We start from the raw sequence: 115,343 nt of genomic DNA on the forward strand, positions 1-115,343 counted from the left end.
TGGTCGTATGTGTGATTGCTGTTAATGCCGTATTGATACAAAGTGTTGGTGTAGCAGAAGGGGCTGTTACTGTGTTAGCTGTAGTTACTGTAATAGTACCTGTTGCGTTTACGGTACCACATCCTCCTATTAAGGGAATAGTGTAATTAAAAGTTCCTATCACAGAAGGACTTCCACTTATTGTAATCGTATTGGCTGCCCAAGAAGCGGTAACTCCTGCCGGTAGTCCTGTTGCGGTTCCAATACCTGTTGCTCCAGTGGTCGTATGTGTGATTGCTGTTAATGCCGTATTGATACAAAGTGATGGTGTAGCAGAAGGTGCTGATACTGTATTAGCTGTAGTTACTGTAATACTTCCTGTTGCGTTTAGGGTACCACATCCTCCTGTTAATGGGATTGTATAAGCAAATGTTCCCGATGCCGTTGGTGTACCACTAATGGTAATCGTATTGGCTGCCCATGAAGCCGTAACTCCTGCCGGTAATCCTGTTGCGGTTCCAATACCTATTGCCCCTGTTGTTGTATGCGTGATTACTGTTAATGCTGTATTGATACAAAGTGATGGTGTAGTAGTTGGCGCTGTTACTGTGTTGTTTGGTGTAACTGTGATGGTTCCTATAGCGTTTAGGGTACCACATCCTCCTGTTAAGGGAATCGTATAAGCAAATGTTCCTGATGCAGTTGGTGTACCACTAATGGTAATCGTATTGGCTGACCAAGAAGCAGTAACTCCTGCCGGTAGTCCGGTTGCGGTTCCAATACCTGTTGCTCCAGTGGTCGTATGTGTGATTGCTGGTAATGCCGTATTGATACAAAGTGTTGGTGTAGCAGTTGGTGCTGTTACTGTGTTAGCTGTAGTTACAGTAATCGTTGCAGTATTTCCAATTAATGGCGTAATTACAGAACCAACAGCAACAGTTGTCAAAGTATATACTGTAGTTGCAGTTAATGGTAATGGTGTATTCCAAATAAAAGTACCAGAAGCAGGAATTGTTACATTATAAGTGTTTGCACCTTGAGTAAAAGTAACTACAGCACTTGGAGGTCCTGTAAAAGTTAATTGCCCGGTATTGTTGGTACAAATAGTGTTACCAACTGCAGTAGCATTGTTTGTGCATCTAACATCTAATAAAAATGAAATTCCATCTGAATCTACACATTCTGTAGATGTATTGTTTCTTGCTCTTACCCAAATTGTAGTATCTACATTGGTTTGAAAAGTAGAAGGATTAAGTATATGACCTGTTACTGGATCAGTGTAAATTAAAGATGACACTTCATCTGTAAAAAACGAAACCGTAAAATCTGCGGGATTTAACGGCGCTAGTAAAGCGGGAATTAAACTCGTTAAATCAAATGTTGGATTACAATCTCCTATAGGTCCTAATTGATTAGGTACAGTATTTACTACTGGTGTAGCACCAAAATAAATAATAACGGAATCTTCAGTAGGTGTACCACAGTCAGGATGTGTCACCTTAACTTTCCATGTACCTGATTGTGTAACTGTTATTGATTTTGTAGTTAAAGTAGGTTGTAAAACGCCATTCAAAAACCACTGGTATGCCAATGTATTTTGGTTAGCAGGTGGATTTTGAAAGTTACAATGTAAGGTTTGAGAATTTATAAGCGAGTTACAAAATGAAATTGTATTAGTAGCAGGAGGACTTGGATAGACTGATGTAGCAGTAGGACCTAAATCAACTCCACAAACTACATCACAGTTTGTTGAACCAGAACCTGGAGAGTTAGAATTTGTTTGTTCCATTACAAACTGCCCAACTGAATTTGAATAATTGGTAATTAACAATATATAATTTGACCCTGGATTGGCATTTGGTATGGTAATTGTTTCAACTGCAGCTGCTGAGAAACTACATGCTACAATATTATTTGGATTAACAGGAGCCGTTAAATCTGCTAAACTATTACAAGCAGTTGTAGCCATCTGGGCATCAGTAAATGGTCCCCAACATATAAAATCAATATCCGTATTATTGAATAAAGGAGGATTATTCCCTTGATGCAAATTAAAAATTAAAGTACCAGCAAAACCAGTCTGAAAAGTATACCAATTGGGATTTGGGGCAGAACCCAAACATCCTGGAGAACCCAAACTAGGAATACCAACTAAACTTGGTTGTGGAGAAATATTTCCAGAACAAATTGGGGACATCGTACCACAAGTTGATTGTGAATATATAAAATTAATGCTTAAAAAGGTAAAAAATAGTAAAAGAAATTTTTTCATTTTTTATGTGTAATTGTTAATGAAATTATGAATCATGAACAGCAAAAATAAAAAAAAAATTAAGTTTTCGTTAATAAAAAAAGAAATTAATAACTTAAGTTGTTTTTCAGCGGATAAATTTTACTTTCATCGGTTATTAAAAATAAAAAACACACTAGAATTTCCATAACATTACAAATTACTTTGAAAAATAAAAAACTAATTTATTTATAAATGCATATATTTGCAGATAGATGAAAAAACAGGTACGATGATTAACAACGAAGAACATAACGATGAAATTGGCAACAACCATATTGCTACTAATACGCAAAACCCTATCAGAATTGATGCTTTTGAAATTTCTGACGAAGAGAAAATTATTAGAATCAAAAAAGATGTAGAAAACATACTACTTACACTAGGAATGGACTTAACCGACGACAGCTTAAAAGGAACACCAAACAGAGTGGCTAAAATGTTTGTAAAAGAAATTTTTGGCGGCTTACATCCAAATAAAAAACCTAGTGCATCCACATTTGAAAACAAATATAAATATGGCGAGATGTTAGTAGAAAAAAATATTGTGGTATATTCTACTTGTGAACATCATTTATTGCCAATATATGGTCGAGCTCATATTGCCTATATTTCTAACGGAACGGTTGTTGGATTATCAAAAATGAATCGCATTGTAGAATATTATGCAAAAAGACCTCAAGTTCAAGAACGTTTAACCATTCAAATCGTAAAAGAACTACAAACTGTTTTAAACACAGAAGATGTAGCATGTGTTATTGATGCCAAACACATGTGCGTCAACTCTCGAGGAATAAAGGACATCGAAAGCAGCACAGTTACTTCTGAATTTGGCGGAAAATTTAAAGAAGAAAAAGTTAAAAGAGAATTTTTAGATTATATTAAATTAGATACGAAATTTTAGAATCATTAATCCAACCAACTGCGGAATAAGTAATAATAAAATACATCAAACATAAATTAAACAAAATGCCACTTTACGAAACCAATCCACTTCAAGTGTATAATTCATTATCGGGGAAAAAAGAAAATTTTAAATCGATTCACGAAGGTCAAATTGGTATGTATGTTTGTGGCCCAACGGTGTACAGCAATGTGCATTTAGGTAATGTTAGAACTTTTATGAGTTTTGACATGATGTATCGTTATTTATTACATTTAGGTTATAAAGTAAGATATGTACGAAATATTACAGATGCCGGACATTTAACAGATGATGGCGATGTTGAAAATGACAGATTTGTAAAACAATCGCGTTTAGAAAAATTAGAACCAATGGAAATTGTACAGAAATATACTGTAGATTTTCACAGGGTTTTAGAAACTTTTAATTTCCTACCTCCTACTATTGAACCAACAGCTACAGGTCATATTTTAGAACAAATAGAATTAACTCAAAAATTAATTGAAACAGGTTTTGCTTATGAAAGCAATGGCTCTGTTTATTTTAATGTGTTAGAATACAACAAACGTGGTTTAAATTACGGCGAATTAAGCAATAGAAATATTGAAGAATTATTTGCCAATACAAGAGATTTAGACGGACAATCGGAAAAGAAAAATCCACAAGATTTTGCCCTATGGAAAAAGGCATCGCCAGCACATATTATGCGTTGGAACTCACCTTGGGGAGCTGGTTTTCCTGGTTGGCACTTAGAGTGTACGGCTATGAGTACCAAATATTTAGGTGAGACATTTGATATTCATGGCGGTGGTTTAGATTTAAAATTTCCACATCACGAATGTGAAGTAGCACAAGGAACGGCATGCAATGGCGTACATCCAGTAAATTATTGGATACACACTAATATGCTAACCATGAACGGATTACGCATGAGCAAAAGTACTGGGAATTATATTTTACCAATGGAATTAATTGAAGGAAAAAACGATTTCTTCGAAAAAGAATTCAATCCAAGTGTGGTACGCTTTTGTTTTATGCAAGCCCATTATCGAGGTGTTTTAGATATTTCAAACGATGCGATGCTAGCCAGTGAAAAAGGCTATAATCGTTTAATGGAAGCAATAGAAATTGCATCAAAAATTGAAACAAGTAACACCTCTTCAGTCGATATTGCAACGTGGAAAAATGCTTGTTATGATGCAATGAATGACGATTTTAATACGACAATTTTAATCGCACAATTATTTGAAGCGGTTAGAATTATTAATGTATTAAACGACAAGAAAGAAACAATTACTGCAACAGATTTAGCTGAATTAAAAGAAACTTTAGACGTTTTTGTTTTTGATGTGTTGGGATTAACGAATAAAAAAGCAGCAGGTAATAATAATAAATTAGGAAGCGTAATTGAAATGCTAATTGAAATGAGAATGGAAGCTAGAGCAAATAAAAACTGGGCTTTATCTGATGAAATTAGAGACAAATTAGCCATTTTAGACATTCAGTTGAAAGACGGAAAAGACGGAACGAGTTTTACTTTGTAATTTTGGATTTACGAATTGAGATTTACGATTAACAAAATATAAAATATGAAGAAACTATTAATTTTTCCATTTATAGTAATTATTCGATTTTATCAAATTGTAATTTCGCCATTAACTCCAGCAACTTGTAGGTTTGCGCCTACTTGCTCAAGTTATAGTAAGGAAGCATTAGAAAAACACGGCATAATAAAAGGGTGTTGGCTCGCTTTTAAAAGAATTACAAGTTGTCATCCATGGGGAAAGAGTGGTTATGATCCGGTTCCATGATGCAATGGCAATAGCAATGACAATGACAATGACAATAGCAATGACAATAGCAAAAAACAATAAACTATAAACAACAAAAAAATTATGATTTGGAATCCAACAGAAGGTATAGATTTAGGTTTTTTCATGATTCGTTTTTACAGCTTAACGTGGGTAACTGCATTTGCTTTGGGCTGGTTTATTACTAAATATATCTTCCAAAGAGAAAATGAATCTGTAGAAAAATTAGATAATTTATTTGTATACACAATTGTAGCTACCATGCTTGGAGCACGTTTAGGGCATGTAATTTTTTATCAACCTGAATTATTTTCTCAAGATCCCTTAAGTATATTATTACCAATAAGTACAATTGGCGGATTACATTTTACTGGTTTTAGTGGATTGGCCAGTCATGGTGCTGCCATTTCTGTTATTCTTACGATGTATTATATCAAATCAAAAGTGCTGCAGCGTCCTTTTTTATGGATTTTAGATAGAATTGTAATTCCCGTGGCTTCCGGAGCTGTTTTTATTCGTTTAGGAAACTTTATGAATTCTGAAATTTTTGGTAAAGTAACTTCAAAAGACACTTTTATGGCTATGAAATTTGTGAAAGGCGAAGACAATTTACCTCCGAAAGTAGCCTCACAATTAACTAATATCACTGATGGAAACCAAGCTTACAATGCAATTGCAAATGATGTTCAGTTTAAAGGTATTTTAGAAAAAATTCCATATAGATATCCAGCACAACTATTTGAAGCATTATTATACATTCCAGTATTTTTCATTTTGTTTTATATGTATTGGAAAACGGATGCCAGAAACAAACCAGGTTTATTATTTGGAACATTTTTAGTATTACTTTGGTCAGTACGTTTCTTTGTGGAATTTGTAAAAGACAGTCAAGGTGGTTTTGAAGAATACCCAATGTTCAATGCTCTATCCACTGGGCAATGGCTTAGTATACCATTTATTATTATAGGATTTTACTTTGTATATGCTTCGCAAAAGAAAGCAAATATTTAATAGTAATGTATAGAAATAAAAAAGGCAAACTCTAAATTAGAGTTTGCCTTTTTTATTTTTATCCTCTAAATTTCCATTCAAATTCGTCGTTATCATTGATAATGGCTCCAATTTCAACCTCAACTACTTCGTCATAATCGACGTGAAAAAACAACCAATTGTCTTCGTTAAAATAAATATCAATTCCTTCTTCTGAATCTTTTTCAAACTTGGTGATTTTGTTGAGTGCTAAATCGCCATTTACTAAATCCCATGCTTTATTAATAATGGTAGTTCCAAATAGTTTAATTTCTGGATGTGTAGTTGTAATATATCCTAATTTCATGTCTTCCTCTACATAAAACGTTAACTTCATACGTTCTTTGTTATACACATAAATCGTATTATTTTCGTCGTCTGTAAACGTCTTACTTGGTTTCCCGTATAACGCTTCCACGTACTTTGGAGTCATACCAAACTCTAATCTATCAATTCCGTTTTTTAATTTAATTTCCATTGGTTTTCGTTTTATGCTAACAAAGTTAGAACTTTTAACATATGATTGAGCAAAATCTTACAAATTATTACTATTATAAATAAAAAAAACCACGAAAATCAAATGAAATTCGTGGTTTAGTATTTATATAAAATCTAATTATATTTTAGTACGTTTTCTTTCTGTTTCCGTCAAATAAATTTTTCTTAAACGAATCGATTTTGGTGTACACTCCACATATTCATCTTTTTGAATATATTCTAAAGCTTCTTCTAATGAGAAAATAACTGGAGGAATGATTCTAGCTTTTTCGTCATTTCCTGATGAACGAACGTTAGATTGTTTTTTCTCTTTCGTTACGTTTACACACATATCATCACCACGAGAGTTTTCACCAATAACTTGACCTTCGTAAATTTCAGCATTTGGTTCTACGAAAAACTTACCTCTATCTTGTAATTTATCAATAGAATATGGAATTGCTTTTCCTTTTTCCATAGAAATTAACGAACCTTTGTTACGTCCAGAAATTTCTCCTTTATATGGTTCATATCCTATGAAACGGTGAGCCATAATAGCTTCACCAGCAGTAGCAGTAAGTAATTGGTTACGTAATCCAATAATTCCACGAGATGGAATATTAAATTTAATAATCATACGTTCCCCTTTAGTTTCCATGCTTAACATTTCACCTTTACGTAAAGTTACAAACTCTACCGCTCTACCGGATAAACTTTCTGGTAAATCGATAGTTAACTCTTCAATTGGCTCACATTTAACACCATCAACTTCTTTAATGATAACTTGTGGTTGTCCAATTTGTAATTCGTAACCTTCTCTTCTCATGGTTTCAATAAGGACAGATAAGTGCAATACACCACGTCCAAAAACCATAAATTTATCTGCTGAGTCCGTTTCACCCATTCTCATGGCTAAATTTTTCTCTAATTCTTTTTCTAGTCTTTCTCTAATGTGACGAGACGTTACAAATTTACCTTCTTTACCAAAGAATGGTGAGTCATTAATTGTAAATAACATACTCATTGTTGGTTCGTCAATCGCAATAGAAGTTAAGGCTTCTGGATTTTCAAAATCGGCAATAGTATCTCCAATTTCAAAACCTTCAACACCAATAATGGCACAAATATCTCCAGCAATAACGCTTTCTACTTTCTTACGACCTAACCCTTCGAAAGTGTGTAATTCTTTAATTTTTGATTTTGTAATAGTACCATCACGTTTTACCAACGAAATGTTCATTCCTTCTTTTAATTCACCTCTTTCTAATCTACCAATCGCGATACGACCTGTAAAAGCTGAGAAATCTAAAGATGTAATTAACATTTGAGGGGTACCTTGTCCAACATTTGGAGCAGGTACGTGCTCGATAACCATATCTAATAATGCTTCAACATTATCTGTTACATTTTCCCAATGATCCGACATCCAGTTATTTTTAGCTGAACCATAAACTGTTGGGAAATCTAATTGTGCTTCTGTAGCGCCTAATTCAAACATTAAGTCGAATACTTTTTCGTGAACTTCTTCTGGCGTACAGTTTTCTTTATCTACTTTATTAATAACTACGCAAGGTTTTAAACCTAAATCGATAGCTTTTTGTAATACGAAACGCGTTTGTGGCATTGGTCCTTCAAAAGCATCTACTAACAAACAAACTCCATCGGCCATGTTTAATACACGCTCTACTTCTCCACCAAAATCGGCGTGACCTGGGGTATCAATAATATTAATTTTAGTTCCTTTATAAGAAACCGAAACGTTTTTAGAAGTAATGGTAATACCTCTTTCACGCTCTAAGTCGTTATTATCTAAGATTAAATCTCCAGTATTTTCGTTATCACGGAACAATTGACAGTGATACATAATTTTATCAACCAATGTAGTTTTACCGTGGTCAACGTGGGCAATAATTGCAATGTTTCTAATAGATGACATATATTCTTTTTTTGAAAGTGCAAAGGTACGTTTATTATCTTGATATTCAAACAACTATTCATTTAGTTTACATTTTAATAAATTTATATGCAAAATGTTTCATTTTCAATACGCTAACCTTTTCATTTTTTGGTTTAATTTTACAATTGTGTTGCCTTCAATAACTTCAAGCAAGAGATTGAAAAAGGATATCAAACAAAAAAAGTCCTGATTTTCATCAGGACTTTAAAATTATTTTAATTTGCTAATTATAATTTAGCAACCAATCTTGTTAACTTAGATTTTAAGTTTGACGCTTTGTTAGCATGAATAATATTTTTCTTAGCTAACTTGTCAATCATTGAAATAACAATAGGTAATTTCGCTGCAGCTTCTGCTTTTACAGTAGCTAAACGAATTGCTTTAATTGCATTACGTGTAGTTTTGTGTTGGTATTTGTTCAATACTCTTCTTTTCTCGTTGCTTCTAATTCTTTTTAAAGCTGACTTATGATTTGCCATTTTTTTTATATTTTAATGTAAATAACTATTTTATGTATTAGTAGAAAAATAAGAAAAGCCTCCCACAATTGAATTGAATTTCAATCACTTCAGTTTTAACTAACAAAACAAGTAAAGGAGACACCAAAACCCATTTCATAAAACCATTTCAAAACTAATTTGTAGTCCGTAGGGGAATCGAACCCCTCTTACCAGGATGAAAACCTGGCGTCCTAACCGATAGACGAACGGACCAGTAACTGATTTAATGTTTCAGTAAAAACAGTGTAGTCCGTAGGGGAATCGAACCCCTCTTACCAGGATGAAAACCTGGCGTCCTAACCGATAGACGAACGGACCATTACATTTTGGTAATGCGAGTGCAAAAATACAACTATTTTTTATTTGTGCAATACCTAATGTGAAAATTTTCAGTTTTTTTGAAAACCTTCGTTTAATGCTTAATTTATAGGACATTTATTGCTTTTTAAAAAGCAATTATCCTCTCAAAATCCTAATCGTAAAGCGTAAATCGCTTAGTACGCTTTAGCGAATAAAACTCTTCCTTTAGATGGTGCTCCAGAGAAAATACAAACTCCAGCTTCTTCTACTCTATCTAAAGGAATACATCTAATCGTTGCCTTGGTTTCCTCTTTTATTTTATCTTCAGTTGCAGCGGTTCCATCCCAATGTGCAGAAACAAAACCTGTTTTATTCTCTAAGACATCTTTAAATTCAGCATACGAATTCACCTCTGTTGTATGTTCAGCGCGATAATCTACAGCTTTATTAAATAAATCTTTCTGAATTTGCTCTAATAAATCTTGAATATAAGTTACAATTCCTTCTGCTGGTTTCACTTCTTTAGTTAAAGTATCTCTTCTTGCTACTTCAAAAGTTCCATTTTCTAAATCTTTCGGACCAATTGCTAAACGAACTGGTACGCCTTTTAATTCCCATTCTGCAAATTTAAAACCAGGTTTTTGCGTAGTTCTGTTATCAAATTTTACTGAAATATTTAATTTTTTAAGTTGCGCTACTAAATCATTTGCTACATCAGAAATTTTATTAAACTCTTCATCTGTTTTAAAAATCGGTACGATAACAACCTGAATTGGTGCTACATTTGGAGGCAATACCAATCCATTATCATCTGAATGTGTCATTACTAAAGCTCCCATCAAACGAGTAGAAACACCCCAAGAAGTTCCCCAAACATATTCTTGTTTTCCTTCTTGATTGGTAAATTTTACATCAAATGCTTTGGCAAAATTTTGTCCTAAAAAGTGTGAAGTTCCAGCTTGTAATGCCTTTCCATCTTGCATTAAAGCTTCAATACAATACGTTTCATCTGCTCCAGCAAAACGTTCTGTTTCTGTTTTTAATCCTTTTACAACTGGAATAGCCATAAAATTTTCAGCAAAATCAGCATAAACGTGCATCATTTTTTCTGATTCTACTAATGCTTCTTCTTTTGTAGCGTGTGCGGTATGCCCTTCTTGCCATAAAAATTCGGCAGTTCTTAAAAACAAACGCGTTCTCATTTCCCAACGCACTACATTTGCCCACTGATTAATTAGCAAAGGTAAATCTCTGTACGATTGCACCCAACCTTTATAAGTACTCCAGATAATAGCTTCAGATGTTGGGCGAACAATTAGTTCTTCTTCTAACTTCGCATTTGGATCTACCATTAATTTACCTGGTTTATCTGGATCGTTTTTTAATCTATAATGAGTAACGATGGCACATTCTTTTGCAAAACCTTCAGCATTTTTTTCTTCGGCTTCAAACATACTTTTTGGCACAAATAATGGAAAATAAGCATTACTATGACCGGTTTCTTTAAACATTTTATCTAATTCAGCCTGCATTTTTTCCCAAATTGCATAGCCGTATGGTTTAATTACCATACAACCCCTTACTCCTGAATTCTCAGCTAAATCAGCCTTTACGACCAATTCGTTATACCAAGCAGAATAATCTTCGCTTCTAGTTGTTAAATTTTTACTCATTTTTATAATATTGGCACAAAATTTGTTTAATTTGTATTACTTTAGTGGTACAAAACTACTTAATTTTGTAAAGACCAACAATAAAAATTTATTTATATGAAAACAAATCGCATTTTTCAGCTAAAAACACTTAGATTTTTAAGTCTAATTGTAGGTGCTATCACAGTAGTAAGTTGTGGTTCGTACCAAAATTCATCTTATTATGATGATGATGGCGTGTATGGTCCTGATAATTCAGAAAAAGCAAAACGAGTGGTACAAAGCGAAACGACTTCTGGCTCTTACAGCAACGCTTATGCCCAACAATTTAAAAGTATGAGTGAAGAGTTTGGACCTACAGAAGTATTAACTGACGTAGATAACTATAAATCAACACCCGACACGGTTTATGTTCAAGAAAATGGAACTAGATATGGTGGATGGGGTGAAAACCAAACCAACAATAATATTGTGATTATTAATGATAATTGGGGAATGAACAACTGGGGTTGGAATGGTTGGTATGGAAATGGATGGGGTTGGAACAACTGGGGAATGAATGGATGGGGATGGAATGGATGGTATGGCAACAACTGGGGAATGAATGGATGGGGATGGAACGGATGGTATGGAAACAACTGGGGTTGGAACGGATGGTATGGAAATGGATGGTGGGGTAACAATTGGAGCTGGAATGGTTGGTATGGTGGCGGCAGAAATGTCGTGCACAATAACGGACCTCGTGGTGGTTATATAAATAACAATGGTAATTCTGGAAGAATGGCTTCAGGAAGAATAGGAAATAGTATTGGAAATCCAAGAACTCAAATTGGACAACCTAGAGAAAATGTTACCGGACCAAGAACATTAAGTCCAATTGGAAATTCAAATACTGGAACGCCAAGAGCTATTATTTCTGACCCAAAAACCTACAACCCAAGAGGGGATACAAATACTGGAACACCTAGAAATCAAACTTCAGAACCAAGATCATATACACCTAGAAATGATACACCTAGAACCATATCAACGCCAAGAAGTTCCGACTTTGGTGGCGGAAGAAGTTCCGGAGGATTTGGCGGAGGCGGCTCTTTTGGAGGCGGAAGATCTGGAGGCGGTGGTCGAGGAGGAAGATAAAAAAACTCATAAAACCTGTTAAAAAAACACGAACAGGTTTCTTTAAAAAATATAATTTTACATTTATGAAAAAAATACTGTTTTCTATATTTATTGGAAGTGCTTTTACAGTTAGCGCACAAGAAACTAATATGACAGATGCGTTACGTTACGGCATACAAAATTTAAATGGAACTGCTAGATACAGAGCAATGGGTGGCGCATTTGGAGCTGTTGGAGGCGATTTGTCAGCTATAAATAGTAATCCTGCTGGATCTTCAATTTTCAATTATAATCAAGCTACAATATCGCTGTCTAGTTTTAATAAAAGCAATACTGCTGGTTATTTTGGAACAAATAGTAAAACAAGTGAAAATTCTTTAGACATCAATCAATTGGGTGCCGTATTTGTTTTTAATGACAATCAATCAAAAAGTGGTTGGAAAAAATTCGCTTTAGGTTTAAATTATGAAAACGCCAATAATTTTGATGATTTTATTGTTAGCGAAGGGACAAATCCGTATAATTCAATGGACAGCTATTTCTTGCGTTTTGCAAATGCTAGATTGGGTAATATTGCTGGAAATTATTATGAAGATTTAGATTTTATTGACCAGCAAGCCCTTTTAGGTTATGATTCATACCTAATTGATTATGATTCAGCAGGTGATAATTACTATACTAATGTACCAACAGGGGGAAATTATTTTCATAAAAACACCATTCAAGCTAAAGGTTACAATGGAAAATTTACTATGAACTTTTCTGGTGCCTATGAAGATAGATTATATGTAGGTATGAATATGAATTTTCATTTTACAGATTATTTAAAAACTTCTTCTTTATATGAAAGCAATTTAAACCCTTTTTATTCTTCAGGATTTAGCATTGATACAGCAAGATTCAATAATGAATTATATACTTATGGTTCTGGTTTTTCGATGAATTTTGGAGCTATTTATAAAGCAAATAAAAATATTCGATTAGGATTGGCATATGAAACACCAACTTGGTATCGCTTAAATGATGAGTTGACACAAACGATTGCTACCAACTATTATAATGCTACAAATACAACAATGAACCAAGCAATAGTAAATCCAAATACGGTAAACATATATCCAACATATAAAATTCAAACACCGAGTATATTAACTAGTAGTGCTACTGTTTTGTTTGGTAAAAAAGGATTGTTAAGTGTGGATTATATTTCAAAAAACTTTGCAAAAACACAATTTAAACCTAATAGCGAAATCGTTTTTAGTACTTTAAACACTCAAATCAAAAACGAACTTCAAGATAGTTACGAACTAAGAATTGGAGGAGAATACAAAATAAAACAATGGAGTGTTCGAGGTGGTTACCGATTTGAACAAAGCCCATATAAAGTAGATTTAGCCTTTGGTGATTTAATGAGTTATTCTAGTGGTTTAGGATATAACTTCGGAGATTCTAAATTAGATATTTCGTATACGAAAGAACATCGTGCCAGAACAGAAGTACTTTTAACTTCTGGACTAAATGACCCTGCAAGAATTAAAAATTACAACAATAATGTAACTTTAACCTATGTGGTGAATTTTTAATTATCACACAAAAATTTCACAAATGTCGCTTTACTTCAAGTTTAGCGACATTTTTTTATTAATTTTGCACCCTGAAACAAAACAATTCAAATGAGAACTAAGTCTTTAAAGAAAAATAAAATCAACGTCATTACATTAGGTTGTTCTAAAAACGTATATGATAGTGAAATTTTAATGGGGCAACTTCGTGCCAACGGAAAAGAAGTAACACACGAAGCCAAAAAAGACGAAGGAAATATCATAGTAATTAATACTTGTGGTTTTATTGATAATGCGAAAGAAGAATCAGTAAACACGATTTTAGAATATGCCGAGAAAAAAGAACAAGGTTTAGTAGACAAAGTTTTCGTTACAGGTTGTTTATCTGAGCGTTACAGACCCGATTTAGAAAAAGAAATCCCAAATATAGACCAGTATTTTGGAACTACTGAATTACCGTTATTATTAAAAGCATTAGGTGCCGATTATAAACACGAATTAATTGGAGAACGCTTAACCACAACACCTAAAAATTATGCCTATTTAAAAATTGCTGAAGGTTGCGACAGGCCTTGTAGTTTTTGTGCCATTCCATTAATGAGAGGAAAACACAAATCTACTCCTATTGAACATTTGGTGATTGAAGCGGAAAAATTAGCAAAAAATGGTGTAAAAGAATTAATTTTAATTGCACAAGATTTAACCTATTACGGATTAGATTTATACAAAAAAAGAAACCTAGCAGAACTTTTAGAAGCATTAGTAAAAGTAGAAGGAATTGAATGGATTCGTTTACATTACGCCTTCCCTACTGGTTTTCCAATGGACGTTTTAGAATTAATGAAACGCGAACCAAAAATTTGCAACTATTTGGACATTCCTTTACAACATATTTCAGATAGCATTTTAAAATCGATGCGACGTGGAACCACTCAAGCAAAAACAACAAAATTAATTCAAGACTTTAGAGCGTTAGTTCCTGAAATGACTATCAGAACAACTTTAATTGTAGGGTATCCAGGTGAAACTGAAGAAGATTTCAATATTCTTAAAAATTGGGTTGAGGAAATGCGTTTCGAACGTTTGGGTTGCTTTACCTATTCTCACGAGGAAAACACACACGCCTATTTATTAGAAGACAATGTTCCGGAAGAAGTAAAAAAAGACCGAGCAGCACAAATTATGGATATTCAAGCACAAATTTCTTGGGAATTAAATCAAGAAAAAATTGGACAAACATTTAAATGTGTAATTGATAGAAAAGAAGGCGAACATTTTGTTGGAAGAACGGAATTTGACAGTCCAGATGTGGATAATGAAGTATTAATTGACGCATCCAAATTTTATTTAAAAACAGGCGATTTCGTAAATTTAAAAATCATTGATGCTACCGAATTTGATTTGTATGCAGAACCTGTATAAAAGTAAACTCTAAACCTTTTGACTTTTACCTTTTGGCTTTAACCCTAAAGCAAAACCTAATTCAGTTGCTCACTAAAAATAGCTATCAACGTATTTGCATCAACAATATGATTTGGCGATTCTTCAATTAACTTTAATACGCGTTTCATCGCAAAGGGATTTAGTCCCATATGAATGCCGATTTCATTAATTTTTATAATTTCACGTTCGTGCAAAACATTGTCACAACGCATTAACAAAGCCAAACGATAAAACTGACAAATTCGGTTCATTTCGTCTTTTATTACTTTAACTTCACCTTTATTTTCGTATAATTTCAATAAAGTCGCTTTATCAATTTGCAATTCATAGGCTACAATTTCAATAAAATCATATTCTTTATCGTGTAATTCCCCGTCAATTAATGCAAACGAAATCATTTCTTGCAACAAACTAATTTTTTCTTGAGCAGTTTCCATCAAAATTATTACTTTTATACTATCCTTCAAATATAAAAAAATGCAACAATTTTTAAAACTATTCCTATTCTTTTTTTTGATTTCTATCCCGAAAATAGAAGCGCAAAAGCGATTTTCAACCTTTGAAATAGACGCACCTCAGCTACAAACAAAAAAGAAAATTTGGGTGTATGTACCTCTTAATTACGAAAAATCCAATAAAAAATATCCAGTAATTTATATGCACGATGCACAAAATTTATTTGATGTAGCAACTTCTTATGCTGGAGAATGGAATATTGACGAAACTTTAGATAGCTTAAAAGCAAAAGTAATTATCATTGGCATTGAACATGGAAATGAAAAAAGAATCGACGAACTTACTCCTTATAAAAACGAAAAACATGGGGGCGGAAATGCCAATGCGTACTTAGAATTTATTGTAAAAACATTAAAACCACATATCGATGCAAACTACAGAACCAAAACAAATGCAAAAAACACAGGTATTTGGGGTAGTTCACTTGGCGGATTGGTTTCGTTTTATGCGGCTTTACAATATCCAGCGGTTTTTGGAAAAGTAGGTTGCTTCTCGCCAGCTTTTTGGATTAACAAAAAAGAAATTTTTCAGAAAATGGAAGACACACCAAAGTTTACTACCAAAATTTATTTGCTATGTGGTGATAAAGAAGATAGCGGCGCAATGGTTTCGGATATGAAAGAAATGGAAACACTCATTAATTCAAAACGCTGTGAATGCAAAAAGCTAAATAAATCAGTAATCGTAAAAGAAGGCGAACATAACGAAAAATTATGGCGAAATGCGTTTGCAAAAGCGTATCTTTGGCTTTTCTGAAAAAATTGATTTACGATTTACGATTTACGATTTACGAATAACAAACAACAAACAATACAATGAATAACAACGATATCTTCAAAAAACTACGTGTGGCTTTACAATTACGTGACGACCAAATAGTAGAAATCTTAAATTTAGTCGATTTTAAAATGTCGAAAGGCGAATTAGGTGATATTTTCCGAGCGGAAGACCACGCTAATTTTATGGAATGTGGCGATCAAGTACTACGTAATTTCTTAAACGGATTAATTATTCATTTACGTGGTACGAAGGAAAATCCGAAAAACCCACGAGAAGTAATTAAGTCACACAAAGATTACGAAACTCAAACTGAACAAACAGATAAAACCATCTACGAACCAAAAAAACCTTACAATAAAACAGATAGCAAAACACAATTTAAACCAAGAACTGGCGATAAAAAAGACTTTAAACCAAAAACCGGTGAAAATTCAGATAAAAAACCAGCGTTCGGGAAAAATAAATTTGGCAACGATAAAAAACCAGCCAAGCAAAATCCGGTTGAAAAATTTAAATTTAAAGACGGAAAAAAATAAAAGCAAATCCTCAATAGTATTGAGGATTTTTTTATTATATTATACTTAAAATACTGAATTACAACTTCTTAAAGTAATCTAATAAAACAATATCATTTATTTTTTCAGGAGTAAAAATCTCTAAAATTGAAGGCGTGCTTTGATTTGATATAAAAGAATCCCAAACAGCATGCAATTCGGGTTCGTTTTGAACTGAAATATATTCAAACGCATACATTTTGGCCAAGTATTCTGCTGTTAAGTGATGTGAGGTTTCGAAAAAAGTATTAAACGTTTCTGTTTCTTGATGTCCTGGTAAAATCCTAAAAATCCCTCCTCCTCTATTATTAATTAAAATAATTTTGAAATGCTTTGGAATATAATTGTTCCATAACGCATTACTGTCGTACAGAAAACTTATATCGCCAGTAATTAAGATTGTAGGTTTATTATTTGCTACTGCTGCACCAATTGCTGTAGAGGTACTACCATCAATTCCACTTGTGCCACGATTACAAAATATCTCAATTGATTTATGGCAAGCTACCAACTGTAAATAACGTATTGGTGAGCTATTACTAACTTGTAACTGAATATTTTCAGGTAAATTTCGACTTAAGAAATCGAAAACTTTAAAATCTGAAAATGGAATTTCAGACATATACTGCTGGTGCTTTACTAATCTATCTTGCCAAATGGATTGAAAATCGTGTTCGTACTTTGATTCTACCACATTATTTTCAACTACTAATTGACTTAAAAACCGAGTACTATTTGTTTTAAAATGTTGCGACAAACAACCAAATGTATCATACGCTCTGATTTCATCTACATGCCAATGTTGGGTTGGTTGATGCTTTCTCAACAAAGATTTTATTCGTTTAGAAACTACCATTCCACCAAAAGTTAACAAAATATCGGGTTGAAAATTAAGCTTTTCTTCTTCTGAAAAAGTGGAAACTAAGGTATCAATTCTGTCAATAAAAGTAGCGTGATGTAAATTAGATGTTTTTTCTAATAGTACTAATACACTTTTGTCTTCCGCTAAGGATTCAATGTACTTTTGTTCGATTGCATTTGGTAACAACTCGCCTACTAAAATTAATTTCTTTTTAGCCAACTGCCATTCTGAAATGAATTTGGTAGCTAAAGTAAACTCTATTTCTTCAATAGTTGAAAAAGCAGTTTTCGGAATGTATGTTGGTTCCAAAAGTGTTTCATATAACGGTTCCTCAAATGGAACATTTATGTGAGCGGGACCTTTTTGAGAAATGGCTGTTTCGATAGCAGAAACAATAAGAGTATCATTTTGCTCAGAAGCATTTTCCGTTAAATTCGCAGAAAAAACAATATGATTCGCAAACACATTTTCTTGACGGATGGTTTGTCCGTCACCAATATCAATTTTATTTTTTGGTCTATCAGCTGAAACAATAAGTAACGGAATTTGGCTATAAAATGCTTCCGCAACAGCCGGATAATAATTTAAAACTGCCGAACCCGAAGTACAAACTACTGCTACTGGTTTTTGTAATTGTTGCGCCAAACCTAAAGCAAAAAAAGCCGCACAACGCTCATCAGCAATGCTATAACATGTAAAACCTTCCAGATTGGTAAATCCCATAGTTAAGGGTGCGTTTCTCGAACCAGGAGAAATTACAATATGCTGAATTTCTTTTTGGCGAAAAATTTCAATAACCGCTTGCGCTAATGGTATTTTTGGATATAAGTTGACTTTCAATTTAGTATTTTATTGAAACACTTTGAAACTTAGAATACTTTTAAAATAAAAAATTAGGTTTTAATGTGTTTGAAAATGATAGATACAAATTTACTAATAAATACACATTTTTTTATACTTTTATATCATAAATAAATACTAAAATGATTCCATCAATTCAAAGGTACCAAAAGGAAGATTGCCCTGCTATACTTGAAATTATTAATGAGCAAATTTTAACTGGCACTGCTTTATACGATTATCAACCAAGAACATTAGAACAACAACTGGCCATTTTTGAGGATAAATTACAAAAAGGGTTTCCAATTATTGTCGCAAAAATAGCTGATGAAATTGTTGGATTTGGTTATTACAGCGAATTCCGATTTAGAGAGGCATATAAATTTACGGTGGAACATTCTGTATATGCCAAGAAAAATTTTACAGGAAATGGAATTGGCAATTTGTTACTTACCGAATTAATCGAATTAGCAAAAAAGCAAAATTTACATACAATGATTGGCGTTATTGATTCGGAAAATGAAAATAGTATTGCTTTTCACGAAAAATTTGGATTTGAAAAAGTAGGTTTCATAAAAGAATCAGGCTATAAATTTGACCGCTGGTTGCATTCTGTTTTTATGCAAAAGATACTTTAGTAAAATTCCAATAAAAAAATTCCAAACTCCAATAAAGTTATAAATTGGAATTTGGAATTTAAAAATTGAAAGTTAATTATTTATTTTCCCTCAATCCAATTGATAATTGAAGTATCGTTTGGTACAACTCTTGGAGACATCACTTCTGCTAAATGCCCTTTTTCGTCAATTAAATATTTTTGAAAATTCCATTCTACATCGCTGTCTTTTAAGCCATTTTTACTTTTTTGAGTTAAAAACTGATACAAAACATGCATATCGCTACCTTTAACCGAAATTTTTTCCATCATTGGAAAAGTTACGCCATAATTTTTCTTACAAAATGCTCCAATTTCAGCATTTGTACCTGGTTCTTGTGCTCCAAAATTATTTGCTGGAAAGCCTACTATTACAAAATTACTGTTTTTATACTTTTCGTAAACGGCTTGCAATTGCTCATATTGAGGTGTTAATCCACATTCTGAAGCGGTATTTACAATTAAAATTTTCTTACCTTTTAAAGTAGAAAAATCAAATTCGTTTCCTGATAAATCTTTTACTTTAAAAGTATAAATTGAACCTTGTTCCATGGTGTGTGTTTTTGGAGTTTCTACTGAAGTATTTTCGCTTGTATTTTCTACGAAATGTTCCCAGTTTTCTGATTTTTTTTCTTCCGATTTAGTATTACAAGCCAATAAAATTAATACAGCGCCAGTAAATGTGTGAAATAGTTTCATAACAATTTATTTAAAATCAAATATATGAAAAGATACAGAAAACAAAAGTTAATGTTGGGTTAAATAAAAAAACCGAAATTATTACCTATTTTTTCTTATACCATTTCTTATATTGAATAAAAGCTATAACAGAAATTACTAAAACAATTGCTAAGGCATACAAATAATACACCACACTTTGAGATTCTCCAGACGCATACGAATGCTTGCCACTTAAATGAAAATTCACTCCAAAATACGTCATTAAAATACTTGCAAAGGCTAAAACCGACATAAAATTATAAGCAAATAAACCTCGTAACGCTGGAACAAAGCGGGCATGAATTACAAATGCATACACCATAATACTAATTAAAGCCCAGGTTTCTTTTGGATCCCAACCCCAATAACGTCCCCAACTTTCGTTTGCCCATTGTCCGCCCAAAAAGTTTCCAATAGTTAGCATGACTAAACCAACCGTTAAAGCCAATTCATTAATATAGGTGATTTCTTTTATACTAAGTTCCATTTTAGCTTTATTATTCTTGTTGGTGAAAATCATTAAAAACAAGGCAACCAATCCCAAAATCATAGCTAAAGTAAAGGGTCCATAACTCGCTACAATAACCGCAACGTGTATCATTAACCAATACGAATTTAAAACTGGTTTTAAATTTGCAATTGCTGGATCCATCCAATTCCAATGCGCCACCATTAATATCATAGCGGTTACAAACGCAGTTGATGCGATAGTGAGTTCTGATTTTCTACCGAAAGCTACGCCAAAAAACATAGTTGCCCAAGCTACATAAATCATACTTTCATAGGCATCAGACCAAGGCGCGTGCCCAGAAATATACCAACGAACAATTAATCCTGCTAAGTGTAAAATAAAAAGTAAAACAATAGTTCCGTGGAAAAATTTTACCACATAATTTACCCATTTCTTTTTATTAAAAATTTGAATGATTACAAACACAAACATTAAAACGCCCGCATACATATACCATGAGAACAATTTTTTAAATATATCGTATTTGTTGTACTGAACCTCTGCTTCTAATTTATCATCTGAAAGCATAACTTTTCCACCAAATTTCTTTTGATAATCCGACAAACCTTTTAATAAACTTTCTGCATTTTTATAATCTTTAGTTTGTGAGGCTTTTGCCGCTTCGCTAAAGTAAAAAGGAATAATATTTTTTACGATATCTAAATTGGTTTTCGTTGGGTGTTGCAATTCTAGATACGAAGCCCATTTATTATTGGCATCTTTTGGAAGTGGGAAAAAACGTAAAATTTGTCCACTAATTGCCGAATACAATAAATTTACTTTTTTGTCTGCCTCTAAAAAATCTTTTTGAAATTGGTTGGGAACCGCTTCTTTGTAGGCTTCATCCGTTTGTTTTTGTAATTTATAATTTCCGAAATCATCGAAAAAACTTATTAATGGAGCATATTTTGCTTCTGCATCAATACCAATAATTTTACGAATGCTGTCGTTTCCTTTTTTCAAGTAAACTATCGGAATTTGGTACCAAAACTCAGGAAATTGGTTCATAGAAATCAAAACCTGATCTGAAGTAAAACCTTCAAACGTGTCGTTTTTAGAAACTTTTCGTAATAATTCAGACGAAAAAGTATTCACAGGTTTCATTCTTCCGCTGATATCTTGGATAACCAGTCGTCCAAATTTTTCTGCATGCTCCGCAGAAACCATATACTTTTTTATCTCTTTTAAAGATTCAGCAGCTGTTGGCATTTTTGGTTTTTGTGCTGAAGTTTCATTTTGGTGTGGATCAGTGCCATGGTTATGTCCGTCGTGATTGGTATGATTATCTTGGGCAAAACCGAACAATCCAAAAAAGAATAAAATAGCTACTAAAGTGGCTTTTTTTACTCGTATTTTATCCAACTTCAATTTCAGATCATTAAATCGTGTGTTTTTATCAAACAAAATCGCCATCAAAGCAAAGTATAATAAAAAATATCCGATGTAAGTAATCCAAGTTCCCCAGAAATCGTGGTTTACAGAAAGTACCGTTCCTTTTTCGTCTTCATCAAAACTGGCTTGAAAAAAACGAAATTCTCTATAATCTAAAATATGATTCATAAAGACGCTATCCGTAAATGTTTTTGATTTTTCTTTGTCTTGAATTTCGATTTTACTTTTAAAAGCAGAATAACTTTTTTCTGTTCCAGGATATTTTTCGGCTACGAAATCATTCAATTTAATTGAAAAAGGTAAGGTATGCAATTTACTGCCATACATTAATGTGAAATCTAATTTTCCAATTTTAAAACTTTTTGGTTCGCCTTGTTTTCCTTTTGAACCCATTAATGTAATAATTTCTTCTTTATTTTGAGAGGTGACTTTAACTAAAATGGCGTCATCGGTTTTTTTATCTTTGTAATCGTTATTAGAAGCTAAAACCACTTCACCTTTTTGAGCCAATTCAGGAAAAACAAACTGACTTCCACCAGCATTATAAAGTGAACGAAACATTAACTCGCTTGTTTTATCTTTTGTAATTGTACCTTGCATTTTGTCGGCCATTCGCATAAAGTTCCCGTCAAAAGGCGTTTGAATGGTATAATTTTCAGCAGTTTTTGTAATATTAATAGCACCTTGTGTAAACTTATTGAAAGCAAAAAGCACATTACTAATATTTTTCACTTCGCCTTCTTTAAGAAAATGCTCTTTTCTACTGCCGGCAATGGCTTCAACTAATTTAATGTATAAATCGCCTTTTGCATTTGGCTGAAATGTTTCAGAAGCATTCATAATAAACTGTTGCAATTCAATTTTGTATGGAATATCTGAAAATGAATCAGAAAGTTGGAACGAATTATTTGTTGCTTGTGAAAGTAACAACTGCTTTTCGATTGTTTTACGTTTCATTTCTCCTTGATACTCACCATCTACAAAAGTGGTTAAATATGGCATATCTGAATAAACCGTATTAGAAACAGCTCCTTCACGAATTGGCATTAATCCTTCATAACTAATATATCGGGTAACAAAAGCACCTACAATTATAAAAATCCAAGACAAGTGTAACAATAAAGTGGCCCATTTTTCTTTTTTGTACAATTGGTACCGTTTAATATTTCCGAAAAAATTAATTACAAAAAAGACCATAATGGCCTCAAACCACCATGCGTTATAAACCCAGATTCGAGCGGTTTCAGTATTATAGGCGTCTTCAATGAAAGTTCCTGCTGCCATTGCCGCTGCAAAACCAATAAATAAAAGTGCCATTAGGCGTGTAGAATATAATGCGGAAAGTAATTTTTGTAACATAAAATATAGTCTTTTTATAAGTCGTGCAAATGTACTGAATAAGAAATAAAGTGTTACTATTTTAACAAAATTTAATAGATGTTTGGAATAATCTAATATAACATTTTCAGTTCTTTTATATCAAACAACCGCAATGTATCCTCATCTAACTCTATTTGCAACAAACCATTAGGCATAACTTGTTTTATAATTCCCATAAATTTTACTTTATCTGCGTTTTCAAAAGCCATAGGTGTGTTTTTTTTAAATAAATTTTCGTGATACAAATTCCAAAAATAGGAAGCCCCTTCCTTTTTATACAAATTAAGGTTGTTTTGAAATTGGTTTAAAAAAAGTAATAAAATCTCATCTTTATTATATTCTTGATTCGTACAATTTTTTAAAGAGGTAGCTTGTGGTAAATTGATAAAATTTTCTTGATTTACATTTATGCCAATCCCAACGATAGAAAGTATTTCAGAAGTACTTTTAAATTGATTTTCAATTAAAACACCACAAATTTTCTTTTTATCTGCCAAAATGTCGTTTGGCCATTTAATGGCTACATTTGGAATTTTTAGCTGAACAAACGTCTGAAAAAGACTAACAGCTACTATAACATTTAAATTAAATACTTCATTCATATCTAACAACGCATTTTTAACCAAAACACTGAATGTTAGATTCTTACCGCCTTCCACTTCCCAATACGCGCCACGTTGTCCTCGCCCATTTGTTTGGTTTTCAGCTACTACAACAGTGAAAATAGAAACCGTTTGTTTGGCAGACAATTCTTTTAAATAACTATTTGTAGAATCAATGGCATTGAGTTTGATGATATGCATAGAAGAAATTTAATGATTACTTAATTTAAGTTACAAAAATAAAGACAAAAAATGATACCTTTGCATAAAACGAACAAATAATAGATGACGAAAAATAGTAGCACAGATGATTTATTAGCAAGTATCATCAAAGGAATTGAAGATGTAAAAGGATTAGATATTGATATTCTGGATTTAAGAGGTATTGAAAATAGCGTTTGCGATTATTTTGTAATTTGCAATGGAAATTCAAATACACAAGTAAATGCAATAATAGGTTCTATTCAAAAAGGCGTATCAAAAGAACTTAAAGACAAACCCTGGCATGTTGAAGGAGCAGATGTTGGCGAATGGGTATTGATGGATTACGTAAACATAGTTGTACACGTGTTTCAAAAACACATTAGAGAATATTATAACATTGAAAGTCTTTGGGGTGATGCTAAAATTACGTCAATTGAAAATAAATTTTAACCACTATGTCAGAAAACGAAAACAAAAACAAACCCATAATTAAGGTAGTGAAACTTGGCCCTTGGTTTTTTCCAATTTTAGCCATTTCTGTAATACTTTTAATCAATTTTTTTAATGGTGGTTTCGATATGAATTATCCGAAATCAACCTCTATTTCTTCTTTTTATGATTTACTAAGTAAAAATCAAATTGAGAAAGTAGATATTTTAACAAGTACTTCTGGTAATACTGCAGAAGTGACTTTAAAAAAAGCAGCATTTGTTGCTTCTAAAGATGAAGAATTAAAAAAACTAACTAAAGAAAAAGGCCCACATTATTTAGTAAAAGACGTAGGAAGTTTAGAACTTTTTCAAAAAAGATTAGAAGAAGCAAAAACAAATAAATTAATTTCTGATTTCGATCTAAAACCAACAGGTAATTGGGGCGACTGGATAGGGTTATTATTACCCACCTTAATTTTTATTGGATTTTTCTATTTTATTTCTAAAAGAATGGCCGGTGGTCCAGGTGGTAGTGGACAAATATTTAGCATTGGAAAATCGAAAGCAAAACTATTTGATGAAAAAAATGATGTAAAAGTTACATTTGAAAATGTAGCCGGTTTAGAAGGAGCAAAAGAAGAAATTCAAGAAATCGTAGAATTCCTGAAAACGCCTGAAAAATTCACAAGTATTGGTGGTAAAATTCCAAAAGGTGCCTTATTAGTAGGGCCTCCAGGAACAGGAAAAACCTTACTAGCAAAAGCAGTTGCTGGCGAAGCTAACGTGCCTTTTTTCTCTTTATCAGGATCTGATTTTGTAGAAATGTTTGTTGGAGTTGGTGCTTCTCGAGTTAGAGATTTATTTAAACAAGCCAAAGAAAAAGCACCTGCTATTATTTTTATTGACGAAATTGATGCAGTTGGAAGGGCTCGTGGAAAAAGTAATATGTCTGGAGGGAACGACGAAAGAGAAAATACACTAAATCAATTACTAACAGAAATGGACGGATTCGGAACCAATTCAAATGTAATTGTATTAGCTGCAACAAATAGAGCGGATGTTTTAGATAAAGCTTTAATGCGTGCGGGACGTTTTGACAGACAAATTTATGTAGACTTACCAGATATTAGAGAACGTAAGGAAATATTTGAAGTACATTTAAAACCAATTACAAAATCAGAAACATTAGATACTGAATTTTTAGCCAAACAAACCCCAGGTTTTTCGGGAGCAGACATTGCAAATGTTTGTAATGAGGCTGCTTTAGTTGCTGCAAGAAAAAATAAAAAAGCAGTTGATAAACAAGACTTTTTAGACGCAGTAGACAGAATAGTTGGCGGATTAGAAAAGAAAAACAAAATTATTACCAAAGAAGAAAAATATGCCATTGCCATACATGAGGCTGGTCATGCTACCGTAAGTTGGATGCTACAACATGCCGCACCGTTAGTTAAAGTTACAATAGTACCTCGTGGACAAAGTTTAGGAGCAGCTTGGTATTTACCTGAAGAAAGACAAATCGTTAGAACCGAGCAAATGTTAGACGAAATGTGTGCCACAATGGGCGGAAGAGCTGCTGAAAAAGTAGTTTTTAATAAAATTTCTACGGGTGCGCTTTCCGATTTAGAAAAAGTAACCAAACAAGCTCGAGCCATGGTAACAGTCTATGGATTGAATGATAAAATTGGAAACATTACATATTACGATTCATCAGGACAATCAGATTATAATTTTTCGAAGCCCTATTCAGATGATACGGCTAAAGTAATTGATACTGAAATTTCAGGGTTAATTGAAGAACAATATCAAAGAGCTATCACTATTTTAACAGAGAATAGAATAAAATTGGAAGCATTGGCAGCCATTTTAATCGATAAAGAAGTTATTTTTAAAGACGATTTAGAAACTATTTTTGGTAAAAGACCTTTTGATATTGAAGAAGAAAAACCAGAAACAATGTCAGAAACAATTACAACAACAAATTCAGAAAATGTAACCGAATAAGTTATTAACAATATATTGTATAAAAAATCTTAATTTTGAAGTGATTTTGAGTTAAGATTTTTTTATATTTGATGTTTAAGAATTGTTACAGGTATAAAATGAATTTTTTCAAAAAGATATTTGGCAATCAAGACGAAACTGATAATCAGGAAAAAAACGTCGAAAAAAGCCAATATACACCAGACATTAATACTCCCGTAGATGAATTATTTACCATTAATTTTAAAAATAATGGTGGAAAATTCATTTATTGTTCTACTATGGAAGAAGCTCATGAAAATTTTGAAAATATTTTAGAGGAGAATGATTGGTTTGAAAACGAAGTTAAATGTTTTGATTCTAGGCTTTTTAATTTTCTTGATGAAAACAGATTAGAATATAAAAATGCAACAAATCCTACTTTCTTTTTTACATCTTGTGAAAACTTAATTGCAGATGAAGGCTCCATTTTATTTTCGTCTAAACAATTAAAGCAATTAAAAATTGAAGAATTACCTACAAATATTATTGTTTATGCTTCTACAAGCCAACTTTTAATGACAAAAGGCGATGGTTTAAGAAACATCAAAACAAAATACGACAAACAATATCCTACAAATATTACTGCTATTAAGTATTTTGAAAAAACAAAAGAAGAAAATTTTCTTCATTATGGAAGTTGCCATAAAAATTTATACTTAATTCTACTAGAAGATCTATAAAATGACTGAAAATGTAACAAGAGCTGTTAGTGGTGCTGTTTATATTGCATTACTTATTTTCTGTACGTTATTTTCTCCAATAACATTTCATATATTATTCACTGTTTTTATGTGCTTAAGTATTTATGAATTTTCCAAAATGACAAACTATAAATTTTATTATTTATTTGCCATTGGTGGTATTTTAATTTCTATACTTTTCTTTTTAAGTCAACTGCCACCTATTAATTTAATTTATTTAACATTGGGCTGTGTTTTATTTAATATTCTTCTCCTGTTTAATTTATTTAAAAACATTTCATTTCATAAATACCATAAAAAACATAGTCATTTTTTCCTCTATATTACATTGCCTTTTATTTTATTACTTTCCTTACCCAACTTTATAATTCCAGCAAAATATGAAATTGTTTTAGCAATATTTATAATGATTTGGTGTAATGATACGTTTGCCTATTTAGTTGGAAAATCAATCGGAAAACATAAATTACTTGAACGAGTTTCTCCACAAAAAACAATTGAAGGATTTATTGGTGGAATCGTTTTTACTATACTAGCTTCTATAATTATTAGTCAATTTTACACTTTTTTTAATGTAACTTTGTGGATTATCAGTGCATTGTTTATTTCAATTTTTGGCACGCTTGGCGATCTAGTGGAATCTAAATTTAAAAGAGAAGCAGGTGTTAAAGATAGCGGAAATATTATGCCAGGCCATGGTGGTATTTTAGATCGCTTAGATAGTGTTATTTTTGTTATTCCATTTTTATATATATTATATTTAATTTATTTCTATTATGCTTAAGTTTCATCCAGAAGGCGCTAAAATTATATTAATTTCAACTTTAATTACCGTTTTAGGTATTTTTGGTGTAGACCATTTATTTCACGAGACCAACATTATAATTTGCAAAATTTTACAAGTAGTCCTTTTGGGATTTTTAGTACTAATTCTTCAATTTTTTAGAAATCCAACGCGAGTTGCAATAATTAGTGACCATCATGTATTGGCACCCGTTGACGGAAAAGTTGTAGTAATTGAAGAAGTTTACGAATCTGAATATTTTAAAGACAAAAGATTAATGGTTTCTATTTTCATGTCACCCATTAATGTTCATGTAACTCGATATGCATTAAATGGAATTGTAAAATACAGCAAATACCATCCTGGAAAATTTTTAGTAGCTTGGCATCCAAAAGCTAGTGAAGAAAACGAACGTACCACAATTGTTATTGAAAACAATATATACGGCGATATTATGTACCGTCAAATTGCTGGTGCATTAGCAAAAAGAATTGTAAATTATGCCGAAGTTGGCATGACTGTGATTCAAGGTGAAGATGCAGGTTTTATTAAATTCGGATCAAGGGTAGATTTATATTTTCCAATTGGAACGCCAATTAATGTAAAACTAGGAGATAAAGCTATTGGAAACAAAACTATAATATCAAAAAAATAAATGAGTGATTTATCTTTAGATGAAAGATTCAAGGAAGCCATTCAAAATGCCAATGAAAAAATTCCTAAAACTTCTGTACCGCAAGACGTACAGTTAGTACTCTATGCCTATTACAAACAAGCACTTTCCGAAAACATAAGCTACAGCCATCACGGTTATGAATCGGATGAAGTTATTACAGCATTTAAACAAAACGCCTGGATGCAAGTGAGACATTTAACGGCTAACGAAGCCAAAGAAAAATATATTGAAATAATAAATCAAATGCTAAAAGATAGACAGTAATGTGTGTCTTTTTTTATTTTTGTAAAAACTTATAATTCTTAAATATGAAAAAGAAAATCCTCGTATTACTACTAATTTCCCTTTTAAGTACAAGTTGTAAAAAAGAAAAAGAACTAATAGAAGTAACCATTCCTGAACCAGAAAAAGTTGAAAAAACTGCTTTAGGAAATCCGTCTGACGTACAAGCTGAAGAGGAAGAAGGTGCTTTTCAAATGAATGGCTTATCTTATTCATATAATAGTTTAGAGCCTTTTATAGATGCCGCAACCATGGAATTACATTACTCCAAACATCATCTGGCGTATTGCAATAAACTTAATGCCGCCTTAAAGGAAACCGATTTGACTTCAAAATCAATAGAAGAAATTCTAAAAAAATTAGATACTAGTAATTCAGATCTTAGAAACAATGCAGGTGGCTATTACAATCACAATTTATTTTTTGAAATTTTGAATGCAAATGGCGGAGACGCAACAGATGAAGTTTTAGAAGCCATAAATAAAGATTTTGGTTCTTTTGAGGCATTCAAAGATGAATTTTCAGAAAGTGCTACTAAATTGTTTGGTTCAGGTTGGGTTTGGCTTATAAAAGACAATTCAGGAAAATTAGTAATAACCACTAGCGCAAACCAAGACAATCCGTTAATGCCAAATGCAGAAAAAAAAGGTACGCCTATTTTAGCTTTAGATGTTTGGGAACATGCTTATTATATAAAGTACCAAAATAAACGAAAAGATTACATTAAAGCTTTCTTTAATGTAATTAATTGGGAAAAAGTCAATGAAAAATTCAAAGAATCTACAAGTATTACAGAATAAAAAAATAAAAAACGCTTCAATAGTTGAAGCGTTTCTCTTTTTAAATTGTAAACAAAACTATTTCAATTGAAAACTACTTTTTGATACTAATTCCCCTTTTTTGTCAAACACGTTAACAAAATAGGTACCTGGTGTAATATTTTTTACTGATAAATCTTCTTGAACTTGAACTGTTTTGTTTTCAAATTTAATAGTTTTCTGAAAACTGTACGGCAAATAAGTAGCCCCAAAAGACTCCGTTTTCTTTTCTCCCAAAACATTATTTTTACTATCAATTACTTGAACATAATACGTTCTGTCTCCTGTTTTTGCAACTTGATTTTCAGCTATTGTAAACCCAATTTTTAAAATGTCAGCTTTACTAGCTTTGTCTGTATTAATTTGTTTTCCAGAACCTTTTTGCTTTACTGCTAAAGTAGTTAAATTTAGAACCGATAATCGCTGTGCTTTTTCAACGGTTTTTGATAAATTTTCATTTTTAGCCACTAACGTATCATTTGCCGTTTTTGCATTTGATAACACTACATTTGTGCTATCTAAGTTTTTAGTTAATTTAGAATTATTTTCTTTCAATATATTATTTTCTGCAATTAAATTGTCCATTTCACGTTTCAGTTTTACGTATTGCGTTTTATATTTAGACAATTCAGCTACACTTCCGTTAGATTTTTTAATTTTTTCTAACAATTCCATAATTTTAGCTTGCTCCTCTTCTAATTCTCCTTTCAAAGCGGTATTATCAGAAATTGCAACATCATATTCTGCAATTTTGGATTCCAATTCTGCTTGAAATTTTTCTTTTTCAGTTAGAGTTTTTGTTAAATTAGAATCTAACACATCTTTTTCATTTTGCAACTTATAAACATAAGCCAAACTTCCCATTAATAGTAATGCTAAGATAACCACAATTATCTTTAAACCTGAATTTCTAGAATTTGATTGATTTAACTCCATCTTGATTTTTTTTTAAATTTTACACAAAAATAAAATTTTATTTATTTCTATTACTATATAACGGAATGTATCTTTAAAATATTATATTTGAAAACACTTTTACAAAATAAAATGGATAAATTAAACGTATTCAATTCTAGAGACATAGCAAAAATTACGCAACATAGAAGTGGCGAAATAAAGTTTGGCGAAAAAATAATTACCGTTCCAAACAATGAAAATTGGATAGAGTTTTTAACGCTATCCGAAGCAAAATTTGTTTTGATTGGTTTACCCGAAGACATTGGAATTAAAGCTAATCTAGGTAGAACTGGTGCAGCTTCTGCTTTTGAAAGTGCCTTAAAAAGCCTAGTAAATTTTCAACACAATAAATTTTGTAAAGGCAATGAGTTACTTGTTTTAGGTGAAATAAATTTTTCTGAAGAAATGGAATTTTCCAAAACTTTAGATTCTCAAAATAAAGAAGATCGAAAAAAACTATTTCAACTAGTAGAAAATATCGACAAAGATGTTTCTTACGTAATAAATACAATTATTAAAGCAAATAAAATTCCTATTATTGTTGGCGGCGGTCACAACAATGCCTATGGAAATATAAAAGGTTTAGCATTAGGAAAAGGGATGCCTGTAAATGCAATAAATTTTGATGCACATACCGATTTTAGGATTATGGAGGGTCGGCATAGTGGAAACGGGTTTACTTATGCGTTTGAGGAAGGTTTCCTAAAAAAATATTTTATATTCGGTTTGCACGAAAATTTTGTATCAAAAAGTGTTTTTGATACACTAAAATCAATTGAAGATCGCGTAAAATATGTAACTTATGAAGAGATAGCCGTAAGAAAAACCAAAAGTTTTACATCAGAAATACTCAATGCTTTAAAATTTATAGCCAGTAGTCCTTTCGGATTGGAACTTGATTTGGATGCGCTTCCAAACATTCATAGTAGTGCCATGACATTAAGTGGATTTAGTATTGAAAAAGCGAGACATTTTATACATATGTTTGGAAAAGAAGAGCAGGCTAGCTATTTTCACATATGTGAAGGCGCACCAGATTTAGATTTATCAAACAACAATCATTTAACAGGAAAATTAATCGCAACCTTAATTTTAGATTTTATTAAGAGTAAAAAAACGGAAGAAAGCTAAAATACAAGTACAGAATAAAAAAAACTTTATTTTTTTGAAAAAAAGTATTGGAATTCGAGTTTGAAGTTTTAAATTTGTAAAATCATGAGAAGAATTATGTTATAATGAGTGAATTGTCAAAAATTATTGATTCCTTAGAAGTAAAATTCTTTAAATTATCTAAAAAAATAGAAAATTTAGAGCAATTAAACGAAAGTTTATCTAATGAATTGAACGATTTAAAACAAACTACTTTACAAGAAAATAAGCACATCACCTCGTTAAAACACGAATTAGAAAGCTTAAAAATAACAAATTCTCTTCTGGGCAGTGAAGAATACAAGAAAGAAACAAAACTGAAAATAAATTCGTTGATTAGAGAAATCGACTATTGCATAGCACAACTTTCTGAATAATTATGACAGAAAAGTTAAAAATAAAAATTTCAATTGCAGACCGAGTTTATCCATTAACAGTGGAAACTACTCAGGAGGAAGGTCTACGAACTGCATCAAAAAAAATTGATGCTACAATTAAAAAATTTGAAGCCAACTATGCAGTAAGAGACAAACAAGATGTATTGGCAATGTGTGCCTTACAATTTGCTTCTCAAATAGAACAAACCCAAATTGATACGTCAACAGATACCGTAGAAGCATTTGAGAGATTAAAAAAACTCGACGAAAAAATAGAAGGTTTACTTTCAAAATAAGAAAAAACGTTCATACAAAAACACTAAAGTACTGCCCACATTAGTAAATATTTGATAAACTCAACACTAACTATTAAATGAGTGAATTTGCGATACTAAAGCACGTTCCGATTTGTCGGAAATCCTTGAACATCGTTTTAGCTCAAATCCTGTCTGAATCGAGTTTATTCAAACACCTAATGTGGGCTTTTTTATTAAACAAAACCTAACTATGGAATTAACAAGTATACTAATTGGAATCGTTGTCGGACTGGCTATAGGATTTGCAATTGCTAAATTTTTAGAAAAAAGCAATGTCTCAAATCTTATTAAAAATGCTAAAAAAGAGGCAAGTTCAATTTTAAGAGATGCGAAAGCAGAAGCCGAAACAGAAAAAAGAAACAAACTTTTACAAGCAAAAGAACGATTTTTAGAATTAAAATCAGAACACGAAAACGAAATTTTGTCAAAAGACAAAAAAATGGCAGAAGCCGAAAAAAGAACCAGAGATAAAGAATCACAAGTTTCTAGTGAATTAGCAAAAGCTAAGAAAATCAATGACGACGCTGAAGCTAAAATTACAGAATACAACAACAAAATTGAAAACTTAGAGAAAAAATCTCAAGAAGTTGACAAATTACACAAAAGTCAAATCGAACAACTTGAGGTTATTTCCGGTTTATCTGCAGACGATGCAAGAAACCAATTAGTGGAAAGTTTGAAAGCAGAGGCCAAAACAAATGCTATGGCGCATATTCAAGAAACTATTGAAGAAGCCAAAATGCAAGCGCAGCAAGAAGCTAAAAAAATCATTATCAACACGATTCAGCGAGTAGGAACAGAAGAGGCTGTTGAAAATTGTGTATCTGTTTTCAATATTGAATCGGATGATGTTAAAGGTAGAATTATTGGAAGAGAAGGAAGAAATATTAGAGCAATTGAAGCTGCGACAGGCGTTGAAATTATTGTTGACGATACACCAGAAGCTATTATTTTATCTTGTTTTGATCCTGTAAGAAGAGAAATTGCTCGTTTAGCACTTCATAAATTAGTAACTGATGGGCGTATACACCCAGCTCGAATTGAAGAAGTTGTTGAAAAAACTAAAAAACAAATTGAAGAAGAAATTATTGAAGTAGGAAAACGTACTGTTATCGATTTAGGAATTCACGGATTACACCCAGAATTGATTAAAATCGTTGGTAGAATGAAATACCGTTCCTCATACGGACAAAACTTATTACAACACTCCAGAGAAGTTTCTAAATTATGTGGTTTGATGGCTGCAGAATTAGGACTAAATGTGAAATTAGCAAAAAGAGCTGGTTTACTTCACGATATTGGAAAAGTACCAGATACGGAAAGCGAATTGCCTCATGCTATTTTAGGAATGCAATGGGCAGAGAAATATGGTGAGAAAGAAGAAGTGTGCAATGCTATTGGAGCACACCACGATGAAATTGAAATGAAATATTTAATTTCTCCAATTATTCAAGTATGTGATGCGATTTCTGGAGCAAGACCAGGCGCGCGTCGTCAAGTATTGGATTCTTATATTCAGCGTTTAAAAGACTTAGAAGAAGTAGCTTATAGCTTCCCAGGTGTTAAAAATGCTTATGCTATTCAAGCAGGAAGAGAATTACGTGTTTTGGTAGAAAGCGAGAAAGTTTCAGACGATTTAGCCGCTACGTTATCCTTTGAAATTTCACATAAAATTCAAACAGAAATGACCTATCCAGGTCAAGTAAAGGTTACTGTAATTAGAGAAACAAGAGCAGTAAATATTGCGAAGTAAAACCTATATTATATAAATTTAAAAGCCCAATTTCAATGAAATTGGGCTTTTTATTTGCAATATTTTTTATGATTTATATCTTATAAAAGAGATCAAAAATGACATCCTAATTAAAATCTAAATTAAAATTATTTCTTTCCAGCTGGTTTTTTTGTTTTACCATTAATCACTTTAATTGCCACATACATAAACAAAATAAAAGAAAGTAGTCGTAATGACATAAAAATACTTTCACTTTGCATAAATCCTAAAAACTTTAAATCAAAAGGAAAAGCTAAAACAGCAGAAATTAAAGCTATAAACAACAATTTTGAATTGGTCATATTTTTAAAAAAATTCATCATACATTAAAAAATTAATTAAAGAAAGAATCCACAAACTCTGCTTTATTAAACACTTGTAAATCTTCAATTCCTTCACCTACTCCAATATATTTAACTGGAATTTGAAATTGATCTGAAATACCTATTACAACGCCACCTTTTGCAGTACCATCTAATTTGGTTACCGCTAAACAAGAAACTTCCGTAGCAGCAGTAAATTGCTTGGCTTGTTCAAAAGCATTTTGCCCTGTAGAGCCATCAAGTACTAACATTACGTCATTTGGTGTATTTGGAACTACTTTTTGCATTACATTTTTTACCTTGGTCAATTCGTTCATTAAACCTAATTTATTGTGCAAACGACCGGCAGTATCTATAATCACAACATCTGCATTTTGTGCTACAGCTGACTGCAAAGTATCAAAAGCCACAGAAGCTGGATCAGAACCCATTTGCTGTCTTATCATTGGAACAGCTACCCGGTCTGCCCATATTTGCAATTGATCAATTGCTGCAGCTCTAAAGGTATCGGCTGCACCTAACACAACCTTGAAACCCGCTTTTTTAAATTGATAAGCTAATTTTCCAATGGTCGTGGTTTTTCCAACACCATTTACGCCAACAACCATAATTACATATGGTTTTGTGTCTTTTGGAATAGTGAATTCAGATTCGTTACCCGAATTGGTTTCAGATAACAACGAACCAATTTCTTCTCTTAAAATGATATTTAACTCCTCTGTCCCTAAATATTTATCTCTAGAAACTCTTTTTTCAATACGTTGAATAATCTTTAATGTGGTATTTACACCCACATCGGAAGAAATAAGTACTTCTTCTAAATTATCTAATACCTCATCATCTACTTTAGACTTTCCTGCAACGGCTTTAGTTAGTTTAGAAAAGAAAGTTGTTTTTGTTTTCTCTAATCCTTTGTCTAATTGTTGCTTTTCCTGTTCCGTAATTACAGGCTCACTTTTGTTAGATGAAAATATTTTTTTAAAAAAACTCATTGAAATTGGTATATAATGATATGATTTTCATTAGTATTGGAACAAAAATAAAATAAAAAAAGCTACTTTCAAATGAAAATAGCTTTTTTAATATCTTTAATTACAGATTATTTCTTTTTTAAGAACTCATCTACTTCTTCTGGAGTCATTACTGATTCCACAAATGTATAAGCACCCGTTTTAGGAGACTTAACCATTTTGATTGCTTTAGTTAATCTTTTAGAAGATGTTTGTAAAGTTGCTACGGTTTTCTTTGCCATGACTTAGTATATTTTATTTGAAACTTAAATAAGTTTCTAATTATTTAATTTCTTTGTGAACAGTTACTCTTTTCAAGATAGGATTGAATTTTTTGATCTCCATTCTATCTGGTGTATTTTTTTTATTTTTAGTAGTGATATAACGAGAAGTTCCTGGTTGACCAGATTCTTTGTGTTCAGTACACTCTAAAATTACTTGAATTCTATTACCTTTCTTTGCCATTTTAATATATTTTTAAATGATTAAATAGATTTTACAAATCCATCTGCTTTAGCTTTTTTCAAAACTGCGGCAATACCATTTTTGTTAATTGTTTTTAATACTGCTGTAGATATTTTTAGGCTCACCCATCTATCTTCTTCTGCAATGTAAAAACGTTTTTTTACTAAGTTAACCGAGAATTTTCTCTTAGTTTTATTCATCGCGTGAGAAACGTTGTTTCCAACCATTGCTCTTTTTCCTGTTAGTTCACAAACTCTTGACATTATTCTAAACTTTTATATCGTTATTCTAAATAAGGGTGCAAAGAAAAGAATTTTTACTTTACTATGCAACTATTTTTAATTAGTTTTTTGAAATTTCTTTATACAACCATTCTAATGCTTTGTTAACCGCCCTATCTATAACCTTTTCGCGCGGTTGTCCAAAATTAAATTCTTCAACAAAAACTTCATTTGGAGTAGCTATTGCTATAAATACTGTCCCGATTTCGGCTTCACTATTTCCTTTAGTTGGACCTGCATTCCCTGTTGTTGCAATAGCATAATCTGTATTGAAAATTGACCTGCAATTTAAAGCCATTTCTTTTGCCACTTCCTTACTAATCACAGAAAATTGACGAATAGTATCTGAATTAACTTTTAATACATCTATTTTAATTTGATTAGAATACGCCACTATTCCACCGATGAAACAAGCGGAAGATCCAGGAACTGATGAAATTAGTTGTGCGATTTTTCCTCCTGTACAACTTTCGGCAGTAGCCAAAGTAAGGTGTTTTTCAGATAATGCTCTTGTTAAAATCACTTCAATGGTTTCTTCCTCATCGTAGCCAATAATAATATCACCAATTAAAGGTTTTAATTTTTCTATTTCACTTAATACAGAATTTATTAAAACCGCTTCATCTGTGCCTCGAGCAGTTAATCGTAATCTAACTTTACCTGGACTCGGCAAATACGCTAATTTAATAAAACTAGGCAAATTAGTTTCCCAATCTTCAATTTGTTCTGCAATTATACTCTCTCCACGACCATAAGTCATAAGTGTTTTATGTACAATATAAGGACGCTCAAATTTTTCTACCAAATACGGAATTACTTCATTATCAATTAAATACTTCATTTCATATGGCACACCCGGTAATGAAACAAACACCGTGTTTTGATGCTCCATTAGCATTCCTGGGGCAGTTCCCATTTTATTGAAAAGCACTTTTGATTTCGACGGAACTAATGCTTGATCCCTATTTAATTGCGTAATGGGTTTTTTATAAATCCCTTCAATGATACTTTTTACTTGATCTAAAACAGCGTCGTTTTGCACTAAAACATCATCAAAATAGTCGCAAAAAGTTTTTTTAGTAATATCGTCTTTTGTTGGACCTAACCCGCCAGTAATTAAAACAACATCAAAATTATTTTGAACTTCATGTAGCGTTTTTAATATATGGCTTTTATCATCTGAAATAGATGCCATTTCATAAGTAGCAATTCCGATTTTATCTAATGCCCTGGCCATGTAAGAAGAATTTGTATCTATAATTTGGCCAATCAATATTTCATCTCCAATTGTAATAATTGCTGCTTTCATTTTTTAAATATTTTTGTAAAAATAAGAAAACCACGCTAAAGGCGTGGCTAAACAAGTTTTAAATGTATCTTTTATAATTTAAAATCTTTTTTAATTTCATCTGCGGCAGCGGCTATTCTAACTTTAAGTGCTCTAAAAACCTCTTTGATTTCTTTCCGCTTACCTTCCTCTTTTGTCCATTCGATAATTAACAAAACATCTTCATAAGCCATATCCATTCCTAATAAATCTAATGTTGGTTTAATTTTATGAGCCGAAGCGTAGGTTTGCGAATAATCTTTAAGTTCTATTGCGTTTTTCATGGCCTGAATTTCGAAAGGCACTTCTTCTAAAAACAAAGAAGCAATTTGAAGCGCAAATTCGTTATCATTTTCAGAAATTTCGTACACTTTTGATAAATTATACTGTAAAGCCATTATTTTACTTGTATTTTAAACATTTGCTTACCTTCTAAAAATCCTTCTAATACATCATTTTCTTTAACAGCTGCTACTCCTTTTGGAGTTCCTGTAAAAATAATATCTCCTTTTTTTAAGGTGAAAAATTGTGAAACATAAGAAACTATTTCATCCATATTCCACAACATCATTGAAGTAGTTCCTTGCTGAACGATTTCATTATTTTTTCTTAAATCAAAGGTAATGTTTTCTAAAGAAGGAAAAATTATTTTCGGTAAAAAGTCACCAATAATCGCTGAATGGTCAAACGCCTTTGCTTTTTCCCAAGGCAATCCTTTTTCTTTTAAAGTAGTTTGCACATCGCGAGCGGTAAAATCGATTCCTAAACCAATTTCATCGTAATATTTATGAGCAAATTTTGGACTAATATATTTTCCTACTTTACAAATTTTCACCAAAACTTCCACTTCATGATGTACATCATTACTAAACTCAGGAATTACAAAAGGTGTTTTTTTAGGCAAAATAGCGGTGTCTGGCTTCATAAAGATAACCGGCTCAGTTGGTCGTTCGTTTTGTAATTCTGAAATATGGTCGGCGTAATTTCTACCAATGCAAATAATTTTCATTTTTATTTGGGTGTTGTGTGATGGGTGTTGGGCTAAACCTTTAACCCAATACCTTAAACCATTTATCTATTTTGTATTTAATCGTCTTAATTTCAAACCTGTTAATACTTTTTTAGTATATAGCGGAAAATCCGCGTTTTGAATCCAACCAAAGTAGCCTGGATCCTTATCAAACACTTCATCCACTAAAACATTTTTATATTTACCAAAGCTAAACATTTCTTGACCTTTATCATTCAAAACAATCATACCTGCAAAATCTACAGATTTTTTACGAGTAGTAAATTCTGATAATGCTTTCATATCATTTTGCAAATCAGGATATCTTTCTAATTGTCCCAATAAAATTTCATAAGTAGCCCTAGTGTCTGCTTCTGCTGAATGGGCGTTCTCTAGAGTCTTTCCACAATAAAATTTTAAAGCTGCAGACAAGGTGCGTTCTTCTTTTTTATGAAAAATAGTTTGCACATCTACTGAAACACGATTTTTCATATCAAAATCTACGCCTGCACGAAGCATTTCTTCTGCTAATAGAGGAATATCAAATCTATCGGAATTATATCCTGCCAAATCAGAATCTTTTATCATAGCATAAATTAGGGAAGACAATTCGGAAAAAGTAGGTTCATTTGCTACTTTCTCGTTTGTAATACCATGAACTGCTGTTGTTTGAGGTGGAATTGGAATGGTTGGATTGACCAACCAAGTTTTGCTTTCTTTATTTCCGTTTGGAAACACTTTAAATATTGATATTTCAACGATTCTGTCTTTTCCAACATCTATTCCGGTAGTTTCTAAATCAAAGAAACAAATTGGCCTTGTAAGTTTAAGCTCCATTTTTATATTTTAAAGTACAAAGTTAAAAAAACCCAATAGTTAATGAACTATTGGGTGAATTATTATTTATTTATTTTTTCTTAAAAATCTCTATTTACATCAAAAGCTTCAAGATAATCCGCTACTCGTTTTACGAAACTTCCACCTAAAGCACCATCTACAACTCTGTGATCATAAGAATGAGATAAAAACATTTTCTGACGAATTCCTATAAAATCTCCTTCAGGAGTTTCAATTACTGCTGGTACTTTTCTAATGGCACCTAGAGCTAAAATACCTACTTGTGGTTGATTGATAATTGGTGTGCCGAAAACAGATCCAAAAGTTCCCACATTTGTTACAGTATAAGTTCCGCCTTGTGTATCGTCTGGTTTTAGTTTTCCTGCTTTCGCTCTACTTCCTAAATCGTTAACTGCTTTTGCCATACCAACTAAATTTAATTGATCTGCATTTTTTATTACAGGTACAATTAAGTTTCCATTTGGTAAAGCTGCTGCCATTCCTAAATTGATGTTTTTTCGTTTTATAATAAAATCACCATCAACAGAAATATTCATTCCTGGAAAATCTTTTAAGGCTTTTGCTACCGCTTCCATCATAATTGGCGTAAACGTAAGTTTTTCTCCTTCACGTTTTTCAAAAGCTGTTTTTACTTTATCTCTCCATTTTACAATATTTGTAACATCCACTTCAATAAACGACTGCACGTGTGCTGAAGTTTGAACCGAAGCTACCATATAACCCGAAATCAACTTTCGCATTCTGTCCATTTCCACAATTTCGTCTCCTCCATTTACTGAAACTGGTGCAGGATTTTGGGTTTTAGGTTGTTGGATTGAAGTTGTAGGTGCCACAACATTTGGACTTGCAACTTGAGACTTTCGGCTTTCTATGTATTTTAATATATCTTCTTTATTAACACGACCATCTTTACCTGAACCTGAAATAGATTCTAATTCGGTTAACGAAATACCTTCCGCTTTTGCCATATTTTTAACTAATGGCGAAAAGAATTTATCTGAACTTGAAAAATCTGCAGGAGTAGTTGTTTCAATAGCAACCTCAACCATTTTAGCGACATCCGCTACTGCTACTGGCGCCTCCGATTTTACTTCCGGAGTTATAGCAATGGCTTCAGTTTCAATAATCGCAATGGTTTGCCCTACTTGAACAACATCATCAATTTGAAACAAAATTTCAACTAAAGTACCAGAAACTTCAGAAGGTACTTCACTATCAACTTTATCTGTAGCAATTTCTAACACTGCTTCATCCATATCAATAGGTTCACCCACTTTTTTTAACCAATTTGTAATGGTTGCTTCTGCTACACTCTCTCCCATTTTTGGAAGTTTCAATTCAAATCTTGCCATATTATTATTGTAATGTTGAGTTCTTTAATTATTACTGCAAAATTAATAAATATTTTGATGTTTTATCACGAAAAAATCAAAAAATCAAAAAATTAGCACTTCACCTCTATCGGTTGAATTATTACTACCAATTACGTAATTTGATTGCGAAATATAGTTTTTAAAAGTAATATTCTTTGATTTATGCTTTTCCATAAAATAAATGATTTCTGCAAAAGAAAACGAATTGGTATCAAATATCAACTCGAAGTTTATGTTTTTAGTGTTTTTAAATTGTTCAAAATCAGTTAAATATTCAATTGGTTTATTCAAGTTTAATTGAATATTTTCTTTTGAAAACACTATATATTTATCAATTTTACTTACTAATTTTTGTGGTTGCTTTTGTTTGAATATCGCATATAACAAACTTCCTATTTGAAGAAACTTATCAAAAAACAACGATTTTTTAAAATGCTTTTTATAAAAAAACTGCATCGCTTCTCGGAAACGTTCTAAATATTTTTCGTCTCTAACCGTGCTTTCTCCTTTATAATGTATTACTGATGTTTCATGAAAATAAAAGTTTTCCATACCTAATTTCTGAATCATATAACTCAAATCGATATCATCTGAATACATAAAGCAGTTCTCATCAAATCCACCAACTTTTAAATACAAATCGCGTTTCATCATCATAAAAGCCCCGACTAAAACATCCACTTTTCCGGATTGATTTTCTGATAAATGTTGTGCATAATATTTTCCAAAAAATTTAGAGATTTTATATAAACCAAAAATCTTAGTAATTGCCACATAAGGTGTTGGAAGTCCGCGCTTACTTTCTGGAAGAAAATTACCTGTACCATCTATTAATTTACATCCAATTATTCCAGCTGAGAGCTGACGGCTTTTAGCTAAAAGCTTTTTAAAGGTATCTTCAGCAACAACCGTATCTGGATTTAAAATACAAATATATTCGCCTTTTGCCTGTTCTACAGCAATATTATTCCCTTTTGGAAAACCTAAATTCTTTTTATTTTCAATAAGTATAATTTGAGGAAACAGTTGTTTCATCATTTCACAACTAGCATCCTTAGAATTATTATCCACTACAATTATTTCTGCATCGATATTTATTAGTGCTTTCTGTACACTAAGCACACATTGCTCTAAAAAATAGCGCACATTATAATTAAGGATGATTACGGATAGTTGCATTTTGCTTTATTTCAATTAGTCGAATTGCAATTGATGGATAGGTCAAAGTTGCAATTTTTATTTATGAAATGCAAAAATCTAAATTTTAATTCTCAAATATTAAGTCTACTTTTGCAAAACAATTAGCGTATTGCCACATTGTATAATTGACAAATGAACAAATGAATTATCTTTCAGTAGAAAATATATCAAAATCTTACGGAGAACGTATCCTTTTTAAAGACATTTCTTTTGGAATTAATAAAGACCAAAAAATTGCTTTTATCGCCAAAAACGGTTCGGGTAAAACCACTATTATGAACATTATTAATGGTTTTGACGAACCGGATACAGGACAAGTAGTGATAAGAAAAGGAATTAAAATGGCGTTTTTGAGTCAGAATTTTAATTTGCAAGACGAATTAACCATTGAAGAAAGCATTTTTGCCTCAGATAATGAAGTTTTACAGGTAATTAGAAACTATGAAAAGGCATTAGAAAATCCAGAAGATGAAGAAAAGTATCAGAAAGCGTTTGACGATATGGATCGTTATAATGCTTGGGATTTTGAAACACAATACAAGCAAATTTTGTCAAAATTAAAACTTGACGATTTAAAACTAAAAGTTAAAAAATTATCTGGAGGGCAAAAAAAACGTTTATCATTAGCCATTATTTTAATTAATAGACCCGATTTATTAATTTTAGACGAACCAACCAATCATTTGGATTTAGAGATGATTGAATGGCTTGAAGATTATTTTGCCAAAGAAAACATTACTTTATTTATGGTTACGCACGACCGTTTTTTCTTAGAACGTGTTTGTAACGAAATTATTGAATTAGATAACGGAAAACTGTATCAATATAAAGGAAATTATTCCTATTATTTAGAGAAAAAAGAAGAACGTCAAATTTCTGAAAACTCCAGTATAGATAAAGCACAGAACCTTTTTATTAAGGAATTGGCTTGGATGCGAAGACAACCAAAAGCAAGAACTACCAAATCCAAATCACGTCAAGATGATTTTTATGTGATTAAAGAAAAAGCAGAAAGCCGCCGTAAAGAAAATGTTGTAGAGCTTGAAATTAATATGGAACGAATGGGTAGCAAGATTATCGAAATGGTAAAATTGAACAAAAACTTCCCAGATAGAACCATTTTAAAAGACTTTACCTACGCATTTCAACGTGGTGAACGTATTGGAATTATTGGAAAAAACGGAACTGGAAAATCAACTTTCTTGAACATTTTAACCAAAACTATGGAACCCGATTCTGGGAAAGTAATTATTGGTGATACGATTAAAATTGGGTATTACACACAGAGCGGCATCAACCCAAAACCAGGACAAAAAGTCATTGATATTATTAAAGAATACGGAGAATACATTCCCCTTACGAAAGGCAAAATCATTTCGGCTTCACAACTATTAGAACGTTTCTTGTTTGATGCAAAAAAGCAATACGATTTTGTAGAAAAATTAAGTGGTGGCGAACTAAAACGGTTGTATTTATGTACGGTTTTAATTCAGAATCCTAATTTCTTAATTTTAGATGAACCAACGAACGATTTAGATATTGTAACGCTAAATGTTTTAGAAAGTTTCTTATTAGATTTCCCTGGATGCTTGTTAGTGGTAAGTCACGATAGGTATTTTATGGATAAAATTGTGGATCATTTATTTGTATTTAGAGGTCAAGGTGAAATTGAAGATTTTCCTGGAAATTACTCTGATTTTAGAAGTTATGAAGATTCTGTGGAGCCAAAAGTTTTAAATAGCGTGAGCACTGATAAAGGAAGTTGGAAACAAAATCAACCAGCCAAAGCAGGATTAAACTTCAACGAGCAAAAGGAATTTAATAAAATTGAAAAAGACATTAAAGATTTAGAATACCAAAAAAAGCAAATTGAACAAGAATTTTCGGACGGTAAAGTAGCTGATGATAAAATTGAAGCTAAAGCCAACGAATTACAAAAAATCATTCAATCTTTAGAAGAAAAAGAAGCACGTTGGTTTGAATTGTCAAGTAAAATAGAATAATTATTACACAGAGATTCGCAAAGCTTTATTTTCTTTGTGAAACTCTGTGAAAACTCTGTGAAACTCTGTGTTGCAAAAAATAAAATCATACTTAATATTCCTTTGGAACTCCAAAAACGAACACGGTGTGCACTCGCCTTTTGTGTTTGATTTGGTTACGAAATGTTTTTACAATAAATCGAAATATCCAGAATACTCGCATCTAAAAAACTCCTCAAATAGAAATCGATTATTAATAAGAATCGTGCGGTATTTTGAACCTAAAACTATTTTAGAAATTGGAAATGCAAATGAATTAAATTCCATTATACTCTCTTCAGAAATAATCTCATTTGAAGATTTTCAAAAAAATATTAATGCTAGCAATGAAAGCACTTTCGACTTCATCTATTTCAACAAAAATGAGTATCAAAAATCAACTTTAGACTATTTTGAATGGTTATTACCTACTGTGACGAACGATTCCGTTTGGATATTTAATGACAATCATAAATCCATTAAAAATGAAAATACTTGGGAAATCATAAAAAAACATCCTAAAGTAAAAGTTACGATTGATGTATTTCATTTCGGAATGGTGTTTTTTAGAGCTGAGCAAGAAAAAGAACATTTTGTGATTCGAGTTTAATTGACGGAAACACAGATTTCAAAGATTATACGGATTTTATAAAATTTGATAATTGTTATTGTTATTGATTTTTGTAATTGTTATTGTTATTGATTTTTGTCATTGATATTGTTATTGATTTTTGAATTAAGTTGTAACAAAATCATGTTTTCAACTACTTATGAATTGTAGTAATTACTGTAAACTAAAAACTGCGACTGAAAACTATGAAAACTCCAATAATAGACATTAAAGGTATTACACGTGATTTCCAATTAGGAAGTGAAACGGTAAATGTATTAAAAGGAATCGATTTAGTAATAAATAAAGGGGAATATGTGGCACTTATGGGCCCATCTGGTTCTGGAAAATCGACTTTAATGAATATTTTAGGTTGTTTAGACACACCAACTTCAGGAAGTTATATTTTAAACGGAAAGCAGGTTAGTGAAATGCACGATGACGAATTAGCTGAAATTAGAAATAAAGAAATTGGTTTCGTTTTTCAAACATTTAACTTAATGCCCAGAACAACAGCTTTAGACAACGTAGCATTACCAATGGTATATGCAGGTTTTTCAAAAGAAGAAAGAAATAAACGTGCTACAGAAGTTTTATCACAAGTAGGCTTGGCAGACAGAATGGATCATAAACCAAATCAGCTTTCAGGTGGACAGCGTCAGCGTGTGGCTGTTGGAAGAGCTTTGGTAAACAAACCTTCAATCATTTTAGCCGATGAACCAACAGGAAATTTAGACAGTAAAACTTCCATAGAAATTATGAAATTATTTGGCGAAATTCATGCCAATGGAAATACGGTAATTTTAGTAACACACGAAGAAGATATTGCAGCTCACGCGCATAGAATTATTCGCTTACGTGACGGAATTATTGAAAATGATTTTCAGAATAAAGAAATTGTTGCTTATTAAAAGTAACTTATACTTCGATACTACCCGCAAAAACCAATTCTGCAGGACCTGTTAAGAATACATTTTTATACTCATCATTTTCTAGCACAAAACTAATGATTAGCTTTCCGCCTAATACATTAATATGAATACGATTCGCTTCTGTTTTATGAGTAGCATGCATAGCAATTGCCACGGCAGTAGCACCCGTTCCGCACGATAACGTTTCATCTTCCACACCTCGTTCGTAAGTACGGACTGAAAAAGTGTCAGTATTTTCTTGCTCAACAAAATTTATATTACAACCCGAAGCGTCATACAGATCAGAGTATCTTAACTTTTTACCTGTATTTTTTACATCAAAATCTTTTAAATCTGAAACTAATTGCACGTGATGAGGCGATCCTGTATACACAAAAACATGGGTATTAAAATGTTTTACTTCGGTTACATCTATCATTTGAAGTGCAATTAAATTGTCTTCAAATTTCGCAAAATGATAGCCGTCTGAAGCTTCAAAATGAGCTTCCTTATCAATAATACCTAATTGTTTTGCAAAGGCAACTAAACATCGTCCTCCATTACCACACATAGTACTGGTACTACCATCGGAATTGTAATACACCATGGTAAAATCGTATTTTTCGTGATTTTCTAATAAAATTAAACCATCGCCTCCTATGCCAAAACGTCGGTCGCATAAAAATTCAATTAGTTTGGTATTATTTTTGGGAAAAGTGTTTGTACGATTATCAATCATAACAAAATCGTTTCCTGTTCCTTGGTATTTGTAAAATTGTATTTGCATAGTACAAATATATTTATTTTTTTGCAGATAATTGCATTAGGGATTGTAGCGGCATCCTTTTTATTTTGTTCCTTGAGGCACTCGAAAGGAACAAAATAAAAAGATATAGCGAAAAGCCCGACCTGAAAGGAAATGCTCAAATGCTAAAAAGATGTTAAACATTGTTAATCGTGCGTTAAACGAAAATATAATTTAAAAAACCTATTTATATTTACAGAGTAAAAAAATAAAAAAATGAACAAAATGAAAAATTTAGGAAGTCTATTTATTGTATCATTAATGAGTGGTGCCGTTACTTTGGGTGCCTATACATTCATTGAAAACAGAAAAAATGAAAGTGATTCATTTATTACCACTTCACCAAACTATAACAAAGCGGTAAGTTACAACGGAGCTGAAAATATTGATTTTACAACTGGTGCCGAAAAAGCCATTCATAGTGTAGTACACGTTAAAAATGTTTCGGTGCGAACGTTTACAGATCCATGGGCATCCTTTTTTTACGGAGGGGGTACACAACAACAAGAACAAATAGGTACTGGATCTGGTGTAATTGTTTCAGAAGATGGTTATATTGTAACCAATAATCATGTAATACAAGATGCTAACGAGCTTGAAGTAACTTTAAACAATAACAAAGCGTACAAAGCAAAATTAATTGGTACAGATAGCAAAATGGATATTGCTTTACTAAAAATAGACGCTGATGAGAAGTTACCATTTATTGTTTTTGGAAATTCTGATAATATTAAAGTAGGGGAATGGGTTTTAGCGGTAGGTAATCCGTATCAATTGAATTCTACTGTAACAGCAGGTATTATTTCAGCAAAAGCTAGAAATTTAGATAAAGCAAGTATTCAATCGTTTATTCAAACCGATGCAGCAGTAAACCCTGGAAATAGCGGTGGTGCTTTAGTAAATACAAATGGAGAATTGATTGGAATAAATACAATGATTTCTTCACCAACAGGAAGTTATGCAGGATATTCATTTGCCGTTCCGTCTAATATTACTAAAAAGATTATTGAAGATTTAATGAAATTTGGTAATGTACAACGCGGTATTTTAGGTGTTGAAGGCGGCGAATTAAACGCAGAAGCTGCCAAAAAATACGGAATTAAACAAACGGAAGGATTTTACGTAAACAAAGTCAATAAAAATTCTGGTGCGGAAAAGGTTGGCATAATAAAAGGAGATGTAATTTTAAAATTAGATGATACTAAAATTGCTTCATCCGCAGAGATGGCAACGGTTATCAACACAAAAAGACCAAATGATATTGTTAAAGTTACCTTGTTAAGAGATGGAAAAAACCTTGCTTTAAATGTTCCATTAACAAAAAAAGAATTGATTGCTTACGAATTTAATGGAATTGAATTTGAAGAGTTAGATGCCAACGATAAAAAACGATTTAATTTAAAAAGCGGCATAAAAATCAAACAAGTAACCAATGAAGATTACATGGAATATGCTGAAGATTTAAAAGGTTCTATCGTAACACAAGTGGATAATATGCGAGCAGTAGATATGGAAAGTGTATCTGCATATTTAGCCAAAAAAGAGACAACTGAAAAAACTCGTTATCAAATTATAGCAAAAAACGGACAGATGTATCGCATCTTTTTATAAAAATCTAAATGTATTTTAAAATTCGCAAAGTAGTATTTATTTTGCGAATTTTTTTGTTTTTCATCTAAAAAATCACTCGAAAAAAAATCATAAAAAACTTTACGAAAACGATTGAAATCTATACTTTTGCATGAAATTAGTAACACAATCTTTATATTAATGAACAACAACACCATTTACGAAAAAGAAGTAGCTTTTCAGGCAGACAGAAGAAAAGCGTGTGTAGAATTTGTAAAAATTATAAGCGATTTATGGTTTGACAAATCTATTGAATTGGTCTTATTTAGAAATCAATTAATTGACAGAAATGTTTCTGACATTATCAACTTACACGAATATGCAGTTGCTTTTGTAGAAAAACCAATCAATATTTTTGATAGCGTAGAAATTGCAAGAGCTATAGAAAATTTAGATTTACCACCATCTCGAATAGATATTGGAAAATTAACCTATGAATATCATTTAGAAGATGATAAATATAATGACGCAAAAGCGTTTGTAATTGACAAATTAAAATATGCAAAAGACACATCAGAAATTGTACCAAAAGATGTTGTTTTATATGGTTTTGGTCGTATTGGTCGTTTATTAGCTCGCGAAATGATGAGTAAAATTGGTAAGGGACAACAATTACGTTTACGTGCGATTGTAACTCGTGATAAAAATGATGCGATTTTATTAGAAAAAAGAGCCTCATTATTACGATACGACTCAGTACATGGAGATTTTGAAGGCTCGGTAGTTGCCGATCCCGATAACAACGCCTTAATTATTAACGGAACTACAGTACATATTATAACAGCAAATTCTCCAGAAGAAATTGATTATACCGCTTATGGAATTAATGACGCTTTAGTAATTGATAATACGGGCGCTTTTACAACCGAAGAAGCTTTAGCAAGACACCTAACCTCTAAAGGAGCAGATAAAGTATTATTAACCGCTCCAGGAAAAGGCGTTCCAAATATCGTATATGGAGTAAACCATGAGGATTATAACCCAGATGAAGTACATATTTTCTCTGCGGCCTCCTGTACCACAAATGCGATTACACCAATTTTAGCCGTTGTTGAAGAAACTTTAGGAGTAGTAAAAGGACATTTAGAAACCATTCACGCCTATACAAACGACCAAAATTTGGTAGATAATATGCATAAAAAATACCGTCGCGGTAGAGCTGCGGGTTTAAATATGGTTATTACGGAAACCGGAGCTGGAAGTGCCGTAGCTAAAGCATTACCAAGTTTAGCAGGAAAACTAACTTCGAATGCAATACGTGTTCCTGTTCCAAATGGTTCTTTAGTAATATTGAATTTAGAGGTTTGCAGAACAACATCTATACAAGAATTAAACAATATTATGAAAACCTATGCTTTAGAAGGGAATTTAGTAGAGCAAATAAAATATTCTTTAAACAATGAATTGGTTTCTTCAGATATTGTTGGAACCGCTCAGCCCTCTATTTACGATAGTAATGCCACTATTGTTTCTGGAGATGGAAAAAACATAATACTATATATTTGGTACGATAACGAATATGGATATAGTCATCAAGTAATACGATTGGCAAAATATATTGCCAAAGTAAGACGCTATGTGTATTATTAATATTTAGTAAAAAAATATTGAATCCGTCCCAAATACATTTTGGAACGGATTTTTTTTTATTTAAATTATCTGTTTAATTTGTTTTGTGTGAAATAATAAATTGGAATTCCTAGTAATACGATAAATAAGCCTAAGCCCGTATTTTTAGTATCATAAATTAATAATATAATACTTATAATTGATATCAGTATTATATATAAAATTGGCACAAACGGGTAACCAAATGCTTTATATGGTCTTGGCGCATCGGGTTCTCGTTTACGAAGTATGAAGATGCCATAAATTGTTAAAACATAAAATAATAAGTTGGCAAAAGTAGCATACGTTAGTAAATCGCCATACTTACCAGACAAACATAAGATCGATGCCCAAATACATTGCATCCAAAGTGCTTTTTCTGGTACTTGATTTTTATTTAATTCTCCTGCGCTTTTAAAGAACAAGCCGTCTTTACTCATTGCATAAAACAAGCGTCCGCCTGCTAATATAAGGCCCGAATTACAACCAAAAGTAGAAATCATAATTAAACCTGCCATTATAAAAACGCCTGCGTTTCCAAATATAACAGAAGCAGCGCTTGCTCCTAGCCTATCTTCATTAGCATATTTAATACCTTGCCCTAAAAAGTCATTTGCTAATGGATTTCCATCTAATGGTAATAATGAAAAATAAGCCAAATTGGCTAATAAATAAATTATTGTAACTATTAGAGTTCCTAAAAATAAACTTTTGGGGATGTTTTTCTGTGGCTCTTTAATTTCTCCAGCTATAAACGTAATATTATTCCAAGCGTCAGAAGAAAATAATGAATTAATCATAGTAAAACCCAACATACCGATTATTGCAAAGCCAGTTAATACTTCTGTTGTGATTTTGCCATCAACAATTGTTGTTTTTGAAGCGGCCCACATATCTGTAAAATTAGAAGCTAAAGTATCGGATTGCAATCCAATATATAAACCAAAAACAATTAATGCAAAAAGAGCAAACAATTTAGCCGCAGTAAAAATAAATTGCAGATTTTTTCCTGTTTTTACACCTTGATTATTAATTATTGTTAGTATAACAATACTCAATATAGCTAATAGTTGTTGATATTGAATTTTATAAGTCCCAATTTCTAATACATTCTCACTTAAAGTTGGAAAAAAAATAGCCGTGTATTTAGCGAAAGCAACTGCTACAGCTGCAATTACTCCCGTTTGAACCACTGTAAATACTGTCCAACCGTATAAAAACGACATCATTTTGCCATACGCACGCTGAATATATACATATTGCCCTCCCGCTTTTGGCATCATACCGGCTAATTCGCCATAACTTAATGCTGCGGCAAGCGTTAGAAACCCTGTTAAAATCCAAGCTAATAAAATCCAACCCGCACCACCAATATCTCGAGCCATTATTGAGGTTACAATAAATATTCCAGAACCTATCATTGAACCTGCCACTAAACTAGTTGCATTTAACAATCCCAATTCTTTTTTAAATTCAGTTTTATTTTCCATATAAAGTATAGTTTTGATAAAGATAAAAAAAGAAAGTAATGAAAATAAAAAAAGGTGTAAAATTATACATTCTACACCTTTTTGTAATTTACACTAAGTATTATCTTTTATAATTCTGCTTTTTTACCCAATCTGCATATTTAGCAGCCACTTTTAAATGCGCATTATAATCTGTTGCAAATTCGTGATAACCAAATTTTTCTACACTGGCACAGAAATATAAGTAATTGTGTTTTTCTGGATTTAAAACTGCATCAATTGCCGAAACATCTGGCATAAAAATAGGGCCTGGCGGCAAACCCGTGTTTTTATATGTATTGTAAGGAGAGTTTACTATTAAATCGTTGTGCATTACACGCTTTACTACTAAGTTCCAATCATTAGATTTTTGTTTTAAAGCAAAAATTACAGTCGGGTCGGCTTGTAATGGCATATTTTTAAATAATCTATTCAAATAAACGCCCGCTACTTTTGGTCTTTCATCTGCTTTTGCCGTTTCTTTATGAACAATTGAAGCTAATGTATATACTTGAGCTGGCGTTAAGTTTAAAGCTTTCGCTTTCGCTAATCTGCCATCATTCCAAAATCTTTTATATTCTTTTGTAAGTTTTTCTGCAAATTCTTCAGGAGAAATATTCCAATAAAATTCGTAGCTATTTGGAATAAAAAACGACATTACATTATCTTTATTTAAACCATTTTCTTGTAGAAAAGTATCATTTGTGAAAATTTCTTTCAATTTTGTAGTATCTGGTTCAATTTGCGAAGCAATTCGAACAAATAAATCTTGTACTTTTTCTTGATTATTGAAGGCTAATTTTACAGGAATATTCAATCGCAACGCACGAACAATACTAAAACTACTCATGCCTTTTTTTAATAAAAACTTACCCGCTTTTACATTTGAATCATAGTCTCTTTTTGATGCTACCCAATCTATTTTAGCTTGATTTTCAATATAAGGCGCTAAAATTTTCTTTACATCTTCGTATTTTGAATCCGTTGGAACATATACAAATACTTCCTCTTCTTCAAATTTTGTATTTCCAGTAAATGCTTTATTAATTACGTATCCACCACTAATTATTAGTATTGCAGCCCCTACACTAATGATCCTTAAGAATAATTTTTTTGCTTCCAAGATTTTTATTTTTCGTTTATGAATTGAAAAAGTACCTCATCTACGAAAGTACCATTTATTTTGCACCAATCTTTTTTAATTCCTATTTTTTGAAATCCAAAATTACTAAAAAGCTGTAAACTAGCTTCATTATTTACAGTAATATTTGCAAATAATTGATGTAAATTTAAATGCGTGAAAGCATAATTTGTAATCAATTGCAAGGTTTCTTTTCCAATACCTTGATTTCTAAAGTTTTCTGAAATAATAATTCCAATTCCAGCACGACTATTTTTCGCATCAAAATCAAATAAATCTATGCATCCGACTTTTTCGTTGGTTTCTAAAAAAACTATTACCAATCGTAACTGTTTGGCTTCATAAATATCCAGATGTGCGTTTTCTAAATAGTGCTTCAATACCCATTTACTGTAGGGTGTTTGCGTATTGCTTACTTCCCAAATAAATTCGTTGTTTTCTATTTCGTATAGAAAATCTAAATCTTCGGGTTCGAGAGCTCGTAAATGAATATTTTGTCCTTTTAATGTCATAATTAATTTTTTACCTAAAAAAGATATGCTTTTTAAACTTTCAATGCTTCTGCAATTTTTAAAGCACATTTTTCACCATCAATGGCGGCAGAAATAATTCCACCTGCGTAACCCGCGCCTTCTCCGCAAGGATACAATCCTTTGATTTGAACGTGTTCTAATGTATTATTATCTCTTGGTATTCGAACGGGTGAGGATGTTCTACTTTCTGGCGCATGCAAAATGGCATCATTAGTAAAATAACCTTTCATGGCTTTTCCGAAGGCAGAAAAACCTTCGCGCAGCGTTTGTGTTAAAAACGTCGGAAAAACTTCACCTAATTCTACAGATGTGGTACCAGGAACATATGAGGTTTTTGGGATGGCTGCCGAAACTTTAGCTTGTGTAAAATCAATCATTCTTTGAGCGGGAACTTTTTGTGATTTTCCAGCTAATTGCCATGCTTTTTGTTCAATAGCTTTTTGAAATTCCATTCCTGCTAAAGGTCCAAATTTTTCAAAAGGCTTAAAATCTTCCAAACGCAATTCGACTACAATTCCAGAATTGGCAGTGGCTTGATCTCGTTTACTTGGACTCCAACCATTTGTAACCACTTCACCATCAGCAGTGGCACAAGGCGCAATTACGCCGCCTGGACACATACAAAATGAGTACATACCACGTCCACTAACTTGTTTTACAATGGAATAAGGTGAAGGTGGTAAAAATTCGCCACGGTAATCGCATGAATATTGAATTTTATCAATCAACTCTTGTGGATGTTCTGCTCGAACACCTAATGCAAATGGTTTTGCTTCAATAAAAATATCTTTTTTATGAAGCAATTCAAAAATATCACGAGCAGAATGTCCTGTTGCTAAAATAATTTTTTTAGCATAAATCGTTTCTCCTTTTTGAGTTACAATTCCGTCAACTTCATTATTTTTAACTAAAATATCGGTAACTCGAGTTTCAAACAAAACTTGTCCGCCACATTCGATAATTTTCTCTCGAATATCTTGAATAATTTGAGGTAATTTATTAGTTCCTATATGTGGATGTGCTTCTACTAAAATTTCATCTGTTGCACCGAAAGCTACTAACAATTTTAAAATTCTATCTACATCGCCACGTTTTTTTGATCGTGTATATAATTTTCCATCCGAATACGTTCCTGCGCCGCCTTCCCCAAAACAATAGTTGGAATCGGCATTAACAATTCCGTCAACATTTATGGCTTTTAAATCTCTACGTCTGCCTCGAACATCTTTACCTCGTTCTACAACTATTGGTTTTAATCCTAATTCTATTAATTGTAAAGCTGCAAATAAACCTGCAGGTCCTGCACCAATAACAATAACTTCTTGCTTATTCGAAACGTTTGGATAATTGGGCAGTTCTATTTTAGATTCAGTAAATACTTCATCTTTAAAATAAATATTTAGTTTTAAATTGAATTTTATAGCTTTTTGACGCGCATCAATAGAACGTTTGAGTATCACAATTTTTTGTAAATCGAATACGGAAGTTTGCACCAATTTAGAAACATATTGATATAACATTTGTTCGTTATTGGCCATTTCTGGAGAAACTTGAATAAGTAGTTCGCGAGGCATTAATTATAAACTTAAATTATTAAGCAAAAGTACGAATTTAATTATGGAATAGAAATCAATTTGAAAAGTGCTAAAATGATTTGTAACTTTGCTGAATGAGACAAATTAAACTAATTTGGGATTTTCGAGGACAAGCTGCTGCTAAAACAGCGGAACATCATGAAATTCATTTGAAAGAATTTTTAGATAAAGAAAATTACAAGCTAAAAATTACTGGCTTTGAAATTTTTAATGAAATGTACGCTATTGCTTATTTAGTGGTAGAAGAAGCCGATATGATTGCTTTTAGAGATGCCTTACGGCCTCATCGAGGAGAAGTTTATTTAGTCGAAAGTCGAAAGTCTTAAAGTCGAAAGTAAATCCATAAGTTACTTTATGACGTTCGACTTTTGACTACATTTTTAATTCGCTACTTCACTTATAAATTTAATTCGCATCAAACGCAATTCTTCAGTATCATATTCACCGTCAAATTCTTTTAATGCGTTTTCTATGTTGTCTGATTCAGATTCCATAAAATAATCGTGAATTTCTTCTTGCTGCTCTTCATCTAAAATTTCATCAATCCAATATTTGATATTTAATTTGGTTCCAGAAAACACAATTTGTTCCATTTCTTTAAGCAAATCGTCAAATTTTAAACCTTTAGCGGAAGCTATATCATCTAAGGCTAATTTTCTATCTATATTTTGAATAATGTACAATTTATTTATGGAATTGGCTCCTGTAGATTTCACCACTAAATCATCTGGGCGAATAATATCGTTTTCATCTACATATCTTGAAATCAATTCAATAAACGGGTTTCCGAATTTTTTTGCTTTACCTTCTCCTACTCCGTGAACATTACTTAATTCTTCAATTGTAATTGGGTATTTTAGCGCCATATCCTCTAAAGAAGGATCTTGAAATACTACAAAAGGAGGAACATTGTTCTTTTTGGCTTCTTTTTTTCGTAAGTCTTTAAGCATTGACATTAATACTATATCGGCGGTACCTGTAGCTTTTGCTGCGGCAATAATATTTTCATCTTCTTCTTCGCTAAATTCATGATCTTCTGCCACCATAAATGAATACGGTTTGGCAATAAACTCATTTCCAGCTTGAGTTACTTTTAAAACACCATAACTTTCTATGTCTTTTGAAATTAATCCCGCCACTAAAACCTGACGAATTAATGCCATCCAATACTTTTCGTCATGAGCGGCACCACTACCAAAAGTCTTTAATGCATCTATTTTTTGTGCTTTAATAATGGCATTAATTTTACCTACTAAAGCCAATATAACTTCCTTAGATTTAAATAACTGTTTCGTATCGATAATTACTTCAAGCAAAGTAACAATCTGATTTTGAGCTTCAGTTTTAACTTTTGGATTTCGAACATTATCGTCCATATCTGCACCTTCTCCATTAACTTCGTCAAATTCTTCTCCGAAGTAGTGAAGTAAATATTTTCTTCTTGACATAGAAGTTTCTGCATACGCTACCACTTCTTGTAATAAAGCATAACCAATTTCTTGTTCAGCAATTGGCTTTCCAGACATGAATTTTTCTAGTTTTTCAATATCTTTATAGGAATAATAGGCCAAGCAAATTCCTTCGCCATCATCTCTACCAGCCCTACCTGTTTCTTGATAATAACTCTCTAATGATTTTGGAATGTCGTGATGAATTACAAATCGCACATCTGGTTTGTCGATACCCATACCAAAAGCAATGGTTGCAACAACTACATCAACATCTTCCATAAGAAACATATCTTGATGCTTGGCACGTGTTTTCGCATCTAAACCTGCATGATAAGGCACTGCGGAAATTCCATTTACTTGTAAAACTTGAGCAATTTCTTCCACTTTTTTTCTACTTAAGCAATAGATAACTCCTGATTTTCCTTTGTGTTGCTTAATAAATCGTATAATATCACCTTGAACATTTTTTGTTTTCGGTCGTATTTCGTAATATAAATTTGGTCGGTTAAAAGAAGCTTTAAACGTATTGGCATTCGGCATATCTAAATTTTTCAAGATATCTTCTTGTACTTTAGGCGTAGCCGTTGCGGTAAGTCCAATAATTGGCACATCACCTAATTGCTTAATAATACTTCTTAAATTTCTGTATTCTGGTCTAAAATCATGTCCCCATTCAGAAATACAATGTGCTTCATCAATGGCTACAAATGATATTTTTACAGTTTTTAAAAACTGAATGTAATCCTCTTTTGTTAATGATTCCGGAGCTACATAAAGCATTTTAGTTTTTCCAGATAAAATGTCTGCTTTAACCTGATTTACTTCAGTTTTGTTTAACGAAGAATTTAATACATGAGCAACACCAACATCTGACCCCATACTTCTAATGGCATCCACTTGATTTTTCATTAAAGCAATAAGCGGAGAAACCACAATAGCCGTTCCGTCTAAAACCAATGCAGGTAATTGATAACATAATGATTTACCACCACCAGTTGGCATAATTACAAAAGTGTTATTACCAGAAATAATACTTGTAACTACTTTTTCTTGTAATCCTTTAAATTGAGAAAATCCAAAGTATTTTTTTAACTCTTTGTATAAATCTATATTCTGTTCTTTCATGAAATAATGGGTTGGACTTATAAACACATAATTTTGACAATTATTATTTGAATTTTGTCTAAATTTGCAATCATAAAGATACAACTATTCTTTAAAAACAAAAATATAATTCATTTAATTTTGAATACAACAGAAACTATCTTAGAAAACGCAAAGCAATCTATACTATCACAAAGCGAAAGTATTGCGAAACTTACTCAATATCTTACAGAAGATTTTGCCAAAACTGTACAACTTATTTTTGAATCTAAAGGAAGATTAGTCGTAACTGGAATTGGAAAAAGTGCCATTATTGCTCAGAAAATTGTAGCTACATTAAATTCTACGGGAACACCATCTATATTTTTACATGCTGCAGAAGCCATTCATGGCGATTTAGGAATGATTCAAAATGGCGATCTTGTTTTATGCATTTCAAAAAGCGGAAATAGCCCCGAAATTAAAGTTTTGGCGCCAATTATCAAAAATTTTGGCACTACATTAATTGGAATGACAGCTAATCCAAGTTCATTTTTAGCTACTTCTTCCGATTTAGTTTTATTGGCACATGTAGATGATGAAAGCTGTCCACTTGGTTTAGCACCTACAAATAGTACTACTGCGCAATTGGTTTTAGGCGATGCTATTGCCGTTTGTTTGATGAAATTAAGAAATTTTCAGGCAGAAGATTTTGCTAAATATCATCCAGGTGGTGCCTTGGGCAAAAAACTACTATTGCGTGTAAAAGATATGTTAGACACTACACACGCGCCACAAGTAGCTCCAAGTGCTTCTATAAAAAAAGTAATTATGGAGATTTCCGAAAAACGATTAGGCGTTACCGCTGTTGTTGAAAATGGGGTTGTAATCGGAATTATTACAGATGGTGACATAAGAAGAATGTTGACAGATAGAGATAATTTTTCAGATTTAACTGCTCAAGATATTATGACAAAAAATCCAAAATCAATTGCTTCAACGGTTTTGGTTGCTGACGCTTTAGATGTATTGGAAGATAATAAAATTACACAATTGATGGTGATTGATAATGGAAGCTACAAAGGCGTATTGCATGTTCATGATATTTTAAAAGAAGGAATTGTTTAAATAGATTATAGATAAAAGACTAAAGATCATAGACAAAAAGTCGTGTTTAAGAAATAATAATCAATTAATGGCAATAAAAAATTAATGGCAAAAAAGAACAAAAAAAACATTAACGAAATGACTTTTTTAGATCATCTGGAGGAATTAAGATGGTTGTTAGTAAGAAGTTCTGCGGCTATTTTAACAGGTGGTGCCATAGCTTGGTTTTTTAACGATTTTATTTTTAAGACTATTATTTTCGGACCTATGAAAGGTGATTTTATTACCTATCAGTTTTTTTGTGATTTGGCAAACAAATACGATTTAGACAAAAGTTTTTGCGACACTACATTAAATTTCAGCATTCAAAATACCGAAATTGAAGGACAAATATCTTTATTAGTTTGGACGTGTATTACAGCAGGATTTATCATTAGTTTTCCATATATATTATTACAGTTTTGGAATTTCATTAGTCCAGCTTTGTATAAAAAAGAAAAAAGAAATGCGGTAAAATTTATATTTATTTCCTCATTATTATTCTTTTTAGGTGTATTATTTGGTTATTTTGTTTTAACACCATTATCATTAAATTTTTTATCAACATTTACCGTATCTGATGTAATTAAAAACGACATTAATGTAAATTCCTATATCGGAACCGTAAAAACCACTACTTTAGCGACTGGTTTAATTTTCGAATTACCTATAATAATTTATTTTTTATCTACATTAGGATTAGTAACACCTTCTTTTTTAAGAGAATATAGAAAATGGGCATATGTAATTATCTTAATTATAGCCGCAATAGTAACACCACCAGATGTAATTAGCCAAGTTATAGTAACTATACCGCTAATTATACTTTACGAAATTAGTATTTTCATTAGTGCTTTTATTTTTAAGAAAAACAACAAATCCATAACCACAACATAATGAGTGATTTAATTTCTGAGTTTAACGACTATCGTGATAAAATGAATGAAAAATTGTTAGCAGATGACAATAAAGTAATAAAAAGAATTTTCAATTTAGACACCAACGCATACAGCGAAGGTGCTTTAGATGTTAAGACTAAAGAATTATTAGGATTGGTAGCTTCTGCAGTTTTACGTTGTGATGATTGCATTAAATATCATTTAGAAACGGCCTACAAAAACGGAGTAAACAGAACAGAAATGATGGAAGCTATGAGTATTGCTACTTTAGTTGGTGGTACAATCGTAATTCCGCATTTGCGAAGAGCTTATGAGTTTTGGGAAGCGTTAGAAAATAATTAGTCCATTTGAAAATTAATCAATTTGAAAATTTAATTCTTTGTTAATTCATTTTTTCTATTGATTATTTTTACTTTATTTGTTTATTGATATTATCTTAGGTTGGTTTTGAGCATGGACTCATTTTCTAATCTTCAAATTTTCAAATTAGAATCATGAAATTAAGAGCCGAAAATTTAGTTAAAACATACAAAAAAAGAAGTGTAGTAAAAGGCATTTCAGTAGAAGTGAACCAAGGAGAAATTGTGGGTTTATTAGGTCCAAACGGTGCTGGAAAAACAACTTCTTTTTACATGATTGTAGGTTTAGTAAAACCAAATTCTGGAAATATTTATTTAGATGATATGAATATTACCGATTTTCCTATGTACAAAAGGGCTCAAAACGGGATTGGTTACCTAGCACAAGAAGCCTCTGTTTTTAGAAAATTGAGTATAGAAGACAATATTTTGTCGGTTTTACAATTGACAAATTTGACCAAAGCGGAACAAGAAGCGAAAATGGAAAGTTTAATTGAAGAATTTTCTTTAGGTCATATTCGTACAAACCGTGGCGATTTATTATCGGGTGGTGAACGAAGAAGAACAGAAATTGCACGTTGTTTAGCAACTGATCCAAAATTTATTTTATTAGATGAACCTTTTGCAGGCGTTGACCCAGTTGCTGTGGAAGACATTCAAAGAATTGTAGCACAATTAAAAAACAAAAACATCGGAATTTTAATAACCGACCATAATGTGCAAGAAACATTAGCCATTACAGATAAAACCTATTTAATGTTTGAAGGTGGAATTCTAAAGGCTGGAAAACCTGAAGAATTAGTAGAAGACGAAATGGTAAGACGTGTATATTTAGGTCAGAATTTCGAATTAAGAAAAACAAAAATCGACTTCAATGCTCCGAAAGAAGTTGAGTTAGAAAAGTAATTTTCTAATCATATTCCTATCGTATGAAAAATCCTTCAAAAGAACAATCAGAAGCTTGGCGCAGAGACCCAAATAATTGGAAATTTGGCGTATTTTATTTCAATCCAGAAGACGAAAGATTATTACCCCCAAAAAGAGAGGGTTGGATGGGTTGGACCACTAACTTTGCCAATTCAAAATCTGTTGCATTACTAATTGCAATTATTTTTTTAATCCTATTTCAAATGGCGTTTTTACCTAAAAATTGGATTATTTAATACACACTTTCTTTAAATCTTCTACATTTCCGTTGAAAACATTCACATCTACTAGCTCGTTGATGCCGTGAAGTTGCGCTTTTTCGGTAAATTGCCACATTAAATACTCCTCTTCAATTTTTTCTTTCCAAGGATTGTAATTGGCTATCCAAAATTTATAATTTGGAAAATCTTGTTGTAAAAAATTTTCAAAATATTTTTCACCCGTATATATTATCGGTTTCACGCCGTACTGTTTTTCTACTAGTGTTAACCAATTTTGCAAACCTTCTTTAAGTTTGGTCATCGATTGTCCTTTTGGCATTTTTTCGATATCTAAAATTGGTGGTAAATGTCCTTTTCGTAATTTGACATTCTTAATAAAATTATTAGCTTGATCGGTGGAGTTTTCATCGGGACGATAGTAATGATAAGCACCTTGAATATATGTAGATGCGGTTAAATTCTTCCAATTTTTCTTGAATTTCAAATCGACTTTATTACTTCCGGCTGTAGCCCGAACCACAACAAATTTAATTTCAAATTGTTCTTCAATAGCTTCCAGATTTTCCCAATCAATTGTACCTTGATATTGAGAAACATCAATGCCGAAAATTTTACCCTCGTGATTGGCTACGATATCATTTATACGTTTATCTTCTAATTTTCTCTGATTTGCAGTTAATTCGGTGTTTTTAGTTTTAAATCCCAAATAATATAAAAACACCTCTTTTTTCTGATATAAGAAAACAATCGTACATAACAACAAAAAAAGTCCAAGAATCCATTTGAAAGATTTCGGACTAATAACATTCTGTTTTTTTCTTTTAGAAGCGTATTTTCTTCTGGTTGCCATTAAACTTTTTTAAGAATCGTATTATTTACAATTGATAAAACCACATATAGTAAAATGATAATTGGAATCGCAATGAATTCAAAAATCGCAATTAAAATAACCGAAATAATCATAAAAACGACTTGCATTTTATATTTTTCCCAGCTGAAACTTTTTACTTTTAAAGAAAATAAAGGTATTTCTGCGTTTAGTAAATACGAACTTAAAACTGTAACTCCAACTAATACGAATGGATTACTTAAAAAATCAACCAACCATTCAAATTCTGAATGAAACTGAATCATTGGAATACTCATAATTAACAAAGCATTTGCTGGTGTTGGCAAACCAATAAAAGAATCCGTTTGACGCGTATCTACATTAAATTTTGCCAATCTGTAACAAGATGCTAAAGTGATTAAAAATCCTAAATAAGGTACAACACCCATATAATACGTGTCTTCTGTTAAATTATATTGTGATTGGTTTTCCTGAATATCGCCAAGCATTTTGTACATTACCAATCCTGGCACCACGCCACTGGTAACCATATCTGCTAAAGAATCTAATTGTAAGCCAATTGGACTTTGAACTTTCCAAATTCTGGCAAAGAAACCATCCCAAAAATCAAAGAAAATACCTAAACAAACCAATGAAAAAGCTTCATTATAATTACCGTTAAATGCGTGAATTAAAGCCAGTAAACCCGCAAATAAATTCAACAAAGTGATGGTATTTGGAATGTGATTTTTTATGCTCATGAAGTGATGTTTTTCTTTACTATGAATTTTCTATAGCAAATGTAAACAATAAATTGAAAGAATTTGAGTTTATTAAATAAGAAATTATGATATTTGTTGTAAGATTTAAATGGTTTGAAAAAAATAATTGTAACCCTCGTGCTTTTGACTTCTACGTCATTTTTCGCACAGACTATACGTAAATATTCCAATGAATTTTTAAACATTGGTGTGGATGCTGCTGCTTTAGGAATGAGTAATGCGGTAACCGCACAAACTTCCGATGTGAATTCAGGATATTGGAATCCTGCTGGGATTTTACAATTGGAAGACAAACAAATGGCTTTAATGCACGCAAATTATTTTGCCAATATTGCTCATTATGATTACGCTGGTTTTGCTATGCCTATTGACGACCGAAGCGCTTGGGGAATTTCTTTAATACGTTTTGGTGTGGATGACATTTTAAATACCACTCAATTGATTGACAATCAGGGTAATATTGATTATAACAGAATTTCTCTTTTTTCTACTGCCGATTATGGTGTAACGTTTTCATACGCCCGAAAATTACCAGTACAAGGTTTTAATTATGGGGTGAATGCAAAAGTAATTCGAAGAATTATTGGCGATTTTGCCTCCTCATGGGGTTTTGGATTTGATGTAGGATTACAATTTCAAAATAAAAACGATTGGAAATTTGGTTTAATGTTACGTGATATCACCACAACATACAACACTTGGACCATAAACGAAGAAGAATATGAGAAAATAAAAAATGCGGTTCCTGGTGAAAACCAAGAATTACCAGAAAGCAGTGAAATTACGTTACCAAAAGCACAATTTGGATTGTCAAAAAAATTCGAATTTCATTACGATTATACCTTAACAACAGCAGCCAATTTAAATATGGAATTTGCACAAACAAATGACATCATTTCTACTAGTATGGTAAGTATTAGTCCTGCTGTTGGATTTGAATTTGGCTATATTGATTTGGCTTTTCTACGAGCTGGTGTTGGGAATTTTCAACAAATTACACAAATTGACAATACAAATAAAGTGAGTTTTCAACCCAATTTTGGTTTAGGATTTAAATACAAAGGTATTCAAGTAGATTACGCCTTAACTGATTTAGGTAATCAAAGTGCTGCATTATATTCTAATGTGTTTTCTATAAAAGTGGATTTAGGAATTTTTAGAAGATAATTTTTTGATAATATAGATATTAGACTTTTAATAGTCTTCAAAAAACAATTAATATGCTAAAAAAAATACTATTCTTATTACTTCCCATTATTAGTTTTTCGCAAAACGTAATTTTATCCGACAATGCTGAAGTTAGTATTTTAACTTGCGGAACGGCACCTGTTTCTTACGCGATGTATGGACACACTGGAATTCGAATTACAGATAATGTAAATCAAATTGATGTGGTGTATAATTATGGTGCTTTTGATTTTACAACACCCAATTTTATAATGAAATTCGTAAAAGGTGATTTACAATATTTTGTAACTAGTGAAAATTACTACGATTTTGAATACAATTACAAATTAGACGGCAGAAGTATTGTCTCACAAGAATTGAATTTAACCACTGCACAAAAACAACAACTTTTGAATGAACTTAATAGTAGTTTAACTTCCGAAGAACGTTTTTATACCTATAAATTTATTGATAAAAATTGTACAACAATGGTTGTAGATAAAATCAATAAAATATTAGGTCAAGAAATTTTAAAACAAACAAAACCAGAACTAAGTTATAGAGAAATTTTGTATCCATATATGTCCGATTTTTATATGAAATTAGGGATTCAAATTATTTTTGGAACTAAAGTTGATCAACCTGCTACTCGCCTATTTTTACCTTTAGAATTTGAAAAAGTATTAAATACAGCTACTCAAAACGGAAAAAAAATCGCAAAACCTGCTGAAATTTTAAATAAAGAAACCATTACAAAGCCGTTTTCCTATATAAATTCTATATATTCTTTATTAGCTGCGATTGTAATTTTGATTTTAATAAACAAAAAAAGTATTCAAATTACCTATTTTATTTTTGCAGGATTCTTAGGTATTTTTTTCAGTTTAGTGGGCTTTTTTTCACTACACGAAGAAATTTTATGGAATTACAATATCATGTTATTTAATCCGTTATTGTTGCTGTTTGCTTTTTTCTATTGGAAAAATAATACTTCAAAAATCATTTTATTTGGGCAAATATGCATTGGTTTTACGCTGATTTATTTGGCATATATTCTTGGAAAAGTCCAAGTACTAATCGTATTACCAATTGTTATATTACATTTATTTTGGTTGATTAAGATTGTAATGAAATATAAAAAGATGAAAACGCAATAGTTTTTCATAAATTATTAAATAAAAAAACGCCAAGCTTTCACTTGGCGTTTTTCGTTTATATAAAGTATAAATTAATTCGTTAATAATTTATGCGAAGGCGCAAACTTTGTTAAGTTGATTCCTTCTACTGCTTTTTGGTATTCTTCGATTGTTGGTGTTCTCCCTAAAATTGTTGATAATACCACAACTGGAGTGGAAGAAAGTAAGGATTCTCCTTTTTTACCTTCTGCATCTTCCACAACTCTTCCTTGGAATAAACGTGTAGAAGTAGCCATTACGGTATCTCCTTTTGAAGCTTTTTCTTGGTTACCCATACAAAGATTACAACCTGGACGCTCTAAGTATAACATATTTTCGTATTCTGTACGCGCTGCAGCTTTTGGAGCATTGTCATCAAATTCGAAACCAGAATATCTTTGTAACACTTCCCAATCGCCTTCTGCTTTTAATTCGTCAACAATATTATACGTTGGTGGAGCCACTACTAAAGGTGCATTAAATTTAACTTCTCCTTTTTGTGCTTCCACATTTTTAAGCATTTGAGCCAAAATTTTCATATCTCCTTTATGCACCATACAAGATCCAATAAATCCTAAATCGACTTTTTTGTTTCCTCCATAAAAAGATAAAGGACGAATCGTATCGTGCGTATATCTTTTAGAAACATCTTTATTGTTTACATCTGGATCTGCAATCATAGGTTCTGCAATCACATCTAAATCTACTATAACTTCTGCGCTATATTTTGCATTAGTATCTGGTCTTAAAGCAGGTTTTTCACCCGATTTAATTTCTGCAATTCGTTTATTTGCTTTATTAATTAATCCTTGAAGCACTTTATTATGATTGTCCATACCTTTATCAATCATAATTTGAATTCTTCCTTTTGCTATTTCTAAAGATTGAATTAACGTATCATCTTCAGAAATACAAATTGATGCTTTTGCCTTCATTTCTGCAGTCCAATCTGTAAATGTAAAGGCCTGATCAGCAGTAAGCGTGCCTAAATGCACTTCAATAATTCTACCTTGGAACACATTTTCACCACCAAATTGTTGCAACATTTGTGCTTGAGTTGCGTGAACCACATCACGGAAATCCATATACGGTTTCATTACACCTTTAAAAGTTACTTTTACAGATTCTGGAATTGGCATTGACGCTTCTCCTGTTGCCAGCGCTAAAGCTACTGTACCTGAATCAGCTCCGAAAGCTACACCTTTAGACATACGTGTGTGCGAATCTCCACCGATAATAATGGCCCATTCGTCTATAGTAATATCGTTTAGAACTTTATGAATAACATCTGTCATGGCGTGGTATACCCCTTTTGGATCACGAGCCGTAATTAATCCGAAATCGTTCATAAACTTCATTAATTTAGGAATATTTGCTTGAGCTTTTTTATCCCAAACTGAAGCGGTATGGCAACCTGATTGATACGCTCCATCAACAATTGGAGAAATAACGGTAGCAGCCATAGATTCTAATTCTTGAGCCGTCATTAATCCTGTGGTATCTTGAGAACCTACAATATTAACTTCAACACGAACATCTGAACCTGCATGCAATACTTTTTTAGAAATCGTTCCAACAGCATTTCTATTGAAGATTTTTTCAACTGCGGTAAGACCTTGTCCATCAATTGAGATTTCTTTTGAAGGCGCATATACTAAAGGCGCTTCAATTCCTAATGTTTCAGCTGCAAAAGTTTGAATTTTCTTCCCAAAAACAATTGCGTAAGAACCACCCGCTTTAATAAACTCTAATTTTTGAGGTGTGAAGGCTTTAGAAACATCAATTAATTCTTTATCGCCATTATATAATTTTTTTGTTTTTGTATTTATGGTAAGAACTGTTCCTGTTGCTACAGAATACACTTCTTCTAAAATTGGATCACCACTTTCATTACGAATAACTTCTCCATTTGAATCCGTCTTTTTAACCCAGTTTTTTAAATCTAAACCAATTCCACCCGTTACATCTACAGTTGTAAGAAAAATTGGAGAAATTCCGTTTGTTCCTGCAACAATTGGCGCAAAATTCACAAAAGGAACGTAAGGACTGGCTTGCTTACCTGTCCAAAGTGCTACATTATTAACGCCCGACATACGAGATGATCCCACACCCATAGTTCCCTTTTCGGCAATTAGCATAACGCTTTTATCTGGATGTTGTGCTTGTAAAGCTTTAATTTCTTCTTGCGCTTTTGGTGTAATCATACATTTACCATGTAATTCTCTATCTGAACGAGAATGTGCTTGATTACCTGGAGAAAGTAAATCTGTAGAAATATCACCTTCACCGGCAATATAAGTTACTACTTTAATTTCTTCAGCTATTTCTGGAAGTTTTGTGAAAAATTCTGCTTTTGCGTAGCTCTCCAAAATTTCTTTTGCAATACTATTTCCGTTTTGGTAAGCACTTTTTAAACGATCTGTATCGGCATCATAAAGATAAACTTGCGTTTTTAAAACAGCCGCAGCGTCATTCGCAATATCAATATTAGTACCTAAAGCTAAGTCTAATAACACTTTTATTGAGGGCCCGCCTTTCATGTGAGATAATAATTCAAAAGCGAATTTAGGCGTAATTTCATTTACTACAGATTCACCAAGAATAATCTCCTTTAAAAAATTAGCCTTTTCAACTGCTGCACTTGTTGTTCCTGGCAATGTATTATAGATAAAAAACGAAAGTGAATCTTGTCTGTTTTCGTTTGTAACATCTTTTATTTGAGCAACGATTTCTTTCAAAAGTTCAGCACCATCAATAGGTTTTGGATGTAATCCTTGGCCTTTTCGTTCTTCAATTTCTTTGATGTACTCTTTATAAATATTTGTTTCCATATCAAAATTATTATGATAATTTATTTAATCTGTTTTTAAAATTGATACAAATTTAACCAATTCTTTTTAGATTAAAAAATTTATAATAAAAAACGATATTACCGGAATTTTTATTTGTAATTATTCTATTTTAATGAATTTAATTCAAAAATAAAACAAAAAAGAAGTGATAATTTAAGAATTCTTAATTTAAGTAACTTAAACTAAGAAATTCAAAAAAAACCATAGTGAATTTTGCCAAATTAGCAAAACACAGTAGTCTTAAAATAATTTTCTGATGATAGCTTCTTCAGAGATTCCTTCCGCATCTGCCTTGTAGTTTTTTACAATTCTGTGGCGTAAAATCCCGAATGCTACTGCTTGAACGTCTTCAATATCTGGAGAGAATTTTCCATTAATAGCGGCATTAGTTTTTGCTGCTAAGATTAAATTTTGAGACGCGCGAGGACCTGCTCCCCAATCTAAATAATTTTTAACTAAATCAGGCGCTAAAGGATTATTTGGTCGGGTTTTTGAAACCAATGTTACAGCATATTCAATTACGTTATCTGTAACAGGAATCTTTCTAATTAAATTTTGATAAGAAATAATTTCTTCTGCAGTAAACAGTGGATTTATTGTTGTTTTAATATCTGAAGTTGTAGCTTTCACTACTTGTACTTCTTCTTCAAATGTAGGATAATCTAAATTTATGGCAAACATAAAACGATCTAATTGTGCTTCAGGCAACGGATACGTTCCTTCTTGCTCAATTGGATTTTGAGTAGCTAACACAAAAAAAGGCAAATCTAATTTAAAACTTTGTCCAGCAACTGTAACCGATTTTTCTTGCATGGCTTCTAGTAATGCAGCTTGGGTTTTTGGTGGCGTTCTGTTAATTTCATCAGCCAAAATAATATTTGAAAAAATCGGGCCTTTTATAAATTTAAAATTACGTGTTTCATCTAAAATCTCACTACCTAAAATATCGGATGGCATTAAATCTGGAGTAAACTGTATGCGCTTAAAATGCAACCCTAATGCTTCAGAAATAGTATTCACCATTAACGTTTTCGCCAATCCTGGAACTCCTACTAACAATGCATGTCCGCCAGAAAAAATACTCAATACAATTTGATTGACTACATCGTCTTGACCTACAATAACTTTAGCAATTTCTTGTTTTAATTGCTTTTGCTTACTTACTAATTTTTCAATTGCTGCTACGTCTGACATATCTTAAGGTAAAAGGTATTGGGTATAAGTTAAAAGGTTTTGGATAACTAATTTATTTTTTTAACCAATTATTTTCAAAAGTACATTCTTTATAATCGTTACTTACTTTAATATAATTTTTTTCAATTTTTTCAGCCATCCATTTACCAATTTCATTAAATTGTTTATCAGAAAGCGCTAATTCTTTTATTTTAATATAATCTGTACCATAATCTGCTTTGTGTTCTTCTGTTTTTTTATTGACTTTAAGGATTTTAAAGAATTTAGTACCTTGTCTTTCTTGGTCTAAAATTACTTTAGAAATTTCGCCTTGTGTCATTCCATTAACTTGGTTGTATAAAGCAGGATCTAATTTTGAAATTTCAAAACGAGGCTCAGATGAACGTGGATTTAATATTAGTCCTCCATTATTTTTTGTGTCTTTATCATCTGATGACGCTTTGGCAGCATCTTCAAACGTAATTTCGCCTTTTACAATTTTTTCACGAATACCATCAATTTTGTCTGAAGCTTCTTTTATAGCTTTTGATGTTACTTTTGGACTTACTAAAATATGACGTAATTCAATATCTTGACCAATAATTTTTTCTACAAAAATAATATGAAAACCAAATTCCGTTTCAAAAGGTTCTGATATTTCACCTTCATTCATACGAAAAGCCACATCTTTAAATTCTTTTACAAACTGTGTTTTTTTATTCATTTTATAATATCCACCGTTTGAGCTTGAACCCGGATCTTCAGAATAAATAACGGCTTTGCTATAAAAACTTCCCCCATTATTTATAACATCGTTTTTAATTTCTTTTAATTTATCAATAGCTTTTTGCTTATCTTCTTTAGAAATTACTGGTTTCACTACAATTTGAGACAATTCTATTTCTGCGCCAATTGTTGGAATTTGATCAGCAGGAATTTTATTAAAAAACTGTTTTACTTCATCAGGTGTTACTGTAATTTCATCAACAATTTTACGTTGCATCTGAGAAGTTAGTTTATTTAATTTAATGATTTCGAAAAAATAACTTCTAAAGTCTTCTTCGTCTTTTTTCTTATAATATTCAAATAATTTTTCTTTTGATCCGATTTGTTCCACCATAGTATTCATTTGGCTATCCATAAAAGAATTTACTTCTTCATCTGTAACCAAAATACTATCTTGTACCGCTTGATGTGCATATAATTTATCTTCTAATTGTTTACCTAATAACTCACATCGTGTAATTTTTTCAGTATCTACTCCTTGGGTTTTTAATTCTAAAAGCATTAAATCTATATCAGAATCTAAAACAATATAATTTCCTACCACAGCAGCAACACCGTCCACTTTTTGCTTTTTTTGTGCAAAAGTAATGGATGAAAATAATAAAAAAGCAAGCGTTAAAAGATTGTTTCTATTTGAAAATTTCGAAATCATTGTTTGTATTGGCATCATTAGTTATTTCTGTTTTTATTATTTTAGTTGCTGTTTTACATTTTCAAATACAGCGGTATTGATACTTATATTAAATTCTTTTTTTAACTCATCCACCCAAGTGGATTCTAGATATTGCTGGTAATCATTAATTACTTTGTTTTTACAGTCTTCAAGAGCTTTTATTTCTGCAGGTTTGATATTTTTCACATGAACCACAAAACTATAATTTGCATCATTATACGTATTATTTGAACCTATTGTTAGATTTGAAATTTTATCTAAAACATCATAATTTTTCTCATATAAACCAGATTTCACCATAATGGCTACTTTATCTTTTTTATTTAATTTCGATTTGATATATTCAATACTTTTACCTTTTTGAAGCATTTTTTGCGCCGATTCTATCACGGTTGCATCAGTAGACGACAAAATATCTACATCAAATCTTTCTTTCCAATTGTATTTGGATTTATTTAAATTATAGAAATTTTGAAGTCCTATAGTATCTGTCTTTGATTTATCCCAGATTTCTTTTTCCATTAAATCAAACAACAACAACCCATCTCTGTATTCGTCCATAACATTTTTGAAATCAGGAAATTCTCGCTCTAAATTATCAGTATAATATGCAATTAATTGTTCTCCTTTCCACGATTCAAATAATTCCGACACTAATTTCGTAACTGGTTTAGTAGTCTGTTTGTTTTTTTGTTGCGATTGCATGTAGCTTGCAAAAGACATTGTAGCCATTTTTTTGGTCTTGTCAATAACAAGCAAATCGTCTTTTATTGAATTGTCTTCTTTTGGAAGTTCCCACGTTTGACTGTAAATGGCATCTGTAACCGTTTTTTCAATATTTTTATATTGCGTTTTGTTTACTTCAATTGTATATTTAGATTTTAATTTACTAGCCAATGTGTTCGTAATAATTATTGAACGCTCATCTCTTTTAATTTTATTTTCTAATTCGGATTTTGAATCCGCAAATGATTTTACTGGATGCTTTTCTATTAATTTTACAATATGCCATCCAAAACCCGATTCAAATGGCTGTGAAATATCTCCGCTATTTTCCAAAGAAAATGCTACACTTTCAAAAGCTTCAGAGCTTAATTGTCCTGTTCCAAAACGTTGTAAAACTCCACCTTTAACTGCAGTAGATTTATCTTCAGAAAACTGACTTGCTAATGCTTCAAAACTTTCACCTTGTTGTAACTTTTTCGAAATATCATCAATCGTTTGTTTTGCTTTTAACTTGGCATCATCGTTAGCATCTGAAGGGTTTAATATCATAATATGAGCCACCGTAACTTCGCCTTTATTGTCTCTACTATCTGTAACCTTAATCAAATGATAGCCAAAACGTGTACGAACTGGGTTTGAAATTTGCCCTACTGCTGTTTTATAAGCCGCAGATTCAAAAGGGTATACCATTCTAAAAGCAGAAAAATAGCCTAAATTACCTTTATTGTCTGAAACGGATGGATCTTGAGAATTAGCCAATGCAACCGATTCAAAACTTTCACCATTTTCAATTTGTTTTTTTAAGGCAAGTGCTTTGTTGTAAAATGCCAACGTATCTGCACCCTTAATACTTTCATCAAATGAAAGCAAAATATGCGATGCTTTTACTTCCTTTAAACTTCTATTATAGGCTTCTTCAATTAATTGATTGGTAACTTTTGAATCATTCAAATACGATTTAGAAAGTTGATTTCTATACGAATTCAATTCACTTTGATACTTTGTGTTATTTTGTAAACCTAATTTATAGGCTTTATTAACTTTTAATTTATATCCAATAAATAATTCTAAATATTGATTTAAATCTTTTTGCGAATCGTCTTTAACTAAATCTAAATTTTTAAGATAAATTCTTTTAAATTCATCAATTTTATATTCGTTTGAATCAATAGAAAAAAGCACCTCATTTTTGGTGTTTTGAGCTAACAAATTAAAGCTAATTGTTAAAAATAAGACTAAAAAAAAGTTTTGAATTTTCATTTTTTTATATTGGTTTTGTTTGCGACAAGCAAAAATAGGAAATGATTACAATTATACAACTAATTGAAGCTATATTAACTAAATTTTTAGATTTTCAAACCCAAAAAAGTAGTTTTTAATTTTAAAAAAAAATCTCAACTTAACATTGAGATTTTTATCTATTATTTTCTGTTTTCTCTAGCTATTAAAGTATTTTTCAAAAGCATTGCGATGGTCATTGGGCCTACTCCACCAGGAACTGGCGTAATAAATGATGCTTTCTTAGAAACATTTTCAAAATCAACATCACCAACAATTTTATAACCTTTTTCAGTTGATTCATCAGTAACACGGGTAATTCCTACATCAATAACTACTACATCATCTTTTACCATTTCTGCTTTTAAATAATTTGGTACACCAAGTGCTGAAATAATGATATCTGCTTGTGAAGTAATTTGTGTGATATTTTTAGTGTGTGTATGCGTAACTGTAACAGTTGAATTTCCAGGAAACCCTTTTCTACCCATTAAAATACTCATGGGACGGCCCACAATATGGCTTCTTCCAATAACTACTGTATGTTTTCCTTGCGTTTGAACGTTATACCTTTCTAATAATTCTAAAATTCCAAATGGTGTGGCTGGAATAAATGTACTCATATCCAACGCCATTTTTCCAAAATTTTCTGGATGAAAACCATCTACATCTTTTGATGGATGAATGGCCATAATCACTTCCTGAGTATCAATTTGTGGAGGTAATGGTAATTGCACAATAAACCCATCTATATTTGAATCTTCGTTTAATTCGGCAATTTTTTTAAGTAATTCTGTTTCAGAAGTAGTACTTGGCATTTTAATCAATGTCGATTCAAAACCTACGCGTTCACAAGCTTTTACTTTACTTCCAATATAAGTTAAACTTGCCCCATCATTTCCTACAATAATGGCAGCTAAATGAGGAACTTTTTCACCATTGGCTTTCATTTTTGCTACTTCAGCAGCAATTTCTTCTTTAATTTCTTCTGATACTTTTTTTCCGTCTAGTAATTGCATTGTGATTGTTTTTTTTAGTTTAAAAGTCGAAAGTCTTAAAGTTATAAAGACTTTGAACTTTTTATTTCATTCCAGGCATCGAAGGCATTCCTTTCATTCCGCCCATCATTTGCATTAATTTTTTTCCGCCGCCGCCTTGCATCATTTTCATCATTTTACTCATTTGATCGAATTGTTTCATTAACTGATTGACTTCTTCGATTTTTCTTCCTGCTCCTTTTGCAATTCTTGCTTTTCTTTTTACATCAATAATCGCGGGTTTACTTCTTTCTTTTGGCGTCATTGATTGAATAATGGCTTCTACATGTTTAAAGGCGTCATCTTCAATTTCAACATCTTTTAACGCTTTTCCAGCTCCAGGAATCATTCCGACAAGGTCTTTCATGCTTCCCATTTTTTTAATTTGTTGTATTTGAGCTAAGAAATCATCGAAACCAAATTCGTTTTTAGCAATTTTTTTTTGAATTTTTCTAGCTTCCTCTTCATTATATTGTTCTTGTGCTCTTTCTACTAAAGACACTACGTCACCCATTCCTAAAATACGTTCCGCCATACGAGAAGGGTAGAACACATCTATGGCATCCATTTTTTCTCCAGTACCAATGAATTTTATAGGTTTATTGACTACCGATTTAATTGAAATTGCAGCTCCACCACGAGTATCTCCATCTAATTTGGTAAGGATAACCCCATCAAAATTTAATCTGTCGTTGAACGCTTTTGCGGTATTTACTGCGTCCTGACCCGTCATGGCATCTACTACAAATAACGTTTCATGAGGCAGAATGGCTTTATGAACGTTTGCAATTTCGTTCATCATTTCTTCATCAACCGCTAAACGACCAGCCGTATCAATAATTACTACATTAAAACCATTTGCTTTTGCATGTTTAATTGCGTTTTCAGCAATTGATACTGCGTTTTTATTTTCAGGTTCAGAGTATACTTCTACACCTATTTGATCCCCTACAACGTGCAACTGATTAATTGCTGCAGGACGATAAATATCACATGCTACTAAAAGCGGGTTTTTAGATTTTTTTGTTTTTAAAAAATTAGCTAATTTACCAGAAAAGGTAGTTTTACCAGAACCTTGTAAACCAGACATTAAAATAACAGTTGGATTTCCAGACAAATTCACACCTGCAACATCGCCACCCATTAATTCAGTTAACTCATCTTTTACTAATTTTACCAACAACTGACCTGGTTGTAATGTAGTTAATACATTTTCACCAATAGCTTTATCTTTAACTCTTGTAGTAAAATCTTTAGCAATTTTAAAGTTCACATCGGCGTCTAGCAATGCGCGACGAACTTCTTTTAAAGTATCGGCAACGTTTACATCTGTAATTTTCCCGTGACCTTTTAATATATGAAATGCTTTATCTAACTTATCGGTAAGATTATCAAACATAATAATTGTGCTTTTTAATGAAATGCAAATATAAGGTAAAGTTGTAAAGTAACAAAGTGAGCTACTAGCTAAATGTTAATTTTTAAAAATAAAAAAACCGTTCTGAAAATTCGGAACGGTTTTTTTTATTATGTGAAACATATTATTTTTTAGAACAACATGATTTTTTTTCAGTTGAAGCACACGATTTTTTCTCTCCTGCTTTTTTATCTGAACAAGAAGATTTCTCCGTTTTCTCTTTTTTCTTTTCTTTTTCTTTTTCTTTAAAGTTAACTACAGAAGCAGAAGAAACCATAACTGCCATTAAGGCAACAATTGACAATACTTTTTTCATGATATTTATTATTATTTGTTAAACTTAATTATTTTACACTATCCAAAAGTACTAATTTTTTAATACATAAATGGTAAATTTTTCTTAATTTTTTTCGAAGGTTAAATAATCTGTTCCACCGTTACCTCCGCTTATATCAATTAATTGAATTTTGGTATCGGTTCTTGAAACAATATCCCAGTCATCCGATACATCTACAAAGTTAGCTGGAGAAGTAAAGGATATATTAAAATCTAAATCATTTAAAGTGTCGTCATTACTATTTGAATCGGTAACTGACCAAGTTCCGTTTGTCGTCATACCATTTCCTACTGCAGTAAGCACATTATTTGAAGCAAATGTAAAATTATAACCTGTAAAATTTGACGTTTCATTTACTCCTGAATCCACATAATTTGTTATGCGCCAAGTACCTGAAATAACTGTATTAATAACTTGTGTTTGATTCACATTTGTTGGTACATCATCTTCATCAGTACACATAGAAGCCACATTAAGTAGAAATAAAAGTGAAAAAATAGAAATTATTTTAATTTTTTTCATTTTGTAATTTATTAATATTCGTTAAACAAATATAGTCTTTTTTTTTAAAAATTTTAAATTACTTTATTACTTAAAACTGGAAATAAATAAATGGCTGTGGGCCTGCAGAAGCTGTAGCATAAACTAACCAAAATACCAAACCTAAAATAATAGCACGTGAAATTAAAGGCATAGCTTTATACACATTTTGAATGGCAATGGTAACTTTTTCGGGAATGTAATGCCAAAAATAGCCAAAAAACATCAAAATAAATACATTTTGATACCCTTGTATAATAGTGAGCCATTGATTGAAATCAAATGTTACTTTTCCAATATTATTTATTATTTGTAGTGCAGTAGTAAAATCTTTAGCTCGAAAGAAAATCCAACAAAATGCTACAAAATGAAAAGTTACTAGAATTCCAATAATTTTTAAAAAAGGTGTTAAGAAAAATATTTTTCTTTTCGATGGCGGATAATATTCTAAAAATATTTTATGAATAGCAAGAGCCATACCATGTAAAGCACCCCAAATTATAAATCGCAAACTGGCACCATGCCACAATCCACCTAATAACATAGTTGTCATTAAGTTCACATTGGTATACATGGTTTTTTCTCTTTCTTTTGAAAAAATAAAAGTAAAAGCAAATAAAATTGTTGAAGCGATACCAATAATTAGCGGAATTGTACTTGTTGAAGCATACGAAATTCCCCAGACAATTAAACCTAAAAAAAATAAACTTGGAAATAAAAACCCAGCAAAAGTGCCATTACGGTTACCTCCTACTGAAATATACAAGAAATCTTTTAACCAAGTAGATAAGGAAATATGCCAACGACGCCAAAAATCAGTTATAGAAGTCGATTTATATGGAGAACGGAAATTAGTAGGTAATTTGAATCCCAATAATAACGCTACACCAATTGCCATATCTGAATATCCAGAAAAATCACAATAAATTTGAATTGTATAGCCATAAGAGGCCATTAAATTTTCGAAAGGCGTATAACTATTTGGTAAATCGAACACACGATCTACGAAGTTTAAAGAAATATAATCTGAGATTACTGTTTTCTTAATTAACCCTCCAATAATTAATAGAAACGCACGATTAATATCGTCTTGTGTTACATTTAATTTCTGGTATATTTGTGGTAAAAAGTCTTTGGCTCTAACAATAGGCCCAGCTACTAATTGTGGAAAAAATGACACAAAAAACAAATAATCCATAAAGCGTTTTGTAGGGACAATTTCTTTTCGATATATTTCAATAATATAACTTATGGATTGAAAGGTATAAAATGAAATCCCTACAGGTAATATTACATCAAAAAAAGCTAATTTTCCTCCCGTTAAGTTATTAGTAATATCTACTAAAAAATTACTGTATTTGAAATATCCTAAAAAACCTAAATTTAGGATAATACTGAAGGTTAAACATAACTTTTTATTTAAAACACTAGAAGTTCGATGTACCAAATTACCTAAATTATAATCGACAACTGCCGAACCTAAAAGCAATAAAAAGTAAATACCACTTGATTTGTAATAGAAAAACAGCGAAAATAAAATTACGTAAATCATTCGCAAAGTATCTGCTTTTCTTAGTAAAACATACCAAAAATAAAACACTAAAAACAAACCTAAAAACAAGCCTGTATTAAAAAGTAATGGTTCTTTTTCGTTGTAAACAAACCATTTTTCAATTACTTCTGTAGTAACTTGACCAATATTTTTATTAAACCAATCTTGCAACACTATATTCTATTTTTCAGATTTATATAATTCGTAGGATTGAATAAACGCATCAAAAAACAATTCGCCTTGTTTATCATAACCTGCATTAGAGTAATGCACTTTATCTCTTGCCATTAATCCCATTCTTGAATTCATTGAAATATTCTTATTTCCACCAAAAATATCTAATAAATTCCATACCGCATAGTTTTCAGCTGGAGCCATTTCAATAATTTTTTCAGCGTATTTTTCTATGTAAATATTTTGAGATTTTCCATGTAAAACAGAAGGTGGTGGCGTAGTTAATAAAAATGAAGCTTCTGGGCATTTTTGTTTTATTCCGTCAATCATTGTTTTTAAATTCCCAAAATAAGTAGCAATATCTTGTTTATCAAAGCTTTCATTAGTTCCCAAAGAAATTACAAATAAGTCAGCTTCTAAGCTTGGTAATTGCTCAAAAAACAAAGGAAATTTATTAAAATCGCTGCTTTTTGCACCATTAACTCCTATTGAACTATACGTAATTCCTACGTTGTCATTTTCTAAAATTAAACCATTTAAAGCAAATTCAGAACTATTTTCATTTCCAATAATTGTAATTTTATCAATTGGTTTTTCGGAATTATATATATTATAAATTGGAGTATTTTCTAAAACAACAGGTTCATAAACATACTTTACAGTTGAAACTGTTTTGTAAGTAGTAACCGTTTTTCCGCCAGGAATTTTTAAAATTTTACCATCTCTAATATTATCAGATGTCAATCCGTTAGCTGTTTTTAATTGTTTTAAGGAGATGTTATATTTATCAGCAATACCACCTAAAACTTCACCAGGTTTTACTTTATGAGAACTTATTGCTGGCGTTTTAACAGCCACTTTTTCTTGAGTAGTAAAACTTTTTTTAGCAAAGGACACATTAAAAATATTTTCATTTTTAGGGGAAATGACTTTTAATTTTGTGAAATCGAATTGGGCATCTTTTACTAACATATCAATATGAAAGTTTTTTTGTTTTGGTTCAAAAGAAATCCCGCTTAAACCAACAGGTTTTGAAGTATCTGCATATAAATTTCGTGTAGCAGAAAAACCGCCAGAACCAGTAAATTTTATAGGTGAACTATTATTTGTATTTGCTAAACTGTATGGAAAAGTAAAACCAAAACCGGCATTTCCGAAATTTTGCTGCATTCTTTGGCGTATTTTTGCCGTAAAAATATCGGCTTGAATGTGCGAATCACCAATGTGAACTATTCGTACTTTTCTATCTTGATTTTCTTCAAGTTGGTATAACTTATCAAAAATTGTAGCCAATGCTTTTTCATTAGAAATAACATTATTAAACGCTTCAAAATTAGCGGTATCAACAGCAACTAAAGCGCTATCTAAAGCAACTTTTACAGAATCGTTTTGTGAAAAACCTAATGCTGTAAAAAACAATATATATATAAACTTATTCATTTAAAGTATCTTTAATTACAGTTACAGAATCACTTACCGTTGTGTTGGGTTTGCTTTTTTTCTTGGCTAAAATGCGTAATTTTTTATATTCTTTATAACCTGTATCTATTTGTTTATAAATAAGTTGTGCAATTTCTTTTGCACCTCTATAATTAAAATGTGTGTAATCTTTATTTGCTTTTGCTGGTACATTTTCTACCCATTTTACCATAGAACCATCACCACCCATAAGAGTGAACAGATTTACTAAACCCGCTTCCGATTTTACTGCATATCGTTTTTGAGCCATAATTAAAGGTACAACGGCTGAATCTGTTTTCATTTGCATATCGTACTTAGTGGATTTATCGGCAGTTGTGATGATTAAAATTGCAGCCCCAGGAAAACACTGTTTTAAGTGATTTACAACTGAAGTCATTTTTCTTTCGTACCAAGAATAATTTAAAGAACCATAATTTAAAACGTTGGTTCCAAATTGTAAAATAATTAAATCATAACCTAACTTTTGCTGAAAAGCATTCATTAAATCAATATTGAAAGATCCTAACGGCAAACCAGAATTTCCCCGAGATGAAAAATTATCAACATGAATTCCTTTTCCATTATCAAAATTAAATCCATAAAAAGGTATAGAATCTGCATTTATGAAATTTACTTTAATATTATTTCCTGTACTTCCAATTTGAGTTGTATTTAAAATAGCGTTTGGAGTAAGTTTTTTATATATGGTATCTTTTCCAAAAACTTGACGTAACCTTCCGTTTTTATTTTTAGAATTACCGTAAAAAAGCGTGGGATTATTTAATGCTGTTGAGAAACGATTTCTTCCTGCTTTGAATTTTACCCAAGTAGGATTTACAGTGTCTTTTGTAAAGAAAACAGCGCCATTAACACCAAAAGAACGTAAAGGACTTTTTGTTTTTAAATACGATTGCGTTTTCCAGTTGGGAGAAAATTCGTGCAAAATTGAACCTCTGGACCCTGCTGATTCTGAAGTAATATTTACAAAACCAACTCCTTCTCCACCAAAAACACTTTGAAATTGGGTACGAACATCTTGCACAATTAGGTCACCATCTGTCATGGAGTCTCCAAAATAGGCAATTCGGGCTTTCCCTTTTTTATTGGTTTCTAATTGATATAATTTTTCAAAAAACGGAATTAAATATTGATACCCTTTATACTGTTCGAATTTTTCACTGGAAAATTTAATTCCTAACGGATTGGAAACAAATGAAATGGTTTTATTAGTCAAAGTGTCTTCTTCTGAAAGATTGGCACCTTCTGCAACCGCTTCTAACATCAAACTATCTACCACAACATTTTTGCTATTTGCAGTTGCTTCAGGAAAAAGTTTTTTTGGTAAAAACGATTTAAATCCAATAAATGATATAATTGCAATTACTACAATTAGCCAGGATTGAAAAAAATAGGTTTTGTTTTGTTTCACTTTATTATTTTTATTACTTCAAAATTCGTTAATCAAAATTCATTGTTCAACATTTTTAAACTTGGAACACTTAACTTACAATATTAAATGTTAAAATGTGCTTACATACGTTCAGGAACATTAATTCCTAATAATCTGAAAGCATTTTTAATTACTTGGCTTACCGATTTTGACAGTTGTACTCTAAATACTTTTTTCTCTAAATTATCTTCTCCTAAAATGGAAACATTTTGATAAAATGAATTGAATTCTTTTACCAAGTCGTAGGTATAATTCGCTACTAATGCTGGACTGTGATTTTCAGCAGCACTTTGAATGATTTCAGGAAATAGTTGTATTTGTTTAATTAATTCTTTTTCTTTTTCGTGTAATTCAGAAAGTGTTACATCTTTACTATACTCGAAAGTAGCTTTTCTTAAAATCGATTGAATACGAGCATAGGTATATTGAATAAATGGTCCTGTATTTCCATTAAAATCTACTGATTCTTCTGGATTAAACATCATTTGTTTTTTTGGATCCACTTTTAACATATAATATTTTAGTGCACCCAAACCTATGGTTTTATACAAAATTGCTTTTTCCTCTTCAGAATAGCCATCTAATTTTCCTAAATCTTCAGAAATTTGTTGTGCTGTCGTAGTCATTTCCTCCATTAAATCGTCAGCATCTACAACGGTTCCTTCACGTGATTTCATTTTTCCAGAAGGTAATTCTACCATTCCGTACGATAAATGAAATAAATTTTCAGCCCATTCATATCCTAATTTTTTAAGAATTAAGAACAATACTTTAAAATGATAATCCTGTTCATTTCCAACCGTATACACCATTCCTCCTATGTCTGAAAAATCTCTAACACGCTGAATAGCCGTTCCGATATCTTGCGTCATGTACACAGAAGTGCCATCTGAACGCAATACTATTTTTTCGTCTAAGCCATCTGCCGTTAAATCAATCCAAACCGAACCATCTTCTTTTTTAAAGAAAACACCACGACTTAAACCTTCTTCTACTACATCTTTACCTAGTAAATACGTTTTACTTTCGTAATAATAACTATCAAAATCTACTCCTAAATTAGTATATGTTACGGAAAAACCATCGTACACCCATTGGTTCATGGTTTTCCAAAGTGCAATAACTTCTGTTTTTCCATTTTCCCAATCTAAAAGCATTTGTTGCGCTTCTAAAATAAGTGGCGCTTGTTTTTTGGCTTCTTCTTCTGTTTTTCCTTGCGACATCAAAGCAGCAATTTCAACTTTATAAGCTTTATCAAATTCCACATAAAAATTACCAACTAATTTATCTCCTTTTAAACCTGTTGAAGTGGGTGTTTGTCCGTTCCCGAATTTTTGCCAAGCCAGCATCGATTTACAAATATGAATACCTCTATCGTTAATAATTTGTGTTTTATATACTTTTTTTCCTGATGCTTTTATAATTTCAGCAACGGAATAACCCAATAAATTATTTCTAATATGACCTAAATGCAAGGGTTTGTTTGTATTTGGTGAAGAATATTCTACCATTACGGATTTATCACCTTCTGTAGGTGCTACAAAGCCATATAAGTTATCGTTTTTTATGCTATTGAAATAAGAAATATAATATTGATCTGAAATTACTAAATTTAAAAAACCGGCAACTACATTAAATTTTGATACCTCAGCAACGTTCTCGACTAAATATTCGCCTATTTTGGTTCCTATTTCTAATGGATTGCCTTTAATTTGTTTTACCAGCGGGAAAACTACAATAGTTATATCGCCTTCAAAATCTTTCTTTGTAGATTGAAATTCCACTTTTTCTATAGAAATTTGAAATAGTTTTTCAACAGCATTTTTTATAGGTTCGAAAAGAATTTCTTGTAATAACATAATCGTGTTTTTAATAGCGTGCAAAGATAGAATTTTTAACCAATTGAAAAGTTCATTTGTAACAAAAATGCACAAATTTTGTCTAATGAACAAAATTCATATTTTATGCTGTAATTTCTTCTTGTTTTTAAACGAAATTTAGCAGCTAAATTATTATTCAAAATCATTAACAAAAATCATGAAATTAAAACACATTTTCAGCGCCTTAGTATTAGTTTTTTCAACTGCAAATTTAGTAGCTCAACAAAACAACCCTGGTATTATTAGAGGGAAAATTATCGATAAAACGTCAAACGAACCGGTTGGTTTTTCAACGGTTAGCGTTTTAGAAGGCCAGAAACCAGTGGCTGCCATTTCAACAAAAGAAGACGGAAGCTTTGAAATAAAAAATTTAGAATTAAAAAGCTATGTTTTAAAAGTCAACTTTATTGGGTACATTGATGCATCAAGAACGATTACTTTGTCTGAAGGAAATAAAGAAATTAACCTAGGAAATATTACTTTAGAAGCGAATGTGAATACCATTGAAACAGTATCTATTGTAAAAGAACGCTCTACTATTGAACAAAAAGCAGATAGAAAAGTAGTGACAATTGGTCAAGATTTAATTGCCTCTGGAACTACGGCATCGGAAATTTTTAATAACATTCCAACGGTAAGCATTGATCCACAAACCAAAGAATTAAGTTTACGTGGCAATAGCAATGTTAGAGTACTTATTGATGGAAAACCCACCAACATTGATGCCGGACAGTTATTACAACAAATCCCGTCAGCCTCTATAAAGCAGGTAGAATTAATAACCAACCCATCTTCTAAATACAATCCTGAGGGAAATAGTGGAATTATTAATATTATTTTAAATAAAAACACACAAAAAGGATTTAACGGAAGCGTAACTACAGGTTATACATTTGGAATTACACCAAAAACAAATCAGTCTTTGAACCTAAATTATAAAGTGGGAAAAGTAAATTTTTATACAAATTATGGCTTTAATCACGGAAAAAACAGAAGTTTTGGTTTTGTAGAATCAGATCGTCCGAGTATAGAAAATAGACAAGATTTTAATTTCACCAATACCAACACGTCTCATTTGGCTAAAATTGGAGTGGATTATTACATTAACGACAACAATACTTTATCGTTTTTTACAAACTGGAATATTGCAGACGGGAAAGGAAATTCAACTACAAATGTGAATTATTATAATCCTTCTAAAATAGATGAATTACAAACCAACACCAATAACAGCGGAAATATAACACAAACCTACGATTTAAACTTTAAGCATAATTTTAAGAAAAAAGGCGAATTAATTGAATTTCAAGCAAATTACGCGAAGACATCAAACGAAGATATTTCTTATTTTAGAAACAATGGCGTATTAAGATTAAATGACATAGACAGCAAAACGAATTATGCACAGTTTAATATTGATTATACGAATCCGATAGACGAAAACTCAAAAATTGAAATGGGTTTTGAAAGCAGAATTCAAGATGGACAGAATAATTTTTATAATGAATCGTTACCGTTTTATGGTTCAAATCCATTTACTTTTAATAGAAATATCCATGCGATTTATACAAATTATAGCAAATCTTTTGGAAAATTTAGTGCTCAAGTGGGTGTTAGAATCGAAGAATATACTTTAGATGCTAAATTTGAACGAGATGAAAAAAATCCAAATTATTTTGAATCCACTTCAGTTGAAGATGAAATATTTACAGCCTACCCATCTGCGTATTTATCTTATAAATTAGATGACAACAATACTTTTAATTTAAACTATACAAGAAGAGTAGATCGCCCAAGTATTGGACAAATAAATCCTATTAGAGAATGGACAACACCTTTGATAGAATCTAGAGGTAATCCAGCATTAGAGCCACAATTTACCAATTCATTTGAAATTAATCATACCAAAATTTTCAGTTTAGGAAGTGTGACTTCTGCCGTATTTTACCGATTAATTAATGCTGAAATTTCGAGAGTTATTTTTCCAAATCCGTTAAACAACATTCAAAACATTATGTCGTTTGATAATTTTGACAATAACAGCCAATTGGGCGCGGAAATAAACGCCAATTTAAAAGTAACAAAATGGTGGTCAACTAACGCAAGTGCCGATGTATATTACAAAACCGTTCGCGGAACTGTTACAAACATCAACACCAACTTACCAGAAAATAAAGAAATAAACGTAACCACTTTTAACACAAGATTAAACAATACTTTTACCGCTACCAAAAAATTACGCTTTAATTTATTTGGAATGTACAGAAGTCGCGATTTAGGCTTGCAATACCTAAGAACACCTATGTATCGTGTAGATTTTGGAGCAAACTATAGTGTGATTGGCGGAAAAGGAACGCTTTCTGCGAGAATGAATGATATGTTTAGAACCCAATTTTTCGGATTTAATGGAAACATTCCATTCCGTCAAGATGGAGAATTTAGATTTGAAAGTCGCACTTTTTACGTAGGATTTAATTACAATTTTGGAAGTGGTAAAAACAAAGAATTACAACGCAAACAACGTGAGAAAAATGAAACCCAAGGTGGGGGCATGTTTTAGGTGTTGGTTTTGGGTTTAAGGCAAAAAAGCGTTCAGAAGTTTCTGAACGCTTTTTTATTATATTTGTTTTTACAACATCAATAGTAAATTAGGTTAAATATTTATTCTCTTAAGTACTTCACTCAAATAAAAAAAGAGTATTATTTTTCTGGTTATATTTTTTATTGTTAAAAATCGAATAAGTCTTTTACTGAAATATGTGAAGCATTTGCAAGTTTAAAAACGGAATTTATCGTTGTGTTTATTTCTGCACGTTCAAGCCTTCCAACTTGATTTATGGGTATATTAGCATGCATTTCTTGTGAAAGCATATTTTTTATTCTGATTTCTCTAATTTTTTTTCCAAAATTTTTAACAAAATTTTCTTCTTCACTTTTCAAAATGTAAAATTGATGATTAGATAAAAATTTCATAAACACAAATATGTGTTATTTAAAAAATATTTATTACATTTGAAATAGAAGTATTGAATAATCCCCAAATTAATCAAAACCGTAAAAAAAACATCTTAACACCATAAAAACAATTTTTAGGATTGTTCATATTTGTAATTTAAAGAGTATTAATTTAAATATAAACAGGTATGAAACAAAAAAGTAAGCACACTTTAAAAAAACTACTTATCTTTGGTATAGCATTTTTGCTAGCCAGTTGTAGTGAAGAGCTATTTGACGAAGCCATTGAATCGTCAAATAAAAGAGCGATTAAAGAAATTAGATTTAACGAGTTGTACCAAGACTCTAAATTTAAAAATTTAATTGAAAAAGTAAGTCACACTTCAAATGCCGCTAGAACGTCCTTTGAAAACCAAAATGGCTTTACAATTTCCGATGGGTTTGTAAAAGTGATTGAAACAGATTCTGTCATTTCATATACTATGCTGATAGAAAGAGATGTTGTTACCGATACCATTTCTTTTGAAAATTTAGTAATTCAGGAAAACAAATTTAATACTTCTGAAAAAGCATATAGTATTAAATATACACCTACGATTATTGCACCGTCTGGAGATGATTCCTTTTATTATGAAGGAACCGAAGAAATAAAAAACTTAGCTTTTACAGGATTTAATAGAGCAGATTCAAATGCAATTGAAACTGCATCAAATTGTAGTGTTTATATAGTTTAAGTATGGTGTTCAAAACCTTATAATGGTCAAACTAAACATCATATTGCTGGTGCTAATTGCGATATAAGCACTCAATATTATAAGTTAGTTAGCATTATTTCCCCTGATGATTGCGATCTTACCAATAGTGGTAGTCCAAACAGCGGTACTCCAGATGCTCCGCAAGAACCTACCGGACCTGGCGATACTGGAGGAATTACATCGCCTGTAAAACCTAATCAAGGTTTTGGAAATAATCAACAAATATTTCCTGATACTCCTTGTGGTAGAATGCAAAAAAAATCTAGTGGGAGTAGCTTCAAAAAAAAGTTTAATGATTTAAATACATTTTCAAATTTGAATAAAAAATTTGAGACTGGATATTATGAAAAAGCCGATGGTTCATTTAATTTTATGACAGGTTCTAACGAAAAACGTACTTTAAAATTTGAACCAGGAACAACTTCATTTATGCACATTCATATGAATGATTATATTACTATAGATGCAGATGGTAATGAAGTCATGAATTACGGAGTCAAAATGCTTTCCCCTGGCGATATTGGGTCACTTATTGAATCAGCGAGCAATTCAATTATTGGTGGTTTGTCACCATATGAAGCTTATGGCATGATGGTGTCTAGTGAGGGGATTTTTTCTGTAAATTTGACAGATATTAATAATGTTGATTTATCGCCTATTATGAAGGCAGAGATGGATTTTTCTTATTTACAAAGAGCTAGCAAAATTTTCAAAGAGACATCGGCAAATTCTGCTGAACGAAAAGAAAAACTTCAAAAAATGTTACTTGAATTATTAAAAGAAAAAGGATTGGGTGATAAAATAGCATTATTTGAAGGCGAAGTAGAGCAAGTGCCGGGGCAACTTCCAAAAATAAATTGGACTAGAAAAACAATAGATTCAAATGGTAATTTAGTAGAAACACCTTGTTAATTTAAAACATAATAGTATGAGAAAAATAATATTTATAGCAATTATATTGCTTTCAATTAAAGTGCAAAGTCAAGTAGGGGTAATAGTGCCTTTAGACACATGGGAAACTGTCCCTAGTGGGACATATATTAAGGATATTGATAATGTGTATTTACCTTATGTAGGTACTTGGAAGGGTGTTTTATATGGTAGGGAATATACTTTTGTTTTTCAAATATTTCCACAACATTTAATTACAAATCCTATTGGAACTTATTATTATGAAGATATTTTAAAAGCAAAATATGAAGTAAAAGATATAGCAACTGGGAATGTCATATTTACAACTATATCAGCTGTAAATTATGAAGATTTTTGCATAACAGCTCTAGGTTCTCCTAATAATGGTAGGCAAAATTTCTTATTTAGAGATTTAACAAATTGTGCTAATGGTATGACTTTTGCATTATTTAACATACCAGGTACTACTAATCAACTTAGGTATGGTGGTTTTACATATACTGATTTCTATATTGCGGAAGGATGTCCATATGCTGACAGGTATGATATACCAGTCCCAATACCAAAAAATGGATTAATATTTACAAAACAATAAAAACATAAAGCGGCAGCAATGTCGCTTTTTTATTACCTAAAAATGCTTTAAATTTATAAATTAAACTATAATAATCACAAAAACTCAATTGCAAAATGGAACAAAATAAGTTTGTCTTCAAATGGTAATAGTATAGTAAATAAACCTTGTAATTAAAAATAATATGAAAAAATTAATATATACAATAGTAGTTTTATTGGTGGCTTTACATTCAAAAGCACAAAGTCCGGTAGTAAATATAGAAGATGATAATGGCGAAAGACCACAGAATATTTATTATAAAGATATAAACAATTTATTAGATCCGTATGTAGGAACCTATATTTATACTAATGGTACAACTAGTTTAAAATTTGTGTTGCAAAAGAAAGTGCAAGCATTTGATGGATGGTTTTATGAAGATGTAATTGTAGGGGAATACCAATATATAGAAAATGGTGTAGAAAAAGTAAACACGTTAAATAATTTTAATATAAATCATACAGATTCATGGGATTATAATATTTTAGGTAATTGGATTATTAAGATTGGGTTACCTGGTTGCGAGGAGTGCACCCCAACTGAAAAAAGATTAAGATTATCTCTGAGAGATACAGTTTCAGGCGCTTGGGCAAATTTAATTCTTGCGAAAACTATTGTAAACGGACAACAAGCTATAAGACTTAACTTGATGTGGGATATCAGAACACATATTTATGGTACACCTGAATTGACTCCAAGGAGTTTTCTAGGAGGTGAGTTTATTTTAATTAAACAATAAATATTTTTTTACCAAAAAAAGCGTTCAGAAATTCTGAACGCTTTTTTATTATCTATTGTCTATTATCTATACTCTAAAAAATTACCATCTTATAATCACACTTCCCCAAGTAAAACCTGAACCAAATGCGGCTAAAACAACTAGATCGCCACTTTTAATTTTACCTTTTTCCCAAGCTTCTGTTAAAGCAATCGGAATAGATGCGGCAGTAGTATTTCCATAATTCATGATATTATTATACACTTGGTCATCTGACAATTTAAATTTCTGCTGAATAAACTGAGAAATTCTCAAATTCGCTTGATGCGGTACTAATAAATCAATATCTGAAATTTGTAAATTATTGGCTTGTAAACCTTCGTTAATGACTTCACTAAAACGAACTACCGCATTTTTAAATACGAATTGTCCATTCATATAAGGAAAATAACTTTCGTCATTTGGATCATTATCTGCAAGAATATCGGTTACCCAGCGTTTTCCCATTCCTGGTGCAATGAGGGCTAATTCTTCTGCGTGTTGCCCTTCGGAATGTAAATGAGTTGATAAAATTCCTTTATTCAAATCCTCTTCTCTAGAAAGCACGGCTGCTCCTGCTCCATCTCCAAAAATCACTGAAACACCACGTCCTTTATCAGACATATCTAATCCGGTGGAGTGTACTTCGGAGCCAATAACTAAAATATTTTTATACATTCCTGTTTTAATGTATTGATCGGCAATTGAAATGGCATACACAAATCCAGAACATTGATTTCTAACATCTAATGCGCCAACTGTTTTTAATCCTAAATCGCGTTGCACTAACACACCAGGACCAGGAAAATAATAATCTGGTGAAAGTGTGGCAAAAATTACAAAATCAATATCTTCTTTGGCAACATTTGCACGCTGCATAGCTATTTCAGCAGCTTTAACCCCCATAGAAGTGGTGGTGTCTTCTCCCCTAATGATATGACGACGCTCTTTAATTCCTGTTCTTTCCTGAATCCATTCGTCATTGGTATCCATTATTTTGGATAAATCATCATTTGTTACAATGTTTTCTGGCACATAATACCCTAAGCCCGATATTTTTGAGTGGTACATATTATTAAATTTACTAAGCAAATTTAAGAAAAATATGCTTTAACTTATTATTTATCTATTGGTAATCTTTCCTTAATCGCAAGATTGATACTACTGTATTTAGCAATAATAACTTCTGATTCAAAAAATATAAGTTGATTTTCAAATTTGGCTTCAATTAAATAATATTTCCCTTTAAAATAAGAAGAAACTACCTCAACTTGAATATCAGATTTTTCTACAATTTGCAATTGATTGGGATAAATTAACTGTGTTTTACCATTTATTTCCATTTCATTTACCTCACCAAATAAAGCAGCTGTGTATAGGTATTTAGGATGGTAATATAATTCAAAAGGTGTTGCTTTTTCTAAAATGGTAGTGTCTTTTAAAACGATAACCTCATCTGAAAATGACAAGACATCGTTAATATCATGACTAGCAACTAATGTAGTTATTTGTTTATCTTTTAAATATTTAAATATTTTTCTTCTTAATTTGTTTTTTCTAAAATTATCAATGTGTGAAAATGGCTCGTCTAACAACAAAACTTCTGGCTCTTGCGCTAAAACTCTTGCCAACGCTACACGTTGCATTTGTCCACCACTTAAAAACTTTGCCTTCACGTGCTTAAATTCAGACATTTCTACTAAATGTAACAATTCATCAATTCGATTTTGTTTTTCATTTGGATAAAAATTGGATAAAAATTTTCCAACGTTTTCTCCTACCGTAATAAATGGCATTAAATCGAAATCTTGAGCTAAATATTTCATAAAAGGCATTCCGGGAACAAGATGAAATTTAGGCCCTAATATAGGTTCTGACTTCCAAGAAAGATGGCCTTCGTTGCAGTCATATAATCCGTAAATTAATTTTAACAAGGTGCTTTTTCCGCAACCACTTTCTCCAATTATAGCTAATTGACGCCCTTCATTTACTGTAAATGTTAGATTTTGTAAAATGATTTTCTCATGATAAGAAAAAGAAGAAATGGCTACTTGAAGCATTTGAAAATGTTAAGAAAATAATTCAAAAAGTAAAGTGTAAATATATTACTTTAAATGTAACCAAAAAAATATGTTATTCTTAAAAAATAAAAATGTCAATTTGTCAGCAAAAGTAATATTGGTACTTAATTTGACAACTTTTATTGTGTAAAATTAATTTAAACAAATACAATATGACATCAGGAAAAATTAATGTTTCGGTGGAGAATATTTTCCCATTGATTAAAAAATTTTTGTACAGCGATCACGAGATTTTTCTACGTGAATTAATTTCTAACGGAACCGATGCCACTTTAAAATTAAAACATCTTACCAGCATTGGTGAGGCGAATACGGAATACGGAAATCCGATTATAGAAATTAAAATTGATAAGGAAGGAAAAAAACTTCACATTATCGACCAAGGTATTGGTATGACTTCAGACGAAGTGGAAAAATACATTAACCAATTGGCGTTTTCAGGTGCAGAAGAATTTTTAAACAAATACGAAGATGCTGCTAAAGATTCTGGAATTATCGGACATTTTGGTTTAGGTTTTTATTCTGCTTTTATGGTTGCCTCTAAAGTTGAAATTTTTACAAAATCATTTAAAGAGGAACCAGCGGCACATTGGACTTGCGATGGAAGTCCTGAATTTACTTTAGAACCTCATGACAAAACCGACAGAGGAACTGAAATTGTATTACATATTGCAGAGGATTCATTAGAATTTTTAGAAGAATTTAAAATACGTGAATTACTTACTAAGTATAATAAATTCATGCCTATTCCAATAAAATTTGGAACAAAAAAAGAAGCATTACCGAAACCAGATGATGCAGGTGAGGACTACAAACCTGAATATATTGATGTGGATAACTTTATCAACAATCCAAATCCAGCTTGGACAAAACAACCAAGCGAATTGTCAGATGAAGATTACAAAAATTTTTATAGCGAATTATATCCTTCGCAATTTGAAGAACCTTTATTCCACATTCATTTAAATGTAGATTATCCTTTTAATCTAACGGGTATTTTATATTTTCCAAAATTAGGTTCCGACTTACAAATTCAGAAAGATAAAATTCAATTATATCAAAATCAAGTTTTCGTAACAGATAATGTGGAAGGAATTGTACCCGAATTTTTATTAATGCTTAAAGGAGTGGTAGATTCGCCAGATATCCCGTTAAACGTTTCACGTTCTGGATTACAAGCGGATAGTAATGTTAAGAAAATTTCAAATTATATTACTCGAAAAGTTGCCGACAAATTAAAATCGTTATTTAATGAAAACCGTGAGGATTTTGAAGCAAAATGGAGTGATATTAAAATTGTTTTGGAATACGGAATGCTTTCTGAACCAAAATTTTATGAAAAATCGGGTGATTTTGTTCTATATCCTACAACAGAAAACAAATATTATACTTTAGCAGAATTAAAAGAAGCTACGAAAGATTTACAGACAGATAAAGATGGAAAATTAGTTGTTTTATATGCTTCAAATAAAGAAACACAACACAGTTATATAGATATTGCAACTAGTAAAGGATACCAAGTTTTACTTTTAGATTCCCCAATAGTATCGCATTTGATTCAGAAATTAGAAGCCGACAATGAAAATTTAACATTTGCAAGAGTTGATGCAGATCATATTGATAAATTAATCAACAAAGAAGAAGTGCAAATTTCTAAATTATCAGATACTGAAAAAGAAACATTAAAAGCTTCTTTAGAAACTGTAATTCCTAAAGCGTATTCTGTACAATTAGAATCATTAGACAGTGATGCCACACCATTTATAATTACGCAACCCGAATTTATGCGTCGTATGAAAGAAATGAGTCAAAGTGGCGGCGGCGGAATGTTTGGAATGAGTAATATGCCTGAAATGTATAATTTAGTGGTAAATGCCAATTCGGAATTAGCAACTTCTATTTTGCAAGCCAATGAAGAAACTCAAAAAGAATTAGTTAAAAATGCTTTAGATTTAGCTAAATTATCACAAGGATTATTAAAAGGAGAAGAATTAACTGCTTTTGTAAAAAGAAGTTTTGAAACCTTAAAATAGCATTTATACTTCATTTAGAAATCCTGGCAGTTCGTTTTTTCTGTCAGGATTTTTTTAATAAGATGATTAAAAATTAATTTCCAATAACTGTTCCTTCTTCTTTTTTATCATCCTTTAAAATATTTTGTTCTACTTTGGCAGCTTTATTTTTTGTTGGTAATTTATAATTTATGGTAAAGCCAAATTTTCTAGTATCATTCTTATTGTATGATAATAATGGATCATTTATTGGTCGGAATAAACTTCTATTCATATTAAAAATATCATCGCCAAAAATAGTAACCGTTACTTGATCATTTAGAAACTTCTTGCTAAACGTCATATCTAAATAATTATTAAAAGGTTTATCGGCAACAAAATAAAAGTAATTTCCACCTGAAGTGATGAATCCAAATTCGGTTATAAATTTTATATCTTTTGGTAAAATTATTTGAGACATTACGTTTAAATTCCAAAACCCTTTTGTTTCTATATTAGGAATTTGATGCAATTGATATCCCGTATAAAGATATAAAAAGTTGATTTTATCCGGATTAAAATCAAATTTCATAGTTTCTTTTAAGCCTTTTGTAAATAGCATATATGGTAAAGGAAGTGCAAAATTAAAATTATGAATTTTAACTTCCGATACGTTAAAATTACTACTTTGTACTAAATTACCATTTAAACTTACTTGTTGTACCACTTGATTTTTTGCACTACTTAAGTTGTACCCTAAATAAGCATAATCAAAAGCACTAATTTTAAATTCAAAATTATCAAAAATTGTAGGTTGTAAATTTGGATTTCCAACCGTAGTTAAATTCTGATTTTGATACGTGGTATTGTTTGGATTTAAAGCAGAAGTGGATGGCAACGTGATTTTCTTATTGTAATTCATATTTAAGAAAATTTGAGGCGAAAAATTATATTGTACAGTTGCGTTTGGAAACCATCTAAATTGGTCAAACGGAATTAAATTACCCGTAGTGGTTTTGCCATTAATTTCATATTTTTCAGCTCTGGAACCTAAAATAAAATCGAACTTATTGTATTTCGCTTGAAATTCCAAATAAGTAGCAGCCGTTGTTCTTTGATAGTCTAAATTTATGCTTCCAAAATTTTCGGCTTCAAAAAGAAGTTTTTCATACAAGGCTCCAAAACTAACTTTGCCTTCATCTAAAATTTTTAAGCCTTGTGAATAGTCAAATTTTCCGTTGTAATAATTTTGATTTGAAAAATTATCCAAAACTGCATTTCTAAAAACGTTTGAAAATAAATTGAAATCATTTTTATTGTTGTTATAATTAAAAACAAAATCTAATTTTTGACTTTTATCATCAAATCTTTTCTGATACGTTATAGTTGCATCTTAACGCGTATTATGAGATTTACCTTTATCAGAAGTAACAAATCCTAAACCAAAACCTTCTGTTTCACTGTTACTATTTGCAAGATTAATATCATAATTCAACAACAACCTATCCTTATTAATATCAAATGTAATCCCTGATTTTAAAAATTGGGATCTATTTATTTTATCACTTTCTACTTTTGATAAAATAGTGTTAGAACTAGTATTTAAAAACTCAGACCAAGTGGCATTTTCTCTATAATTTTGTCCAAAATTTAATTGCCAACCGAAATATTTATTCTTAGCATTTAATAACACGCTGTTATACGTTCTAAATCGAGTAGTATCGTATGTATTAATAGCAGAACTACTAGTATAAGTAGCACTTAAATATTTTTTCGCATTTTTATTTGTAATAATATTTAAAATCGCACCACCTGATGTTGCAGGAAACTCAGCACCTGGTTGCGTAATTACTTCAATTCGTTCAACAGAATTTGCAGGCATTCCTTCTAAAAATGAATTCAATTCTGCACTTGAAATATTTAAGGGTCTTCCATCTAAAAAAACCTCTAATTGTTTTCCCTGATACATCATTCCAGCCACATCTGAAGAAATCAAACCTGGCAACTGCTTGATGGTTTCCATTAAAGTACCTGCGTTTAAATTGGGTTGATCCGAAATATTAAAAATAGTACGATCTGGTTTTTGTTCAATTGCTTTTTTTTGTTTAAAAATTTTAACCTCTTCAATCTGATTTTCTTTTTGAATATCGTCTTTTTTTACTTTTGTGGTATCTTGAGAAAAAGCAAAAAATACAAAACAAGTAGAAAACAAGAAATTTAGTACACCTTTTTTCATGAAAAAATTAATATTTAAATTTTATTACTTGTAAGACAAAAAAATGAGAAAAAAGTTACACTATATTTTGATAAAAAAGTATCTTTAAACTTTATATTATTAAATTTCAACTAATGAATCTTTCTATTGAAACTCCAGCTTTATTGTTTTCTGCAACATCACTAATTTTATTAGCCTATACCAATAGATTTTTAACTATTGCTCAGATTGTGCGAAGTTTAAAGAAAAACTACGATCAAGAACAAAATAAATCGATTTTAGTGGAGATAAAAAACCTCAACCAAAGAATCACATTAATTAGATACATGCAACTTTTTGGCGTATTGTGTTTGTTTTTATCCGTTTTTGCGATGTTTTTATTGTTTTTAAATTATGAAACTATAGGAATTTATATTTTTGGAATCAGTTTATTATCCTTACTAATTTCATTAGGTATTTCATTTTGGGAAATTAGCATATCCGTAAATGCGCTTCGAATTCATCTTAAAGATTTAGTTGAAGACGAAAAAAAATAAATGGCTAAATTCTAAGTTCCTTTGTAGCGTAAAAAAAAATGAAAAACAATATACTAAATGGCGTCTTCTTAGTAGCATTAGGCGCTACCAGTTATGGCATGTTAGCCACCTTCGTAAAACTAGCATATAAAGATGGTTTTACTACAGCAGAAATAACTTCTTCCCAATTTATCTATGGAATTCTTGGCATGCTTTTAATTAATTTTTTCCAAAAAATTTTCAAGAAAGAAAAAGCAAATATGGCTACATCAAAAAATATTTTGCAACTAATGATTGCGGGAACTTCATTAGGAATGACAAGTGTTTTTTATTATTTGTGTGTAAAATATATAGACGTTTCCATTGCTATTGTGCTCCTTATGCAAACCGTTTGGATGGGCGTCTTATTAGAATGGATTTTAGATAAAAAACGACCTTCAACTCAAAAGATAATTTCAGTAGGCATAGTTTTAATTGGAACTTTTTTGGCCACAAAATTATATGAATTTACTTTTCAATTAGATTGGAGGGGAATTATTTGGGGAATTTTAGCTGCAGTATCATTCACCACAACCATGTTTACGGCAAATAAAGTAGCTTTAGAAATTTCTTCTGTACAACGAAGTTTATTTATGCTTTTAGGTGGCGCGGTAGTTGTATTTGCTTTTTCGGCATTTACACAAGTTGGTGCTTTAAACTTTGAAATTTTCAAAAATTACGGCTTGTTTTTAGCGCTTTTTGGAACGATTATACCGCCTTTATTACTAAATGCAGGTTTTCCAAAAACAGGTTTGGGCTTAGGAAGTATAGTAGCTTCTTTAGAATTACCGGTTTCTGTACTAATGGCTTTCCTAATTTTAAATGAAAAAGTTGTCGTTTGGCAATGGTGTGGCATACTATTTATTATTTTAGCTATTATTATAATGAATCTTAATTTTTCAAAAAAGGTATACTAATATCAAAAAAATAACAATAAATTAGCGGTGAAATCCATCGCTTTTTTTATGTTTGAATTATTTAACAAAGAACCCATTTATTTAAATTTACCCGATGCGGAGTTTATTTATTATCCAAATTTTTTCTCTAAAGAAAATGCCGATTTATTTTTTGAAACCCTATCTAAAGAAATAGCTTGGCAACAAGATGATATTACCATTTTTGGAAAAAAAATAGCCCAACCCAGATTAACAGCTCTTTATGGAAATGACGGAAAATCCTACGGATATTCAAATATTGTTATGCATCCACATCCACTTAATACCACACTTACCTTCATAAAAGATGAAGTTGAAAACACTATAAATGAACACTTTACAACCATTTTATTAAATTTATATAGAAACGAAAAGGACAGCAACGGCTGGCATGCCGATAATGAAAAAGAATTAGGTATAGACCCTATTATCGCATCCGTAAGCTTTGGAGAAGCAAGAATGTTTCAAATAAAACACAATACAAAAAAAGAAGTCAAGCAGACTTTATTATTAGAACATGGTAGTTTATTGATAATGAAAAATGGCGCTCAATTACATTATAAACATCAAATTCCAAAAGCCACTAAACCAAAAAATCCAAGAATAAATTTAACTTTCAGAAAAATTATTTAAAAAAAACAATAATTTTTTGCTTCAAAATATTTTTTTTATTAATATTGAATAATGAATTAAAATAAGATAGAATAATTAACAAATTATGCTTTTCACTAATGAAAAAAAGTAAAAAGATCGAATTAAATTACGAAGATACAGAACGTGTAATTAGCATGGCTCAAGAGGAAAAAAAGCCCTTTGAAGTAATTAAAGTAGAATTTGGCATTTCCGAAAGTGAAGTAACGGAGATTATGCGAAAAAAACTTTCTAAAGACAATTTTGAACTTTGGAAAAAGAAAGTTGCTGCAGGAAAACCCAAACCAAAAGCATTTAAAACCAATGTTTTAGAAGACGACATTGACGATTTAGATAGCAAATATTATTTTAAAAATAAATTTGATTAATAAAATCCTGTCTGATACTCTAATCACGACAGGATTTTTTTTGTAACAATTTTATGCTTTTTACTACATATTCCATATGAAAAATAAAATGAAAATGAAAAAAATAGTACTTACCCTTAGTTGCGCCATTTTTTTAATGAGTTGCAAAACGTCTAACGTTACTAAGGCAACAAAAAATGACGTATCTGTTAGTATCGATTTAGTAAATGTAACTGACGATAAAGTAAAAGTTACAATAATTAATCCAACAATAACAACTGAAACTACCACATTTAATATTCCAAAAATTGTTCCAGGAACCTATTCGGAAGACAATTATGGAAGATATGTAGACAATGTTAAAGCTTTTGACCAAAAAGGAAAATCTTTAAAAATCGCTAAAATAGACGAGAATTCATATACGATTTTTGAAGCAACCAAATTGGCCAAAGTAACTTATTATGTTAGTGACACGTTTGATACAGAAGGCGGAGCCGGTTTTGGAGAAAGTGAAGATATATTTTCACCTGCTGGAACAAACATTAAAGCTGGAGAAAATTTTATGCTTAACACACATGGTTTTGTAGGCTATTTTGAAGGAAAATCTGAAATCCCTTACTCGGTAGAAGTAAAACACCCTGCAACTTTATGGGGTGCGACTTCATTAGTTGATACCAATCCAAGTAATGAAGTAGATGTTTTTAACGCAGAAAGATATGGCGCTTTAGTGGACAATCCTATAATGTATTCTAAACCAGATTATACGGAGTTTAATGTTGAAGGAATGGATATTGTAATCAGTGTTTATTCTCCAAATGGAAAATACAAAGCGGCTGATATTACTCCAGAAACTGAAAAGTTCATGAGAGCTCAAAAAAAATTCTTAGGTAAATTTAACGCCAATAAAAAATATACCGTTTTGTTATATCTTTCAGATATGGCCGCAAAAGACGCGAAAGGATTTGGAGCTTTGGAACATATGACGTCAACAACTGTTGTAATGCCAGAAATGATGCCTTTAGAAGCGCTACAAGAGCAATTAAAAGATGTGGTTTCACATGAATTTTTTCATATTGTAACACCATTAAGTGTACATTCAAGAGAAATTCATTATTTTGATTTCAACAAACCTCAAATGTCAGAACATTTATGGATGTATGAAGGAATTACCGAATATTTCGCAAATTTATTTCAAGTAAATCAAGGCTTAATTTCTGAAGAAGATTTCTACAAAAGAATGAATGGAAAAATTGAAGAAGCAAATGCAATGAATGACAAAATGAGTTTTACAAAAATGAGTAAAAACGTTTTGGAACAACCTTATAAAGACCAATACTTAAATGTATATCAAAAAGGAGCTTTAATTGCTATGTGTATTGATATTCAAATGAGAGAATTAAGCAATGGACAAAGAGGAATTCTTAGTTTAATGCAAGATTTATCTAATGAATTTGGAAGCAACAAACCATTTAAAGATGAAGAATTATTTGCAACAATTACTCGAATTACCTATCCGCAAATTGGAGAATTTTTAAATACCTACGTGGCTGGTGAAACACCAATTCCTTACGAAATATTTTTTGCTAAAATGGGTGTTACAAAAGGAAAAACGATGGCAACAGGAAATCCTTTTCTGAAAGACGGAAGAATGCCATTAATTACAGTTGATAGAGCTACAAAACAAATTAAAGCCCTAGAAGATGTTAGCAATAATATTTTTATGACTACTTTAGGAATTCAAGGTAATGATGTTTTAAAAGCATTTAATGACAAAGAATATAATTTAGATACTGTTTACGATTTACTTATGTCAAGTGAATCTTGGAAAGACGGTGATGCTATTTCAGTAACTGTGACTAGAGATGGTAAAGACTTAGTTTTAAAAGGTAAAATTAATTTGCCTAAAGAAGAAAAATCAGGTTATATAGCGACCGATAAAACAAAAGAAGCCATCAAAAATGCTTGGTTAAAAGGCTAATTAAATTGGAATAACTAATTTAAAATCCTCAAATTACTATTAATTTGAGGATTTTTTTATTTTCTTTGCACTTCAAATAAATTGAAAATAACACCTTTTAAATGAAAAAAATAGTTACAATACTTTTAGTTACCATTTTAGTAGCTTGTAGTAAAACAGAAAGCAATAAACCTGGGAATTTAGAAATATCTGGAAGTATAGAAGGTTTAAAAAAAGGAAAACTATACATTCATAAGCTTAATGATTCCAATTTAGTATTTTTAGATAGTATAATTATCTCTGGGAAGTCTAATTTTGAAACCAAATTTCAATTAGATGAACCTCAAATGTTATATTTATCTTTAGATAGAGGAACTACCGAATCTATTGACAATAGTATTCAGTTTTTTGCAGAACCAGGTAAAATGAAAATAGAAACTACATTGCAAGGCTTTTATGCCAATGCAAAAATTACAGGTTCAGAAAATCAAAAAGTGTATGAAAAATTCTTAAAAATTAAGTCGAAGTTAAATGACGAAAAATTAGAATTATTAGAAAAAGAATTAAAAAACAAAACCGCAAAAAATGCAACTGTAACAGAAGAAATTCAAAACAAACGCGATAAATTAACCATCAGAAAATATTTATATACGGCTAATTTTGCATTAATTAATCCAAAATATGAAGTGTCGCCTTATATCGCTTTAAGTGAAATTCCAGATGCGAATATTAAATTATTAGACACAATCAATAAAATGTTAGTTCCAAAGGTTGCAAAATCTAAATATGGAAAACGTTTAAAGGAATGGATAATGGAAAGAAAAAAAGCAGAAGAAAAATAAAGTAATTTATAATATCATTCTGACTTTTAAATAAATATGATTTGGATATTATTTAATTTCTAATCTTGAAATTAAAGGAAAATGATCGCTGTTATAAAAATCATTTAAAGTTTCAAAACTTTTTATTTGAATGGTTTTATCTAAAAAAATATAGTCAATTCTAGCTGGATAATATTTAAAATTATAGGTTTTTCCAAATCCTTCTCCATTTGATTCGAAAGCGTCTTGCATAGTTCCTTTTATGGTTCTGTATACGAAAGAGAAGGCACTATTATTCATGTCGCCACAAATAATTTTTTTGTATTTACAACTACCATAATGCTTTTTTAAGAGTGAGGCTTGTACCTCTTGTTTCGTAAAGGCATCGCTAATTTTTCTAAAAATATACTTGGTTTTAGATTCATTCATTTTCTGAATTTCCTCTTCTTCAATATCGGTGCTAATTTTTATGGATTGCAAGTGCATACTATAAATTCGCAACGTATCATTCCCTTTTATAATATCGGTATAAACCACATTATTTGTAGAATTTGGAAAATTAATAACGCCTTTATCAATAATTTTAAACTTAGAAAAAATAGCATTTCCTACGATAATATTTTTACCTTCTTTGAAAACATGTTGGTATTTATAATTCGAAAATTTTGTTTTTTCTAAATTCGAATACTCTTGAATACACAAAATATCTGGATTTTTTTCGCTTACCAATTCAGCTATTTTGGTAGGAATATTCGCTTTTTTGTACCAATTAAATTTATTGAACAAACGAACATTATAACTCATAATAGTAAACTCTTTTTCTGAATTTGGCAATTCGGTTGGTTTTAAATTATAAAACTTATTTATAAATGTAATTCCTAAAAGCAACACCAATCCAGACACAAAAATATATTTTTTGAATTGGATCAACCAATACATAAAAAACAATATATTCACTACCAAGAAAAAAGGTAAAAACAAACTTAACACACTCAAAAAAGGGAACCATTTAGGTGCTAAAAACGGCAATAAATAAGCCATTAATGTAATAATAGCAACTACTACATTAAAAAACAACATGGTTTTTGAAATAAATGACATTTTTTTTAGCATCTATTTATTGGCTGCAAAAAGAAATTCTTTTTCTTCTTTGGTTAAACTTTCATATCCCGATTTACTAATTTTTTCGAGTATTTCATCAATTTGTCTTTGTTTGAAATTTACATCCGATACACGAACAGATTGATACTTTTTTATGGGCTTGTTTTTATAAACTTTTTTAAATGTACTGTTTTTTTTCTTTTTTATTGAAAAAACAGCACTTATATCGATTCCTTTTTTCATCAACACTGCAAAAACAAAACCGACCACACTGCCAGACAAATGTGCAATATGACCACCTGTGTTTTCAGTTAATAATTGTGCGACATCTATAAAAATATAGAATACTGCAATATGCCAAATTTTCAAATATCCAATTAAAGGTAATCGTAACGAATAATTTGGAGCATAGGTAGCAACAGATATAAAAAGAGCCATTATAGATGCACTGGCACCAACTATTAAATTAGAATAATTAAAAAAATATCCGTACCCTACAAAAATTAAACCTGCAAAAAAACTACCAAAAAAGTAAACGGTTAAAAACTGTCTGGTTGTAAAAAAAGTATAAAACAAGGTACTTATGTAATACAAAAAAATCAAATTAAATAATAAATGAATTGGTTCAGAATGCAAAAACCCATAAGTAATTAATGTCCACGGAAACCATAAAACATCTTTATAATTAGAAGACAAAGCCAACCAATTTGGATATTGAAACTGATTTGAAACAAAACTAAAACACAAAGCACATATAAGAAACACCAGAATATTAATAAAAATTAACTTTTGGGACACATCACTGTTTTTATAATGTTGTTTTATTTCGTTTAGAAAATTCATTTATTTTATCGTTTTGACTTTTTGTCTTTTTATTAACCATATAAGTCATATAAGGAAGTATAAGAATATGACTTTTCAACTTTTGACTTTTGACTTTTCTACCTAATTCCACCTAGTATGCGTAAACTTATTGTTTCTCCAAAGCATCATTAAGATAAAACCTGTTAATGCACCACCAATGTGGGCAAAATGAGCAATATTTCCACCGCCTGAAAAAATTGAAAAACCAGTTACGCCTGAAAACAAATCTAAACCTACAATAATTGGTACAAAAAACTTTGCTTTAATTGGCACAGGAATAAACATCATCATTAATTCAGCCATAGGAAACATAAAAGCAAATGCTACTAATAAACCATAAATGGCACCCGAAGCACCTACACAACTACCATAAATTAAAGATAATTTGTCGAATTGTGTTTGTGTGCAATTCACATTATTTAAAATTTGACTAACCTTTCCTGTTGATTGACCTGCGGAATTAAACACATCACTTAAAGGCGTATCAAAAATTACTTTCATATCTTGAGCAGACAGCCCTAATTCGTTAATAACTTGATGAATTTCATAATAATTCATACCTGTTTGAACAAAAGCGGCACCTAAACCACATGCAAAGTAAAAAAACAAAAACTTTTTTCCACCCCAAAAATGTTCTAAAGCCGAACCAAAAGAAACCAATGCAAACATATTAAATAAAATATGCATGAAATTTGGCATAGGCGCATGCATAAACATGTGTGTGAAAGGTTGCCAAAATCGGAACTTTTCACTTTCGAAATAAAATAAGGATAACGTTTCGTAATTTTGAGGCATAGCCTGACTCAATATAAAAACCAAAACATTTATTATTAATAGTTGCTTTACAACCGGTGTCATATTATTAAACATACTTAAAATCTTTTATCTAAATCTTCTGTGGTTAATGTAATAAAAATAGGTTTTTGAAACGGTGAAACATTGGGCTCTTTACAAGCAAATAAACCATTTACAATATTTTCTAATTCAATAGTGTTCAGATATTTTCCCGATTTTATCGCCACACTTTTTGCCATAAATTTAGAAATACTATCACTTAATGAAAAACTATCTTCTGGAACATTTTCTTGTAAATTATAAATCAAGTCATGTAAAATCTCCGTTATATTTGATTCTGAAATTTGAGCGGGTAAACCCGAAATAATTAACACATCTACTCCCATTTTTTCAAAAGCAAAGCCAATACCTTCTAAATTGGGTTGAATTTCTTTTAAATACAGCATCTCATCTCTTGAAAACTTAATTTCTAAAGGGAAGAGTAACTGCTGACTTGAGGCTTGATGAATAGTAATATTCGTTAAAAATTGTTCATATAAAATACGTTGATGCGCTCTATTTTGATGAATAACTAATAATCCTGATTTGATACTATTAATTATATATTTTCTATTGAATTGATATAGTAATGTATGACTTTCTGTAGGCTTATCATCAAATAATTTACTAGTTACTAAATCGGTCTCAAAAGTATCCAATGAAACCTCACTCGCATCTTGCTTCAAATTGGTATATAAACTCTCCCAATTGGGTTGTGCTTGTGTGTTTTTTGTATATGAAACAGACGGGGCTGAATATTTTTTAGTTTCGTTTTCCGTTTCAAAAGGATTAAACGAACGATCCACCTGTATAGTTGGTGTACCTAATGTTTTATCTTTATAATCATACGGAACATCTAAGTTAGCATCCCTCTCAAAATCCAATATTGGTGCTACATTAAACATACCTAAACTATGCTTCACTGTCGCACGTAAAATGGCATATAACGCTTGTTCATCGTCAAACTTAACTTCTGTTTTAGTGGGATGAATGTTGATGTCAATTGTGTGTGGCGGGACTTCTAAAAACAAGAAATAACTGGGTTGATTATTATCTCGTAATAAACCATCATAAGCATTCATGATAGCATGATGCAAAAATGGACTTCTTATAAATCTATTATTCACCAGAAAAAATTGCTCTGATCTGTTTTTCTTGGCAAATTCGGGCTTTCCAACAAAACCAGTAATTTTCAAAATTTCAGTTTCTTCCGTTACAGGAACTAATTTTTCATTTGTTTTCCCTCCGAAAATATTTACAATTCGCTGACGATAATTCGAGCTTGGCAAATTAAATACTTCACTTCCATTACTAATCATAGTAAAGCTAATTGCAGGATGAGCCAAAGCTACACGTTCAAACTCGTCAATAATATGTTTTAATTCGATATTATCCGATTTTAAAAAATTTCTACGAGCAGGAATATTAAAAAATAAATTTTTTACTAAAAATGATGTGCCTTTTGGCAAAACAGCTACATCTTGTGTAATTACTTTACTCCCTTCAATGATGATATGAATACCTAATTCTTCTTGAGCTTGTTTGGTTTTTAATTCTACGTGAGCGACTGCTGAAATGGACGCTAATGCTTCACCTCGAAATCCTTTTGTATGTATGGCAAACAAATCTTCCGCATGACGAATTTTTGAAGTCGCATGACGCTCAAAACACAACCGTGCATCGGTAACATTCATTCCTAAGCCATTGTCAATAACCTGAATAAGCGTTTTCCCAGCATCTTTAACGATAAGTTTGATTTCGGTTGCCTTTGCATCAACAGCGTTTTCAACCAACTCTTTAACCACAGAAGCTGGTCGTTGCACCACTTCTCCAGCAGCAATTTGATTGGCTACATGATCAGGTAATAATTGAATAATTCCAGACATTAATCTGTTTTGGTTTTTATTTTGGTTATGTTACAAATTTAAGAAATTAAAAACGTATTATTATATCTCAAAAAATACAAATTTGTAAAAGTTAATAACAAAATAATTCTGTGAAAAATAAAAAATCACAGATTACTATGAATAGAAACCTGTGATTTTTATTTTAATTAACTTTGTAAAGTTTAATATCGTTTATTTAAATCTATCATTTTAATTGCAGCAATTGCCGCTTCAATCCCTTTATTTCCATGTTTACCTCCACTTCTATCGATAGATTGTTGCATAGTATTATCTGTTAAAACACAAAAAATAGTAGGCACATCGTACAATAAATTTAAATCTTTCATACCTTGGGTTACGCCTTCGCAAACAAATTCAAAATGCATGGTTTCGCCTTTAATCACGCAACCGATAACGATTACGGCATCTAACTCCAATTTTTCATGCATTTGTCGGGCACCAAAAATCAGTTCAAAACTTCCTGGAACGTTCCAACGATTTATATTTTCCGGCAATGCCCCACAATCTGTTAATGCTGCAAAAACACCATTATACAAACCTTCTGTAACGTTTTCATTCCATTCTGAAACAACAATCCCAAACCGAAAATCTTTCGCGTTTGGGATTGTGTTTTTATCGTATTGAGATAAATTTTTATTTTCGGTTGCCATTATTTTTCCAATGAAGCAATTAAAATATCTACTGAACTTCCTTCTTGTGAAGTTTCGTATTTTTCTTTTATCGTTTTTAAATAACCTAAAGCTTCATCATTTCTCTTTAAAACAATTGCCATATTAGCTGCCTTTAATAAAAATCTTGGCGTCACAAAATCATTTTCATCAACATTAGCTGCTTCAACATATAATTTCAAAGCCTCTTCATTATTATTTAATTCTGCATTTGCGTCCCCTTTTGCACCGATAGCCAAAGCATGTAAATTTAATTCTTTAGTTGAAAAATTATCTAAATGTTCTATTGCTTTTTTGAAGTCTTTCAAATGCAAACAAGCCATACCTGCAGAATATTCTGCTAAATTAGCTGCTTTTGTACCTGAATATTCAGAAATAATTCCTTCAAAACCTAATTTACCTTCACCACCTTTTAAAGACAATTTAAATAAAGAATCTTGTTTTTCTGTAGCGTCAACCGCTTTTTGAAAATACATTTGTGCCTGATTCATTTCTTTAAATGCTTCTTCTTGACTTGGAGTAGCAATAAATTTATCATATAAAATATATCCTAAAGTAGCAATTGCAACTGCTGCAATTACTCCTAAAATCGCTTTTTGATTTTTTATAACCCACTCTTCTGTTTTATTTGCGGTTTCATCTAACGTATTAAAAACGCCAGCAGTTGTGCTTTCACTTTCATTTACGTTAATTTCATCAACACTTGTGTCAAATGCTGGATCTTTTTCTACTTCAGGTTTTGGTGATTTATAACCTCTTTTATTATATGTTGCCATTGAACTAAAATTTTATTAGAAGTGCAAAAATATACTTTTTATTTAAATTTAAAAGTTCTTTTATTTATATTTTTAAAAATTGAACTTACATTTGTACTCGAAAGTGTAATTTTTGACACTTTTTATCAAAAAAACGTGATTTTAAAAAAACTATCTTTACTTAATTATAAGAATATTGCCGAAAATTCTTTTGAATTTGAAAGCAAAATAAATGCTATTGTGGGAAAAAACGGTATTGGAAAAACAACAATTTTAGATGCAATTTATCATTTAGCGGTTGGTAAAAGTTATTTTAATCCGCTTTCAACACAAAATATAAAACACGGTGAAGAGTTTTTTGTAATTGACGGGGTTTTTGAAAAAGAAAATCGTACCGAACAAATTATTTGTAGTTACAAAAAAGCACAAAAGAAAATTTTAAAACGCAACGGAAAAATATACGAAAAATTTTCAGAACATATTGGATTAATACCAATTGTGATTATCTCGCCAAGCGATACAGATTTGATTATTGAAGGAAGCGAAACCCGAAGAAAATTTATTGATACTGTAATTTCTACTTTTGATACTTCTTATTTAAACACATTAATAAACTACCAGAAAACGTTACAACAACGTAATGCTTTACTAAAGTATTTTGCATTAAATCAGGTTTTTGATGCAGACAATTTGAATATTTACAACGAACAATTATCGGAATTTGGACAACTAATTTTTACCAAGAGAAATGATTTTTTAGAAAAATTCATTCCTGTTTTTCAAGAATTATATGAAGTTATTTCAGAAAATGCTGAAAAAGTAACTGTTGAATACGAAAGTCAACTTCATGAAGACAATTTGGAGAACTTACTAATTCAAAATCTTCAAAAAGACAGAATTACGCAATATACCACTTGCGGGATTCATAAAGATGATGTGCTATTTAATATTTCCGGTTTTCCTGTAAAAAAATTCGGATCACAAGGACAACAAAAATCATTTTTAATTGCATTGAAATTAGCGCAGTTTGATTTCATTAAAAAACACACAAAAACATTGCCGATTTTACTTTTTGATGATATCTTTGACAAGTTAGATGCGTTTAGAGTGCAACAAATTGTAAATATGGTAAACAATGATGTATTTGGACAAATTTTTATTTCTGACACACATCCTGAACGAACCGAAAACATCATAAAACAGACGCATAAAAGCTATAAAATATTTAATATTTAGATTTTTATTAGATATTTTAGACTTCTAGATTAGTAGACTTTTAGACGTTAAAAAATCAACAAAAAACAAATAAACAATATAATTTTTATAAAATGAAAAATTTAAAATCAATTATCGCAACAGCAATTATTAGCTTATCAATTAGTTGCACCAATAGTCAAAACTTTAAAAGTGTAGATGCAGCAGCATTTAAAGCTACCATAATAAAAACCGACGACGCACAAATTTTAGATGTTAGAACACCTGGAGAATATGCTAATGGAAAAATTGCAGACGCTAAAAATGCCGATTGGAATGGTGGGGATTTTGATGCACAAGTAGCTAATTTAGACAAAACAAAACCCGTTTTTGTATATTGCTTAAGTGGCGGGAGAAGCAAAAAAGCAGCCAATCATTTAGTAGAATTAGGTTTTAAAAACATTATCGAATTAGATGGCGGTTATATGGCTTGGGAAAAAGCAAACCCAAAAACCAATGCCTATTGGTCAGGAATGACGCAAGAAGCGTACAACAAATTACTGATTTCAGAAAAAACGGTTGTAATTGATTTTTATGCTGAATGGTGTGGACCTTGTAAAAAAATGGGACCGTATTTAGATAAAATCAGTAAAGAAATGGCGGAAAATGTTATTATTCACAGAATTGATGCTGATAAAAACAAATCGTTATTTAACGCATTAGGCTACCAAGGTTTACCAGTAATTATTGTAATTAAAAACGGAAAGCAAACGTTCTTTAAAAACGAGTTTGTTAGCGAAGAGGAATTGAGAAAAGTTTTATAAAAACTAAATAAAATGTGACTTCGAGAACCTCAGACACCAGTTAGCTTAGTTTCTCAATTACAAAACCAAAATTAAAATCACTTTTAATTATTTACTAATTACCATTCACTCAAATATGAATATCGTACAACAACAATCGTTAAAAAAATACAACACCTTTGGCATTGAAGCGTTTGCAACGGAGTTTTGCGAAGTGAATTCAATTACCGACATAGCAAGTGTATTAAAAGAAAATCAACAGAAAAAACTGTTTATTTTAGGCGGTGGAAGCAATATGCTTTTAACTCAGAATGTTGATGCTTTCGTGATTCACATCAATAATAAAGGCATTGAAGTGGTTGATGAAAATGACGATTTTGTTTGGGTAAAAGCTAATGCTGGCGAAGTTTGGCACGAATTTGTTCAGTTTTGCATACAAAAAAATTATGGTGGGATTGAAAATTTATCATTAATTCCAGGAAATGTTGGCGCAACGCCAATTCAGAATATTGGTGCGTATGGCGTAGAAATTAAAGACACCTTTGTTTCGTGTGAAGCAATGAAAATTGACACCCAAGAAATTATCACTTTTGATAAAGCAGCTTGTAAATTTGGCTATCGAGAAAGTGTTTTTAAAGCCGAATTAAAAAACCAATATGTGATTGTTTCGGTTGTTTTTAAACTTACAAAAAAGAATCACAAACTAAATACGTCTTATGGTGCGATTGATGTAGAATTAGAAAATATGGGCATCAAAAACCCAACCATTCAAGACGTTAGTAAAGCTGTAATCGCCATTCGTGAAAGTAAATTACCCAATCCGAAAGAATTAGGGAATAGCGGAAGTTTCTTTAAAAATCCGATTGTTCCGATTGAAGTTTACGAAAAAGCCAAAGCGAATTATCCAGATATGCCACATTATCCAGTTTCAGAAACACATGTGAAAGTGCCTGCGGGTTGGTTAATTGAGCAAGCTGGTTTTAAAGGTAAGCGTTTTGGAGATGCTGGAATTCATACCAAACAAGCTTTAGTTTTAGTGAATTACGGAAATGCAACAGGAAATGAAATTTGGAACGTGGCGCAAAATATCCAAAAAACTATTTTGGAAAAATACGGGGTTAGTATTGAAGCTGAAGTGAATGTGATTTAATTTACGAATTACGATTTGAGATTTATAAATTTTATTTACAATTTACACGTAAAAATTAAACTTGAATCTTTAAACAAATAAGCCTAAATTTGCACAACTTTTAAAAAATACATGGAAACAACATTATTTATACTTTTTATTGCATTTTTAGTTTTTTTTGGCATTCAATTTGTTTACCAATCGTTTGTTTTCAGTCGTTTTTCGTTTGTTAAACCTAAGAAAGAAACGCCAAAAAGCGTACCTGTTTCAGTACTTGTTTGGGCAAAAAACGAATATGAAAATTTAGTAATACAACTTCCTATTTTAGTTTCTCAAAAGTATCCAAATTACGAATTAGTACTTATTGATGATGCTTCTAATGACGAAACATTAGACTTATTTGAAGAATATGAAAAGCAATATCCTTTTGTTAAATTAGTTAAAGTAAAAAACAATGAAGCTTTTTGGGGAAACAAAAAATTCGCATTAACCTTAGGCATAAAAGCAGCAAAAAATGAATATTTATTATTTACAGATGCGAATTGCAATGTAATCTCTGAGGATTGGATAGTAGAAATGACCTCGCATTTTTCATTCAAAAAAACTATCGTTTTAGGATATGGTGCCTTTAATAAAATTAAAGGTTCTTTATTAAATAAAATAATTCGCTTTGACGGTGTTATTTCTGCCATACAGTACTTTTCTTGGGCAAAAACAGGAAAACCTTATATGGGAATTGGAAGAAATTTAGCATATAAAAAATCGGAATTTTTCAACGTAAACGGATTTATCAATCACATTCGAGTTCGTTCTGGAGAAGATGATTTATTTATTAACGAAGCTGCAAATGCAAGCAATACAACCATTTGTTATAGTCCAAATAGTTTTACCTATTCTGAACCAAAAACTACTTATAAAGCTTGGTTAAATCAGAAAAGAAAGGAAACCTCAACCAAAAAACATTACAAGATTTTTGACAAAATGCAACTTGCACTCTATTTCATTGCACAAATATTTTGTATTGTTTTGGCCATAATTTTACTATCTTTCCAATATAATTGGATTATTGTATCAAGTGTTATTGGTTTTAGATACATTTTTAACTGGATAGTTTTTGGTTTTGGCGCAGCCAAATTAAAAGAAAAAGATATTATTTTTTGGTATCCAATTTTTGAAATAATTTTAATCATAACTCAAATACGAGTAGCTTTTACCAATTTGATACACAAACCCGAACATTGGAAGTAAAACAAGAAAAAATAGGTATAAACATTCAAAAAGCAAAACTTGGCGATCAAGTGGCTTTTACTTTTCTTCTAGATTTTTATTGGAATGAAGTGTACGGATATATGCTAAAACGTACTGAAAATGAAACGGACACAGAAGATATCGTAATAGAAACATTTGCTAAAGCATTTGATAAAATAAGTACATACAACCCTGAATTTGGATTTAATACTTGGTTAATTGCTATTGCTAAAAATGCTCATATTGATTTACTTCGCAAAAAAAAGTCTACGTTGTTTTTAGAAATCACGAGTGAAGAAAATGGCTTAGCCAATCAAGTTTTAGACAGTACACCAACTATCGAAGATAAGTTAATTACTGAACAAAACTTATCGCAATTACTACTACAAATTAAGCAATTAAAACCTGCCTATCAAGAAGTTATTCAATTACGCTACTTTCAAGAAATGAGTTATCAAGATATGGCAGAACAATTGAACGAACCGCTAAACAATATTAAAATAAAACTGCTTCGCGCTAAAAAATTATTAGCAGAAATTATTAGCAAAAAATAATAATAATTCAACTTTTTACTTCAAAAACAGGTTTTTTGGCACGATTATTTCATATAGTTTAAATTATACACAAGTTGTAACCTTTAAAACTATATATTATGTCAAACTTCAATGTACAAAACGAAAATTGGTTAGAAATAGCTTTCGAACACCGAAACAAAGCGTATGGCGCTTACCAATTAAGAAAAGAAAGCGATGCAACTACCATAAAAGCCATGCTTCTAACTTTTGGATTTATTGCTTTTGGAATTGGGTTGTTTTCCTTTACAACTCCTGAAATTAAATCTGAAGATGTTATAAATTGCCCTATCACACCTCTAGAAAAATTAACGCTAGTTAGAATAACGCCACAAATAGAACCTAAATCTGTTATTAAAAAAGGAACCGATAAGCCAAAATTAAATATAACTCCTAATAAAGTCCCACCAGTTGTTGTAGCTAGAACAGAAGTAAAACCTATTGTGGAACCCATAAATCCAGATTACACTACACCCTTCAATCCAAATGGAAGTGAAAATGGGAATCCGGGACCAATTGGAAATCCGTTAGGCAATTCTACTACTCCAAGTACAACAAACACGCAAGGAAGTGGAACTGGCACTAGTGTATATAAAGGCGTATTGGGTACAGAAGCAAGTTTTCCTGGGGGAATTAACAAGTTCAGAACTTTTATTGCTGAAAATTATAAAGTTCCAAATTCTTTCGATCAAGAAGTTTTATTTATTGAAATGGTTTTTGTAATTGAAAAAGATGGATCCATGACCGATATCCGAATGGTAAGTAAAGGAGATAAAGCATTAGAAAAAGAAGCGATAAGAGTGTTAACATCAATGAAAAAGAAATGGACACCAGGCCGTGTTAATGGCGAAGTGGTAAGAAGCGAAAAAAGACTTCCAATTCAAATTAATCTACTTGAAACAGAATAAAAATAGTTATATTTTCTTGTAATTTTCAAAACCATATAATACGTTTATTATGTGGTTTTTTTTTGAAAATATTTCAAAAAACAGAGTAAAACAAAATAATTAAACAAAAGTTAGCATTATGTTACAATTGAAAAATAAGACTTTAAAAAAGGAATTAATTTTATTGCGTTTTGTATATTTGCAGTAGATTTTATATTCAAATTATGGCAACAGAAAGCGTATTTCCTCCTACACCAAAACCTAAATGGCTTCGTGTAAAATTACCAGTTGGACAAAAATATACGGAACTTAGAGGTTTAGTTGACAAGTACAAATTAAATACCATTTGCGCTTCTGGTAGTTGTCCAAATATGGGAGAATGCTGGGGTGAAGGAACAGCGACATTTATGATTTTAGGAAACATTTGTACTCGTTCTTGTGGGTTTTGTGGAGTTAAAACAGGTCGCCCTGAAAATGTAGATTGGGAAGAACCAGAAAAAGTAGCCCGTTCTATTAAAATTATGAATATTAAGCATGCTGTAATTACAAGTGTTGATCGAGACGATTTAAAAGATATGGGAACCATTATCTGGGCGGAAACCGTAAAAGCCATCAGAAGAATGAATCCGAAAACTACCTTAGAAACACTAATTCCGGATTTTCAAGGAAGTGAAAAACATTTAGATAAAATTATAGAAGTAGCACCCGAAGTAGTTTCTCATAATATCGAAACAGTACGAAGATTAACTCGTGAAGTACGTATTCAAGCAAAATACGATAAAAGTTTAGCGGTTTTAAAATATTTAAAAGAGCAAGGTTTAAACCGAACTAAATCTGGAATCATGCTTGGATTAGGCGAAACAGAAGAAGAAGTGATTCAAACTTTACACGATTTAAAAGACGCAAAAGTTGATGTGGTAACTATTGGTCAATATTTACAACCAAGTAAAAAACATTTGCCTGTAAAAGAATTCATCACACCTGAACAATTTGAGAAATACGAAAAAATCGGTAAAGAATTAGGTTTTATTCATGTAGAAAGCGGCCCGTTAGTTCGTTCTTCATATCATGCTGAGAAACATATTCATTAAAATAGTTGATTCGGTTATTTGTTTTTTGTTTAGAAGTAGCCCCTTTTAACATACAATCGAATTAACAAATAAACAAACAAACTAAAAATGAAAATACGTGTCGCTATAAATGGTTTTGGAAGAATTGGAAGAAATGTTTTCCGATTATTACTCGACCATCCCCAAATAGATATTGTAGCAATAAATGACATTGCAGACATCAAAACCATGTGTCATTTATTAAAATATGATAGCATTCACGGTGTTTTACCACATTCTATTTCCACCGAAAATGAAACGTTATTACTTGACGATTTACAATTTCAATTTTTCCACGAAAGTGATATTTCTAAATTACCTTGGAAAAATCTAAATATCGATTTAGTGATTGAGTCTACAGGAAAATTTAAAACTACAGAAACCGCTGGCTTACATATTTTAGCTGGAGCGAAAAAAGTAATTTTATCCGCGCCTCCCGAAGATGAAAAAATCAAAACAGTAGTTTTAGGTGTTAATGAACATATTTTAGATGGCTCGGAAACAGTTATTTCAAACGCAAGCTGCACTACAAATAACGCCGCTCCAATGCTTAAAATAATTCAAGAATTGTGTGGTATTGAACAAGCTTATATAACAACTGTTCACTCCTACACTACCGACCAAAGCTTACACGACCAACCACATAAAGATTTAAGACGTGCGCGAGGTGCTTCGCAATCTATAATTCCAACTACAACGGGTGCTGCAAAAGCAATAACAAAAATTTTTCCAGAATTGAATGGAAAAATTGGCGGATGTGGCATTCGAGTTCCTGTTCCGGATGGATCATTAACAGATATTACTTTTAATGTAAACAAAAAAGTTACTATTGAAGAAATTAATTTAGCCTTTAAAAATGCCGCTGAAAACGAATTGAAAAATATTTTAGCCTATACAGAAGATCCAATTGTTTCCGTAGATATTATTGGCAATAAAAATTCATGTGTATTTGATGCGCAACTAACTTCCGTAATTGACAAAATGGTTAAAATAGTGGGTTGGTATGATAATGAAATTGGATATTCTTCGCGTATTATTGATTTAATTCTTTTTTTATCAAAAAATAATGATTAATTTTAACATTATTAAATTCATATTTTGAATACTAAATAATGAAAAAACTCTTTTTTCTTATTACTCTTTTTTCTCTATTTACTTTTTCTCAAACTAAGAAAAACAAAACGGATAGTATCAGCTATTTTCTAGAATTAGCCAACTATTCTTTTGAAGAAAAATACAACTCTAAAGATGCCATAAAGTATGTTCAGAAAGCAATTGAATATTCAAAATTGTATAAAAACAATGAAAAATTATATGATTGTTACTATTTTTTAGGAAGTATCTATTTAGAAAACAACAACTATAATGAAGCAATAATAAACTTAATAAAATGTTCTAATTACTTTGAAATCAATCAAATAAACTCTTCTAAAGTAGCAAAAACTAATTATGCATTAGGAACTTTATATTTAGAAAAAAGAAATTTTAAAATCGCCAAATTATATTTCAACAAATCCTATTCCATTTACAACAAAATCAGCTCTAATAATACATTGGTGTTAATTGAACTTCAAAAAGGATTAACTTTAAAAGCTAATAATAAATTAGAAGAAGCGATTATTGTATTTAATAATATCGCCAATAAGAGTAGAGATGTAGAACCAAGTAAAATTGAAGCTCTTTATCAGCTTAGCAAAATTTATTTCTCGCAAGAAGACTACGAAAAAGCATTAGATTTTTCTAAAAGAGCTTTGAAATTGGTGGAAAATAATACTGTTGGCATTTCAAAAAAGAAAATTTTAAATAATCTTATTTTGATAAGTGAAAAGCAAGAAGATTATAAATTATCTAATTTTTATTTAAAAGAATTTTTAACCTTAAATGAGTTTAAAAACAACTCTAGTCTTTCTAATACAGACTTACTAATCAACAAAAAAGAGCACGACAATCAATTAGAAATAGTTGAGAAACTTGAAAAAGAAAAAAACGAACAATTAAAAGCTATTCGATTTAACAAGCTAATCAGTATAATGAGTATTGTATTAATTGCTATTTTATCATTATTGAGTTTTTCTTTATATAAAAACAACAAAATAAGAACGGTTACAAATAAACTTTTACAAGAAAAAAACGAAGAATTGACCGATCAAAAAGAAAAAGCAGAGCTCGCCTCGAATGCCCGATCTGAGTTTTTATCTACGGTAAGTCATGAGTTACGAACACCTTTAAATGCTATAAATGGAATTACACATTTACTTTTGCAAGAAAATCCAAAATCAACGCAATTAAATTATTTAAAATCGCTAGAGTTTTCCGGAAATTATCTTTTAAGTTTTATTAACGACATATTAGAAATTAACCGACTAGAATCAAATACAATTCAAATTGAAAAAATTAATTTCAATTTAGAAAAATTAATTCAAAATATTCGCGAATCGTTCAATGGGTTTATAGAACAAAATAATATTGATTTTAAATTAGATTTAGATTTAGAAAACCACAAAAATTTACTTGGCGATCCAACAAAATTATCTCAGATTTTAATAAATTTAATCAATAATTCCATCAAATTTACCAAAAACGGCAAGGTAACGCTTTCCGTAAAAACAATAAAAGAAGTTGAAGATACAGTAACGTTAAATTTCGTAATTCAAGATAATGGTATAGGAATACCAGAAGACAAAATTGCAAACATTTTTGATAGTTTCTCTCAAGGTTCTGTAGAAATAAACAGAACATATGGCGGAACTGGTTTAGGACTTTCAATTGTCAAAAAGATTATTGAATTATTAGGTAGTGAAATCCATTTAGAA

The 115,343-nt window shown here is 31.1% G+C and carries 108 protein-coding genes and 2 tRNA genes (1 of these 110 running past the window's edge); 55 read left to right on the forward strand and 55 right to left on the reverse strand.

From position 1 onward, the window contains the following. Nucleotides 1-2,251 (reverse strand): hypothetical protein (locus ABWP60_RS05695; RefSeq protein WP_353149780.1); only part of this gene is annotated, 2,251 nt, incomplete at its 3' end. A gap of 250 nt (nt 2,252-2,501) precedes the next feature. On the opposite strand from ABWP60_RS05695, the gene folE reads away from it, so the two are divergent. From folE to lgt, 4 genes are all read left to right on the forward strand, one after another. Further along, complete coding sequence (folE, locus tag ABWP60_RS05700; RefSeq protein ID WP_353149783.1) at nt 2,502-3,173, forward strand: GTP cyclohydrolase I FolE; 672 nt, start codon at nt 2,502-2,504, stop codon at nt 3,171-3,173. Nucleotides 3,174-3,238: 65 nt separating this feature from the next. Then, nucleotides 3,239-4,717 (forward strand): cysteine--tRNA ligase, encoded by a 1,479-nt coding sequence (cysS, locus tag ABWP60_RS05705; RefSeq protein ID WP_353149786.1) that lies wholly within the window; start codon nt 3,239-3,241, stop codon nt 4,715-4,717. 45 nt (nt 4,718-4,762) lie between these two features. Next, entirely contained in the window at nt 4,763-4,984 is a 222-nt protein-coding gene (gene yidD / locus ABWP60_RS05710) for a membrane protein insertion efficiency factor YidD (protein ID WP_353149789.1), read from the forward strand. An 84-nt stretch (nt 4,985-5,068) separates the two neighbouring features. Continuing rightward, on the forward strand, nt 5,069-5,995 hold the full coding sequence (gene lgt / locus ABWP60_RS05715; RefSeq protein WP_353149792.1) for a prolipoprotein diacylglyceryl transferase: 927 nt from the start codon (nt 5,069-5,071) through the stop codon (nt 5,993-5,995). 58 nt (nt 5,996-6,053) lie between these two features. Here lgt and ABWP60_RS05720 read toward each other — a convergent pair whose 3' ends face one another. From ABWP60_RS05720 to proS, 6 genes are all read right to left on the reverse strand, one after another. Further along, the gene (locus ABWP60_RS05720) at nt 6,054-6,491 is read right to left on the reverse strand and encodes a hypothetical protein (protein WP_353149794.1); all 438 of its coding nucleotides are present in this window, start codon (nt 6,489-6,491) and stop codon (nt 6,054-6,056) included. A gap of 138 nt (nt 6,492-6,629) precedes the next feature. Next, the gene (gene typA, locus ABWP60_RS05725; RefSeq protein WP_353149797.1) at nt 6,630-8,426 is read right to left on the reverse strand and encodes a translational GTPase TypA; all 1,797 of its coding nucleotides are present in this window, start codon (nt 8,424-8,426) and stop codon (nt 6,630-6,632) included. A gap of 248 nt (nt 8,427-8,674) precedes the next feature. After that, nucleotides 8,675-8,926: a 30S ribosomal protein S20 gene (gene rpsT, locus ABWP60_RS05730; protein WP_353149799.1), complete on the reverse strand. Its 252-nt coding sequence runs from the start codon at nt 8,924-8,926 to the stop codon at nt 8,675-8,677. Between the two features lie 162 nt (nt 8,927-9,088). Next, nucleotides 9,089-9,160, reverse strand: a tRNA-Glu gene (locus ABWP60_RS05735). Nucleotides 9,161-9,193: 33 nt separating this feature from the next. Next, nucleotides 9,194-9,265: transfer RNA gene (locus ABWP60_RS05740), tRNA-Glu, on the reverse strand. Between the two features lie 176 nt (nt 9,266-9,441). Continuing rightward, the gene (gene proS, locus ABWP60_RS05745; protein WP_353149802.1) at nt 9,442-10,920 is read right to left on the reverse strand and encodes a proline--tRNA ligase; all 1,479 of its coding nucleotides are present in this window, start codon (nt 10,918-10,920) and stop codon (nt 9,442-9,444) included. A gap of 96 nt (nt 10,921-11,016) precedes the next feature. Between proS and ABWP60_RS05750 the strand changes: the two genes are divergently transcribed. The 3 genes from ABWP60_RS05750 (at nt 11,017) to rimO (ending at nt 15,002) form a co-directional block, all read left to right on the forward strand. Beyond that, entirely contained in the window at nt 11,017-12,036 is a 1,020-nt protein-coding gene (locus tag ABWP60_RS05750) for a hypothetical protein (RefSeq protein WP_353149805.1), read from the forward strand. A gap of 65 nt (nt 12,037-12,101) precedes the next feature. Further along, the gene (locus ABWP60_RS05755; RefSeq protein ID WP_353149808.1) at nt 12,102-13,601 is read left to right on the forward strand and encodes an OmpP1/FadL family transporter; all 1,500 of its coding nucleotides are present in this window, start codon (nt 12,102-12,104) and stop codon (nt 13,599-13,601) included. Nucleotides 13,602-13,691: 90 nt separating this feature from the next. Continuing rightward, on the forward strand, nt 13,692-15,002 hold the full coding sequence (gene rimO, locus ABWP60_RS05760; RefSeq protein WP_353149811.1) for a 30S ribosomal protein S12 methylthiotransferase RimO: 1,311 nt from the start codon (nt 13,692-13,694) through the stop codon (nt 15,000-15,002). Nucleotides 15,003-15,058: 56 nt separating this feature from the next. Here rimO and ABWP60_RS05765 read toward each other — a convergent pair whose 3' ends face one another. Beyond that, on the reverse strand, nt 15,059-15,460 hold the full coding sequence (locus ABWP60_RS05765) for an excinuclease ABC subunit B (RefSeq protein ID WP_353149814.1): 402 nt from the start codon (nt 15,458-15,460) through the stop codon (nt 15,059-15,061). Between the two features lie 40 nt (nt 15,461-15,500). On the opposite strand from ABWP60_RS05765, the gene ABWP60_RS05770 reads away from it, so the two are divergent. Both ABWP60_RS05770 and ABWP60_RS05775 read left to right on the forward strand, forming a co-directional pair. After that, nucleotides 15,501-16,295, forward strand: coding sequence for an alpha/beta hydrolase (locus ABWP60_RS05770; RefSeq protein WP_353149817.1), 795 nt, complete (start codon nt 15,501-15,503; stop codon nt 16,293-16,295). A gap of 59 nt (nt 16,296-16,354) precedes the next feature. Further along, nucleotides 16,355-16,855, forward strand: coding sequence for a DUF1456 family protein (locus ABWP60_RS05775; RefSeq protein ID WP_353149820.1), 501 nt, complete (start codon nt 16,355-16,357; stop codon nt 16,853-16,855). A gap of 58 nt (nt 16,856-16,913) precedes the next feature. On the opposite strand, the gene menD is transcribed toward ABWP60_RS05775, so the two are convergent. Then, on the reverse strand, nt 16,914-18,575 hold the full coding sequence (gene menD / locus ABWP60_RS05780; protein ID WP_353149823.1) for a 2-succinyl-5-enolpyruvyl-6-hydroxy-3-cyclohexene-1-carboxylic-acid synthase: 1,662 nt from the start codon (nt 18,573-18,575) through the stop codon (nt 16,914-16,916). A 143-nt stretch (nt 18,576-18,718) separates the two neighbouring features. Between menD and ABWP60_RS05785 the strand changes: the two genes are divergently transcribed. Then, nucleotides 18,719-19,213, forward strand: a complete 495-nt coding sequence (locus ABWP60_RS05785; protein ID WP_353149825.1) for a GNAT family N-acetyltransferase — start codon at nt 18,719-18,721, stop codon at nt 19,211-19,213. Nucleotides 19,214-19,293: 80 nt separating this feature from the next. Here ABWP60_RS05785 and ABWP60_RS05790 read toward each other — a convergent pair whose 3' ends face one another. The 3 genes from ABWP60_RS05790 to ABWP60_RS05800 all read right to left on the reverse strand — a co-directional run bounded on the left by ABWP60_RS05790 (nt 19,294) and on the right by ABWP60_RS05800 (nt 24,036). Then, a complete protein-coding gene (locus ABWP60_RS05790; RefSeq protein ID WP_353149828.1) occupies nt 19,294-19,929 on the reverse strand; it encodes a glutathione peroxidase in 636 nt (211 codons plus the stop codon). 85 nt (nt 19,930-20,014) lie between these two features. Next, the gene (locus ABWP60_RS05795; protein ID WP_353149831.1) at nt 20,015-23,212 is read right to left on the reverse strand and encodes a cytochrome c biogenesis protein; all 3,198 of its coding nucleotides are present in this window, start codon (nt 23,210-23,212) and stop codon (nt 20,015-20,017) included. A gap of 92 nt (nt 23,213-23,304) precedes the next feature. Next, complete coding sequence (locus tag ABWP60_RS05800) at nt 23,305-24,036, reverse strand: biotin--[acetyl-CoA-carboxylase] ligase (RefSeq protein ID WP_353149834.1); 732 nt, start codon at nt 24,034-24,036, stop codon at nt 23,305-23,307. A gap of 84 nt (nt 24,037-24,120) precedes the next feature. Here ABWP60_RS05800 and rsfS point away from each other — a divergent pair, with 84 nt between their 5' ends. The 7 genes from rsfS (at nt 24,121) to ABWP60_RS05835 (ending at nt 29,738) form a co-directional block, all read left to right on the forward strand. Continuing rightward, complete coding sequence (gene rsfS / locus ABWP60_RS05805; RefSeq protein ID WP_353149837.1) at nt 24,121-24,489, forward strand: ribosome silencing factor; 369 nt, start codon at nt 24,121-24,123, stop codon at nt 24,487-24,489. A gap of 5 nt (nt 24,490-24,494) precedes the next feature. Beyond that, nucleotides 24,495-26,474: an ATP-dependent zinc metalloprotease FtsH gene (gene ftsH / locus ABWP60_RS05810; RefSeq protein ID WP_353149840.1), complete on the forward strand. Its 1,980-nt coding sequence runs from the start codon at nt 24,495-24,497 to the stop codon at nt 26,472-26,474. Nucleotides 26,475-26,572: 98 nt separating this feature from the next. Continuing rightward, nucleotides 26,573-27,175 carry an LUD domain-containing protein gene (locus ABWP60_RS05815; RefSeq protein WP_353149843.1) on the forward strand — a complete coding sequence of 201 codons (603 nt, stop codon included), beginning with the start codon at nt 26,573-26,575 and terminating at the stop codon, nt 27,173-27,175. Nucleotide 27,176: 1 nt separating this feature from the next. Beyond that, the gene (locus ABWP60_RS05820; RefSeq protein ID WP_353149846.1) at nt 27,177-27,980 is read left to right on the forward strand and encodes a phosphatidate cytidylyltransferase; all 804 of its coding nucleotides are present in this window, start codon (nt 27,177-27,179) and stop codon (nt 27,978-27,980) included. Further along, nucleotides 27,973-28,635 carry a phosphatidylserine decarboxylase family protein gene (locus ABWP60_RS05825; RefSeq protein ID WP_353149849.1) on the forward strand — a complete coding sequence of 221 codons (663 nt, stop codon included), beginning with the start codon at nt 27,973-27,975 and terminating at the stop codon, nt 28,633-28,635. Before ABWP60_RS05820 ends, ABWP60_RS05825 begins: the two co-directional genes overlap by 8 nt. Further along, complete coding sequence (locus tag ABWP60_RS05830; RefSeq protein ID WP_353149852.1) at nt 28,636-28,920, forward strand: acyl-CoA-binding protein; 285 nt, start codon at nt 28,636-28,638, stop codon at nt 28,918-28,920. Between the two features lie 44 nt (nt 28,921-28,964). Continuing rightward, nucleotides 28,965-29,738 (forward strand): superoxide dismutase, encoded by a 774-nt coding sequence (locus tag ABWP60_RS05835; protein WP_353149855.1) that lies wholly within the window; start codon nt 28,965-28,967, stop codon nt 29,736-29,738. 57 nt (nt 29,739-29,795) lie between these two features. On the opposite strand, the gene ABWP60_RS05840 is transcribed toward ABWP60_RS05835, so the two are convergent. Next, nucleotides 29,796-30,692: a DUF8428 domain-containing protein gene (locus ABWP60_RS05840; RefSeq protein WP_353149858.1), complete on the reverse strand. Its 897-nt coding sequence runs from the start codon at nt 30,690-30,692 to the stop codon at nt 29,796-29,798. 111 nt (nt 30,693-30,803) lie between these two features. Here ABWP60_RS05840 and ABWP60_RS05845 point away from each other — a divergent pair, with 111 nt between their 5' ends. The 4 genes from ABWP60_RS05845 to rny all read left to right on the forward strand — a co-directional run bounded on the left by ABWP60_RS05845 (nt 30,804) and on the right by rny (nt 34,309). Continuing rightward, entirely contained in the window at nt 30,804-31,844 is a 1,041-nt protein-coding gene (locus ABWP60_RS05845) for a formimidoylglutamase (protein WP_353150226.1), read from the forward strand. 104 nt (nt 31,845-31,948) lie between these two features. Next, a complete protein-coding gene (locus ABWP60_RS05850) occupies nt 31,949-32,239 on the forward strand; it encodes a hypothetical protein (protein ID WP_353149860.1) in 291 nt (96 codons plus the stop codon). A 2-nt stretch (nt 32,240-32,241) separates the two neighbouring features. After that, complete coding sequence (locus ABWP60_RS05855) at nt 32,242-32,535, forward strand: cell division protein ZapA (protein WP_291241095.1); 294 nt, start codon at nt 32,242-32,244, stop codon at nt 32,533-32,535. Nucleotides 32,536-32,746: 211 nt separating this feature from the next. Beyond that, on the forward strand, nt 32,747-34,309 hold the full coding sequence (gene rny / locus ABWP60_RS05860) for a ribonuclease Y (protein WP_353149863.1): 1,563 nt from the start codon (nt 32,747-32,749) through the stop codon (nt 34,307-34,309). Between the two features lie 128 nt (nt 34,310-34,437). Here rny and ABWP60_RS05865 read toward each other — a convergent pair whose 3' ends face one another. The 11 genes from ABWP60_RS05865 to ABWP60_RS05915 all read right to left on the reverse strand — a co-directional run bounded on the left by ABWP60_RS05865 (nt 34,438) and on the right by ABWP60_RS05915 (nt 42,155). Continuing rightward, a complete protein-coding gene (locus ABWP60_RS05865; RefSeq protein ID WP_353149866.1) occupies nt 34,438-34,632 on the reverse strand; it encodes a hypothetical protein in 195 nt (64 codons plus the stop codon). Nucleotides 34,633-34,664: 32 nt separating this feature from the next. Further along, nucleotides 34,665-35,645 (reverse strand): signal recognition particle-docking protein FtsY, encoded by a 981-nt coding sequence (ftsY, locus tag ABWP60_RS05870; protein ID WP_353149868.1) that lies wholly within the window; start codon nt 35,643-35,645, stop codon nt 34,665-34,667. A gap of 107 nt (nt 35,646-35,752) precedes the next feature. Then, on the reverse strand, nt 35,753-35,905 hold the full coding sequence (locus tag ABWP60_RS05875) for a DUF4295 domain-containing protein (RefSeq protein WP_291241091.1): 153 nt from the start codon (nt 35,903-35,905) through the stop codon (nt 35,753-35,755). Nucleotides 35,906-35,945: 40 nt separating this feature from the next. Next, on the reverse strand, nt 35,946-36,128 hold the full coding sequence (gene rpmG, locus ABWP60_RS05880) for a 50S ribosomal protein L33 (RefSeq protein WP_091308983.1): 183 nt from the start codon (nt 36,126-36,128) through the stop codon (nt 35,946-35,948). A gap of 20 nt (nt 36,129-36,148) precedes the next feature. After that, on the reverse strand, nt 36,149-36,391 hold the full coding sequence (gene rpmB, locus ABWP60_RS05885) for a 50S ribosomal protein L28 (RefSeq protein WP_353149871.1): 243 nt from the start codon (nt 36,389-36,391) through the stop codon (nt 36,149-36,151). 79 nt (nt 36,392-36,470) lie between these two features. Next, the gene (locus tag ABWP60_RS05890) at nt 36,471-37,718 is read right to left on the reverse strand and encodes a CinA family nicotinamide mononucleotide deamidase-related protein (RefSeq protein ID WP_353149874.1); all 1,248 of its coding nucleotides are present in this window, start codon (nt 37,716-37,718) and stop codon (nt 36,471-36,473) included. A gap of 71 nt (nt 37,719-37,789) precedes the next feature. Beyond that, complete coding sequence (locus ABWP60_RS05895) at nt 37,790-38,134, reverse strand: histidine kinase (RefSeq protein ID WP_353149879.1); 345 nt, start codon at nt 38,132-38,134, stop codon at nt 37,790-37,792. Then, a complete protein-coding gene (locus ABWP60_RS05900; protein WP_353149882.1) occupies nt 38,134-38,745 on the reverse strand; it encodes a fumarylacetoacetate hydrolase family protein in 612 nt (203 codons plus the stop codon). Before ABWP60_RS05900 ends, ABWP60_RS05895 begins: the two co-directional genes overlap by 1 nt. 66 nt (nt 38,746-38,811) lie before the next feature. Continuing rightward, complete coding sequence (locus tag ABWP60_RS05905) at nt 38,812-39,582, reverse strand: exonuclease domain-containing protein (protein ID WP_353149885.1); 771 nt, start codon at nt 39,580-39,582, stop codon at nt 38,812-38,814. A gap of 80 nt (nt 39,583-39,662) precedes the next feature. Further along, a complete protein-coding gene (locus ABWP60_RS05910; RefSeq protein ID WP_353149888.1) occupies nt 39,663-40,955 on the reverse strand; it encodes a dihydrolipoamide acetyltransferase family protein in 1,293 nt (430 codons plus the stop codon). 84 nt (nt 40,956-41,039) lie between these two features. After that, the gene (locus ABWP60_RS05915) at nt 41,040-42,155 is read right to left on the reverse strand and encodes a glycosyltransferase family 2 protein (RefSeq protein WP_353149891.1); all 1,116 of its coding nucleotides are present in this window, start codon (nt 42,153-42,155) and stop codon (nt 41,040-41,042) included. 161 nt (nt 42,156-42,316) lie between these two features. Between ABWP60_RS05915 and ABWP60_RS05920 the strand changes: the two genes are divergently transcribed. The 3 genes from ABWP60_RS05920 (at nt 42,317) to ABWP60_RS05930 (ending at nt 45,718) form a co-directional block, all read left to right on the forward strand. Beyond that, a complete protein-coding gene (locus ABWP60_RS05920; protein ID WP_353149894.1) occupies nt 42,317-44,179 on the forward strand; it encodes an ABC-F family ATP-binding cassette domain-containing protein in 1,863 nt (620 codons plus the stop codon). Nucleotides 44,180-44,423: 244 nt separating this feature from the next. Next, the gene (locus ABWP60_RS05925; protein WP_353149897.1) at nt 44,424-44,807 is read left to right on the forward strand and encodes a hypothetical protein; all 384 of its coding nucleotides are present in this window, start codon (nt 44,424-44,426) and stop codon (nt 44,805-44,807) included. A gap of 206 nt (nt 44,808-45,013) precedes the next feature. After that, nucleotides 45,014-45,718, forward strand: coding sequence for an ABC transporter ATP-binding protein (locus ABWP60_RS05930; RefSeq protein ID WP_353149900.1), 705 nt, complete (start codon nt 45,014-45,016; stop codon nt 45,716-45,718). 7 nt (nt 45,719-45,725) lie between these two features. Here ABWP60_RS05930 and dapF read toward each other — a convergent pair whose 3' ends face one another. Further along, on the reverse strand, nt 45,726-46,505 hold the full coding sequence (gene dapF / locus ABWP60_RS05935) for a diaminopimelate epimerase (protein WP_353149902.1): 780 nt from the start codon (nt 46,503-46,505) through the stop codon (nt 45,726-45,728). A 243-nt stretch (nt 46,506-46,748) separates the two neighbouring features. Here dapF and ABWP60_RS05940 point away from each other — a divergent pair, with 243 nt between their 5' ends. Both ABWP60_RS05940 and ABWP60_RS05945 read left to right on the forward strand, forming a co-directional pair. Continuing rightward, nucleotides 46,749-48,134, forward strand: a complete 1,386-nt coding sequence (locus ABWP60_RS05940) for a trypsin-like peptidase domain-containing protein (protein ID WP_353149904.1) — start codon at nt 46,749-46,751, stop codon at nt 48,132-48,134. A 159-nt stretch (nt 48,135-48,293) separates the two neighbouring features. Further along, nucleotides 48,294-49,742, forward strand: a complete 1,449-nt coding sequence (locus ABWP60_RS05945) for a glyceraldehyde-3-phosphate dehydrogenase (RefSeq protein WP_353149907.1) — start codon at nt 48,294-48,296, stop codon at nt 49,740-49,742. Nucleotides 49,743-49,807: 65 nt separating this feature from the next. On the opposite strand, the gene ABWP60_RS05950 is transcribed toward ABWP60_RS05945, so the two are convergent. The 4 genes from ABWP60_RS05950 to ABWP60_RS05965 form a co-directional block, all read right to left on the reverse strand. After that, nucleotides 49,808-51,250, reverse strand: a complete 1,443-nt coding sequence (locus ABWP60_RS05950) for an APC family permease (protein WP_353149910.1) — start codon at nt 51,248-51,250, stop codon at nt 49,808-49,810. 100 nt (nt 51,251-51,350) lie between these two features. After that, nucleotides 51,351-52,391 carry an endolytic transglycosylase MltG gene (mltG, locus tag ABWP60_RS05955; RefSeq protein WP_353149913.1) on the reverse strand — a complete coding sequence of 347 codons (1,041 nt, stop codon included), beginning with the start codon at nt 52,389-52,391 and terminating at the stop codon, nt 51,351-51,353. 5 nt (nt 52,392-52,396) lie between these two features. Next, nucleotides 52,397-52,924 carry a GNAT family N-acetyltransferase gene (locus ABWP60_RS05960; RefSeq protein ID WP_353150229.1) on the reverse strand — a complete coding sequence of 176 codons (528 nt, stop codon included), beginning with the start codon at nt 52,922-52,924 and terminating at the stop codon, nt 52,397-52,399. Nucleotides 52,925-52,953: 29 nt separating this feature from the next. Next, nucleotides 52,954-54,516, reverse strand: a complete 1,563-nt coding sequence (locus ABWP60_RS05965) for an NAD(P)/FAD-dependent oxidoreductase (protein ID WP_353149916.1) — start codon at nt 54,514-54,516, stop codon at nt 52,954-52,956. A 95-nt stretch (nt 54,517-54,611) separates the two neighbouring features. On the opposite strand from ABWP60_RS05965, the gene ABWP60_RS05970 reads away from it, so the two are divergent. Beyond that, nucleotides 54,612-54,863 (forward strand): hypothetical protein, encoded by a 252-nt coding sequence (locus ABWP60_RS05970; protein WP_353149919.1) that lies wholly within the window; start codon nt 54,612-54,614, stop codon nt 54,861-54,863. 54 nt (nt 54,864-54,917) lie between these two features. Here ABWP60_RS05970 and recQ read toward each other — a convergent pair whose 3' ends face one another. After that, a complete protein-coding gene (gene recQ / locus ABWP60_RS05975; protein WP_353149922.1) occupies nt 54,918-57,113 on the reverse strand; it encodes a DNA helicase RecQ in 2,196 nt (731 codons plus the stop codon). A 120-nt stretch (nt 57,114-57,233) separates the two neighbouring features. On the opposite strand from recQ, the gene ABWP60_RS05980 reads away from it, so the two are divergent. The 5 genes from ABWP60_RS05980 to ABWP60_RS06000 all read left to right on the forward strand — a co-directional run bounded on the left by ABWP60_RS05980 (nt 57,234) and on the right by ABWP60_RS06000 (nt 60,638). After that, the gene (locus ABWP60_RS05980; protein ID WP_353149925.1) at nt 57,234-58,199 is read left to right on the forward strand and encodes a KpsF/GutQ family sugar-phosphate isomerase; all 966 of its coding nucleotides are present in this window, start codon (nt 57,234-57,236) and stop codon (nt 58,197-58,199) included. Nucleotides 58,200-58,283: 84 nt separating this feature from the next. Beyond that, nucleotides 58,284-59,114: a twin-arginine translocase subunit TatC gene (gene tatC / locus ABWP60_RS05985; protein ID WP_353149927.1), complete on the forward strand. Its 831-nt coding sequence runs from the start codon at nt 58,284-58,286 to the stop codon at nt 59,112-59,114. Beyond that, the gene (locus ABWP60_RS05990) at nt 59,114-59,458 is read left to right on the forward strand and encodes a carboxymuconolactone decarboxylase family protein (RefSeq protein WP_353149930.1); all 345 of its coding nucleotides are present in this window, start codon (nt 59,114-59,116) and stop codon (nt 59,456-59,458) included. The genes tatC and ABWP60_RS05990 overlap by 1 nt, the downstream gene beginning before the upstream one ends. A gap of 152 nt (nt 59,459-59,610) precedes the next feature. Beyond that, nucleotides 59,611-60,381: an LPS export ABC transporter ATP-binding protein gene (gene lptB / locus ABWP60_RS05995; protein WP_353149933.1), complete on the forward strand. Its 771-nt coding sequence runs from the start codon at nt 59,611-59,613 to the stop codon at nt 60,379-60,381. Nucleotides 60,382-60,404: 23 nt separating this feature from the next. Continuing rightward, nucleotides 60,405-60,638: a DUF5808 domain-containing protein gene (locus tag ABWP60_RS06000; RefSeq protein WP_353149936.1), complete on the forward strand. Its 234-nt coding sequence runs from the start codon at nt 60,405-60,407 to the stop codon at nt 60,636-60,638. On the opposite strand, the gene ABWP60_RS06005 is transcribed toward ABWP60_RS06000, so the two are convergent. Together ABWP60_RS06005 and ABWP60_RS06010 are read right to left on the reverse strand one after the other, a co-directional pair. Continuing rightward, on the reverse strand, nt 60,631-61,473 hold the full coding sequence (locus ABWP60_RS06005) for a GH25 family lysozyme (protein WP_353149939.1): 843 nt from the start codon (nt 61,471-61,473) through the stop codon (nt 60,631-60,633). The genes ABWP60_RS06000 and ABWP60_RS06005 overlap by 8 nt on opposite strands. Then, on the reverse strand, nt 61,473-62,213 hold the full coding sequence (locus ABWP60_RS06010; RefSeq protein ID WP_353149942.1) for a CDP-alcohol phosphatidyltransferase family protein: 741 nt from the start codon (nt 62,211-62,213) through the stop codon (nt 61,473-61,475). Before ABWP60_RS06010 ends, ABWP60_RS06005 begins: the two co-directional genes overlap by 1 nt. Nucleotides 62,214-62,327: 114 nt before the next feature. Between ABWP60_RS06010 and ABWP60_RS06015 the strand changes: the two genes are divergently transcribed. Further along, a complete protein-coding gene (locus tag ABWP60_RS06015; RefSeq protein WP_353149945.1) occupies nt 62,328-63,401 on the forward strand; it encodes a putative type IX sorting system protein PorV2 in 1,074 nt (357 codons plus the stop codon). Between the two features lie 53 nt (nt 63,402-63,454). Further along, the gene (locus ABWP60_RS06020) at nt 63,455-64,558 is read left to right on the forward strand and encodes a lipoprotein N-acyltransferase Lnb domain-containing protein (RefSeq protein WP_353149948.1); all 1,104 of its coding nucleotides are present in this window, start codon (nt 63,455-63,457) and stop codon (nt 64,556-64,558) included. Between the two features lie 71 nt (nt 64,559-64,629). Here ABWP60_RS06020 and ABWP60_RS06025 read toward each other — a convergent pair whose 3' ends face one another. From ABWP60_RS06025 to argS, 12 genes are all read right to left on the reverse strand, one after another. Beyond that, nucleotides 64,630-67,407, reverse strand: coding sequence for a bifunctional aconitate hydratase 2/2-methylisocitrate dehydratase (locus tag ABWP60_RS06025; protein WP_353149951.1), 2,778 nt, complete (start codon nt 67,405-67,407; stop codon nt 64,630-64,632). 261 nt (nt 67,408-67,668) lie between these two features. Continuing rightward, on the reverse strand, nt 67,669-68,622 hold the full coding sequence (locus tag ABWP60_RS06030) for an AAA family ATPase (RefSeq protein WP_353149954.1): 954 nt from the start codon (nt 68,620-68,622) through the stop codon (nt 67,669-67,671). A gap of 52 nt (nt 68,623-68,674) precedes the next feature. Then, the gene (locus ABWP60_RS06035; protein ID WP_353149956.1) at nt 68,675-70,057 is read right to left on the reverse strand and encodes a peptidylprolyl isomerase; all 1,383 of its coding nucleotides are present in this window, start codon (nt 70,055-70,057) and stop codon (nt 68,675-68,677) included. An 18-nt stretch (nt 70,058-70,075) separates the two neighbouring features. Then, nucleotides 70,076-72,046 (reverse strand): peptidylprolyl isomerase, encoded by a 1,971-nt coding sequence (locus ABWP60_RS06040; RefSeq protein WP_353149958.1) that lies wholly within the window; start codon nt 72,044-72,046, stop codon nt 70,076-70,078. A 161-nt stretch (nt 72,047-72,207) separates the two neighbouring features. Continuing rightward, entirely contained in the window at nt 72,208-73,083 is an 876-nt protein-coding gene (locus tag ABWP60_RS06045; RefSeq protein ID WP_353149961.1) for a bifunctional 5,10-methylenetetrahydrofolate dehydrogenase/5,10-methenyltetrahydrofolate cyclohydrolase, read from the reverse strand. 61 nt (nt 73,084-73,144) lie between these two features. Continuing rightward, a complete protein-coding gene (gene ffh / locus ABWP60_RS06050) occupies nt 73,145-74,500 on the reverse strand; it encodes a signal recognition particle protein (RefSeq protein WP_353149964.1) in 1,356 nt (451 codons plus the stop codon). Nucleotides 74,501-74,642: 142 nt separating this feature from the next. Continuing rightward, a complete protein-coding gene (locus ABWP60_RS06055) occupies nt 74,643-74,834 on the reverse strand; it encodes a hypothetical protein (protein ID WP_353149967.1) in 192 nt (63 codons plus the stop codon). 84 nt (nt 74,835-74,918) lie between these two features. Beyond that, on the reverse strand, nt 74,919-75,377 hold the full coding sequence (locus tag ABWP60_RS06060) for a hypothetical protein (RefSeq protein ID WP_353149970.1): 459 nt from the start codon (nt 75,375-75,377) through the stop codon (nt 74,919-74,921). 70 nt (nt 75,378-75,447) lie between these two features. Beyond that, nucleotides 75,448-77,121 carry an MBOAT family O-acyltransferase gene (locus tag ABWP60_RS06065; protein WP_353149973.1) on the reverse strand — a complete coding sequence of 558 codons (1,674 nt, stop codon included), beginning with the start codon at nt 77,119-77,121 and terminating at the stop codon, nt 75,448-75,450. A gap of 6 nt (nt 77,122-77,127) precedes the next feature. Continuing rightward, entirely contained in the window at nt 77,128-78,561 is a 1,434-nt protein-coding gene (locus tag ABWP60_RS06070; protein WP_353149976.1) for a GDSL-type esterase/lipase family protein, read from the reverse strand. After that, nucleotides 78,554-80,011: an SGNH/GDSL hydrolase family protein gene (locus ABWP60_RS06075; protein ID WP_353149979.1), complete on the reverse strand. Its 1,458-nt coding sequence runs from the start codon at nt 80,009-80,011 to the stop codon at nt 78,554-78,556. Before ABWP60_RS06075 ends, ABWP60_RS06070 begins: the two co-directional genes overlap by 8 nt. 101 nt (nt 80,012-80,112) lie before the next feature. Continuing rightward, nucleotides 80,113-81,891: an arginine--tRNA ligase gene (gene argS / locus ABWP60_RS06080; RefSeq protein ID WP_353149982.1), complete on the reverse strand. Its 1,779-nt coding sequence runs from the start codon at nt 81,889-81,891 to the stop codon at nt 80,113-80,115. A gap of 178 nt (nt 81,892-82,069) precedes the next feature. Between argS and ABWP60_RS06085 the strand changes: the two genes are divergently transcribed. Further along, the gene (locus tag ABWP60_RS06085) at nt 82,070-84,472 is read left to right on the forward strand and encodes a TonB-dependent receptor (RefSeq protein WP_353149985.1); all 2,403 of its coding nucleotides are present in this window, start codon (nt 82,070-82,072) and stop codon (nt 84,470-84,472) included. A 167-nt stretch (nt 84,473-84,639) separates the two neighbouring features. On the opposite strand, the gene ABWP60_RS06090 is transcribed toward ABWP60_RS06085, so the two are convergent. After that, on the reverse strand, nt 84,640-84,885 hold the full coding sequence (locus ABWP60_RS06090) for a helix-turn-helix domain-containing protein (protein WP_353149988.1): 246 nt from the start codon (nt 84,883-84,885) through the stop codon (nt 84,640-84,642). Between the two features lie 170 nt (nt 84,886-85,055). Here ABWP60_RS06090 and ABWP60_RS06095 point away from each other — a divergent pair, with 170 nt between their 5' ends. The 4 genes from ABWP60_RS06095 (at nt 85,056) to ABWP60_RS06110 (ending at nt 87,889) form a co-directional block, all read left to right on the forward strand. Beyond that, complete coding sequence (locus tag ABWP60_RS06095; protein ID WP_353149991.1) at nt 85,056-85,601, forward strand: hypothetical protein; 546 nt, start codon at nt 85,056-85,058, stop codon at nt 85,599-85,601. 336 nt (nt 85,602-85,937) lie between these two features. Continuing rightward, nucleotides 85,938-86,534 (forward strand): hypothetical protein, encoded by a 597-nt coding sequence (locus tag ABWP60_RS06100; protein WP_353149994.1) that lies wholly within the window; start codon nt 85,938-85,940, stop codon nt 86,532-86,534. Between the two features lie 61 nt (nt 86,535-86,595). Further along, nucleotides 86,596-87,129, forward strand: a complete 534-nt coding sequence (locus ABWP60_RS06105) for a hypothetical protein (RefSeq protein WP_353149997.1) — start codon at nt 86,596-86,598, stop codon at nt 87,127-87,129. A 163-nt stretch (nt 87,130-87,292) separates the two neighbouring features. Next, the gene (locus tag ABWP60_RS06110) at nt 87,293-87,889 is read left to right on the forward strand and encodes a DUF6705 family protein (RefSeq protein WP_353150000.1); all 597 of its coding nucleotides are present in this window, start codon (nt 87,293-87,295) and stop codon (nt 87,887-87,889) included. An 81-nt stretch (nt 87,890-87,970) separates the two neighbouring features. Here ABWP60_RS06110 and ABWP60_RS06115 read toward each other — a convergent pair whose 3' ends face one another. Then, entirely contained in the window at nt 87,971-88,978 is a 1,008-nt protein-coding gene (locus tag ABWP60_RS06115; RefSeq protein ID WP_353150003.1) for a 3-oxoacyl-ACP synthase III family protein, read from the reverse strand. Between the two features lie 47 nt (nt 88,979-89,025). After that, a complete protein-coding gene (locus ABWP60_RS06120; RefSeq protein WP_353150006.1) occupies nt 89,026-89,967 on the reverse strand; it encodes an ABC transporter ATP-binding protein in 942 nt (313 codons plus the stop codon). A 173-nt stretch (nt 89,968-90,140) separates the two neighbouring features. Here ABWP60_RS06120 and htpG point away from each other — a divergent pair, with 173 nt between their 5' ends. Then, nucleotides 90,141-92,021, forward strand: a complete 1,881-nt coding sequence (gene htpG / locus ABWP60_RS06125) for a molecular chaperone HtpG (protein WP_353150009.1) — start codon at nt 90,141-90,143, stop codon at nt 92,019-92,021. Nucleotides 92,022-92,094: 73 nt separating this feature from the next. Here htpG and ABWP60_RS06130 read toward each other — a convergent pair whose 3' ends face one another. Further along, nucleotides 92,095-93,363 carry an outer membrane beta-barrel family protein gene (locus tag ABWP60_RS06130; protein ID WP_353150232.1) on the reverse strand — a complete coding sequence of 423 codons (1,269 nt, stop codon included), beginning with the start codon at nt 93,361-93,363 and terminating at the stop codon, nt 92,095-92,097. A gap of 9 nt (nt 93,364-93,372) precedes the next feature. Continuing rightward, on the reverse strand, nt 93,373-94,215 hold the full coding sequence (locus tag ABWP60_RS06135) for a TonB-dependent receptor (RefSeq protein WP_353150012.1): 843 nt from the start codon (nt 94,213-94,215) through the stop codon (nt 93,373-93,375). A 113-nt stretch (nt 94,216-94,328) separates the two neighbouring features. On the opposite strand from ABWP60_RS06135, the gene ABWP60_RS06140 reads away from it, so the two are divergent. The 6 genes from ABWP60_RS06140 (at nt 94,329) to ABWP60_RS06165 (ending at nt 99,480) form a co-directional block, all read left to right on the forward strand. Next, the gene (locus ABWP60_RS06140) at nt 94,329-94,730 is read left to right on the forward strand and encodes a DUF2721 domain-containing protein (RefSeq protein ID WP_353150015.1); all 402 of its coding nucleotides are present in this window, start codon (nt 94,329-94,331) and stop codon (nt 94,728-94,730) included. Between the two features lie 38 nt (nt 94,731-94,768). Continuing rightward, on the forward strand, nt 94,769-95,665 hold the full coding sequence (locus tag ABWP60_RS06145) for an EamA family transporter (RefSeq protein ID WP_353150018.1): 897 nt from the start codon (nt 94,769-94,771) through the stop codon (nt 95,663-95,665). A gap of 48 nt (nt 95,666-95,713) precedes the next feature. After that, on the forward strand, nt 95,714-96,316 hold the full coding sequence (locus ABWP60_RS06150) for an alpha-ketoglutarate-dependent dioxygenase AlkB family protein (RefSeq protein ID WP_353150021.1): 603 nt from the start codon (nt 95,714-95,716) through the stop codon (nt 96,314-96,316). Nucleotides 96,317-96,414: 98 nt separating this feature from the next. Continuing rightward, nucleotides 96,415-96,702 carry a TIGR03643 family protein gene (locus tag ABWP60_RS06155; RefSeq protein WP_353150024.1) on the forward strand — a complete coding sequence of 96 codons (288 nt, stop codon included), beginning with the start codon at nt 96,415-96,417 and terminating at the stop codon, nt 96,700-96,702. Between the two features lie 94 nt (nt 96,703-96,796). Continuing rightward, on the forward strand, nt 96,797-98,659 hold the full coding sequence (locus ABWP60_RS06160) for a M61 family metallopeptidase (RefSeq protein ID WP_353150027.1): 1,863 nt from the start codon (nt 96,797-96,799) through the stop codon (nt 98,657-98,659). A gap of 101 nt (nt 98,660-98,760) precedes the next feature. Beyond that, complete coding sequence (locus tag ABWP60_RS06165) at nt 98,761-99,480, forward strand: DUF4369 domain-containing protein (protein WP_353150030.1); 720 nt, start codon at nt 98,761-98,763, stop codon at nt 99,478-99,480. Nucleotides 99,481-99,528: 48 nt separating this feature from the next. On the opposite strand, the gene ABWP60_RS06170 is transcribed toward ABWP60_RS06165, so the two are convergent. From ABWP60_RS06170 to ABWP60_RS06195, 6 genes are all read right to left on the reverse strand, one after another. Continuing rightward, nucleotides 99,529-100,560, reverse strand: coding sequence for an endonuclease/exonuclease/phosphatase family protein (locus ABWP60_RS06170; protein ID WP_353150033.1), 1,032 nt, complete (start codon nt 100,558-100,560; stop codon nt 99,529-99,531). Between the two features lie 12 nt (nt 100,561-100,572). Then, complete coding sequence (locus tag ABWP60_RS06175; protein ID WP_353150036.1) at nt 100,573-101,403, reverse strand: rhomboid family intramembrane serine protease; 831 nt, start codon at nt 101,401-101,403, stop codon at nt 100,573-100,575. A 102-nt stretch (nt 101,404-101,505) separates the two neighbouring features. Beyond that, a complete protein-coding gene (locus tag ABWP60_RS06180; protein ID WP_353150039.1) occupies nt 101,506-102,294 on the reverse strand; it encodes a rhomboid family intramembrane serine protease in 789 nt (262 codons plus the stop codon). 2 nt (nt 102,295-102,296) lie between these two features. Next, nucleotides 102,297-104,144 (reverse strand): DNA mismatch repair endonuclease MutL, encoded by a 1,848-nt coding sequence (gene mutL, locus ABWP60_RS06185; RefSeq protein ID WP_353150042.1) that lies wholly within the window; start codon nt 104,142-104,144, stop codon nt 102,297-102,299. Nucleotides 104,145-104,326: 182 nt separating this feature from the next. Continuing rightward, entirely contained in the window at nt 104,327-104,815 is a 489-nt protein-coding gene (gene ribH, locus ABWP60_RS06190) for a 6,7-dimethyl-8-ribityllumazine synthase (RefSeq protein WP_353150045.1), read from the reverse strand. Then, nucleotides 104,815-105,609: a tetratricopeptide repeat protein gene (locus tag ABWP60_RS06195; RefSeq protein WP_353150048.1), complete on the reverse strand. Its 795-nt coding sequence runs from the start codon at nt 105,607-105,609 to the stop codon at nt 104,815-104,817. The genes ribH and ABWP60_RS06195 overlap by 1 nt, the downstream gene beginning before the upstream one ends. Nucleotides 105,610-105,744: 135 nt before the next feature. On the opposite strand from ABWP60_RS06195, the gene recF reads away from it, so the two are divergent. From recF to ABWP60_RS06240, 9 genes are all read left to right on the forward strand, one after another. After that, nucleotides 105,745-106,824 carry a DNA replication/repair protein RecF gene (gene recF / locus ABWP60_RS06200; RefSeq protein WP_353150051.1) on the forward strand — a complete coding sequence of 360 codons (1,080 nt, stop codon included), beginning with the start codon at nt 105,745-105,747 and terminating at the stop codon, nt 106,822-106,824. A gap of 92 nt (nt 106,825-106,916) precedes the next feature. Beyond that, nucleotides 106,917-107,606 carry a thioredoxin domain-containing protein gene (locus tag ABWP60_RS06205; protein ID WP_353150054.1) on the forward strand — a complete coding sequence of 230 codons (690 nt, stop codon included), beginning with the start codon at nt 106,917-106,919 and terminating at the stop codon, nt 107,604-107,606. Between the two features lie 115 nt (nt 107,607-107,721). Continuing rightward, nucleotides 107,722-108,735 (forward strand): UDP-N-acetylmuramate dehydrogenase, encoded by a 1,014-nt coding sequence (gene murB / locus ABWP60_RS06210; RefSeq protein WP_353150057.1) that lies wholly within the window; start codon nt 107,722-107,724, stop codon nt 108,733-108,735. 111 nt (nt 108,736-108,846) lie between these two features. Beyond that, complete coding sequence (locus tag ABWP60_RS06215) at nt 108,847-109,962, forward strand: glycosyltransferase (RefSeq protein WP_353150059.1); 1,116 nt, start codon at nt 108,847-108,849, stop codon at nt 109,960-109,962. After that, entirely contained in the window at nt 109,953-110,516 is a 564-nt protein-coding gene (locus tag ABWP60_RS06220) for an RNA polymerase sigma factor (RefSeq protein WP_353150061.1), read from the forward strand. The genes ABWP60_RS06215 and ABWP60_RS06220 overlap by 10 nt, the downstream gene beginning before the upstream one ends. Nucleotides 110,517-110,614: 98 nt before the next feature. After that, entirely contained in the window at nt 110,615-111,442 is an 828-nt protein-coding gene (locus ABWP60_RS06225) for an energy transducer TonB (RefSeq protein ID WP_353150064.1), read from the forward strand. 203 nt (nt 111,443-111,645) lie between these two features. Then, entirely contained in the window at nt 111,646-112,512 is an 867-nt protein-coding gene (lipA, locus tag ABWP60_RS06230) for a lipoyl synthase (RefSeq protein WP_091309295.1), read from the forward strand. An 87-nt stretch (nt 112,513-112,599) separates the two neighbouring features. Further along, nucleotides 112,600-113,604: a type I glyceraldehyde-3-phosphate dehydrogenase gene (gene gap, locus ABWP60_RS06235; RefSeq protein WP_353150068.1), complete on the forward strand. Its 1,005-nt coding sequence runs from the start codon at nt 112,600-112,602 to the stop codon at nt 113,602-113,604. Between the two features lie 38 nt (nt 113,605-113,642). Further along, nucleotides 113,643-115,343: the 5' portion of a tetratricopeptide repeat-containing hybrid sensor histidine kinase/response regulator gene (locus ABWP60_RS06240; RefSeq protein WP_353150070.1), read on the forward strand. It continues 471 nt past the right edge of the window; only the first 1,701 of its 2,172 coding nucleotides appear in the window; it begins with the start codon at nt 113,643-113,645; its stop codon lies beyond the right edge, outside the window.

Origin of the sequence: Flavobacterium sp., from assembly GCF_040402895.1 — a bacterium.
Classification (GTDB): Bacteria; Bacteroidota; Bacteroidia; order Flavobacteriales; family Flavobacteriaceae; genus Flavobacterium.

Excerpts from the sequence above, each read along its gene's own strand:
- folE (WP_353149783.1), top strand. The coding sequence starts at position 2,502 with ATGATTAACAACGAAGAACATAACGATGAAATTGGCAACAACCATATT.
- cysS (WP_353149786.1), top strand. The coding sequence starts at position 3,239 with ATGCCACTTTACGAAACCAATCCACTTCAAGTGTATAATTCATTATCG.
- yidD (WP_353149789.1), top strand. The coding sequence starts at position 4,763 with ATGAAGAAACTATTAATTTTTCCATTTATAGTAATTATTCGATTTTAT.
- lgt (WP_353149792.1), top strand. The coding sequence starts at position 5,069 with ATGATTTGGAATCCAACAGAAGGTATAGATTTAGGTTTTTTCATGATT.
- ABWP60_RS05720 (WP_353149794.1), bottom strand. The coding sequence starts at position 6,491 with ATGGAAATTAAATTAAAAAACGGAATTGATAGATTAGAGTTTGGTATG.
- typA (WP_353149797.1), bottom strand. The coding sequence starts at position 8,426 with ATGTCATCTATTAGAAACATTGCAATTATTGCCCACGTTGACCACGGT.
- rpsT (WP_353149799.1), bottom strand. The coding sequence starts at position 8,926 with ATGGCAAATCATAAGTCAGCTTTAAAAAGAATTAGAAGCAACGAGAAA.
- proS (WP_353149802.1), bottom strand. The coding sequence starts at position 10,920 with ATGAGTAAAAATTTAACAACTAGAAGCGAAGATTATTCTGCTTGGTAT.
- ABWP60_RS05750 (WP_353149805.1), top strand. The coding sequence starts at position 11,017 with ATGAAAACAAATCGCATTTTTCAGCTAAAAACACTTAGATTTTTAAGT.
- ABWP60_RS05755 (WP_353149808.1), top strand. The coding sequence starts at position 12,102 with ATGAAAAAAATACTGTTTTCTATATTTATTGGAAGTGCTTTTACAGTT.
- rimO (WP_353149811.1), top strand. The coding sequence starts at position 13,692 with ATGAGAACTAAGTCTTTAAAGAAAAATAAAATCAACGTCATTACATTA.
- ABWP60_RS05765 (WP_353149814.1), bottom strand. The coding sequence starts at position 15,460 with ATGGAAACTGCTCAAGAAAAAATTAGTTTGTTGCAAGAAATGATTTCG.
- ABWP60_RS05770 (WP_353149817.1), top strand. The coding sequence starts at position 15,501 with ATGCAACAATTTTTAAAACTATTCCTATTCTTTTTTTTGATTTCTATC.
- ABWP60_RS05775 (WP_353149820.1), top strand. The coding sequence starts at position 16,355 with ATGAATAACAACGATATCTTCAAAAAACTACGTGTGGCTTTACAATTA.
- ABWP60_RS05785 (WP_353149825.1), top strand. The coding sequence starts at position 18,719 with ATGATTCCATCAATTCAAAGGTACCAAAAGGAAGATTGCCCTGCTATA.
- ABWP60_RS05790 (WP_353149828.1), bottom strand. The coding sequence starts at position 19,929 with ATGAAACTATTTCACACATTTACTGGCGCTGTATTAATTTTATTGGCT.
- ABWP60_RS05795 (WP_353149831.1), bottom strand. The coding sequence starts at position 23,212 with ATGTTACAAAAATTACTTTCCGCATTATATTCTACACGCCTAATGGCA.
- ABWP60_RS05800 (WP_353149834.1), bottom strand. The coding sequence starts at position 24,036 with ATGCATATCATCAAACTCAATGCCATTGATTCTACAAATAGTTATTTA.
- rsfS (WP_353149837.1), top strand. The coding sequence starts at position 24,121 with ATGACGAAAAATAGTAGCACAGATGATTTATTAGCAAGTATCATCAAA.
- ftsH (WP_353149840.1), top strand. The coding sequence starts at position 24,495 with ATGTCAGAAAACGAAAACAAAAACAAACCCATAATTAAGGTAGTGAAA.
- ABWP60_RS05815 (WP_353149843.1), top strand. The coding sequence starts at position 26,573 with ATGAATTTTTTCAAAAAGATATTTGGCAATCAAGACGAAACTGATAAT.
- ABWP60_RS05820 (WP_353149846.1), top strand. The coding sequence starts at position 27,177 with ATGACTGAAAATGTAACAAGAGCTGTTAGTGGTGCTGTTTATATTGCA.
- ABWP60_RS05825 (WP_353149849.1), top strand. The coding sequence starts at position 27,973 with ATGCTTAAGTTTCATCCAGAAGGCGCTAAAATTATATTAATTTCAACT.
- ABWP60_RS05830 (WP_353149852.1), top strand. The coding sequence starts at position 28,636 with ATGAGTGATTTATCTTTAGATGAAAGATTCAAGGAAGCCATTCAAAAT.
- ABWP60_RS05835 (WP_353149855.1), top strand. The coding sequence starts at position 28,965 with ATGAAAAAGAAAATCCTCGTATTACTACTAATTTCCCTTTTAAGTACA.
- ABWP60_RS05840 (WP_353149858.1), bottom strand. The coding sequence starts at position 30,692 with ATGGAGTTAAATCAATCAAATTCTAGAAATTCAGGTTTAAAGATAATT.
- ABWP60_RS05845 (WP_353150226.1), top strand. The coding sequence starts at position 30,804 with ATGGATAAATTAAACGTATTCAATTCTAGAGACATAGCAAAAATTACG.
- ABWP60_RS05850 (WP_353149860.1), top strand. The coding sequence starts at position 31,949 with ATGAGTGAATTGTCAAAAATTATTGATTCCTTAGAAGTAAAATTCTTT.
- ABWP60_RS05855 (WP_291241095.1), top strand. The coding sequence starts at position 32,242 with ATGACAGAAAAGTTAAAAATAAAAATTTCAATTGCAGACCGAGTTTAT.
- rny (WP_353149863.1), top strand. The coding sequence starts at position 32,747 with ATGGAATTAACAAGTATACTAATTGGAATCGTTGTCGGACTGGCTATA.
- ABWP60_RS05865 (WP_353149866.1), bottom strand. The coding sequence starts at position 34,632 with ATGACCAATTCAAAATTGTTGTTTATAGCTTTAATTTCTGCTGTTTTA.
- ftsY (WP_353149868.1), bottom strand. The coding sequence starts at position 35,645 with ATGAGTTTTTTTAAAAAAATATTTTCATCTAACAAAAGTGAGCCTGTA.
- ABWP60_RS05875 (WP_291241091.1), bottom strand. The coding sequence starts at position 35,905 with ATGGCAAAGAAAACCGTAGCAACTTTACAAACATCTTCTAAAAGATTA.
- rpmG (WP_091308983.1), bottom strand. The coding sequence starts at position 36,128 with ATGGCAAAGAAAGGTAATAGAATTCAAGTAATTTTAGAGTGTACTGAA.
- rpmB (WP_353149871.1), bottom strand. The coding sequence starts at position 36,391 with ATGTCAAGAGTTTGTGAACTAACAGGAAAAAGAGCAATGGTTGGAAAC.
- ABWP60_RS05890 (WP_353149874.1), bottom strand. The coding sequence starts at position 37,718 with ATGAAAGCAGCAATTATTACAATTGGAGATGAAATATTGATTGGCCAA.
- ABWP60_RS05895 (WP_353149879.1), bottom strand. The coding sequence starts at position 38,134 with ATGGCTTTACAGTATAATTTATCAAAAGTGTACGAAATTTCTGAAAAT.
- ABWP60_RS05900 (WP_353149882.1), bottom strand. The coding sequence starts at position 38,745 with ATGAAAATTATTTGCATTGGTAGAAATTACGCCGACCATATTTCAGAA.
- ABWP60_RS05905 (WP_353149885.1), bottom strand. The coding sequence starts at position 39,582 with ATGGAGCTTAAACTTACAAGGCCAATTTGTTTCTTTGATTTAGAAACT.
- ABWP60_RS05910 (WP_353149888.1), bottom strand. The coding sequence starts at position 40,955 with ATGGCAAGATTTGAATTGAAACTTCCAAAAATGGGAGAGAGTGTAGCA.
- ABWP60_RS05915 (WP_353149891.1), bottom strand. The coding sequence starts at position 42,155 with ATGCAACTATCCGTAATCATCCTTAATTATAATGTGCGCTATTTTTTA.
- ABWP60_RS05920 (WP_353149894.1), top strand. The coding sequence starts at position 42,317 with ATGAATTATCTTTCAGTAGAAAATATATCAAAATCTTACGGAGAACGT.
- ABWP60_RS05930 (WP_353149900.1), top strand. The coding sequence starts at position 45,014 with ATGAAAACTCCAATAATAGACATTAAAGGTATTACACGTGATTTCCAA.
- dapF (WP_353149902.1), bottom strand. The coding sequence starts at position 46,505 with ATGCAAATACAATTTTACAAATACCAAGGAACAGGAAACGATTTTGTT.
- ABWP60_RS05940 (WP_353149904.1), top strand. The coding sequence starts at position 46,749 with ATGAAAAATTTAGGAAGTCTATTTATTGTATCATTAATGAGTGGTGCC.
- ABWP60_RS05945 (WP_353149907.1), top strand. The coding sequence starts at position 48,294 with ATGAACAACAACACCATTTACGAAAAAGAAGTAGCTTTTCAGGCAGAC.
- ABWP60_RS05950 (WP_353149910.1), bottom strand. The coding sequence starts at position 51,250 with ATGGAAAATAAAACTGAATTTAAAAAAGAATTGGGATTGTTAAATGCA.
- ABWP60_RS05965 (WP_353149916.1), bottom strand. The coding sequence starts at position 54,516 with ATGCCTCGCGAACTACTTATTCAAGTTTCTCCAGAAATGGCCAATAAC.
- ABWP60_RS05970 (WP_353149919.1), top strand. The coding sequence starts at position 54,612 with ATGAGACAAATTAAACTAATTTGGGATTTTCGAGGACAAGCTGCTGCT.
- recQ (WP_353149922.1), bottom strand. The coding sequence starts at position 57,113 with ATGAAAGAACAGAATATAGATTTATACAAAGAGTTAAAAAAATACTTT.
- tatC (WP_353149927.1), top strand. The coding sequence starts at position 58,284 with ATGGCAAAAAAGAACAAAAAAAACATTAACGAAATGACTTTTTTAGAT.
- ABWP60_RS05990 (WP_353149930.1), top strand. The coding sequence starts at position 59,114 with ATGAGTGATTTAATTTCTGAGTTTAACGACTATCGTGATAAAATGAAT.
- lptB (WP_353149933.1), top strand. The coding sequence starts at position 59,611 with ATGAAATTAAGAGCCGAAAATTTAGTTAAAACATACAAAAAAAGAAGT.
- ABWP60_RS06000 (WP_353149936.1), top strand. The coding sequence starts at position 60,405 with ATGAAAAATCCTTCAAAAGAACAATCAGAAGCTTGGCGCAGAGACCCA.
- ABWP60_RS06005 (WP_353149939.1), bottom strand. The coding sequence starts at position 61,473 with ATGGCAACCAGAAGAAAATACGCTTCTAAAAGAAAAAAACAGAATGTT.
- ABWP60_RS06010 (WP_353149942.1), bottom strand. The coding sequence starts at position 62,213 with ATGAGCATAAAAAATCACATTCCAAATACCATCACTTTGTTGAATTTA.
- ABWP60_RS06020 (WP_353149948.1), top strand. The coding sequence starts at position 63,455 with ATGCTAAAAAAAATACTATTCTTATTACTTCCCATTATTAGTTTTTCG.
- ABWP60_RS06025 (WP_353149951.1), bottom strand. The coding sequence starts at position 67,407 with ATGGAAACAAATATTTATAAAGAGTACATCAAAGAAATTGAAGAACGA.
- ABWP60_RS06030 (WP_353149954.1), bottom strand. The coding sequence starts at position 68,622 with ATGTCAGACGTAGCAGCAATTGAAAAATTAGTAAGTAAGCAAAAGCAA.
- ABWP60_RS06035 (WP_353149956.1), bottom strand. The coding sequence starts at position 70,057 with ATGATGCCAATACAAACAATGATTTCGAAATTTTCAAATAGAAACAAT.
- ABWP60_RS06040 (WP_353149958.1), bottom strand. The coding sequence starts at position 72,046 with ATGAAAATTCAAAACTTTTTTTTAGTCTTATTTTTAACAATTAGCTTT.
- ABWP60_RS06045 (WP_353149961.1), bottom strand. The coding sequence starts at position 73,083 with ATGCAATTACTAGACGGAAAAAAAGTATCAGAAGAAATTAAAGAAGAA.
- ffh (WP_353149964.1), bottom strand. The coding sequence starts at position 74,500 with ATGTTTGATAATCTTACCGATAAGTTAGATAAAGCATTTCATATATTA.
- ABWP60_RS06055 (WP_353149967.1), bottom strand. The coding sequence starts at position 74,834 with ATGAAAAAAGTATTGTCAATTGTTGCCTTAATGGCAGTTATGGTTTCT.
- ABWP60_RS06060 (WP_353149970.1), bottom strand. The coding sequence starts at position 75,377 with ATGAAAAAAATTAAAATAATTTCTATTTTTTCACTTTTATTTCTACTT.
- ABWP60_RS06070 (WP_353149976.1), bottom strand. The coding sequence starts at position 78,561 with ATGAATAAGTTTATATATATATTGTTTTTTACAGCATTAGGTTTTTCA.
- argS (WP_353149982.1), bottom strand. The coding sequence starts at position 81,891 with ATGTTATTACAAGAAATTCTTTTCGAACCTATAAAAAATGCTGTTGAA.
- ABWP60_RS06085 (WP_353149985.1), top strand. The coding sequence starts at position 82,070 with ATGAAATTAAAACACATTTTCAGCGCCTTAGTATTAGTTTTTTCAACT.
- ABWP60_RS06090 (WP_353149988.1), bottom strand. The coding sequence starts at position 84,885 with ATGAAATTTTTATCTAATCATCAATTTTACATTTTGAAAAGTGAAGAA.
- ABWP60_RS06095 (WP_353149991.1), top strand. The coding sequence starts at position 85,056 with ATGAAACAAAAAAGTAAGCACACTTTAAAAAAACTACTTATCTTTGGT.
- ABWP60_RS06110 (WP_353150000.1), top strand. The coding sequence starts at position 87,293 with ATGAAAAAATTAATATATACAATAGTAGTTTTATTGGTGGCTTTACAT.
- ABWP60_RS06115 (WP_353150003.1), bottom strand. The coding sequence starts at position 88,978 with ATGTACCACTCAAAAATATCGGGCTTAGGGTATTATGTGCCAGAAAAC.
- ABWP60_RS06120 (WP_353150006.1), bottom strand. The coding sequence starts at position 89,967 with ATGCTTCAAGTAGCCATTTCTTCTTTTTCTTATCATGAGAAAATCATT.
- htpG (WP_353150009.1), top strand. The coding sequence starts at position 90,141 with ATGACATCAGGAAAAATTAATGTTTCGGTGGAGAATATTTTCCCATTG.
- ABWP60_RS06135 (WP_353150012.1), bottom strand. The coding sequence starts at position 94,215 with ATGAAAAAAGGTGTACTAAATTTCTTGTTTTCTACTTGTTTTGTATTT.
- ABWP60_RS06140 (WP_353150015.1), top strand. The coding sequence starts at position 94,329 with ATGAATCTTTCTATTGAAACTCCAGCTTTATTGTTTTCTGCAACATCA.
- ABWP60_RS06145 (WP_353150018.1), top strand. The coding sequence starts at position 94,769 with ATGAAAAACAATATACTAAATGGCGTCTTCTTAGTAGCATTAGGCGCT.
- ABWP60_RS06150 (WP_353150021.1), top strand. The coding sequence starts at position 95,714 with ATGTTTGAATTATTTAACAAAGAACCCATTTATTTAAATTTACCCGAT.
- ABWP60_RS06155 (WP_353150024.1), top strand. The coding sequence starts at position 96,415 with ATGAAAAAAAGTAAAAAGATCGAATTAAATTACGAAGATACAGAACGT.
- ABWP60_RS06160 (WP_353150027.1), top strand. The coding sequence starts at position 96,797 with ATGAAAAAAATAGTACTTACCCTTAGTTGCGCCATTTTTTTAATGAGT.
- ABWP60_RS06165 (WP_353150030.1), top strand. The coding sequence starts at position 98,761 with ATGAAAAAAATAGTTACAATACTTTTAGTTACCATTTTAGTAGCTTGT.
- ABWP60_RS06170 (WP_353150033.1), bottom strand. The coding sequence starts at position 100,560 with ATGTCATTTATTTCAAAAACCATGTTGTTTTTTAATGTAGTAGTTGCT.
- ABWP60_RS06175 (WP_353150036.1), bottom strand. The coding sequence starts at position 101,403 with ATGAATTTTCTAAACGAAATAAAACAACATTATAAAAACAGTGATGTG.
- ABWP60_RS06180 (WP_353150039.1), bottom strand. The coding sequence starts at position 102,294 with ATGTTTAATAATATGACACCGGTTGTAAAGCAACTATTAATAATAAAT.
- mutL (WP_353150042.1), bottom strand. The coding sequence starts at position 104,144 with ATGTCTGGAATTATTCAATTATTACCTGATCATGTAGCCAATCAAATT.
- ribH (WP_353150045.1), bottom strand. The coding sequence starts at position 104,815 with ATGGCAACCGAAAATAAAAATTTATCTCAATACGATAAAAACACAATC.
- ABWP60_RS06195 (WP_353150048.1), bottom strand. The coding sequence starts at position 105,609 with ATGGCAACATATAATAAAAGAGGTTATAAATCACCAAAACCTGAAGTA.
- ABWP60_RS06205 (WP_353150054.1), top strand. The coding sequence starts at position 106,917 with ATGAAAAATTTAAAATCAATTATCGCAACAGCAATTATTAGCTTATCA.
- murB (WP_353150057.1), top strand. The coding sequence starts at position 107,722 with ATGAATATCGTACAACAACAATCGTTAAAAAAATACAACACCTTTGGC.
- ABWP60_RS06215 (WP_353150059.1), top strand. The coding sequence starts at position 108,847 with ATGGAAACAACATTATTTATACTTTTTATTGCATTTTTAGTTTTTTTT.
- ABWP60_RS06225 (WP_353150064.1), top strand. The coding sequence starts at position 110,615 with ATGTCAAACTTCAATGTACAAAACGAAAATTGGTTAGAAATAGCTTTC.
- lipA (WP_091309295.1), top strand. The coding sequence starts at position 111,646 with ATGGCAACAGAAAGCGTATTTCCTCCTACACCAAAACCTAAATGGCTT.
- gap (WP_353150068.1), top strand. The coding sequence starts at position 112,600 with ATGAAAATACGTGTCGCTATAAATGGTTTTGGAAGAATTGGAAGAAAT.